This window comes from Pseudomonas monteilii (assembly GCA_001534745.1).
In the GTDB taxonomy this organism is placed as follows: Bacteria; Pseudomonadota; Gammaproteobacteria; order Pseudomonadales; family Pseudomonadaceae; genus Aquipseudomonas; species Aquipseudomonas alabamensis.
Map to the genome: position 1 here is coordinate 3,915,800 of CP013997.1, position 115,343 is coordinate 4,031,142.

Genomic DNA, 115,343 nt, shown 5'->3' on the forward strand with positions numbered 1-115,343 from the left:
GGCGCGCGCTCCAGAAAGGCAGCGCGCAGGGCGCGGACCTGCCCTTGCAGGCCGTCCTTGTAGGCCGCCAGCTCCAGGGTCAGGCGCACGGCATCGGCGTCGGTCAAGGCACGTCCGGCATAGGGCGCGAGCAGCTCGCGCAGGGTGTCCAGGCCGGGGGCAAGCGCATCGACGATCTGCGACGGCCCGCGCAGGCGCAGGCGTTCGAGCAGCTGGTGCAGGGCGTTGAAGCGCGTGCCGATGGCCATGAACTCGCTGTTCATGCGCATCAGGCGACCGCTGCGTCGGCGCATGTGCGGGTCTTCGAAGGCGGTGACGTTGCGCAGGCTCTCCAGCCCCACGGCCTCGGCGATGAAACGCACGCTGTCCTGCTCGAAGCGCTCACGCGAACCCGCCCCGCGCAGGGCCTCGACGACGAAGCCGGCGAACGCGCCGAAACGCTGGTACAGGGCGTTGCGCATGGCCGCGCTGGCCGACTGCGGCAGGATCGCGGCGCTGACCAGGGTCGAGACCAGAATCCCCAGGCAGATCTCCAGCACCCGCCAGACGGCGGCCATGAAGGCGGCCTGCGGGTGTTCCAGCACCGGCAGGCCGATCATCGCCGCGGTATACCCGGCCAGCACGAAGCCGTAGGCGCGGAAGGTGCGGTAGCGCATCGCCCCGGCCGAGCACAGGCCGACCCACAGCGCCAGGCTGGGCAGGAACAGTTCGGTGTTCTGCGGAAACCAGGCGATCAGCGTGACCATCATCGCCGAGCCGGCCAGGGTACCGAGGATGCGGTAGAAACTCTTGGCCAGGACATGGCCGCTCTGGGGCTGCATGACGATGAACACGGTGATCATCGCCGTGCGCGGCTGCGGCAGTTCCAGGCGCATGGCCAGCCACAGCGTCAGGAAGGCGGCGACCAGCACCTTGACGATGTAGACCCAGGTCACCCCATCGGTGCGCGCCCAGGCAAAGAACCCGCGACGCCACTCCAGGTTGCCCAGCCAGCGGATCGGCGACTGGACCAGGCTCATCGACTGGCCGCCTGGCGCGCGAAGACAGCCAGCGCGGCAGGCGCAGCCGGTGCAGCTTCCTGGCGAACTTCAGGCACGTCGCGCCCAGCCTGCACGCCACCGCCCAAGGCCGTCACCAATTCGGCCTGCGCCACCAGGCGCGCCGCCTGCACCTGGCGTTCGATCTGCTGCTGGCGGAACAGCAGCGTCTGGGCATTGAGCACTTCCAGGTAGCCGGTCAGGCCGCGCTCGAAGGCCAGCGTGGCGATGTCGAAGGTCTTGCGGGCGGTGGCGACCGATTCGGCGGCCAGGCGCGCCTGCACGTCCAGCGAGTCACGGCGGATCAACTGGTCCGACACCTGGCGGAGCGCGTTCACCAGGGTCTGGTCGTACTGGGCGACGGCCTCGTCGTACCCCGCTGCGGCCACGCCCAGGCGCGCACGCAGACGTCCGCCGTCGAACACCGGCAGGCTGAGGGCGGGGCCGGCGCTGTAGTTGAACTTGCGGCCCTGGAGGAAGGACAGCGCGCCGCCGCCCGTGGCGACGAAGCCCAGACCCGCGACCAGGTCGACGTTGGGCAGGAAATCGGCGTGGGCGATGTCCAGGCCCCGTGCCTGGGCGGCCACCTGCCAACGACGGGCGACCACGTCCGGGCGCTGGCCCAGCAGCTGCGCGGGCAGCGCCGACGGCAAGCCGATCGGAGCGCCCAGGTTCAGCTGCGGTCGGTCCAGGCTGGCGCCGGCGCCTGGCCCCTGGCCTGCCAGCGCGGCCAGCTGGTTGCGCGCCAGGGCGATGGCTTCGTCCAGGGCGTCGAGCTGGCGGTGGGTTTCCGGCAGCGGTGCCTGTGCCTGGCTCAGTTCGAATTCGGTGCCGATGCCAGCCGCCAGGCGGCGCTCGGCCAGGGCGACGATCTGCTCCTGCTGGCGCAGCTCATCGCTGACGATGTCGCGGCGGGCGAACTGCAGCGACAGGCCGATGTAGGTCTTGACCACGGTGTTCTGCAACTCGAGTTCGGCCTGGCGAGCCTCGGCCACGCGCATGTGGGCCTGATCCAGGGCCTGCTCGCTGGCATTGCGCTCACGGCCCCATAGGTCCAGGGCATAGCTCAAGCCGAGGTTGGCCTGGTTGTCCCAGGTCTCGGCCCCTGACAGCGCGCCCGGGCCATAGAACTGATCCTGCGGCCAGGCATGGCGCTTGAGCGTCGCCTGGGCGATGCCTTGCAGGTGCTCGTCGGCCTCGACCACGCCGGCCAGCGCCTTGGCCTGGCGCACGCGCGCGGCCGCCAGGGCCAGGCTTGGGCTGCCGGCCAGCGCCAGGTCGACCCAGTGATCGAGCTGCGCGTCCCCGAAGGCGTGCCACCACTGCTGGGCGGGCCAGTCCGCCTCGCGCACGGCGTCGCGAATGGCGTGGTCGATGGCCAGACCATCGGCCGAAGGGGCATTGCTCTGGGGCGCGATGCCCGCGGTGGAAAGACAGCCAGTCAAGGTCAAAGCGAGAACACAGACGCTGAGCGCAGGGAGCGCTCCGATGAGGCGACGCGGCACGACGGCGGTTTCCAGGCAGGAAGAGAGGGCGGCGCCATTCTAGGAGGCGGGCGCGCTGGCGATAAGCAGACATTCCTGCGAATCTTTGTTACCGAAAACGCGATAATCAGGCTTTCGTCTGACGGTCGCTGCTGGCGTCTTCGTGTCACAATCGGTCGTCTACTTCGAGAGCGACCCATGGACACCCTGCAAAACATGCGTGCCTTCAGCTGTGTGGCCCAAGTGGGCAGCTTCACCGCCGCTGCCGCGCAACTGGACACCACCACCGCCAATGTCTCCCGTGCGGTTTCCAACCTGGAAGCGCACCTGCAGACGCGTCTGCTCAACCGCACCACCCGGCGCATCGCCTTGACCGAGGCGGGCAAGCGCTACCTGATGCGCTGCGAACAGATCCTCACCTATGTCGAGGAAGCCGAGGCCGAGGCCAGCGACGCCCATGCCCGCCCGGCGGGCGTGCTCAAGGTGCACTCGATGACCGGCGTCGGCCAGCACTTCGTGGTCGACGCCATCGCGCGCTACCGCGAAACGCACCCGGACGTCACCTTCGACCTGACCATGGCCAACCGCGTCCCGGACCTGCTCGACGAGGGCTACGACGTGTCCATCGTGCTGGCCAGCGAACTGCCCGATTCGGGTTTCGTGTCGCAGCGCCTGGGCATCACCTACAGCATCGTCTGCGCCTCGCCGGACTACGTGGCGCGTCATGGCGTGGCGCAACGCCCCGCGGACCTGACCCAGCATGCCTGCCTGCGCATGGTCAGCCCGGTGATCCCGCTGGAGAAATGGAGCTTCGACGGGCCCCAGGGGCAAGAGGTGGTGACCATTGCCCAGTCCCCGTTCCAGGTCAATTCCGCCGACGCCATGAAGGTGGCGATCCGCAGCGGCATGGGCGTGGGCGTGCTGCCGATCTATTCGGCCATCGACGGTCTGCGCGATGGCAGCCTGGTGCGGGTGATGCCGGACTACCGTTTGCAGGAACTGAACCTGTACGCGATCTACCCGTCGCGGCAGTACCTGGATGCCAAGATCAAGACCTGGGTGGAGTACCTGCGCAACTCCCTGCCGGAGATCCTCGCGGCACACGAGGCGGACCTCAAGACTCACGAGCTGCTGATCGCCAATTGAAAACAGGGGTGTCTGCTCGGGGGTGGGAATGGTAGGTTGCTACGAACCGTACCCTTCCCCGCCACCCCTCTTGCAGAAAGGTTGTCCGATGAAAAAAACCGTCCTCGCCTTCAGCCGCATCACGCCCGCCATGGCCGAGCGCCTGCGGCACGATTTCGACGTGATCCTGCCCGACCCCAAGCAAGGCGACCTCAACGCCCAGTTCAACGAAGCGCTGCCCCAGGCCCATGGCCTGATCGGCGTGGGCCGCAAGCTCGGTCGGACGCAGCTCGAAGGCGCGGGCAAGCTGGAAGTGGTGTCGAGCGTCTCGGTCGGCTACGACAACTATGACCTGGACTACTTCAACGAACGCGGTATCGCGCTCACCAACACCCCCGACGTGCTGACCGAAAGCACCGCCGACCTGGGCTTTGCGCTGATCATCGGCAGCGCCCGGCGCGTCGCCGAGCTGGATGCGTGGACCAAGGCCGGCCACTGGCAGGCCAGCGTCACCCCGAACCTGTTCGGCAGCGACGTGCATGGCAAGACCCTGGGCATCGTCGGATTGGGCAACATCGGCGCGGCCATCGCGCGGCGTGGGCGCCTGGGCTTCGGCATGCGTGTGCTGTACACCGGCAACAGCCGCAAGACCGCGCTGGAGCAGGAGCTGGGCGCCGAGTACCGCAGCCTCGAGCAATTGCTGGGCGAGTCCGACTTCGTCTGCCTGGTGGTACCGCTGAGCGAGGCCACGCGTCACCTGATCGGTGCGCGCGAACTGAAGCTCATGAAACCCAGCGCCTTCCTGATCAACATCGCCCGTGGCCCGGTGGTGGACGAAGCGGCGCTGATCGAAGCCTTGCAATCGGGCACCATCCGCGGCGCCGGCCTGGACGTCTACGAGAAGGAGCCCTTGGCCGACTCGCCGCTGTTCAGGCTGCCCAATGCGCTGACCCTGCCCCATGTCGGCTCGGCCACCGCCGAGACCCGCGAGGCCATGGCCAACCGCGCCCTGGACAACCTGCGCGCGGCACTGCTGGGCGAGCGACCGCGGGATCTGGTCAATCCGCAGGTCTGGAAGGGCTGACGCCCGCTCGAAGGCCGTTTTCCAGGCCCGGTATCGCCGTGGCTCCCTTACGGGCGCGGCATGGCCAGTGGCTCGGGTAGCCGCGCCCTGGGCTTGCGAAACACCCAGACATTGCCCGCCATCACCAGGACCAGGCCTGCAAGCGCAGGCGCGGTCCACTGATAGCCCTCCACCGCCGCCGACACGTTGAGCGCCACCAGCGGGAACAGCACCGTGCAGTAGGCGGCGCGCTCCGGTCCCAGGCGTCCGACCAACGTCAGGTAGGCGGTGAAGCCGATCACGGAGCCTGGGATGGCGAGGTACAACAAGGCGCCCACGTAGCGACCGTTCCACTCGACGGTGAAGGGGATGCCGTCGATCAGGCAGTAAAGCCCCAGCGCCAACGCGCCATACAGCATGCCCCAGGCATTGGTCGTCATCGGCTTGAGCCCGGCGCGCTGCTGCACGCTCGACAGCAGGTTGCCGGCCGAGAAACACAGCGTGCCGGCCAGTGCCAGGCCGACGCCGATCAACGTGCGCTCGCTGACGCTGTGGTGACTCAACTCCGGCCAGAACAGCAACCCCAGCCCCAGCAGGCCGAGGGCGGCACCGCCGAGCACGTTGCTGGCGATCTTCTGCTTGAAGAACACGCGTGCGTTCAGGGCATTCCACACGGTTGCGGTAGAGAACACCACCGCGATCAGCCCACTGGCAATCCACTGGCTGGCCGTGAGAAAACACAGGAAGTTGACGCAGAACAGGCACAACCCTTGTGCCAGACAGATCAGGTGCGCGCGCCGGTCCATGCGCTGGAGACGGCCACTGAGCACCAGCAAGGCGAACAGGATCAGCGCGGCCAGGGCGAAGCGATAGACGATCGAGACCGGAATGGGCACCACGCCGAGCTGCCATTTCAGGGCGATCCAGGTAGTACCCCAGATCAGGACGGTCAGCAGGTACAGCGACAGGTTCATAGGGACGCTCCTCGGGTCAGGCGGTCAGTGTCGATCGGTGATCGGCCGGGCGCTTGCACAAACTTGCGGTTTTGCGCAGCGCCCCGCTGCCCTGGCAGGCATCTCGCAGTACGATGGGCTCGGAGGAAGCACCCATGACCGCCTTGAACCAGCTAGACGTCTTCAACAGCATGCAGGCTTCGCCCAACGCGCGCCTGGAACTGAGCGCGACCTTGGACACCGGCATGGCGGCCGCGGTGTGGCGCAACCGTGACGACGCCCGCGACTACTTGGCGCCGACCCATCACACCTTGTCGTGCTACATCGCCGATGGTACCGGCACCTTCCGGCGCCAACGGCCCGGTGCAAAGGGCGCGCCGAACAAGCTGTGCGTGATGCCGGCGGGCCACGAGTCCAACTGGGTGGTCAACGGGGCGATCCGCCTGGCGCACCTGTACGTCAGCGAAGAACAGTTCGCCCTGGGCTGCGTGCGCCTGCTCGACCGTGAACCGCGGGAGCTGCAACTGCACGAGGCGACGTTCCTCGACGATCCCCTCCAGGCAGCGCGTTTTCATGGGTTGATCGCACTGGATTGGCAGGAGCCTGGGGAACGACTGCTGGCCAGCAGCCTGGGACAGGCGATCATCGACCATGCGCTGCTGGGGCAAGTGGGGCTGCGCCAGGGCGTACGTTTGACGGGAGGGCTGGCACCGCATCAGCGTCGGCACCTGGTGGACTACATCGAGGCGCACCTGGATCAACCGCTGACACTGGACGAACTGGCGCTGCGCTGCCACCTGTCCAGCTACCACTTCGCCCGCATGTTCCGCACCAGCTTCGCCCTGCCGCCCCATCGCTACGTGCTGGCCCGTCGCCTGGCCCGGGGCTGCCAATGGTTGCGCGACAGTGACCTGCCCTTGGGCCAGGTGGCGCTGCTGTGCGGGTTCGCCAGCGCCAGCCATTTCAGCAATCGGTTCCGCGCCGCGCTGGGCGCGACCCCAAGCGATTACCGCGCGACCTTTCGAGGCTCACGCCGGCCATAGCGCCAGGACCGGCCCCAGCACCACACTGAGCAGCGCCAGCCCCAGCAACAGCCGTGGCTGGTACGGCAGGCCGAAGACCCAGACGAGCAGCCCGGCCATCGACACGGCCATCCACTGCACCAGGCCATAGGCCCAGCCCTGCTCTTGTATGGCCAGCAGGAGCGAAACGAACAGCAACGCCCACCCCACGCCCCGTCTCAGGCGCGACTGCGCAAGGGTGGGCTTGCGCTTGAGCACGTCATGGGCGTGCTTGTCCATCGCCAGGCACAAGGCGGCAAACCCGGCAAACGCCAGCATGGCCACGCTGAGCATCAGCGGGCCTCCACGTCGGTCATGGCCTCACGGGCAGCCTGGACGGTCCGGGGCGCGCGCTTGACCACGTGGGGTGCGACGAGCATGCGCCGCGCGGTCCAGGCCAATAGCAGACCGGTGACCAGCGCCGTCAGGTCGAAGCCGGCCATGGCCCAGTCGCCGACGGCCAGGGAATGGTTCAAGCCTTGGCCGGTGGTCAGGCCATTGAGCAGCGGCAGGCCGGCGAACGCCAGCGCGCCCAGCGTCAGTTGCTCGCCCCAGGCGCGACGCCCGGGGCGCAGCGCGGCATGCACCAGCGCCAGGGCCCAGACGATGAAGAAGGCGTTCACCTCCCCGTCGGCGCGCCCTTCGAGGGTCATCGGCAGCAACCGGTTGGCCCAGAAGAATGCGGCCACCCCGAGCAGCAGGCCGCTCATGCTGGCGATGTTGAGCACCTCCACCAGGCGCAGCTCACCGGGCAGGCTCGGCTGCTTGGCGTGCTTGAGCTGCCGCTTGCCCAGCCACATCACCAGCCCCGTGCCGATCACTGCGGTGCCGGCCACGCCGAAGACGGCGTACAGCCAGCGCAGCCAAGGGCCGGCATAGTTGCCCATGTGCAGGCCGACGAAGGTGAAGGAGGTCATCATGGCGACGCTTTCCGGCGCGCCCTGCGACAGCGTGGCGCCACTGACGCCATCGAACGTCCATGTCTCGCTGCGCTTGTAGGCCACATGGTCGGCCGCCGAACGGGTAAAGCTCACGCGGGCATTCTGGTCATTGGGGTTCTGCACCTGGATGAAGCCCATGCGCGCCCCCGGCACCTGTGTCTGTACCTTGGCGTACAGGGCTGGCAACGAGGTCAGGGGGGACGCGGCACCGGCAGCGGGCACGGTCTGGTCACGCCCGAACAGGTCGGCGAAGTAGCCGTCGGCGCTGCCGTAGCTGGCGAGGATGCCGGCCGGCATGACCATGTACATGAAGATCACCAGACTGCTGTAGCTGATCATCAGGTGGAACGGCAGCACCAGTACGCCGATGGCGTTGTGGCCGTCCAGCCAGGAGCGCTGCCCCTTGCCTGGGCGGAAGGTGAAGAATTCCTTGAAGAACTTCTTGTGGGTGATGATCCCGGTCACCAGCCCCAGCAGCATGATGAAGGCACAGAAGGTCGACAGCCAGCGGCCCCAGGGGTGCGGCATCTCCAGCTGGAAGTGGAAGCGGTAGAAGAACTCCCCGCCTCGGCTCTCGCGGGCCTCGACGACCTCCCCGCTGCGCGCGTCGAGTTCCTTGCCCGTGAAGCCTCGGCGGCCGACCGCGTTCTTGTCGCGCCAGTTGACGCTGATGGCCGGCTCGCGCTCGCTGGGCAGGCGGATGAACCAGCTGCTGGCGTCGCCCGCGTTGGCCTGCAGGTAGCGCTGGGCCACGGCCAGGCTGGCAGCCGGATCGAGCGCATGCCGCTGGATTTCCGGCTTGCTCCAGTGGCTGATCTCTTCCTTGAAGTACGAGAGCGTCCCGGTCAGGAAGATCGCGAACAGCAACCAGCCGAAGATCAGGCCGAGCCAGGTGTGCAACCAGGCCATCGCCTGGCGGAAGCCCTCTTTCATGGGTGCGCCATCCCGTAGAGCAGGCCATTGATCGCGCCCAGCACCAGACTCGGCGTCAGCACACCGACCCAGGCGCGCCAGGCGCTGCGGCAGGCGAAGCACCAGAGAAAGGCCAGCACGTAGAAGACGAACGACAGCATCGAGCCGATCAGCACGGCATCGACCTGCGGCCCCGGGATCAGCAACGCCAGGCACACACTGACCATCGATGCCAGCAGGTAGCCCCCCAGCAAGGCGGCCAGGCAGCGCGAGGCGACGGCCAGTCGATAACCGAGCGTGAGCCCGGCGGCGTTGCTTTTCATCGAACGTATCCAGAGGGAGGGCAAGGGTTGCGATAATAATGAGTTGGATTCTCATATGCAAAGCAGCACCGTACGTTTTCCTTGCCGCTCCTCTTCACGCACTCTAAAATGCGAACAATTCTCGATCCCACTCGCGCCTGCCTGGTGCTGGAGTCAGCATGGCGGTTCCCCACCCTACCCCTTTGGTCGAAGGCCTCTACCGAGACCACCATCGCTGGCTGACCGGTTGGCTGCGGCAGCGCCTGGGCTGCCCGCACAATGCCGCAGACCTGGCGCAGGACACCTTCGTCAAGCTGCTGCATGCGCGGGAAACGCCCCAGTTGATCGAGCCCCGCGCCTTTCTGGTGACCATCGCCAAACGGGTCATGTGCAACCACTTCCGGCGTCAGGAACTCGAGCGGGCCTACCTGCAGGCCTTGGCGCAGGTCCCTGAGGCCTGTGTGCCCAGTGAGGAACACAAAGCGATCATCTTCGAAACGCTGCTCGAGCTCGACCGGTTGCTCGATGGCTTGCCGGGCCTGGTCAAGCGCGCGTTCCTGCTGTCGCAGGTCGATGGGTTGGGTCAGTCCGAGATCGCCGTGCAGCTGGGGATCTCGCTGGCCACGGTCAAGCGGTATCTGCACAAGGCAGCCTTGCGCTGTTATTTCGCCCTGTGAGCCGTTCCTTCGCCCCTTCCGTGGCCGAGCAGGCCGTGCACTGGCTGCTCGCCTCGCAGGATGACGACTTCGGCCCGCGCCAGCAGGCGGCCTTTGCTGACTGGCTCGAAGCCGACCCGGAGCATCGCCGCGCCTGGGAACACATCCAGCAGGTCAACCGACGCTTTCGCACGGTCGCCTCACCGGTCCTTCATGCCACCTTGCAAGCGCCGCCCTCGCCCGCGCGACGACACGCGCTCAAGGCCCTGCTGCTGGCAGGTGTGGTGACCGGGTGCGGGTTGGGTCTGCAAACGCACCCGTCGATGCCGCACCTGCTGGCCGACTACCGCAGCCCGCTCGGTCAGCGTCGGCGCCTGACCCTGGACGATGGCAGCCTGTTGCAACTGAACACCGCCAGCGCCGCCGATGTGCAGGTCACCGCACAGGCGCGTCACGTCAGGTTGCTGGAGGGCGAAGCGCAGCTCGACGTGCGCGCCGCGTCGCGACCTTTGTCGCTGGAAACGGCCGGTGGGCGGCTGCAGCTCGAACACGGGCGGTTCAACGTGCGCCGGTTCATGGGCTACAGCCATGTGTCAGTGCTCGACGGTGTGGCGGTCCTGCACGGCCAGGGTTTGCAGGCAGGGCAGCAGGCCCGGCTGCTGGAGGACCGGTGGCAGGCGGTGGCGCCCCTGGACCCCAACGTCGGCGCCTGGGTCGATGGCATGCTCGTCGCCTCGCACATGCGCCTGGCGGACTTTCTCGACGAGCTGTCGCGCTATCGCCCCGGTCGGCTAGGGTGCAGCGAGCGCATCGCGGGGCTGCGCGTATCCGGCTCGTACCCCCTAGACGACAGCGAGCGCATCCTGCGCATGCTCAGCGTGGCCCTGCCCGTACGGGTTCGGCGCTTCACGCGCTACTGGGTTCAGGTAGAGCCGGCCTGACCTGGACCACACGGCTGCCGATTTTTTTCATCGCGTGTGAGCCATTTCGTCGACCTCGCGTGACAGACAAGGCAAAGACCCACTTTCGAAGGATGTCCGCTTCATGCCTCTGCCACGCACGCCCTGCCTCCCAGCGTTGCTGTTCGCCACCAGTCTAGTGCTCACCGTACCCGCCGTGCAGGCGGCCGAGACGCGCACGTATCACATCGCTGCCGGTGGGCTCGAGGATGCCCTGAACCAGTTCGGCCGGCAGAGCGGCGTGTTGATCGCCTATGGCTCAGCCTTGACCCAGGGCCTGCTCAGCCCTGGCCTGGAGGGCACCTATGAGGTCGCCGCCGGTCTGGAGGCGCTGTTGCGCGGCAGCGGCCTGCAGGCACAGCCAAATGCCGGCGGCTATACCTTGGAGCCTGCAAGGGCACCCGTGGCAGGCGCGCCGCTCGAGCTGGGCACCTCGACCGTGGTCGGTGACTGGCTGGGCGACGCCCGCCAGGATCGGGTGTTCGAGCACGCCGGTGCCCGTGACGTAATCCGTCGCGAGGAATTCCAGCGCAGTGGCGCCGCGACCGCCCGGGACGTACTCGACCGCATGCCGGGGGTCAACGCGCCCGAGAACAACGGCACCGGTGGCCATGACCTGGCGCTGAACTTCGGCATCCGCGGTCTCAACCCACGACTGGCCTCACGCTCCACGGTGCTGATGGACGGCATTCCAGTGCCCTTCGCGCCGTACGGGCAGCCTCAGTTGTCACTGGCCCCGATCAGCCTGGGCAACATGGACGCGGTGGACGTGGTGCGCGGCGGCGGCGCGGTGCGCTATGGCCCGCAGAACGTCGGAGGCATCGTCAACTTCGTCACCCGTGCGATCCCCGAGGCGCCCACGCTCAAGGCCTCCATGACCAACCGCATCAGCCCTTCGTCGAGCCATGATGGCTTCAAGAACACCGCCAACCTGCTGGCCGGTGGCACCAACGACAACGGGCTGGGCGGTGCGCTGCTGTACTCCGGCACCCGTGGCGGTGACTGGCGCGAACACAGCGACACCCAGATCGACGACCTCATCCTCAAGAGCGCGCTGCAGCTGGACGAGGCCAACAGCCTGCATGCCATGGCGCAGTACTACGAAGGCGAGGCAGACATGGCAGGAGGCCTGAGCAAAGCCGATTTCGACGCCGATCCCTATCAGTCGACTCGCCCCAAGGACAAGTTCTGGGGCCGCCGGACGTTGTTCAACGTGGGCTACGATTACCGTCAGGACGACCGTCAGTTCAGCGTCAACAGCTTCTTCACCAAGACCTTGCGCAGTGGCTACCTGGACCAGGGCAACTTCGTGTCCCTGTCGCCGCGCGAGTACTGGGTACGCGGCCTGGAGACGCGGTTCTCGCAAGGCATCGCCCTCGGCGACAGCTGGCACGAGCTGGGCGTCGGTTATCGCTACGTCAACGAATCCGGCCATGAGCTGCGCTTTCGCGAGGCCCCGGGCGCCGACCTGCCGACCACGGCCAGCCGTAACGATCGCGACACCCGTGGGCACACCGAAGCCCACGCCGTGTACCTGGACGATCGCATCGACATCGGTCGCTGGACGCTGACCCCAGGCATCCGCTACGAAATGATCGATTCCGAGCAGAACAATGCCCTCAGTGGCAGGCGCTACCAGGGCGACTACACGACCGCGCTGCCTGCGTTGAACGTGCTCTATCACCTGAGCGAGCGCTGGAACCTGTACGCCAACACCGAAGGCTCCTTCGGCAGCGTGCAGTACAGCCAGATGCCCAACCGCGTCAGCAGTGGCGAAGTGAAGCCGGAAAAGGCCCGCACCTGGGAAATCGGCACGCGCTACGACAGCGGCGACCTGCAAGCCGAACTGGGGCTGTTCCTGATCAACTTCGACAACCAGTACGAAAGCAACCAGACCAACGACTCGGTGATCGCCCGTGGCGAGACGCGCCACCAAGGCCTTGAAACCCGTGTGCGCTATGCGCTGGATGGCCTCGACCCGCGCCTGGCCGGCTTCGACGTGCACGCCAGCTACGCCTTCGTCGATGCGCGCATTCGCGAGGACGGGCCCAACAAGGGCAACCGCGTGCCCTTCTCTTCACGTCACAAGGGCGACCTGGGCGTGGGCTACAGCGAAGGGCCCTGGCAGGCCAACCTCGATGTCAGCTTCCAGGACGGCCAGTTCGCCGACAATGCCAACACCCGTGCCGAAAGCGCCGACGGCAGCACGGGAAGAATCCCGGGGTACATGTTGGCCAGTACCCGCGTGGCCTATGACTTCGGCCCCGAGTTGTCGAACCTGAACGTCGCCCTGGGGGTGAAGAACCTGTTCAACCGCGAGTATTACACCCGCTCGTTCGATGACAACAACAAGGGCAAGTACGTCGGGGAGCCGCGCACACTGTACCTGCAGACGTCCGTCGAGTTCTGACCGCATCACGCAACCCTCGACGGCCGGTAAATACCTTTTGCAACAGGACATTTATCTGGCGAAGGGGGTTGAATTCTATGCACTTTCCCCCGACCTTGGAGTCAAGAGGCAATAGATCCCTTGGCTTTTTCGGCCAGGGCAAGGGCCTCTTGCGAGCCAGCTGAATAAGGATTGAACCATGCAGATCCAGGTCAACAGCAGCAATCAAATCGAAGGCGGCATCCGTCTCAACGACTGGGTGACCAGCACCCTGCAAAGCGCGCTCGAACGCTACGAGGAAGACCTGACCCGCATCGAGGTGCACCTGAGCGACGAAAACGGTGGCAAGTCCGGGGCCGACGACAAGCGTTGCCAGCTCGAAGCACGACCCAAGGGACACCAGCCGATCTCCGTGACCCACAACGCCCCCTCGCTCGAGCTGGCCATCGATGGCGCCGCCGAGAAGCTCGACCATGCGCTGGAGCACCTGTACGGCAAGCTGCGTGACAAGCGCGCGGTGCCGGAACTGATCGAAGACCCGGACCTGAAAGACCCGGAAGACGCCGAAGAACTGGAAGGCCTGCAGGACCTGCAAGACCAAGAAGAGGCCAAGGCCTCGAAAGCCTGACCGATGCACCGGACGCCGGGCTTCGCGCCCTGCGTCCAGTCTGGCGTGAACCAACGCCCGTTGTCGCCGGTCTATCCTTACACGTCCCTCGCCACAGAACCGGCACCATGCACAACCCGTTCAACCTCATCAGCGATGCCTTCGCCCCGCGCTATCGGGTCAACCTGAGCATCGAACGACTCGACGGCAGCATCATGCTGACCTTGTCCACCGAGCATGGCGTGGCCGCCAAGCGCCTGATCACCCCTGAGCAACGCAACGACCCTCAGCGCCTTCAGCGCATGATCGACCGCATTCGCCTGGACCTCGCCTCCGAGCAGGCGGGAGGTACCCTGCCTCTGCTGACAGGCCTGCCCCGCTCGCCCGCCTCGTCCACACCCGTGACCGGCGTCGCCCTCTGAGCACCACGCCTGTCATCGGCAGTTGATCATTTGCCGTCGTCCAGGTCCTTGCCGTGTGCATCGAGCACGCGCGCCGAGGGGTAGCGATACGAGGCATAGCGCACCACCAGGATGGAAAACGCCAGCAGCAGGATGCCGCCGCACAGGTACAGCAGCCCGACATCCGGTGCCTTGTGGTGCGACACGTCACCGATCAGCAGGCGCGTCAGCGCGGTGATCGCGACGTAGAGCAGGAAGCGGATCGGCATGTGGTTGGTCTTGAAGTAGATCCCCACCATGGCGCCCAGCTCCAGGTAGATGAACAGCAGCAGGATGTCATCGACACTGGCACTGCCCTGACCCACCATTTCCAGAAAGGTCATCAGCGCGGCCCAGGCAGTCACGCCGCCGATGCCGAACAAGGCCAGGTAGTGGAACGACTCGACGCACAGATTGCCCAGCGAGTCGGCGGAGCCATGCAGGCCCTTGCGTAGCTTTTCAGCCCATTTGATGTTCACGATGTCCGGCTCCCGAGGTGACGGATGGAAAGGTACGTCCTGTCCATGACAGATGTAGCCATGCAGGCATGAGGCCAAGGCACTAGCCTGAGAAGACGACCGAGCGTCGCAGGGCACGTCGAGGCGCGGACGAAAGACACCTTCCGGCTTGCGCTGGAGGGATGAATGCGGAATACTGTATATAGATACAGCAATCTACAGACAGCGATAAAGGCATAGAGGTGATGAATGGCCGTCGAAGTGGTGTACCGCAGCAGTCGCGACCCGGAGCGTTTGTTCATGGATAAAGCCGAAGCAGATCGTCATGACAAGATGCTCGAACTGGCCGAGCGCCTGGCCGACGTGCTGCAAAAAGCCGTACCGTCGTTGAACGAGAAGCAGGTCGAAGAGGCCGGCATCTACATGGCCAAGCACCGGGACGTGTTCGCCCGGGCATTCAAGAGCCAGCCGGATGCACTCGGCGAGTTGCTCGACAGCCCGGCCGACTGATCGAGTCGGGGCGCACGCGTGAGATCAGAAGCGCCCGTGCCCGTTTACTAGACGAACCGGGTCGAGACTGCGCTGCGGGGTCGCTGTCGAGCATGACCGAAGATCACTCGGTCGAAGTCCTGACCAAAGGCACGTCAATGGGCTAGTTCGGTCACTCGGGGCCGAATTGTTGACGGTACTGGTTGGGACTCACGCCAATACGCTCACAGAACACCTTGCGCATGTACTTGGCAGTGCAAAAGCCACATCGCGTCGCGATGGTCTTGAGGGGAAGATGTGTGCCCTCCAGCAGCCTTCGTGCATGATCGATTCGAGCGTTCTGTACAAACTGCATCGGCGTCAGGCCAGTCTCCCGCTGAAACGCCCTGGCGAAGTTTCTCGAGCTCATCGCGACCCTGTCAGCCATCGATTGCACCGAATACTGTTGTTCGATGTGATCGACCACGTAGGCCTGAACCTTGGCTATGGGTGAACCATCTCTGGTCACGGACGCCAACAGGGGACCAAACTGGGTCTGCCCTCCCTGCCGCTTCATCACGACGAGCAAGACCTTGGCCACTTCCAGGGCCAGTTCTTTCCCATGGTCTTCAGCGATGATCGCCAGGGCCATGTCGATGCCCGCCGTGATGCCCCCTGAGGTGATCAGATTGCGGTCAACAACATAGATCTGCTCACTTTCGACTTTCGCGTCGGGATGTCGCTGGGCCAGTCTGCCGATGTAGTTCCAGTGAGTGGTACAGCGATAACCATCCAGAAGACCTGCCCTGCCCAGCAGGAACGCCCCGGTGCAGATGGCTCCGAAACGCTTGGCATTTCGCGCCGCGTCGGGAAGCCACGCTTGAATGGCAGGATGAGGGTCGTCGTAAGCACCTGGCCCGCCAGGAACCAGCAAGAGATCCAGATCACTCGGCGCTTGGGTCAACACACAATCGGCCTTGACCTGAAGCCCACAGGAGCTTCGAATCAATCCGTCCTCAACCCCGAGTGTCAGAATGCGATACCGTCTTCCCTCAGGAAGGAAACGGTTCGCCACTGCAAAGGCATCCACTGGCCCCGTGATATCCAGCATCAAAACGCCATCAAACAATACCATTGCAATCGTTTTGGCTGTCTTGCCTACTTGCATGTTACGCCGCCTGCACAGGAGCCGTTGAAATACAGCTTCAAACTTTGAATGAGGTCATGAAGTCGCTGCGGCGATAGACACTCGCAGCGCCCCGCATTGGCGCTAAAATAACACTCCTTCCTGCAGAAATGACCTGATTGTCTCTGGGGAAATACCAGATGGCATGCAGTACTTGTCGTTGCCTGGTGCGTTCACCTTTCCTTCAGCGTAGGCCTGCCCGTTGGTAACGGCACCTGTCCTGGCCACACCCTTGGAAGTAGGTTTAATAAGTCTTAAGCAGGCGCTCAGGACTTTGCACATGGACAGTCGCCACACTCTCCCGTACTGAAATGGGGGAGTCGTCATGCGCTATCAAGAAGCCGTTCGGTCTGAATCGATCACTCATCGACCTATTCCATCATGTGCTGGACTCGATGAAGCGCCTCTTCGAATCACGCCAACCGATTTTGCGTGGCAGCGTCCAACTTCAGCACCGGCAAGCCCGTGGCGCAATGTACGAAAAGCGCCCCCGGGTTCGCTCGCACCTCATCAGCTGCAGCAGGCGACCGACCTATTGCTGGCCAACCTGAATGGGCCCATGGGGATCATCGAAATTGCCCGTGCCTGTCACCTCACCCGCAGCCATTTTTCGCGTGCCTTCAAGCTCAGCACGGGGATATCGCCGGTCGAGTGGCGCTTGAACGCTCGTCTGGAGAAGGCCAAGGCATTGCTCAGCTCGTCGCTAACCCTCACCGAAGTGGGGCTGGAAGCTGGCTTCTGTGATCAAGCGCACTTCACCAAGGCATTCACGCGCCTGGCGGGAACTACGCCGAAAAGATGGCGTGCCGCACGGGCAGTTGCATCAGCGGGAACAACGCTTAAGCGTTGATTACACCTGGGTCCATATCCCTCGGGACAATAGCGGGCCGAACCGTTTATTGAAATCATAACGATCCTCGTGAATGCACGAGGGTTCAATCTTTTCAGCCTTGGCGACATCACATGGGGGTGAACATGGGTGCCCACGAAGACATCATGACGCTTGTCATCAAACATCGAGTCAAGCCGGGTCATGAGGCCGCCTATGAAGCGTGGTTAAAGCAAACAGTGGACATTGCCAGCCGACGTGAAGGCCATCTGGGTGCCGACATTCATCGAGAGACTCATGGAGGTCTGCAAGTCTTCACCTGTGTGCTGCGCTTTTGCTCGACCGACGTGATGCAGGCATGGCTCGACTCGGAAGCACGCCACGAACGCGTGCAGGAAGTACTGCCCATGCTGGCAGACGGGGACCAGACAGACGTCACTCCAGGCAGCGAATTCTGGTTTGCGCCGGCCACGGAACATCAGCAGCAGCCTCCGCGCTGGAAGCAGGCCATTGTGTCCTTTCTGGTGATTCTGCCACTGAGCTTGATCGTGCCCAAGCTCTGGATACCCGTGCTCAGTCTGCACCCCTTCTGGGCCAGCTACCTGGGCAGCAACATCGTCATCACGGCAACGATCGTCACGTTGGTCGTGTACCTCTGTATGCCTGCTGCCATGCGTCTGTTTGCTCCGTGGCTCGACCCCTCCCAGCGCGCCACTGATCAACAGCCTTGAGAGTTGAAGGGCCCCGCGTCGGATCACCTCCGCCGTGGTGCGGCGTTCGACTTCCAACTGTTCATTAACGCTTCAACAAACCGTCGTTTACATCCCACCCATCAAAGGTGCATTACCATGAGCAATCCAGATTACAAGCGTTTGAATAAAGATGACGCAGTCGTACTGTTGGTTGACCACCAGACCGGCCTCATTTCGCTTGTGCAGGACTTCTCGCCCAATGAGTTCAAGAACAACGTCCTGGCTCTGGGTGACCTGGCCAAGTTCTTCGGCTTGCCCACCATCTTGACCACCAGCTTCGAACAGGGCCCTAACGGTCCGCTCGTTCCTGAGCTGAAGGAAATGTTCCCGGACGCCCCGTACATCGCGCGCCCTGGTCAGATCAACGCCTGGGACAACGAAGACTTCGTCAAAGCCATCAAAGCGACCGGCCGCAAGCAGCTGATCATCGCGGGTGTCGTGACTGACGTCTGCGTGGCGTTCCCGACGCTGTCCGCGCTGGCTGAAGGCTTCGACGTCTTCGTCGTGACCGACGCGTCCGGCACTTTCAACGAGACCGTTCAACAAGCGGCGTGGGTCCGCATGACCCAAGCCGGCGCCCAGATGATGAACTGGTTCTCGGTGGCCTGTGAGTTGCACCGCGACTGGCGCAATGACATCGAGGGCTTGGGCAACCTGTTGTCCCAGCGCATTCCCAACTACCGTAACCTGATGAACAGCTATGCGGCCCTGACCGCCAAGTAATCACCCGTAGCTGCAAAAAGCCTGCGACCACGCAGGCTTTTTGCATCCTGTCCTCTAGCAGTTTGCTGGCCAGGCAATGAATCATCCCGGATTGCCACGCGGCAGCGTGAAGCGAATCCGGCATCCGCCACAGGGCGAATGCTCTGCCTGCAAGCTACCGCCATGCGCGCGTACCACCGAATTGCAGATGGCCAGTCCCATTCCAAGACCATGATCCTTGGTGGTGTAGAACGCACCAAAGATGTTCTCCCGCTCATCAGCAGGAATGCCAGGACCATTATCGTCGACGCTCACCTCGACCCCATCGTCCAGCGTGCGCGACGTGATGCGCAGCGTCCCATCGTCCGTCCTGAAGCCTGACAAGGCTTCCAGCCCGTTGTTTATGAGGTTGTAGATCAATTGCTGAACCTGGACCTGGTCGATCATGATGGGGTCAGGCGCATCGAGGTGGGTATCGAGCTTTACTCCCTGTCTGACGACCTCTGAAGTCGTCAGTCGGATCACCTCACGTATCACATCATCCAGGCATGTCATCTTCTGCTGAGCGTTCGTTTGCTTGGCGAGCGAACGGAGTGCCCGGACGATACCTGCAGCTCTTTCACTGTCGGCGCGGATGTCTTCCAGGCCTGCGATGGCCTCGTCCAGGTTGGGTGTGCCGCGTTTCAGCCACCGCAGGCTTGCGGCAGCATTCGAGGCTATGCCCAGTAGCGGCTGGCTGATCTCATGGGCAATGGAGGCCGAGAGTTCACCCATCACTTGCATGTGAGCGCTACGCGCCAGCTCTGCACGAGAGCGCCTGAGCGCCTCCTCCATCTGGGCCTTGATCTGGTTATCTTCTGCCAGCCGTGTGAAGAATTTCGCAGCCTGGAGCGACACTGCGGCTTGAGAAGCGAGAATTTCGAGCATGGCCAGGCGCTGAGACCCGAACAGACCAGGTACCCGTCGGTTTTCCAGGTAAACCAATCCAATCAACACCCCTTGCTTGATCAGCGGCAAGCAAAGAACCGAACGGGCGTTTCGCTGCTGCAGTTCACTTCTGAATGCATCGGGACACTCCAACAGCGCATCATGCAACACCAGATTGGTCTTGGTCCGCATGGTAGCGTTCAGGACGGACACCGGAGCCTGGGTCAAGAATTTCTGACAGTTCTCCATCGTGACCTTGAGACCGTCATCCTCGATGTCGGCAAGCGCAGCCATCTGAAATTCCGCGCCGCTCACAATCAGCAATGCGCCATGGTCAGCGCCGGAGTGCTGCATCAGATGGCTCATCAGCGTCTCGATGAGCCGTTCCAGGAGCACTTCTTCCGAAAGCGCTCGGGCGGCCTCAATACCGACCTTCAGATCCAAGTGGGCCTGGGAAGCACTCCTGAAGGTTTCTTGAACGGGCTGGATGCGCAGGAAAGGGTGTAGCGTCTCCAGTTGTCGAACCTTTCCATTAGCCCCCCATATGTGGAAGCAGTCCCGAGCGACGCGAAGGTGCAGGTTCGCACCGGAAATCAGACCGCTAGGAATGCACACTTCAGCGAGCTGCTCATGGGCAAGCGCCTGCTCATGGAGGAAGCCGGCGGCGGCCGCTGCAATTTGAGCCTGGTCAAAGCAGCGAATCGCCACAAGCCCATCACCGTTTAGCTTGGCGATGACACCTTCGATCAGCAAAAGCTTATTGCGGAACGTGACAGGGTTCAGGGCTGCCCAGCGGGCGAAACGTTCACGGTTCTCATGCAGCGTCTCGAGTTTCGACTCCGTGGTGCCGGGTGCTTCAGGGCTACCCAAGGCCAGACTGTAAAACAGGTAGAAGTCGGAAAGGTTGATGTGCGCCGGAGCTGACCATGTCACGGTTTGGGCGGCTCGGAACCGACGCACAGCGTAAGGAATGTGCCCAAGGTAGAAGGCCGACATCCCCGCGTAGAGCGAGCTGAAGAAAAGCGTGGTCTTGGAGCGGGCGGCTGCGTGCCCCGCCTCATAAAGCGCAGTTTCGGCGCAGTCCGACTCAACCATCGGCCTAGGCGAATAGCCTTCGGAAAGGTCCTGAACAAAACGCTCCTGTGCGACCAGAATGGTCTCGACGTCGGCGTAAGCGTACTGTCGAACCACCTTGAGGCCGCGACCGATCACCTTGGCGACCTCCTGCAGGTGCTCGCCCATGATCAATGAATCGGACACCAGGTGATTGCATGCGTAACAGGCCATTGCCAAGTCGCCGCTGAGGTGCCCCGTCTCGAAGGCCTCGGACGCTTTCTGTTTGGCGTACTCCATCGGAGCCGTCCAGGCGCTGACCTGATCCAGCGCAACCAGGGTACCCGTGAGGTCAGCTTCGAACCCATAGCGTTCGATCAGCTTGAGGGCGACCAGACAACACGAATAACCGTCGTGATACGCACCGAACCGCTCTGCGATCATGACGCCGTACCAGGACAGGCCGTACGTACTGCCAGGTGCAATGCCGTATTGCAGTGACAGCTCAACGATCTTGGCAAGGTGCAGGAATCGGATGTCGTCCTCGACGAAGAAGGACGCACCGAGCGTCGCGAGAAGCTCGATGGCCACCTCGGCTTCTGGATCTGCGATTCTCGGTAGAGACTCCAGGCCAAACAATCCACGCGTGTCGATCAGCGTCTGAAGCTTGACGTGCTCAGCGGCCACCAGGTCGGGGAGCACACCGCGGCGCATCGTGATCCCAAGGCCGGCAAGCCCCTCGAGCGCTTCGTCGATTGCAGGTTCATACTCCGAGCGCAGCGTGAGAAGCTTGGCTTTGAGTTTATGCCCCCGGGCGCGCTCGATCCTGTTGCCCGCCCGGCGCATGCATTCTGCAATCTTGTGTTCCGCCTTGATCATCTCCGACAACTGCATGTCGCATTCAGCGGCTTGATACATGATCGCGAACGAGAACTTGGCGCGAAGATCGTCGCAGTTGCTCGACTGCTGTACGTGTTCGGCCGAGACGAGATAACCCGCCGCCTGTTCGAAGGCCGCGGTATCACGCGCTCGCGCAGCGGCTTCAAGCAGCAGCGTGAGAAAGTCCTCGGCCTGTTCTGGCTGATACGCGCCTTTTTCCGACAGATGCACCTGGTTGGCGATTTCGAAGGTGGCCTGAGCAAGCGCATCCCGCCACAGTCTGTGCATGCTGAGCGCGATTTCAGCGTGCTGCTTCGGCCGCTGCGCAGGCGGCGTCAAATCGTATGCGGCTTCAAGCACGCGGTCGTGGGTAAAGAGAATTCCCCCCGGCGTCAATGAAATGAAACCGGCACTGCTCAGGCTTTGAAGTCGGGTGTTCAACAGCGCCGGATCAAGGTCGACCAATGCAGCCAGCAGTGCCTCGTCGCACTTTCCTCCCACGGCAGCGATCAGCCGAAGGATCTCATGCTGCATGGGCGGCAGTCGCCGCAATCGCTGGATCATGAGGTCGGCCACGTTGTCGGCATAGCGATGCTGCGCGACTGCTTCCAGCGACCACGTCCAGCCCATCTGATGGCTGTCGAATTCGACCAGCTTGTCTTCGATCATCACCTTCAAGATCTGGTTGATGAAGAAGGGGTTGCCGGCGGTTTTCTCGTGAACGTGCCTGGCGACTTCGACAACGCTTTCGCCTGGGGCATGGAATCGTTGAGCAATCAGCGCTTTCACCGCCTCTACCGAAAGTGGAGGCAGTGACAGGTGATAGGACAGCGCCGAGCACGTGTCCACTGGCAGGAGGCTCGAGTCCACCGCCTGCGATGCCTTCTGGTCTTCTGTGCGCAAGGCCAGTACCAGAAGCGTATTACGCAGAGGCCGGGCAAGATACTCTCTCAGCAAGCAATGGGTCGCGTCATCGGCCCACTGCATGTCATCGAGGAAGATCACCAAGGGTTTGCCGGGCGTGCCAAAGAACGCCAGAAAATCGAGGATCGCTCTGTTTTCTCTTTCAAGAGCAAGGCGCGTAGGCTTTTCAGGGAATTCGGCCATCGGGCCAATGATGAGTTTCAAGTAAGGCGCCAGCTTCGCAAGCAACTTGCCACGGCCTTTGAGGCGCCCCGCGAGGTCAGCGCTGATCGAATCCAGGTCACTGCTGTTTTTGACCAGCAGTTGGGTGGCCAGGGATTCCAGGATTTCTCTCCATGGACCATACGGAATCGCCTGGTCAGAGGTATTGCACTTTCCCGCGGCCCAGTAGCTTTCCGTGTGCGCGCGTAGCGACGAGGTCACCAACGAAGACTTCCCGCTACCGGCAGGGCCGGAAACGGTGAGAACGCGTGGAGCACTGTCGCGTCGCAGGACCCTCAGGATGCTTTCGACCTTCGCCTGCTCCTCACCACGACCAAACAGGACCTCGCCGCCCATCGAGGTGACATCCGCAGTTCCCAGGACGAACGGGGCAGTAGGCAAGTCTCCCGACCATTGACGCAGGCAGTGCTCGAAGTCCACGGCCAAGGCCTTGGCCGACTGATACCGTGCGTTAGGTTCCTTGGCCAACGCCTTGAGCAGGATGTCGCTGACCATGGAAGGAACGCCAGCCTTGAGCTCGACAGGTGGCCTGGCCTGCACGCCTGCATGCAGTTGTCGCCAATGCGATTTGTCCCGTCCCTCCAGAGGTAACTCACCCACCAGCAAGTGGTACAGCGCTGCACCCAGCGCATAGATGTCGCTCCTGTGATCCGTCAAGGACCCATGGGGACACACTTGCTCTGGAGCCAGGTAGTTCCAGTGGTCCGAGGTGGCGCTTTCCAGGTTGATCAGCTCCAGCGTGTCGGCCCTGAAACAGCTGAGCCTGACCGAGTCGTGATCCCCTACGACAATATGCTGAGCTTGCAGAGCACCGTGCGTGACCCCCTTGTCGTGAGCAAGCGCCAGTGATTTCGAAGCATTGGAGGCCAAGCGGAGAAAACGCTCGTGGGGTACGCCACCGGCGCTGATCAGGTCCATGAAGCTCAGGCCGCTGGAGGGCGGATAGATCATCAAGGGTCCCTCTGCAGAACGGACGAACCCCACCGGCAGGATGGCCCACTCGGGCTCGAGCCGGATACGGTAATCTCGCTCGAGCCGCTGGCAAGCGGCAGGCGATTCAATCGGGGCACGTGCGGCTATCCAGGTCTTTGACGTGTCTGGATCAAACAGGCCGCAATACGTAAGTTCTCCCTCATGTCGTCGAAGCGAAACACGGCATCGATTCAGCCAGGCTTCACCCAACAGTGTTTCTTTGCGCGAAAGCATAGGAGGAAGACGGTTTTCTAGCATCGTGCCACCCTTCATGAACCCTTCATTTCGTTCCGCGATCGAGTATACGCAAGGCGTGGAAGTTGCAGGATGACCCCGGCGGGTTTGGCTGAATGAGGTCCCCTGATGACCGTCATGTGCCCCAGAGGATGTTTACACTAAGGCGGAAGTTATAAGGGCAGAGGGCACTTCATAAACTCGCCCTATCCCACGGCATACTTGTCTTAAGACACGAGAGCGATTACGGTCGCGTGGCCTTGCTCCGGCCGACGTCGGTCAATCAAACCGGTTGAGAACATCATGATCCGATTAGGCAACGCGACAATTTCCCTGGAACGCCGAGAGGTTTTCCTAGACGATCGTCCGGTCCGTATCGGCGGCCGTGCATTTGACATCCTGGCCGTGCTGATTCGTGCGCAAGGCCGGATCGTTGCGAAGGATGAGCTGATCAATCAGGTGTGGCCTGACACTGTCGTTGAAGAAAACAATCTCCAGGTGCAGATCTCCTCGCTGCGTAAGGCCTTCTTTCCACAGGCGTTGATACACACCGTGCCGCGACGCGGGTATCGCCTGTCTGCTGACATTGAGCTCGACCAGACGCCACCGCCTCGAAACCAAATCATGCTGCGCCAAGATACGGTGTCCTCCGTGGACGCCTCTGCCGTCCGGGTGTTCGTGATCGATGACGATGCCTCGATCAGAAATGCCTTGTCGCGCTTGCTGCGTGCCGAAGGTATCCCCCATGCACTGTTCGAATCTGCTGAAGCGTTTCTGAACACCCAATGGGAAACTCCGTACGCCTGCCTCTTGCTCGACATCAACTTGCCGACGAAGAGTGGCCTGGATCTGCAAGAGGCCTTGAGGAACATGGAGGCGCCCTGGCCCATCATCTTCATGACCGGCAACGGTACGATTCAGATGACCGTCCAGGCCATGAAGGCAGGCGCCGAGGAATTCCTGACCAAGCCATTTCAGGATGAACAACTCCTCGACGTATTGGCCAGTGTACGCGAGAAGGCCATAGAGAGCGGTGATGCCTGGCTGGACATGAAACGGGTGAGCGAGAAGTACGCCCGGCTGACAAGCCGTGAAAGAGAGGTGTATTCACTCGTGGTGAACGGCCTGACGCATAAAGAAATCTCCAACGCACTGGGCACCCGCGAAGTCACCGCGAAGGCCCATAAAAAGAACATCATGTTAAAGATGCAATCGAGGTCACTCATCGAGTTGGCGTCGATGTACAACACGATCACCGTGAGCCGCCCTCCTGAGCATCAGGAACCTGCATGAATAGAGACTCTGAGTGCAAAGCATTCAGTCCGACCGCGTCAGCGTTGATTGTCGTCTGCATTGTCGATGATGACGCTTCTGTACGAAGAAGCCTGTCGAACTTATTGCGCTCTGCAGGCTTTGACACTTTGTCGTTCGCCTCAGGAGAAGACTTCCTTGCCTCGCCCCACGCGCGCGTAGCAGGGTGCGCCTTGCTGGATTTGAAAATGCAGGGCCTGTCTGGCTCGGACGTGCAAAAGGCGCTCATTCGCCTGGATAACCCATTGCCGGTGATCTGCATGTCCGCACACTGGGACAATGGCGCCCTGTCGGAATCGATGCGTCAGGGGGCCGTTGCTTGTTTGTCCAAGCCCTTCACCGAAGAAACGCTGCTCGACGCAGTCGGTGAAGCCATGAAGGTTACCCGGCACTGAGCCGTCCTCTGCAGATGGCTTCCATCATCAAAGCCCGGTGCTGCAATGCACATGAACGATGGTCACGCGGGCACTCGAACGGCACGTGCTGCCAGGTCACCGGCTTCCCTGGTCTGGGGCGTCGGAAAAGCCAGGCATGTGTGGCGGGAGGTCGATCAAGAACGGAGTCGTACGGGATGGGTGCAGAGTAAAAACAAGAATCAGTGATTCAAATAAAGGGACAATTTTGTGGATCGAATCGAATGCATGCGTACGTTCATCGCTACCGTCGACGCAAGCGGATTTGCTGCGGCGGCCAGGACTCTGCACGTGCCACGCTCGAAAGTGAGCAAGCAGGTCCAAGCGCTGGAGGAGGCGCTTGGCGTTCAGCTGCTGCACCGTACAACGCGAAGCCTGCACCTTACGGAGGCCGGTTGTGAGTACTACGAAGCGTGCCGAGAAGTCGTGGCGTCGCTTGAAGAAGCAGAGCAGCGGGCACGCAGTGGCTTGGCTGAAGTTCAGGGCGTACTGCGTGTAAACGCACCCATGTCCTTTGGGCAATGCCGCCTGGGCCCGTTGCTGCCTCGGTTTCATGCGCTCTATCCCAAGGTGGAGCTGCAGCTTGTCTTGAGCGATCAGCAGGTCGACCCCATCAAGGGAGGATTCGATGTCACGATCCGCATTGCGAGTCTTGCCGATTCGTCGCTCGTCGCCCGCCATCTTTCCCCGGCGCCCAGGGTATTGGTCGCGTCACCGGGCTACCTGGCGCAGCACGGGGTACCGGAAACGCCCAAGGATCTTGCGTCTCACCACTGTCTGAACTACGGCTACCTCCAGAGCGGGGCCAGCTTGCAATTGAGCAACGGCAAAGACACACAGCGGGTGCATGTGACGGGGCCTCTGCATGCGAATAACGGCGACCTGCTTGCACAGGCAGCCGAGGCCGACATGGGCATTGCCTTGCTGCCTCTTTTCATCGTCGAACAGGCCTTGGCTGAGGGACGGTTGATTCAAGTCTTGAACGAATGGGAGGCGCCACCGATCTCGATCAATGCCGTTTATCCGACGGCGCGTCGAGTGCCCTTGAAGACGCGAGCGTTTCTGGACTTCCTCGCTGCAGAACTGCGGATTTCCGAGACCGCAACCGCTTGATGGCAGTCGGATACGGAGGCATTGCCGAGATTGCCTGACGGACCACTGAAGACCCTGCCTCGTGGTAGAGATCAAGGGCGAAAACCCTCGATCCAGACAAGGCAGAACCCTCAGCGCTCTGCCACAAGGTGGCCTCATGTCATTGCAGGTTTGCCTTCAGCTCGGCCGCCGCCTGGCGCAGGGCGACCTTGACCGCCGGCACCTGGCTCAGCGGATTGAGCAGGCCGTAGTCGTGGATCATCCCGTTGTACCGCACCGACGTCACGGTCACGCCAGCCGCGTTCAACTTGCGGGCATACGCCTCACCTTCATCACGCAACACATCGAACTCGGCCGTCTGCACCAGCGCCGGCGGCAGCCCCTTGAGCTGTTCGGTGCTGGCCCGCAGCGGCGAGGCGTAGATCTGTTGCCGTGCCATGGCATCGGTGGTGTAGTTGTCCCAGAACCACTTCATCATGCCGGTGGTGAGGAAGTGCCCCTCGGCGAACTGCGTGTACGAACCGGTCTCGAAGCTGGCATCGGTCACCGGCCACAACAGCAGCTGGAAGCGCAACGTGGGCGTACCGGCTTCCTTGGCCTTGAGCGCCACCACGGCGGCCATGTTGCCGCCGACGCTGTTGCCGGCTACAGCCAGGCGCTTGCCGTCGACATCGATCTCGCTGCCGTGCTCGGCGACCCACTGAGTGGCGGCATAGGCCTGGTCGATCGCCGTCGGGTACTGGGCTTCTGGCGACGGGGTATAGTCGACATAGACAGCCACCGCGCCGGAGCCGACCACCAGATCGCGAATCAGCCGCTGATGGGTCGGGAAGTCGCCGAGTACCCAGCCGCCGCCGTGGAAGAACATGAACACGGGCAGCTTGCCTTTGACGTTGGCCGGGCGCACCACCTGCAGCTTGATCGACTGGCCGTTGGCCTGGATGGTGCGTTCCTTGACCTCGATACCGGAAAGGTCGACCTTCACCGAAGCCTGGGCCCCGGTCAACACGGCGCGGGCGTCTTTCGGGCTGAGCTGTTCGAGCGGCTTGCCACCCCCTTTTTCCAGCGCCTCGAGGAAGGCCTGCGTGTGCTGCTCGACGCCTGGGCTGCCGGCGGCGAAGGCGCTGGACACGGACAGCGCGAGCAGCGAGGCGGTGAGGGTCTTGTGGACAATGTTCATGAGCGAATCCTTTTCCTTGCACGTAAGAGTAGTGGGCGTCTTGCCTGGCCTTCAGGGCCATCGCTGCGACTTGTTCGTAGATTAAAGAGATGGGCAGATGGGAAAAAGCCGCCCAACAGGGTTTCACTGTCGCTTCAAAAGGGACAATTCAACGAGGCCTGGAGTCGTTCGCTGTCACGATCGAGCTCGCCACCCAGGCGAATGTCGGAGGCAGGAGTGTTCATGGTCCGTTCGAGACATTCGATCCGCCAGCCGCTGTCATGGAGCGAGGTGATGTTTACTGGAAAGGCACCGGTCGAGACGGCGCATTGCAAAGCGCGCAGGCATCCTGATCACCCAGGCGCCGGGGCCGGTAATGGCCAGGCCTGCATACAGCACGATGAGCAGCCAAGCGAACTGGGCCTCCTCCAACGTCCATTCCGGATGCACCACCACCAGCGCAACCCCGAGCACGGCGAGCACAGGCAGGCAGGCCAGTCGTGCGAACACGCCAAAGACCAGCAACAGGGGACAGACCACTTCAGCGAACACCGCCATGGCCAGCGTCAGCGTCGGCCCCAAGCCAAATGGATCTTCGATCCGCTGCAGTTCGGTGCTCCAGTTGAGCAGTTTGGGGAGGCCGTGAATCTGGAGCAGCAGCGCCGCGGCAGACACGCGCAAGAACAACAGGCCGAGTGGGACCGAGCGTTCAGCCAAGGTACTTGGTCTGTGTGGGTTGTCTGAAATGACCATGTCGCGAATCCTTGTACCTGAAGGTTGAAAGTTCTTGGATGCCTCATCGCCCTGCAGCGATGGGCCGCCATGTTCATGTCGAGCGTGAGGCCCTCGACAGCTATTTGATGATCGGGCGCCGTATCGCCTGCTTCAGCGCAGTGCGCGCGACTTTGAATGCCAGCAACCCTAGGGCGCCGACACCGACACTCGCCAATCCGAGCACCAGGTAGTCCTTCATGCTGTCGAAGACATACACGATCGGCCCACCGAAGCCGGCACCGAGCGCGAGAGCACTGTTGCACCAGAGCAGTGAACTCAACAGGCTGTAGGCCACAAAATGCGATTTGGGCATGCCCAGTTGTCCAGCCAGCAGCGTGGAAACCGCGCCTGCGCCAGGGACGAACTTGGCGAAGATCAGCACCATGGGCCCATGGCGCAGGTAGGCCTTGCGTCCTTGAGCAAAGGCAGCACTCATTTTCGGAAAGCTTCTGCAAATCCTGCGCGTCAGGGCATCGCCAAATCGGGCACCCATGAAGTACCAGATGCAATCAGCAAGCAGACAAACGACCAAAGCCATCAGAACGACGAGCACGGGATCAGGTGCTCCATGCTGACTGGCAAACGCTCCGGCAAGGACCAGCGAGGGGTAGGACGGAATGGGCAAGCCCATCTGATCGCCGAAAACGTTCAGTGCGAGTAGCAGCAACGGGTGATCCACTGCAAAGCTTTCAACTGGACTCATGGCGGCACCTCTTCTGGGCTCGGCTGTCGTCGGATCGCTGAAGGCAGGGTGCGGCGAGTCAGCGCGAAGCCGTCAACCTGAGCCGCGATCGCACTCAGGCCGACGGTTCACGCCTGGCAGTCAGGACACCTGACGTGGAGGGGCCTTGTGCACCATGGTGTAGGCGTAATCGACCCCCATGCCATAGGCACCACTGTGCTCCCGGACCAGGTCCATGACCGGTTGGTAGGTGTCCTTGTGCGCCCAGTCACGCTGGTATTCGAGCAGCACTTGCTGCCAGGTCACCGGAATGGCGCCGGCCTGAATCATGCGCTGCACCGACATGTCATGGGCTTCCTGGGTGGTACCGCCCGAGGCATCGGTGACGATGTACACCTCGTAACCGGCTTCCATGGCTTGCAGCGCCGGGAAGGTCAGACAGACTTCGGTCCACAGTGCCGCCATGATCAGTTTCTTGCGGCCAGTGGCGTTCACCGCCTCGACCAGCTTGGCGTCTTCCCAGCTGTTCATGGAGGTGCGCTCGATGGGCTGCGCACCTGGGTTCACCGCCAACAGTTCTGGCCAAATATAACCGCTGAAACTTTCGGTTTCGACCGAGGTGTAAAGGGTCGGAACGTTGAAGATCTTGGCGGCCTTGGCCAGGCCGACCGTATTGTTTTTCAATGTCTGACGGTCGATGGACTGAACACCAAACGCCATTTGGGGTTGATGATCGATCAAAATCAGCGCGGAGTTGGTCGGGTTCAGCAGTTCGTATTTGGACATGGTTGCAGTCTCTTCAGAATGATTGAAAACATGACGTATCAAACAGACTCCGCACGGTGCGAATGGCGTTGTCTGCGGCATGGGGATCATTCTGATTGGTACAACTTGACCGCACAATTACCCTAAGTTTGACTTGTCTGTTTCAATAAAAGAGACAATCGCTCATCCCTCCCGAAGTGTTACGCATGACGCTCTACAACTTCCAGCAACGCTTTCATGAATGTCGTAAAGGCCTTGCGCCGTGTGGACTCACGGTTGATGGGCAAATAGATGATATTGATCGACGTGTTCACCGACCCCGGATTCACCTCATGGTCGGGTAGCACACGGGTGAGTCGTCCCTGTTGAACATCCTCCGCCACCAGCCAGTCCGCCAGCAGCGCTATGCCCTGCCCTGCGACTGCCGCTTGCCTGAGAACGTCTGCGTTGTTGCTCTGCACACGCCCCTGGACCGAAACCGATACGGTCTGGCCATCGACGTCGAAGTGCCAGTCCGACCGTGATTCCCCGTAGTCGAAACGCATGCACGCATGGTCTGCGAGCTCGCCTGGCCGTGTCGGGGTTCCACACTGCTTCAGGTAGGCCGGGCTGGCCACCAGCCAGCGTTGGAAATGGCCGATGGTGTTGCAGATGACTTCTTCGCTGGAGACCGTCGACCCCAGGCGTACGCTCAGGTCGATCCGGTCTTTGTACAGGTCGACTCTCTCATCACTGAGACTCAGGCTCACCTCCAGCGCCGGATGGGCTGCAAGCAATCGCCCAAGGTGGGGCGCGATCAAGCGCCGTCCGAACTCCACCGGGACGCTGACGCGGAGCTTGCCTTTCGCTTCACTTCCCCTATCGGACACCATGCTGTCAGCCGCGGCCAGGGCATCCAGCAGGGCCACGGCCTTATCGAAATAGGCTTGGCCCAGGTCGGTGGGGCTGTTTCGCCGTGTGCTGCGAGTGATCAGCGTTGTGCCTAGCTCCGACTCCAAAGCTGCCACCTGGCGCGCCACGGACGAGGTCGCCACGCCGAGCTTTCGTGCCGCGGCGGAGTAGCCGCCGCAACGCACGGTCTCCACGAACATGTTCAGGGCAAGCAATTTATCCATAGGTCCGACTCTGTTGAAGGTCCATGAGGCGAGCGGATGTGTTCACCACTCGGGGTTTCAGACAGTGTGGATCATAGCCAGGTGGACTGGCCTTGAGCATGGACGGGTGTGTGGTTCAGCGCTTGCCCATGTGCTTTGCCAGATACACCATAAGTGCCAAGGCAGGGATCACTGCAGCCGAGCACAGGGTCGTGGTCCAGCCCAGTCGCTCGTAGAGCGGACTGGCGACCATAGAACCCACTGCTCCACCGACGAAGATACTGGTCATGAACACTGCGTTCAGGCGTGCCCGACTGTTGGGGTCCAGGGCATAGACCTCGCGCTGGCCGAGGACCATGTTCAGTTGCACGGCGAAGTCCAGGGCTATCGCAGCTGCAACCAGTCCCAGGTAACCCAGGCCGGGCACTGCGCCGACCAGCATGGCTGCCGGTGCCAATGCCAAGGCGACCAGCGTGCTCACGTTGCCATGACCGGCATCGGCCAGGCGGCCAGCGATCGGCGCCGCAATGGCACCCACGGCACCGACCAGGGCGAACAGCGCCACCCCGTTCTGACTGAAACCATGATGACGAATCAACTCGATCGGAACGACAGTCCAGAAGAAACTGAAGCTTGCGAACAGCAACCCCTGGTACAACGAGCGCTCCCGCAGAACGGCATACTGCCTGGCCAGTCCGAAGACAGAGCCAATCAGGCGACCATAGGTGGTGTGATGGTTCGGCATGCGCGCAGGCAGCAGTACCGTCACCAGCGCAGCAATCACGACCATCAACACGGCGGCACTAAAGAACACCCCTCTCCAGCCCATGTACGCCGACATCAGGCTGGACACGGGGCGAGCCAGCAGGATTCCGATCAGCAAGCCACTCATGATGTTGCCCACCACCCGGCCACGGCTGTTTTCAGGCGCCATGTGCGCGGCCAGTGGCACCAGGATCTGCACGGCGACGGAGGTCAGCCCTATCATCAGCGACGCGATCAAAAATAGCGAAGGCGACTCGGCCAGGCCTGCTGCTGTCAGAAACACAGCGACGACCAAGGTGAAGCCGATCACCAGGCGTTTGTTTTCCATCAGATCGGCCAAAGGCACCAGGAACAGCAGGCCGGCGGCATACCCGAACTGGGTCAACGCAACGACCAGGCTGGCGTGTTCAGGAGACAGGCCAATGCGTGGGGCGATGAGTTCGACGATTGGCTGCGCATAGTAGAGGTTGGCGACTATGGCCCCACAACAAAAGGCAAGAAAGGTCACCAAGGCCTTGGATAGCGTTGGTGTTGCGTCGGCATGCGCCGACGTTGAAGTCACTGCTTCTGGACTGCTCGCTGACATGGGGACATCTCCGCACAGGATGAGAACGCTCAGGAGCAAGCCTAGGTAGGACGTGGCGTTATCGGAATACGTGTGTCACGCAATGGACTTGTGCAGATGACGCAAGACTGCCAGCCCGCGCACCGCGACCGGTCCCGTTCTTCACACGCGTCCCGCAGCCACGCGGCGGAGCAACAGCCCACCGCACATCCGTCCAATCCTCGGCCTGTTTCAGCTGGCATGCTCTGCAGTGACACCTGTCGCCGCCGCCCTCACACGGAATTGAACATGCCTCAGGATCACAACGACAAGACCCGTCGCCAGTTCCTCGCCGCCAGCACTGTGCTGGGTGCCGCTGGCGCGCTTTGGTCTGCATTGCCTTTCACCGGCCAGGCCGGTTCCGCTCACGCATCCATCCAAGGAGGTTACATGACCGCCGACCTGATTCTGTTCAACGGCAAACTGCACACCGTTGACCGCGAAAAGCCCACCGCCACCGCCGTCGCCATCAAGGACGGCCGCTTCGTGGCCGTGGGCAGCGACGCCGAGGCCATGGCCCACAAGGGCAGCGCCACGCAGATCATCGACCTCAAGCAGCGCACGGTGATCCCGGGCCTGAACGACTCGCACCTGCACCTGATCCGCGGCGGCCTGAACTACAACCTTGAACTGCGTTGGGAAGGCGTACCGTCGGTGGCCGATGCCCTGCGCATGCTCAAGGACCAGGCCGCCCGCACCCCGACCCCGCAGTGGGTACGCGTGGTCGGTGGCTGGAATGAATTCCAGTTCGCCGAAAAACGCATGCCGACCCTGGAAGAAATCAACCAGGCCGCCCCTGATACCCCGGTGTTCCTGCTGCACCTGTACGACCGCGCGCTGCTCAACCGCGCTGCGCTCAAGGCCGTCGGCTACGACAAGACCACACCGAACCCGCCCGGTGGAGAGATCCAGCGTGACAAGTTCGGCAACCCGACCGGCATGCTGATCGCTCGCCCGAACGCGATGATTCTCTACGCTACCCTGGCCAAGGGGCCGAAGCTGCCGCTGGAATACCAGGTCAACTCCACCCGCCAGTTCATGCGCGAGCTGAACCGCCTGGGCCTGACCAGTGCCATCGACGCCGGCGGCGGTTACCAGAACTTCCCCGATGACTACTCGGTGATCCAGGAGCTGGCCGACAACGATCAACTGACCGTCCGCATCGCTTACAACCTGTTCACCCAGAAGCCCAAGGAAGAACTGGACGACTTCCGCACGTGGACCTCCAGCGTCAAGCTGCACAGCGGCACCGACTTCCTGCGCCATAACGGCGCTGGCGAGATGCTGGTGTTCTCGGCCGCCGACTTCGAGGACTTCCTCGAGCCGCGCCCGGACCTGCCGCAGACCATGGAAGAAGAGCTGGAACCCGTAGTGCGCCACCTGGTGGAGCAGCGCTGGCCGTTCCGCCTGCACGCCACCTACAACGAATCGATCACGCGCATGCTCGACGTGTTCGAGAAGGTCAACCGCGACATCCCGTTCAACGGCCTGCCGTGGTTCTTCGACCATGCCGAAACCATCACCCCGCAGAACATCGAGCGTGTCCGTGCGCTGGGCGGCGGTATCGCCATCCAGGACCGCATGGCCTTCCAGGGTGAGTACTTCGTCGACCGCTACGGCGCCAAGGCCGCCGAACAGACGCCGCCGATCAAGCGCATGCTCGACATGGGCGTGCCGGTAGGTGCGGGCACCGATGCCACCCGCGTCTCCAGCTACAACCCGTGGACTTCGCTGTACTGGCTGGTCAGCGGCAGGACCGTGGGGGGCATGGCGCTGTATCCGGAAGGCCTGGACCGCGATACCGCACTGCAGCTGTTCACCCAGGGCAGCGCCTGGTTCTCCAGCGAGCAAGGCAAGAAAGGCCAGATCAAGGTGGGCCAACTGGCCGATCTGGCAGCGTTGTCGCTGGACTTCTTCAGTGTCGAAGAAGAAGCGATCAAGGGCATCGAATCCGTGCTGACCGTCGTCGACGGCAAGGTGGTGTATGCGGCGGGCGAATTCGATCGCCTCGGCCCACCCCAGGTGCCTGTACTGCCGGAGTGGTCCCCGGTGGCCAAGGTGCCGGGGCACTGGCGCGTGGGCACGCCGTCGCTGGCAGCCACCGTGCACCAGTGTTCGGGACCGTGCGGCGTGCATGCGCATAGCCATGACAAGGCGCGCAAGTCGAGTGTGCCGGTGAATGACTACCAAGGATTCTGGGGAGCGCTGGGCTGTTCGTGCTTTGCTTTCTAAGCTGATGTGACGGTCGAAAGAAAGGGGCCGCGATGGCCCCTTTTCTTGGTTCTGCCTCGACTGCAGCACGCAGGACCGTACGCCGAGACCATGACGTCAGAATCTACCTGCAAGGGGGTACTCGATGATCAGGTAGATACGGTCGATGTCGCCACCCGCCTGGGCTTGATTGGCTCGGTGACTGACATGGGAGAACGCCAGGCTGAGATCCTTTGCCGCGCCTGACTGGATGACATACTTCAGGTCGATATCGCGCTCCCAGTGCTTGCCACCCTGACCTTGCTGGCCGACATAGGCCCCGCCAGCTGGCGCACGTGTCCCGTCGATACCGCGACCGCTGACGTATCGCCCCATCAGGCTCAAGCCGGGCACACCGAGCGTCGTGAAGTTGAGGTCATAGCGTAGCTGCCATGAACGCTCCCCTGGACCATTGAAGTCAGCATACTTGATCGAATTGGCCAGGTAGATGGCATCGCCTCCGACAAAGTCGAAGGGCGTCTTGCCCTCGACCTTCTGGTAGGCCACGCTCAGCGCCTGGGCACCGAAGCTGAAGCTGGACAGCACGCTGTACGCCAGGGTATCGATTGCGCCTGCACTGGCCTTGCCGGTATCACGGGTCTGGTAGAGGTTGCCATCCAAGCGCCAATGGCCCTCAGCCCTGTTCAGGTTGAGGTAGACCTGACGCCATGTATCGTCCAGCACCCCGGCGTACAGCGCCCCCGCGAATGACCCCTTCGACGCGAATGTAGCGCCGGCCAGGCTGATCGCCCGATCATGCGTCGTCGCGCCATAGCCGCTGAAGTCATCGTGGGTCGAACTGTTGTCCTGGTTGTTGAAGGCGGTGAAACGGCCTGCCTGAAAACGCCAGTCGGGCAGGTCTGCATTCTCCAGAAGCCAGCCCGTGGCATATTCAGGGTGCAGACGTTTGTCACCTGTATCGAACACCGGGGTTTCCACCATCATCTCGCCGTAGCGCAGTCGCGTGTTGCCCAGGCGTAGCTTGAGTGCGGCGCCTGCGCTGGAATACTCGGACGCTGCACGGTTATCGCTGTCGCGCGGCAGCAGCCCGGCACCGGCATGGCCACGCCCCCCGTCCAGCTTGAAACCGATGAACCCGTGGGCATCGATACCGACGCCAATGGGGCCTTTGGTAAACCCTGAGTGGATATCGCCGATGAAGCCCTGCGCCCATTCTTGGCGATAATTCTGGCCGCTCCCGGACGGTGAGCGGAAGTCGCTGTGCAAGAAGTAGTGACGCGTGAGCAGCGACCAGCCCGCTTCGTCGGCTTGGCTGAAAAGCGGGCAACAGGTCAGCGTTGCGAGCAGGATGCGGCCTGGTCCGTGAGGTACGCGGATCATGGTGGCTCCGGGTGGAATGAGCCTGAACTCTGCGCGATTGCCAGGGCTGGGGTCTTGTAACGGTGTGCTAGATGCCGATCACCCTCCCCGGCAGTGAGCCCTTGAAGGCTCGGTGCCGAGGAGCAATGCCAATGGTGTCAGGTACGTTGCCCAGGGCCGCACGATTCGTGTGGATTGCCCACACCGTGGCGGTTCAATGCTCGCCAGACCGATGATGGATGTGTGTTCCAGCCAACAGATGACGAATTTTCACAGGTACGCCTTCGCTCTGGAATGTGCGCACCCGCGCTTCGATGCTCAACTCACCGTGGGTCACCCGATGGTGATGACGCAGGTGCTCGAGCCAGGACTCTTCGAAGAAAAATTCCTGCCACACACTGGGCTCCGCGCTGTCCTGCATCAATCCCCAGGACAAGGCACCGTTTCGCTTGCGCATGGCTTCCAGCTCTCGAGCCGCCTGTGTGAACGCCTCTGCCTGAGCCGGATCGATATGGTACTCGACCGTCACCATGACAGGGCCACGTTCCTGATCCAGGTCATCGCTGAGCACGGGCGCGGGCCAGTGCAGCGAGGGCACGAGTTCTTCAGCTTCCGTTTCAGGGAGCGCCACCCTGCAGGTGGCGAGGGTCGCCAGGGCAAGGCCGCCAGCAGCCAACAGCAGGCTCAGCGTGATCGAGGCATGGCTCGCCACAGTCCCCCACAGAAGGCCGCCGCCCGCCATGGAACCGAAGAAGACCAGAATGTACACCGACAGTGCTCGGGCTCGTACCCACGCCGGCACCGACGTCTGAGCGGCAACCTGCATGTTGGACAGCACCGCGATCCAAGCGGCCCCACCCATCAGCATCGCCGGCAGCAGCACATAGAAACTGCGGACCGATGCGAGCACAAGCAGGAACATGGCATACAACAGGCTGGCGATCATGACCAAACGGTCTCGACTGATCCGTTCACGCAAGGCAGGCAGAAGCGTTGCGCCCCCTACAGCGCCAATGCCTATTGCGGCGAGCAACAACCCGAAATCGGCTGCGGTCCCCTGCATCTCGCTTCGCACGATCAAGGGCAGCAATGAAGTACCCGCGCTGGCAAACAGGAAGAAGGCCAGTGCACGAATCAGTACGGCTTGAAGTGGCTTGGAGCTTCTCGCAAATCGCATCCCCGTACGTATTGCGCCGATGAAGCGCTCGGCAGGCAAGAGCGGTTCCTTCACCTCGCGCTTCCACATGAACAGCACTAGGATGACACCCGCAAACGAAACGGCGTTGAGTGCGAATGTCAGCCACGGGCCTACCAGGCTGACCACCACACCTGCCAAGGCAGGGCCGATCGCTCGCGAGACGTTTATGCCGACACTCGAGATGGCCACCGCATTCGACAGATCCTCCTTCCCGACCAGCTCAGGTGTCAGGGCGCTCCACGCCGGCATCATCAACGCCGTCCCCATGCCCAACGCCAACGTAAGCACCAGAAGCAAGGGCACGTTCATCAGCCCTAGCAGCGTGAGGCTTGCCAGGGTCACGGCGACTGCCGACATCCAGAGCTGCACGAGCAGCAGGTAACGTCGTTTATCGACAATGTCAGCAGCGGCTCCGGCTGGAAGGGCCAGGAAGAACATGGGTAGCGAGCCTGCCACTTGAATCAATGCAACATGCAGCGGGCTGGCTGAAAGGGTGGTCATCAACCATCCAGCGCCGACTTCGTGCATCCAGGTACCGATGTTGGAGGCAATCGTTGCGATCCATAACATGCGGAAGGTGGTATTGCGCAAGGGGCTCCAAGCGCCAGAGGTGGATGTGCTCATTCCATTGCTGCCTTTGACAAAGTGGGGTGGATACAGGTCGGTATTCCGGGTCGTCATGGCTGGGTCATGCCCGCCTGGAGCGCGCGCACGAGCCTCCAGCCAGCATCGGCCGGCCCGAATCGGTTCTTGGGTAGACGTCTCGACGGGACGAGTGCCAGGTCGGCAGTCCCTGATTCAGCCAGGCGGCCTGCTCTGCGCCCGCTTTGCGAGGAGAGGCAGGACCGTCATCCGGCTGCATGGGTCAAGGCATGCGGGGCAACTCATGGGGTCGCAGGTCGAACACGAGCACTTCTGCATCACGCCCGTTGGAAAGCTCGATGACCTGCTCTTTTCTCATGCGAACACCGTCGCCTTCACGAAGCGGCTGGCCGTTCACCTCGATGCCCCCACGTGCCACGTGCACATAGGCATGACGGTTGTCAGCCAGCGTCAGGGTCGCCTGCTCGTCACCGTCGAAGAGGCCCGCATAGACACGCGCATCCTGGCGAACCTGGAGCGAACCCTGCTGGCCATCGGGCGAAATGATCAGCCGGAGTTTGCCGCGCTTTTCATCATCGCTGAAGTGCTGCTGCTGATAACGAGGCGCCGCGCCACGTACATTGGGCACGATCCAGATTTGCAGAAAATGAACCGGTTGTGACGTGCTGTGGTTGAACTCACTGTGAGCGACTCCACTGCCTGCACTCATCAATTGCACATCACCGGGTGTGATGACCGATCCAGTACCCAGCGTGTCTTCATGCGCCAGAGCGCCCTCGAGTACATAAGAAAAGATCTCCATGTCACGGTGAGGGTGCTGGCCGAAACCTTTGCCTGCGATCACCCGGTCGTCGTTGATGACCAGAAGATCAGAAAAGCCACGCTCCTCAGGGTCGTGGTAGTCCGCGAATGAAAAGGTATGAGACGACTTCAACCAGCCATGGTTGGCGTGGCCACGTTCTTCAGCGTTACGGACAGTGATCATGCTATGTCTCCTTGGGGCTCAAGTGCCTCTTTGCGATGAATCAACTTTACTGTCAGGCCTTAAGAACCAGAAGACGCAGTCCAGGGAATGACTGTCTCTTGAATAGGGACAATTCGAACATCTTTTGAAGTGTTGAACGAATCTGGTAGCACGCGTCATTCACGATGAGTGTTTCTTTCGACGTGTAGCGCTTCACTGCCGTGGAGGAGCTGTGACGAATACGGCAGATGCCCTCTGCCCTGAGCGAATCGAGTCGAGGCGCACGCGTGAGATCAGGAGCACCCGCGCCTGTTCACTGGACGAACCGGGGCCCGACAGCTAATAGTTAAGACGTCGGGAGATGCCTCATGAATCCACGTCACGCTTGCCTGGACTGTCTGCAACACGATCCGCCGAACCTGGTCGAGGCCGCCCTGTGGGTTGCTGCCGAACATGACCGAGAGGTCGTCCCCGAGGCCTGGCTGCGGCACGTTCAACACGTTCAGCACGAGGTGCAGGTTCACCTGCCTGCGTTGCCGGCGGCCGAACTCGCCCAACTGCTGCTGCGCCAGCTCAATGCGCTTGGTTTTCAACAGGACGAGCAGTTCCCCCTACGGCCCCATGCTGCCCTGCTGGACCAGGTGCTGCTCAGGCGCCGAGGCCAACCACTGCCGTTGGCGATCCTTGCCCTGGAACTGGCGCGGCGTCTGGATATCGCGCTCGAGGGTGTGAATTTTCCGGGGCATTTCCTGCTGCGGGTGCCCGGTGCCGACTACCTGCTCGACCCCTGCGGCGGCCGGCGCCTGTACCCGGTCGACTGCCGCGACCTGCTGGCCCGCCAGTACGGCGCGCAGGTGACCCTCAGCGCCGACCACCTGCAGGCCGCCACGCCTCGGCAGATGCTGCAGCGCCTGTCGCGCAACCTGCGCCAGTTGCATGCCGACAACGATCAGCCCTTGGCCGCGCTGGTGGATGCCGAGCGGGTCATGCAGCTGGGAGCGCCGACGGCGGCGGACTATGTGGCGCGGGCCATCCTCTACCAGCGGCTGGAGTGCCCCGAGGCAGAGCGGTTCGACCTGGAGCGCGCCTTGTTGCTGAGCGATGACCCGGTGCAGCGGTTGCGGTTGAGCGAACGGCTGGGACGCCTGCCGGTGACGGGGCATTCGCTTCATTGAGGCTGGGTCGTGATGGGGGGCTGAGCGGTGCCACTGATGGGTATGCTTGCAGGCGGGCTTCGTGGGTCTTCTGCGCCCAATCGTGGCCGGTCTGGCGCCTCGGCAGGGACCGCCCCCACACCCGTAGCCGTATTACGACGTTGCAGGCTATCGCAGGATCTTGTGTGGGCTTGCCCACGATGCAAGCGGCGCCTGACAGGGCCCAATCGCGGCACAGGGGCCCACAGGTGGCCGCGATAGCCTGCAACCCCGCGATGGGGCTACGGGTGTAGGAGCGGCCCCTGCCGGGGCGCCGGACCGGCCGCGATGGGCCGCAAAGCGGCCCTAAATCGATTAGCAATAAAGCTCCGGATCCTGCCAGCTATCGCCCTGTTCTCTGCGCGACAGTGCGGCGCCAAGGCGGCGGGCGGACTCCCACCCAGATCTCTGCCGCCATCGGTGTAGGCATGGCTGCGCAAGCAGCTTGTGGGAGCGGGCTTGCCCGCGATGCAGGCGGCGCCTGACAGGGCCCTATCGCTGGCAAGCCAGCTCCCACCCAGATCTCAGCAGCCATCGGTGTAGGCATGGCTGCGCAAGCAGCTTGTGGGAGCGGGCTTGCCCGCGATGCAGACGGCGCCTGACAGGGCCCTATCGCTGGCAAGCCAGCTCCCACCCAGATCTCTGCAACCGTCGGTGTAGGCGTGGCTGCGCAAGCAGCTTGTGGGAGCGAGCTTGCCCGCGATGCAGGCGGCGCCTGACAGGGCCCTATCGCTGGCAAGCCAGCTCCCACCCAGATCTCAGCAGCCGTCGGTGTAGGCGTGGCTGCGCAAGCAGCTTGTGGGAGCGGGCTTGCCCGCGATAGCGTCCAGACCGTCGCCGCCTGCATCGCGGGCAAGCCCGCTCCCACAGAGGGCTGGGCTGGTCCGTCAGATCCCACAAAGGGTGACATGGGTCTATCAGGTCAGCTCGGTGTGTCCGCTTGTGCCTGCGGATGGGCGGCGATGAAGGCCGGATGCCGTTCCGCCAGCGCGACTACCCGCTGGATACGCGGACAGGCCTCCAGCCCCACGCCGAAGCGCTGGGCCGCATATACCTGCGGCACCACGAACACATCCGCCCACCCGGGTGTGGGGCCAAGACAGTACCCCTCCTCGCCCAGCATCTGCTCCACGGCCACCAGTCCACGACCAATCCAGTGCGTGATCCAGGCCTGCACGTCGGTCTCCTCCACCCCATGCCCTCGCAACCATCGCAGGACAGCCACATTGTGCAAGGGGTGGACGTCACACCCGATCGCCCCGGCGATGCTGCGCGCCTGGGCGCGCGCCAGCAGGTCGGCGGGCAGAAGCGGCGGCGTGGGCCAGCGTTCTTCCAGATAGTCGAGGATGGCCATGGATTGCGTCAGGACCTGGCCTGTCTCCAGACGCAGGGCCGGCACGCGGCCTTGCGGGTTGATCCCCAGATAACCAGCGTCCTGCTGCTCGCCCATCAGCAGGTTCACCGGCAACACCTGGGCTTGCAGCCCCTTGAGCGCCAGGGCGATGCGCACTCGGTACGACGCGGTCGAGCGGTAGTAGGTGAACAGCTCCATACCCAAGCCCTCAACGTGCTGGCATGACCCTGCCACGGCACTCGCCGAAGCCGATGCTGACCTGTCCCTCACGCACGCAGCGTGCACGCAGGATGACCTCGTCGCCGTCCTCGAGAAACTGTCGCCGTTCGCCGTTCGCCAATTCGACCGCCTGCTTGCCGCCCTCGGTCGTTTCCAGCAGGCTGCCGAACGCGTCAGCCTCCGTGCCGGACAACGTGCCAGTGCCGAACAGGTCCCCAGGCTGCAACTGGCACCCGTTGACGCTGTGGTGGGCGATCATCTGCGCCACGGTCCAGTACATGCTCGACGCCTGGCTGCGCGCCAGGCGGTGGGCCGGCAGCCCCGAGGCGCGCATGCGCTCGGTCAGCAACAGCACCTCCAGCTCGATGTCGAACGCGCCCTGGGCCTGGTCCTGGGTATCGAACAGGTACGGCAGCGGTTGCGGATCGTCGGCAGAGCGCACGGGCTGCGCGCGCCGGAACGGTGCCAGTGCTTCGGCGGTGACGACCCAGGGCGACACGCTGGTCATGAAGCTCTTGGACAGGAACGGCCCCAGCGGCTGGTATTCCCAGGCCTGGATGTCCCGCGCCGACCAGTCGTTGAGCAGACACAGGCCGGCCAGGTGCTGCCCTGCCTCGGCGATCGGGATCGCCTCACCCAGGGCATTGCCTGGCCCGATCCAGATACCCAGTTCGAGTTCGTAGTCCAGCTTGGCGCTCGGGCCGAACACCGGCGTGGCCTGCCCGGCCGGCAGTGTCTGCCCGCAGGGACGCTGCACCGCCGTCCCCGAGGGCCGCAGGGTCGAGGCGCGTCCGTGGTAGGCGATGGGCACATGCTTGTAGTTGGGCAGCAAGGGGTTGTCCGGGCGGAACAGTTTGCCGACGTTGGTGGCATGCTGCAGACCCACATAGAAATCGGTGTAGTCGCCGACGCGTGCCGGCAGGTGCAGCTGGCAATCGCCCATGGGATACAGGGCACCCTCCAGCTCGCGGCGGTGCTCGCTGTGCTCGCCCAATAGCACCTGCAAGCGCTCGCGCAGCGCCACCCGTGGTGCGGCACCCAGGGCGAACAGCCCATTCAGGGTACCGTCCCGCGTTGCCGCTACGGCCGTCCGGGCCGCGCCCTCGAGCAGGCCTGCTGCCGAGACGGCCTCCAGGTCGAGAATCGCGTCACCGATGGCCACGCCGCAGCGCGGCGCCTCGCCCGGTCGGCTGAAGATGCCCAGCGGCAGGTTCTGCAAAGGAAAGTCGGCATGGCCGTTGGCATGTTCGACCCAGCTGCGGGCAACGGCGGTCTGGCTCATCGATCATCTCCGGTCCGGGGTGAAGGTGCGGGGCAGGGTCGCCCAGCACTGGTCGTAGTCGGGTTGCAACTGTGGGCTGTCCAGGGCCTGGCGGCTGGGGCGCAAGACCTGGGAGGTCTCGAACATGAAGGCCATGGTGTGCTCCAGGTACTGCGGCTGCAGCTCGGCGGCGATCGCCCGGGCGCAGGTCTCGGCATCCGGCCCGTGAGCGCTCATGCAAGGGTGCAATGAGGCGCCGCCGGGCAGGAAGCCCTCGGCCTTGGCGTCGTAGGCGCCCTGGATCAGGCCCATGAATTCGTTCATCAGGTTGCGGTGGAACCAGGGCGGCCGGAAGGTGTTCTGCGCCACCATCCAGCGGGGTGGGAAGATCACGAAATCCAGGTTGGCCATGCCAGGCACGCTGCTCGGCGAGGTCAGCACGGTGAAGATCGACGGATCGGGATGGTCGAAGCTGACCGTGCCCAGGGTATTGAAGCGGCGCAGGTCATAGGTGTACGGCACGTTGTTGCCATGCCAGGCCACCACATCCAGGGGCGAGTGCCCGAGCTCGCAGGCCCAGAACGTGCCCAGGTATTTCTGCACCAATTGCGTGGGCCGCTCGAGGTCTTCGTAGGCGGCCACGGGCGCCAGGAAGTCGCGCGGATTGGCCAGACCATTGCTGCCGATCGGCCCGAGGTCCGGCAGCCGCAAGGGCACCCCGTGGTTCTCGGCGATGTAGCCGCGCGCCTGGGCGTCGAGCAGCTCGACCCGAAACTTCAGCCCCCTGGGCAGGACCAGGATCTGCAAGGGCTCGACCTGCAGCACGCCCAGTTCGGTCACCACCCGCAGGCGCCCCAGCTCCGGCACCAGCAGCAACTCGCCGTCGGCGTTGTAGCACACCCGCTCCATGGAGCGGTTGGCACAGTACAGCGACACGCTGACGCCCGCAGCCTGGTCGGCCGCCGCCGTGGCCGCCATCGGCAGCCATCCGTCGAGGAAGTCGGTCGGCGCGTCGGGTACTGGATGGGGCCCCCAGCGCAAGCGATTCGGCGTGCCCTGCCCCGCAGCATCGGCCAGGGGCTGGTGGGCCAGGCGCTCGAAACGCGGGTGCAAGGCGGAGGGGCGGATGCGGTACAGCCAGCTGCGCCGCTGTTCGGTGCGCGGCAGGGTGAAGGCGGTACCCGAAAGTTGCTCGGCGTAGAGCCCATAGGGCGCTCGCTGGGGCGAGTTCTGCCCGACGGGCAAGGCACCGGGAAGCGCCTCGCTGGCGAACTCGTTGCCCCAGCCGCTCTGGTAGCGAATGTCCGAAGACGCGCTGGCTGTCATCTGTACCTCCGTGCGCCGGAAAGCCCAGCTGCGGGTGGGTGCTCGCACTGACACGTCGAAGCGTCGTACGCGCGCGTTGTTTTTATCGTAAACAGATTACGATAAACGTAATTTGCTCGGCGCTGGTCGTCAAGCTATAAAGGCGGCCCCTGACTCACTGGACGCCCTGCCCATGGCCAACGTCAATTCCGTTCCCGACACGGGCAAGCAAAAGGTACGTTCTGCCGAAACCGGCACCGACATCCTCAAGGCCCTGGCCCAGCTGGCGCCTTCGACCTCGCTGTCGCGCCTGGCCGAACACGTCGGCATGCCCGCAAGCAAGGTCCATCGGTACCTTCAGGCGCTCATCGCCAGCGGTTTCGCCGAGCAGGAGGTCGCCACCAACCACTACGCGCTCGGCCGTGAAGCCTTGCGTGTCGGCCTGGCAGCCTTGGGCAGTATCAATGTGCTGAAAGTGGCGGCGCTGCCGCTGGCGCAGTTGCGCGATGACCTCAACGAGACCTGCTTTCTCGCCGTCTGGGGCAATCAGGGCGCAACGGTGGTCAGCATCGAGCCGGCCGCGCGTGCGGTGACGCTGGTGACCCAGATCGGCTCGGTGCTGCCGCTGCTGTCGTCTTCGACCGGCCTGGTATTCGCGGCCTACCTGCCCGAGCACCAGACCGCCAGCCTGCTCAAGGAGGCCTTGAAGGCGTTCGAGGACGACACGCAACCCTTGCGCACATTGCAGACGATTCGTGAGCGCGGCCTGCACCATGTGCATGGCTCGTTGCTGCCAGGGGTCGATGCGCTGTCGGCGCCCATTCTCGATGCGCGGGGGCAGATCGCTGCGGTCATGACCGTGGTCGGCCCGGCCTCGACTTTCGATGCCGACGAGCGCGGCCCGGCCGCCCGGCGCTTGCTGGCAGCCGCCCAGGCGACCAGTTGGCGGATGGGCTACCAGGCCGAGGACGGTGTGGAGGCGTGAGCGAGAACGCGCCTGCTGCGAAGCGGACTGTTGCCTGCCGTGCAACAGTGAATGTCAAAAGCAGCGGTATTTCCTTTGCGCTCAAGCGCTTATGCTGGCCCGACTGATCGGCAGGGGTGACTATTCCCCCTCTTTACCCCCGCCGATGGGTACCTCGACGCGGATTTTGAAGCTCCTTGATCTGTCGTCTCGATTGGCCGCTGCCTTGGACAGCGGCTTTTTTTATGGCAGATCGAAATCCCGGTCAGCCTTTCAGCGCCTGGACGAAGTCATCCAGCCAAGGCTCGGCGTCGGTCTCCTGGTCGACCGTCTCGCTGGCATCCAGACGCAGCATGGGCACGACCTCCTGCACGCCAAGCTCGGCATACAGCTCGCGCAGCTGCTCGCCGCCGCCACAATAGGTATCGCCATAGCTCGAATCGCCCAGCGCGATGACGCCGCCCGGCAGGCCTCGCCATTGGCTTGGCAAGGTGTCGCGCAGGCTGTCGTACAGGGGCATCAGGTCGTCGGGTAACTCGCCCATGCCGGTGGTCGAGGTGACCGCCAGCAACGCATCGGGGGCGAATGCCTGGATGTCGGCGAGCGTGCCGCGCGGCGAATGCCAGGTCTCGAAGCCTGCCGTGTTCAGCCGTGTGGCGGCATGACGAGCGACGTCCTCGGCGGTGCCGTAGACCGTTCCTGAAATGATGGCGACTTTCATCAGGTGAAGATTCCGAACAGAGTGAAACCGTAGGATACGCGTATTCGTCGATAGCAAAAGGCCAATGCATGAACACGGTCTTCACATGTCATGGGCTATGATGTCCGCCATGCTGCCCCAGGATACGCCGAGCGATCGTTCGCGTGGCGGCAGCCGGCGCCCGGCCGACGAGGACTGGGCAGTGTTTCAACGCTACCGCGATTGCACGACTCGTCCGTGCGATCGCCGCACTTGATGAGTGTCTTCGGGTTCGACCATGTCAGACAACCTTCTCACTCAGGATGAGCTGGACTTCATCCTGGACATGCAGCGCCTTCCCCAGCCCGGTTCGACCGATGCGGGGCCTGGCTTGCGCGTGGATGGCGATCGTCGGGTCCAGGACCTGCTCACGCGCCTGGTCGGCCATGAACAGGTCACCTTGCAGGCGCACATCAACAATCAGCAGATCAGCTTCCCCCTGCACCTGGTGGAAGATGAATTCCACACGCTGCACCTGCAACTGGGCATGCCCGACATCTACGAAGACGGGCCCATGTTGCGGCCGTGGCGCCTGACGCTGGAGACACCTGTCGCCCTGCTCGACGACCGTGACCGTGCCAGCCGACTGTGGGTGCGCGACATCTCGTTCAAAGGGGTGCTGCTGGAAGCCCAGGGCACCGCCAGGACGCCCACGCGCTTCAACATGCGCTTCGCACCGCCGGGCGAGCTACCGATTCGTCTGCGCGGCCTCAAGCGTCGGCAGATCGACAGCCGCCTGGCGGCCTACGACCTGAGCGAAAGCGCCGAAGACGAGATCGAGCGCCTGCGTGACTACATCCTCCAGGCGCACCGACGCGTGCACCCGGACGTGCATGACCCGTTGCTGGAGTGAGGCCGGCACGCCTGCGCGAGGCCCTGCACTTCGGTTATGCTCGACGACCTTCCCACTGAGCAGACAGCGTTGACCACCCAGCACATGAACAGCCCCATTCTCGTCACCGGCGCCAGTCAGCGGGTCGGGCTGGCCCTGGCACTCGCGCTGGCCAAGGCCGGCCATACCGTGGTCAGCACCAGCCGCAGCATCGGCACCGACGCCGCACACCCGAACATCATCCCGTTCCAGGCCGACCTGTGCGTGGCGGCCGAGCGCCAGGCGCTGATCGACCATCTGCGCAACGACTACCCCGGCCTGCGCGCGATCGTGCACAACGCGTCGCTCTGGCTGGACGACGGTCTGGACAACCTGCAGACCATGTTCCAGCTGCACGTCGAGGCGCCCTATCACCTCAACCTGGCGCTGGGCGACCAGCTGGCGAAGGTCGAGAAGGCCGACATCATCCATGTCTGCGACGAGACCTCGTCACGGGGCAGCAAGAGCCACATCGGCTATGCCGCGACCAAGGCCGCCCTGCAGAACATGGTGCTGTCGTTCGCCGAGAAGTACGCGCCCGGCGTGCGGGTCAACGGTATCCTGCCGGGGTTGCTGATCTTCAAGGAAGACGGCGACCAGGCGTACCGAGAACAGGCCCTGAAGAAAGCCCTGCTGGAATTCGAGCCGGGCGCGGGCCCCTTGGTCGACGCCGTGATGTTTTTGCTCGAAAGTCGCTACAGCACCGGAAGCCAGGTGGTCATCAACGGTGGCCGCCATCTGAAGAATCGAATCGCCTAGGAGGTCGCCCATGACACCCCAACAACAGCTCGAACTCGAGGCCGCCGCGTTTCGTCGCCTGGTCGAACACCTGCGTCATCGCACCGATGTGCAGAACATCGACCTGATGAACCTGTCGGGCTTCTGCCGCAATTGCCTGTCGAAGTGGTACAAGGCCGCCGCCGACGAGCAGCAGCTCGACCTGAGCCTGGACGATGCCCGCGAAGCGGTGTACGGCATGCCCTATGCCGAGTGGAAAGACCGTTATCAGACCGACGCCAGCCCTGCCCAACAGGCGGCCTTCGAAAAAGGAAAACCCCGTGACTGACCTGGCTACCCTGCGCGCCCGCCTGACCACCGGCGAGCATGCCTTCGCCGACACGCTGGCGTTCATCGCCGAGCACTACCGCTACACGCCGCAAGCCTTCGACAACGGGGGCGTGCACAACGCTGCCGGGCAGAACGAAGGCTCCTGCAAGACCCTGGGCCTGGCCGTGCTCGAGGGCCTGAGCGACCAGGAAGCCTTGCTGGCGTTCGGCGAACACTATCGCAGCGTGCAGGCCACGCCGGACGGTAGCGACCATGCCAACATCCGGGCGCTGATCGCCCATGGCCTGGCCGGTGTCACCTTCGTCACGCCGCCTCTGGAACGTCTGGCCTGACAGCGGTTGCGTGAGCCTTGGCCTGGGGCACACCCAGGCCCATCGGCTTTCACGCCGCCGCCACGCCGCGCAGCAAGGGCCGGCACAGCTGCTCCAGACGCGAACCCTCGTAGGTCGTTTCGCGGAACAGGCGCCAGCGCCCGAACAGCCCGTACACGTGGGTGATCCGCCCCATTTCGACATAGCCCATGCGCATGTGCAGACGCATGGCCGGCACGTTGTGGCTTTCGACCACGTCGATCGTCGTCGTGCAGCCCTTCTCGCGCATGCATTCCCACATGGTCAGCTGCGCGGTCTGCGACAGACGCGTGCCGTAGTAACGGCGGATCAGTTCCCCGCTGTGCGCGAAGTACTGGCCTGGCGCGACCTTGAACGTACAGCCGTAGTAGTGCTTGTCGTAGTAATCCTGAGTGGTCGACCACATTACGCCAACGACGTCACCGGCTTCGTCTATCCACATGTGCCCGACATGGCCTTGTTCGGCGAACTCGCGCATGACGCCCACGCGATCACCGAAATGCTTCTGAAAGCGGTGCACGTTGTCGGGGGTGATGTCGAGGCGGGTGAGCGGTGGGTGCTCACGCAGTTTGAACCGCTCGATCGGCATGCTCAGGTCACGCTCGGTCCAGATCAGTTCCCAGTGAAAGAACACGTACCGTTCGAAGGCCGTCTTCAGTGAACGCTTCAGGCCTTTCTGCCTGAGCTTTTGCAGTAGCGCACTCGCTCCCATGTGTATTCCCCTAGCTGATTGAATCGACTTCCCCAGGAAGCGGTATAGGCCAGAAGTGGGAGGATTGCTCGCGCGCGGCGTGAAATAATTTGTATCAACTAGTTTCAGACCGAAAGAAAACCCGCACGCTTCGAAAGCCGTGCGGGTTCGGAGTGAAGCTTACAGCTGAACGCAGTCGAACTGCACGTCGGTCGCCACGTCCTGGTCGTAGTCGACATCGGTGCGCTCGAAGCCGAACAGGTTCAGGAATTCACGCTTGTAGCCGGCGTAGTCGGTCAGCTCGAACAGGTTCTCGGTGGTCACCTGCGGCCACAGGGCCTTGCAGGCGTTCTGCACGTCGTCGCGCAGCTCCCAGTCGTCCAGGCGCAGGCGGCCTTTCTCGTCGACTTCCCCTGGCTGGCCATCGGTGCGGTACAGCCGGTCGCGGAACATGCGGTTGAGCTGGTCGCCGGTACCTTCGTGGATGCCCTGCTCTTTCATCACCTTGAAGACCATGGACAGGTACAGCGGCATGACCGGGATGGCCGAGCTGGCCTGGGTCACCACCGACTTGAGCACGGCCACGTTGGCGCCGCCGCCGATGGCCTCGGACAGCTTGGCATCCAGGCGCAGCGCGGTGTCGTCCAGGTCCTGCTTGGCCTTGCCCAGGGCGCCGTCCCAGTAGATCGGCCAGGTGATCTCGGTACCGATGTAGCTGAACGCCACGGTGCGGGCCTGTTCGGCCAGGACACCGGCGTCGGCCAGGGCCTCGATCCACAGCTGCCAGTCCTGGCCACCCATGACGGTGACGGTGTCCTGGATTTCCTGTTCGGAGGCCGGCTCGATCGCGGCCTCGATGATGGTGTCCTTGTTGGTGTCGATGGCGGTCGACGTGTACGGCTCGCCGATCGGCTTGAGGGCCGAGCGCACCAGCTCACCGGTCTTCGGCAGCTTGCGCACGGGCGAGGCCAGGGAGTAGACCACCAGGTCGACCTTGCCGCCCATGTCGTTCTTGATCAGCTCGATGACCTTGGCCCGCGCTTCATCGGAGAAGGCATCGCCATTGATCGACTTGCTGTACAGGCCTTCTTCCTTGGCGAACTTGTCGAAGGCTGCGGCGTTGTACCAACCGGCGGTGCCGGGCTTGGTCTCGGTGCCTGGCTTTTCGAAGAACACGCCCAGGGTGTCGGCCTTGAAGCCGAATGCCGCGGTGATGCGGGCGGCCAGGCCGTAGCCGCTGGAGGCGCCGATCACCAGGACCTTCTTCGGCCCGTCTTCACGAACGCCCAGTGCGCGGGTCGCCTCGATCTGGTCACGAACGTTGAGTTCGCAGCCTTTCGGGTGGGTCGTGGTGCAGATGAAACCGCGGACTTTGGGGTGGATGATGGCCAACGTCTGTACCTCTTCGGGGTTTAGTCTGTGAACGGCCCTTCGATGGGCGCGTTCGCGTGATCAGAGGGTGAGACTACCCCTGCTCCGTAGCCGACACATATTAAGGGGAGATCGACGGGTTTCAAGGCCGGCGTGGGTCCAGTGCCTGAACGGTACCTGGAAGGCAGCACGCGTGCTGCATTAGAAATGCTCAGGATCAAAGCGAATTTAATTAGATTTTCTCAGGCACGAAGGCTCGGCAGACTGTGCACATCTGACTGGAGATTCGACACATGGCCGTTGCACACACCCTGGGATCCCCGCGCATCGGGCGCGACCGTGAACTGAAACGCGCCCAGGAGGCCTTTCGCCAGGGCAATCTCGACGAAGCCGGCCTGCGGGCCATGGGCCAGGCAGTGCGCGCCGCACACTGGCAGGCGCAGAGCGAGGCCGGTATCGACCTGCTGCCCGTGGGCGACTTCGCCTGGCATGATCAGGTCCTGACCCATTCGCTGACCTTCGGCGTGATCCCTGAGTACGTTCGCCCCCAGGGTGATGGCGCAGCGACGCTGCACACGCTGTTCGCCATGGCACACGGCGGGTCGGTCGATCCAGTGGATGGCAAAGGGGCTCCGATTGAGGAAACGGCCTCGTGGTTCGACACCGACCATGTCTACCAAGTCCCGGTCTTCAGTGCCGACCAGGCCTTCCAGCTGAGCTGGACGCAACTGTTCGAGGAGGTGGATGAAGCCCAGGCCTTGGGCTACAGCGTCAAGCCAGTGATCCTGGGTCCGCTGACCTACCTCTGGCTGGGCAAAGCCCAGGACGAGGCCTTCGACAGGCTGGACCTGGTCGAGCGCCTGCTGCCGCTGTACGACCAGATCTTCCATCGCCTGGCCGATCAGGGCGTGGAGTGGGTGCAGATCGACGAACCGATCCTGGCCCTGGACCTGCCCCAGGCTTGGAAGAATGCTTACGAACGCGTCTACAACCTGCTTCAGCGCGCGCCGTTGAAGAAGCTGATCACCACCTATTTCGGTGGCCTGCAGGACAACCTGGGGCTGGCCGCCAACCTGCCAGTCGATGGCCTGCACATCGACCTGGTGTGCGCACCGGAGCAGTACCCTACCCTCCTGGACCGCCTGCCCACCTACAAGACGCTGTCGCTGGGTCTGGTCGATGGCCGTAACCTCGAGGGGTGCGACGTGGACAAGGCGATGGGTGTCCTGCGTCATGCCGCTGAACGGCTGGGCGATCGTCTGTGGGTGGCACCGTCGTGCTCGCTGCTGCAAGGTTCGAACGACGAGCCCAAGCGCTGGCTGGCGTTCGCGGTGCAGAAATGCCAGGAGGTGGCGTTGCTGGCCAAGGCCGTCAATGACCCTGAATCGGCGGCAACGGCCGAGGGCGTCGCGTACGGTCTTGCCAAGGCAAGCTGAGAGGTGCGAAGAAGGCGTAGATCTGTTGAGACCCGGCGCCCGCGCGCTTCATACACCAGAGCCAATGCGCACGACGCCCAGGGGCTGTCGTGCGCATCGACCGGTCATGCGGCGTGCTGGGTGCCTTTGAAGTCTTTCTTGTACTGCTCCATCTGCTGGCCCAGCGTCTCCAGCTCGGCGTCGGAGAACAGCTCCCGCGCCTTGGGGAACATCTCGCTTTCCTCTTCTTCGATGTGGTGCTCGAGCAGCTCCTTCATCACCTTGGCGCGCCCGGAAAACTCCACGGTGCCGGTGTCGGTCTTCATCAGGTCCGGCAGCACCAGCGCGTCGACGGTACGGTGCTCTTCCTTGGCCTCGTAGTACATCGTCGCTTCTTCTTTCTTGCCCGCCTTCTTGAATGCGGGGTAGAGGATTTCTTCTTCCAGTTGCGTGTGCAGCCGCAGTTCGTAGTCCAGCTTGCCCAACAACTCGGCGCGTTTCTTCACGGCGCGCTCGGTGGTCGAGGTCAGGTCCTCCAGCAGCTTCTTCACGGTCTTGTGATCGTTGACCAGCAGTTCGATAGCGTTCATGGAAACCTCATCAGGGCCAGGGTTCGGTTCACGGTGTCGCCAAAGGTTGAGTGGCGCAATAGGCGTCAGGTTCAAATCGGACGATTACCGGGAGGTGGATCGCTTCGCCCAGGCTCCAGCCGTAAAAAAGCCCGCATCAGCGGGCCAAAGAGCACACGCAATACGCAGGTCAGCGCGGATCGGGCTGACCATCGAACTCGGCGTTGTCGGTTTCTTCATTCGTCGGCTGCGGGTCGAGCGGTGTGTCGCCACCGTCGATGGGCCGGTGATCGTGATCGTCGGGCAACTGCTCCACGCCAGCATCGCGTGAGGGATGAACGTCGACACGGCCTGGGCTCAGCGGGTTGTTCGAATGGGGCAACGGGTCTACCGGGGGCAAACCCTGGTCGTCTGGAGAGGGCATGACAGTTCTCCTCTTGAGTGGTAACGCCTATGCTGATTCGAGACACCGCCGGCCCAGCGAGTTCGATCCACGCACGACCGCCCGTCAGTGCGCCCTTCATATCGGCCCTGGCGCGCCGATACCCGTAGCGAAGAAGCATTGCCATCTGGATGAACCATGGAAGTGACGTATTGCCCGATGCCGGAGCATGAAGACGCACGGCTGAACATGCTCAGGGACCTGGAGGCCGAAGCGCGCAGCAAGGAAGACCCGGTCCTGGCCAAGCTCGTGGCGATGACCGCTTCCGTGCTCGAGGTGCCGATCGCCTTCATTTCCATCGTCGAGAGCGAGCGCCAGATCTTTCGCGCCCAGATCGGCCTGGCGGTCGAATCGGCGCCCCGTGACGAAGCGATCTGTGCCTACACCATTCTCGAACCGCGCCTGCTCGAAGTGCTCGACACCTGGCAGGACGTGCGCTTCGCCACCAATCCCTTGATGGTCGACGACCCAGGGCTGCGCTACTACGCCGGCTTCCCGATCCTGTCGAGCGAAGGGCTGGGGCTGGGCAGCCTGTGCGTGGCCGACACGCAGCCACGCGGGGCCATGAACGAAAAGCAGGCGGCCTTTCTACAGCACATGGCCGAGCTGGTGATGATCCGCTTGAGCAACCTGCGCGCGGCCTCGTACATCGACCCGCCTACCGGGTTGTACAACCGCTCCAAGCTCGAACAGGACATTTTGCTGTCGATGCGTGCGCAGCGGGCCACGCAACTGGTGGCCATTGATGTGATTTCGCCCAGGGCCCTGAACGACGTGGTCAAGGCGTTCGGCTACACCTTCGCCAGCAACATGATGCTGGCCATCCGCGACCGCTTCCTGACCTTGCTGCCCCTGCGGCACGCGTTGTACAAGGTTAGCCCTACCCGCTTCGGCCTGTTGCTGGAAGAACCCTGCGACGGACCGGCGCTCTACCAGCTGATCCTCGACCACTTTAGCCAGCCGCTGGTGAACGACGGCATTCCCTTGCACATGAACATCGGCATCGGCGTCCTGCCCATCGGTCGAGACACACCCTTCGACCAGGACCACGTGCGCCTGGTGGTCGGCGCCTCCGACAACGCACGCGCCAAGCGTCTGGGCTGGACGCTCTACCAGTCCGAGATCGACGCTGCGCAACAGCGCGCCCTGAACCTGGTGAGCGCCTTGTCGGTGGCCGTCCATTCGGGTGATCAGTTCCGCCTCGACTACCAGCCCAAGGTGTCGCTGCGCGACGGCCACTGCACCGGCGTCGAAGCCTTGCTGCGCTGGACGCACCCGGTGCTGGGTGTGATTTCTCCCGCCGAGTTCATTCCCCTGGCGGAAAAGACCGCGCTCATCGAAAACCTCAGTTGCCTCGTGGCCCGGGCCGCCATCGAACAGGCCGGCGCCTGGCACCGGCAAGGCCTGCGCATGCCGATCGCCATCAACCTGGCGGCGCCGGACCTGGAGAACACCCGCCTGGCCGACCTGATCATCGGCCTGCTGGACGAGCAGGCTCTGCCCCGCGGCTCGTTCTCGATCGAACTCACCGAAAGCTCGCTGATGCGTTCGCCCGAGGTGGTGTGCTCGCAGCTGCAACGGCTGCGCCAGGCCGGCGTGCGCATCGCCATCGACGACTTCGGTTCGGGTTACAGCAACTGGATCTACCTGCGCGACCTGCCTGCCGAAGTCATCAAGGTCGACCGCACGCTGGTGCACAACCTCGCCACCGAGGAAAAGGACCAGCGCCTGGTCAAGACGATCATCAACCTGGCACGCAAGACCGGATACAAGGTAGTGGCCGAAGGCATCGAGACCGATATCGAACGCGTGCTGCTGGCCGAATGGGGGTGCGACGAAGGGCAAGGCTTCCTGTTCGCGCGCCCCATGAACGCGGATCGGGTGGTGCAGTGGCTCGAGACGCACGAGCGTGACGTTCGGGCGAAGGCGCAGGTGTAAAGAGGCGCCGCTGCGGGTGCGCGCTTCGTGTGGAGACAGGAAGCGCTGACGTCCCCGAACAACAACGCGTTTAACTTATGGAATTTTGTTGTAGGAATTCTTCTACTTTTCCTACGACCTTGTAGTCCCTTTCCCAAATATCGGACTTTTACATTTAAACGATTGCCACGCGTATAGAGCCTTCTTTACGCTTTGACTGTCGCCGCCTTTATGTGACCGCTACTTAAGTCTTTCGGCTGAATGCGGCGTCCTCGTTTAACTGCCGTGCAGGCGATTACTTTTCCGTTAACAAAAACTTTATTCCGAGTTCGGAACGTGTGCGCCTGCACGCGAATAAACCTGACATCGACTTATCGAGTATCGATCGCTCTCGAGAGAGAGCGGCTTGGTTGCTTATTACCTGAACGACTGACATTGCGCAGGAGCGACGCATGATCCCAGGGATATGGATTCTCGACTGGCTGGCGCTGGAGGCCAAGATCGAACACCTGTTCGACGTTCATGCCCCGGCCAATCCCGATCCGTACTCACCCACGTTCAGCGCGCACGGCTCACCCCACCGTGCGAGTCTTCATCTGCTCCGGCGCAGAATCAGGAGCGTCCGTCATGCCTGCGACCTGGCCGAACGTGAAGCGGCCCACCAGTTGCTCAAGCGCTTCGCCGATCTCGATATCCACGACATCCTCGACGACCTGATCGAGGTCGTGGCCGAGATGGCCATGATCGTCGTCGGCAGCACCGTGACCGGCGCCGTGATCGGTGGGGGCATAGGGTTTTTCGCGGCGGGCATCGGCGCCGTGCCAGGCGCGGCGAGCGGCGCGCTGATCGGCGCCCAAGCCGGTGGCTGGCTGCTCAGCATCCTTGGCCTGGCATCGGTCGCCGAGTTTTTCATGGACGGGCTCCCGGCCATCATCGAAGGGTATGTGCGCGGCATCGCCACGGCGTGGCGCGGCCCTCGAGAACTGCCCAACGACCCACTGAACACCTTTTACGACGACCCCACGGCGGCCCAGCAAGGCGCATGGGACATTGCGCGGTCCCACGAAGCCGTGGTGGTTCTGCTGCTCGGCGCGATCGTCGCCTACCTGACACGAGGTGGCGGTTCGGCAATGGTGCTTGCCCAGGACATGCAGCGCAGCGCACGGGGCAGCAGGATCGCGCAGTGGATGCTCAAGCATGAAGACAAGCTCAAACGCCACCCTGACCTGAAGGCCACCGAGCCGCGGCGGGTCGAAGCCGGCCAGGGAAACGCGTCGCCCTCGTCCCCCAAACCGGGTGATCGCCACGAAGGGCCAGGCAAGGGCAAATCGACTACCATGCCTGTGCATGAGGTGGAGTGTTTCAGGGCGGATCGATTGCCGGCGTCGAAGGGTGATGAGTTTGTGCGGCAGTTGAAGGGGCAGGAAGGAGGGTTGAACCGGCTGACGGTTGAGGAATATTTGGAGAATGTTGCTGATCCTAAAAAACGGGATCCACATGTTGCGAAACGAGCACGTTCATTACTGAGAAGACAACTCCATTCTAGGCTAGTAAAGGAATACTCGGCCACAATGAGCATTGACGAAGCCAAAGCGCTTGCTAGACAACATACGCAGGAAACCATGTCATCATTGGCAGCGCTTCACAATCCCGATTTGATTGCAGGAGGGAAAGATATCATCGCAGACTTCGGTGACCGACAAGTCAACTCGAGCATTGGCGCCCAATGGAAACGAAAAATTGATCCAATCAAAACCGCTGCCGAGAAAATTCCTCAGCATGCACGAAAAACGACATTCTTAAATGTCAAGCTCTACAAGTGCTAGCCAAAAGGAGAAAAAGAGTGGATGAAGTCATCAAGCTTTTCTTTGACGAGATGGGCACGCCGATTGCTCAAAAAGCTGTGCCCACATCAAGCATCGTACGTTACAGCAAAATACTGCCGGAGCGCTTGCTCAATTATTGGCATGATTATGGATGGAGCGGACATGCAGACGGAATTTTTTGGATCGTAGATCCTCAGGAGTACGAAGGCGTCGTCAGCCTATGGCTCAAAGACACGGTATTTGAGACGCTAGACACTTACCATGTCATCGCACGTACTGCATTTGGAACACTCTATCTGTGGGGCGAAAAGACGGGACAGTCCCTGACCATCGATAGTTGCTATTCGCGTTATGGCTATCAAGAGCAAGGGACGACTGCAGAAGATCTGGACAGGCAATGTATGAGCTTTTTCATTTCTACCACCTTCGAATTCAGCGACTTCCTGGATCTCTTTGCCCCTGCCAAAAGAAAACTCGGCATCCTGCAGAGTGACGAAATGTATGGTTTCGTACCAGCGCTGATGATTGGTGGAAGCGAAGATTTGAAAAACCTAGAAAAGCTCAAGATCATAGAACACTTGATGTTTCTGGCTCAGCTCGCTCCACTTGAGCCCTTTACACTTGCAGACCTTTATCCATAAGTACTCAGCTTTAGTAACAAAATAAAACGCCGCCGAGCACGTTCTCATTGTGGAGAGGTTATTTGACTCAGGTTAGAAGAAATGTTCAGCCACGATAAGCCCTACAAAAGCTAGAGCGCTGGCAAAGAAACACGTTCAAGAAACCCTTTCACCGCTGGCAGCACTGCATAAGCCCGACCTAAGCGCTGGAAGCAGGGATATCATGGCAGACTTTAGCGATAGGCAAGTAGATTCGAGCATTACCGAAAGGATGTTTGACTAGCGAGCCGGAAGACCACTCATAAAAACTGGCCCGCGCTGCGAAAAGCTAGCCAAACGCTTTACGGCCAGAGATATCCTGACCTACAGACTCCGTCGTGCAGGGTGAAACTTTTCGTACAAAAACTGAGCAAGAGCAGAATATAATGGATGACGTCATTAGACTTTTCTTTGAAGAAATGGGCACCCCGATCGCTCAAGAAGCTGTACCCACATCAAGCATCGTACGTTACAGCAAAATATTGCCAGAGCGCCTGCTCAATTATTGGCAGGATTATGGCTGGAGCGGCCATGCAGACGGAATTTTTTGGATCGTAGATCCTCAGGAGTATGAAGGCGTCGTTAGCGCATGGCTCAAAGACACAGTGTTCGAGACGCGAGACACTTACCATGTCATCGCACGCACTGCATTTGGAAAACTCTATTTGTGGGGCGAAAAGACGGGGCAGTCCCTGACCATTGAGAGTTGTTATTCGCTTTATGCTTATAAAAAACCAGGGACGACTGCAGAAGACCTGGACAGGCAATGCTTGAGTTTCTTCCTTTCTGCCAGCTTCGAATTCAGCGATTTCCTAGACCTCTTCGACCCTGCTAAAAGAAAACTCGGCATCCTGCAAAGTGACGAAATATATGGTTTCGTTCCAGCGCTGATGATTGGTGGAAGCGAAGATTTGAAAAATTTAGAAAAGCTCAAGATCATAGAACACCTGACGTTTCTGGCTCAGCTCGCTCCCTTAGAGCCCTACACACTAGCAAACCTTTACCCATGAATGCTCAGTTGCAACCAAAATACACGCACCGCCAAGCACGTTTTCGTTGCAAACGTTTATCTGACTCAGCTCATAAGAAACCTGTTCGGTCACAATGAGGCCTCCCCGCCGGCACGAAAGCATACATCCTCACGTGTAAAATTTAAAATAAGGAATTCTGATGGATGAGGCAATCAGCCTTTTTATAGAAGAAATGGGCAACCCAACTTCACACACACCAGTGCCATCAACGGCCATTGAACATTACAGGAATAAATTACCTGGACGCCTGTTAAACTACTGGGAGGACTATGGCTGGAGCGCTCATGCAGGCGGCATTTTCTGGATAGTCAACCCAGCTGAATACGAAAGCGTTGTACGCTCGTGGCTTGGGGGAACAGCCTTCGAAGCAAGGGATACCTATCATGTAATCGCACGCACTGCATTCGGATGCTTGTACCTATGGGGCGAAAAAACAGGTTATTCCCTTAAAATTGAAAGCGTCTTATCTCGCTACTGCGCCTATGAACTGGGTACCACTGAAGACTCGCTGAACAGACAAAGCCAGATTTTTTTCATGAACCCCAGTATCGAAAGTAGCGACTTTCTAGGCTTTTTCAGCCGCGCGCGGAAAAAACTCGGACCTCTGAAGAGCGGCGAAATGTATGGCTTCGTTCCTGCGCTCATGCTGGGCGGCAGTGAAAAATTGGAGAACCTGGAAAAAGTGAACACCATTGAGCACCTCACCTTCTTGTCGCAACTGTCCCCTTTGGAGCCCTATACGCTTTCCGATCTGTATTGATGTACTCGTTCGACGGCTGCCTACCCTCGTCGCTAGACGCACCAGACACATCAGGGCGCAATGCAGCAGCCACCGGCGCGTTACCTCGTAGACCACTTGACCCAGACTTACCTTTTCCACACCCCCCTAAACCCTCAAGGACTGACCTTATGACCACCACACTCAACCACTGCCTCGCCCACTTCGGTGAGCCCTTCGACCGGCAAGCCGTTCCCGCCTCGCGGTTAGAAGACTACAAGGACAAGCTGCCTGACCTGTTGTTGGACCATTGGCGTGATTACGGCTGGTGCGGCTATGGCGACGGCCTGTTCTGGCTGGTTGATCCGCAGGCGTACGCAGGCGTCGTGGAGTCTTGGTTAGAGGGCCACCCCCTGTCCCACCTCGATACGTACCACACGTTTGCACGCAGCGCGTTCGGGGACCTTTACCTCTGGGGCGAAGAGAGCGGACTGCATCTGACCATCGACAGCTGTTCGTCGACGTTCATGGTTCACAACATGGACATTCCCCGAGACGAATGGAGCCGCGAACTGCAACGCTTCCTGCACTCCGTGACGCCCGAGGAGAACGATTTCAACGGCCTGTTCGACAGCGCGAAGGCGCAATTCGGCACGCTGCGCAGCGATGAGATGTACGGCTTCTGCCCGGCCATCCTCCTCGGCGGGGCGGCCAAGCTCAAGTACCTGGAGAAAACCCAGGCCATCGAACACCTGACCCTGCTGTCGCAGTTGGCCGCGCTGACGCTCGACGACTGTTCCGAAGAATGACGCGGCTTCCGCAGGCATGCGCGTGATGATGCGAAATGGAACGCTTCATCACCCAGCGTCCTGCCTCCATGACCGGCGCCCAACTTGGCCGCATGCAGCCCTTATGGAATCGATCAAAGTGATAACCATGTCACAGATCAATACCTGCGATCTTCTGCACCGTACCCTGGCCGAGCATGATGCGTAACTGAAACCGCACAGTACGGAAACACATGAACATCAGGAAGATTCAAGCCAGCGACCTTGCAGGCTTCCATGCGCTGTTCGCCGAGGTGAGCGGCGAAGGACTGTTTTCGGTCTCGACCCAGGCGCCGCCGATCCAGGCCATCGAGCGCGCTCTGGCCGCCGTCGAGCAGCACGACTGGCCCGTCTACGTGGCCGTTCAGAACGGGCAGATCGTCGGTTCGGCCGAGGCGTTCCCGGACAGCTTCTGTCGGCCCCAGGGCGATCCGCAGGTGGGTCTGCTGGGCATGCAGGTCAAGCGCGAGTTTCGCCGACACGGCCATGGGGCCGCGCTGCTCGAAGCCGTCATGCGCCATGCACGGCGCATCGGCTTCACCGGTATCGAACTGACGGTGCTCAAGTCCAACCAAGCGGCCTTGGCGCTGTACGACAAGGTTGGATTCACCTGGCTGCAGGACTTGGACACCTGCGTGCTGCCAGGCGGCGTACAGGACCAATTGCAACGCATGCGCCTGGCCTTCTAGGCGGTCATCACACCTCGAGCCCTTTCAGCCAGAAGTTCGTGTCGCGTTGTGAAAAGTCCTGTGGGTCGAACCCGTACGGGAAGAACTCCCTGAACAGGCCATGCTCTGGATGCTGAGGGTCACCAAGCGCTTCGAGCATCATCTCGTACCCACCCAGGCCACCGATGTCCTCTGGCGGGCAGGCGTTTTCCCCCGCGATGCAGGTAGGCAGGTTGCGGTACTTGCTGCGCGGGACCACCTGTTCCACCGTCACCACATGGTCCCAGCTGTCACCGAGGTCGTAGACATAGCGGAAGGTGGTTTCCGTGCCCAGTGTCTTGACCAACGAGCGCCGCGCCTGGGACTTGATCGTGCTCTCGCCGTCCGGGTCAGGAACGCCGTACCAGACGCCATTGATCAGGTATTGGTGCAGGTGAGCGTTTTCCCAACCCATGGCGACCTGGATGACCAGATGCAGGCGAGCCAACGTGATGGTCTGCGGCACGATCACGCGGCGCCAGATCAGCGGATCGCTGTCCGCCAGGGCGATGTGGAGTTGATAGAGGCCTGGTTTTGCAGGGGTGCGGGACGAAGTGGTCATGGTGAGGCTCGTGAGTGGAGGCTTCCTGGGATACGACGCAAGAACGCATACGCATGAGCAATGCAGCCGCCCTGTACGATCTGCTGGTCACGGATGTGCGCTCTAGGGCGCTAGGTGCGGTTGGGCAGCCACGCACGTCGGCGATCCGTGCACCAACTCTACCGCTTGTCTCGCTCTGGTCATAGCCATAGACAAGAGGCACGTTGCCAGCGCGCCGAGCCCACATACATCGTTGGCAAGGACAGGTCATGATTCGGCTCTTGGCTTGGCTAGCCCCTTTCCACATGCTGACAAGCCAAGCCCCTCGAGACGGATGCCCTCCTCGGCTGACGAAGTCCCACTTCGACCTTCCGTCGCGACTATGTCCACCCTCCCCTAGCGTTTCGTCACCCGCTGTTCATCACCGGGCGCTCGCCCCATCTCCCGCAAGAAGCGCCATTGTTGCCTCAGCAATTCGCGGTGGTCGATGCCGCGGTAATGCAGACCCTCTTACCGGGCTAGCTCAGCGATGATCGAGGCCAGCGCCGGATAGCGCCTATGGCTCCAGCCGGGGAGCAGGCGGGTCAGTTGAGCCCCGGTGTACTGGACCGCAGGGAAGTGGCCTTGAGGATCAGATCAACGATTCGTAACTGGAAAGATGCTTGACGATTTCTGGAAGTCTTTGCTTGAGCAAGGTATCCAGCAGTTCGCGGGGCGTGTGTACAGGATTCTTCAGAAAAGCACGCTGTTTCTGGACGGCTTCAAGTACGGCGGCTTGATCCAAGTCCCATATGTCGGAAAGAAAGACATCGGGATGCAGGGCCCCGATATCGAAGCGCCTCAGGATCTGTGCAGGAAAATCCTTGAGGTTGTAAGTGACGATAACCGACGCGCCGCATTTGATGGCAGCCGCCAAGACGTGTCGGTCATCTCGATCGGGGAGATCGAGCCCTTGAATCAAGGGCTCATGATCGACTACCAGGCAATCAGGAATTGCCTGATTCATGAGCTCAACGGTTCGATTCAGGTGCGCCTCTGTCAAGTCGGGACGGTTTTTCAGCACATTTCGTGTCCACTCGTTGTGGATCTGTTCAGACCAGCGCGCGCGATAGATGCCCGTCAGAGCGAGGTGCATCAGCAGATCACGTAAGGGGCCGGATACAGTACACAGGCATCGTAGACGACGGTGAAGGGTGAGCGCCTCATTGATACCCCATGTCGAGTGCTTGGGCTTGCGCAGCCAATTCTTCCATGGCGGTCTGGCTCGCCTTGTGGCGATTCGTTTTGTAAGCCATGAGGTCGGTGAACTTTATGCGTCGGTGGCTACCGGTTTTTGTGTGCGGAATCTGCCCCTCGTCCAACAGTTTGACCAGATGAGGGCGAGAGACGTTGAGCATGTCGGTACCTTCCTGAGTCGTTAGCTCTGCGTGGATCGGTACCACCTCTACGGCGTTGCCCAGGGCAAGCTCGCTGAGTATGTCACCAAGCAATTTGAGCGCGGCCGTGGGAAGTTCGACGATCTGACGTTGCTGGGCTTCACCGACCAGTTCAATACGTTGGGTCTCCAACTTCGTAGAAACGAAAGCCGCAATCTGACGACTTGATTCAATCGCCACAGCGATCGCTTTTTCATCCGGGAGGATGCCTCGAGCAGGGTCTGTGTGGGTCATGGCGTATCTCCAAAAAGCAGCTTGAATGTTTGATCCTCATGAAGCGAGCAATGAATTTATAATCGAAATAAACGAAACTAGAAACAATCGAAATAAACGAAATCTGCCTAATGGACATCAGCAGGTCGATCAAGTCTGGCTCGATGCGCTGCAGGGCTAGGGCGTTATTGAGCGCGGCGTGATAGCGGTGACTCACACAGAGCGCCTTTCGACATCGACGGCGGGTCTGTTCAACACAGCGTCGAGCGCGGAAGGCCCAGTCCATCTGGGTGATAGGAAAGGAGAGGCGTGGGGTAATGATGGGCTTGCTGGTTTCCAGCTCCCATCGGCAATTGTGCTTTCCTCGACGAGAGCCGGCGCGTGCCCCGTCCTCATCGCCGGCAAGCCGGCTCCCACACCTGTCATCACACCGCAGAGAGTGCAGGCTGCCACGGTAGTGTGGGAGCGGGCTTGCCCGCGATAGCGTCCAGCCCATCACCGCCTGCATCGCCGACAAACCGGGGTGATCACGACCATTCTGACAGGCTACCGAACCGCCTCGCGCTACCTGCCGAGGCCCCGGCTTCGGTGCCCTTCACGGTCCAGTCACCGCGGCCTCGACTTCCACGTCATCCCCCCGCAGCCGCGCCGGCCAGACCCGCAGCCGCTCCGTGGGCATTTCCATGCACGCCCCGTCTTCCAGGCCGAAATGCTGTTTGTACAACGGCGCGGCGACCACCAGCTTGCCCGACACGCTGCCGATCAGGCCGCGACCGATGACATTGGCCCCCGACCGCGGGTCGCGGTTTTCCAGGGCGAACACGCGGCCCTCGCCCTGCTCGTCCGGTAGGTAGAACAAGGCGATCTGGCTGCCGTCCAGCAAGGCGACCACGCCTGAATGAGCCACCAGGTCGTGGCGCCCGCATACCCTGTTCCAGCGGCGGTCGATATCGACCCGCACTGCGTTCGCACCACTCATCACACCACCTCCGTTGCATCGATCAGGTTCATGTCTTGCGCGCGTGCCGGGCGGCGCTGGCCGCGTTCCGTGACGAACTGCACGTCCGGGTCCGCGCCACCGGCATTGACGAAGGTGCGGAAGCGCTTGAGCTTTTCCGGGTCGTTCAGGGCATTGGCCCATTCGCATTCATAACGCTCGACCACCAGTTGCATCTGCGCTTCGAGTTCGGCGGCCAGGCCCAGGCTGTCGTCGATCACCACCGCCTTGAGGTAGTCCAGGCCACCCTCCAGGCTTTCGCGCCACACCGAGGTGCGCTGCAGCTTGTCGGCCGTGCGGATGTACAGCATCAGGAAGCGGTCGATGTAGCGGATCAGGGTCTCGTCGTCCAGATCGGTGGCGAACAGCTCGGCGTGGCGCGGGCGCATGCCGCCGTTGCCGCTAACGTAGAGGTTCCAGCCCTTCTCGGTGGCGATCACGCCGACGTCCTTGCTTTGGGCCTCGGCGCATTCGCGGGTGCAGCCGGACACGGCGAACTTGAGCTTGTGCGGCGCGCGCAGCCCCTTGTAGCGCTCTTCGATGCGCAGGGCCATCCGCACGCTGTCCTGCACGCCATAGCGGCACCAGGTGCTGCCGACGCAGCTTTTCACCGTACGGGTCGACTTGCCGTAGGCATGGCCTGTCTCGAAGCCGGCCGCGATGAGTTCGGCCCAGATGTCCGGCAGCTCGTGCAACTGGGCGCCGAACAGGTCGATACGCTGGCCACCGGTGATCTTGGTGTAGAGGGCGTACTTCTTGGCGACCGCGCCGATGGCGATCAGCCCGTCGGGGGTGATTTCACCGCCAGGAATGCGCGGGACCACCGAATAGGTGCCGTTCTTCTGCATGTTGGCCATGAAGGTGTCGTTGGTGTCCTGCAGCGGCACCAGCCACGGCTCCATGATCGGTCGGTTCCAGCACGAGGCCAGGATCGAGCCGACCACGGGCTTGCAGAGGTCGCAGCCCAGGTGACCCTGGCCGTGGCGAGCCAGCAACTCGTCGAAGGTCTCGATACGTTCGACGCGCACCAGCGAATACAGCTCCTGCCGGGTGTAGGCGAAGTGTTCGCACAGGCTTTTGTCGACCGTGACGCCACGGGCCGTCAGTTCATGCTCGAACACCTGCTTGAGCAGCCCTGCGCACCCGCCGCACCCGCTGCCGGCCTTGGTCTGGCACTTGATGCCGGCCAGGTCCGTGCAGCCGCCGTCGATGGCGCTGCAGATCGCGCCCTTGCTGACGTTGTGGCACGAGCAGATGGTGGCGGTGGCGGGCAGCGCGTCCACGCCCAGCGCGGGTGCCGCTTCGCCTTGGGGCACGATCAGCGACGCCGGGTCGGCCGGCAGTGCGATGCCGTTCTGGATGTATTGCAGCAGCGTGTCGTAATAGCTGTTGTCGCCCACCAGCACGGCGCCGATGGCCTGCTTGCCGTCGGCCGACACCACCAGGCGCCGGTAACTGGCCGTGGCCTCGTCGATGAACCGGTAGCTGCGCGAGCCGGCGCTGGCGCCCTGGGCATCGCCGATGGAGCCGACATCGACGCCCAGCAGCTTGAGCTTGGTGGACAGGTCGGCACCGGCGAACGACTCATGTTCAACACCACACAGCTGCGCGGCCACGCTGCGGGCCATCCGGTAACCTGGCGCCACCAGACCGAACACGCTGCCGTTCCAGGCCGCGCACTCGCCGATGGCCGAAATGTGCGGATCGCTGCTGCGGCATTCGCCGTCGATGGCGATGCCGCCACGGGCACCCAGCTCGAGGCCGCAGGCCTTGCCGAGGGCGTCCTGCGGGCGGATGCCAGCCGAGAACACCACCAGGTCGGTTTCCAGGGATTCGTCGCCGGCAAAATTCATGCGGTAACGGTAGTGCTCGCCTGGGGTGATCGACTGGGTGCTGCACGACAGGTGCACGTGCACGCCCAGCGCTTCGATGCGCGCCTTGAGCGCCACACCGCCCGCCTCGTCCAACTGCACCGGCATCAGGCGCGGGGCGAACTCCACCACGTGGGCTTCCAGGCCCAGGCTGCGCAGTGCGTTGGCCGCCTCTAGCCCGAGCAGGCCGCCGCCGACCACCACGCCGCGCCGGGCGTTGTTGGCGGCGGCGCGAATGGTGTCGAGGTCGGCCAGGGTGCGGTAGACCAGACGCGAATCGCCGGCCGCGCCTTCGATGGGGGGTACGAACGGATAGGAGCCGGTGGCCATGACCAGGTGGGCATAAGGCACACACCCCTGGGCGGTGATGACCTCCTGGCGTGCCCGGTCGATCTCCAGTACCGGTACGCCCAGGTGCAAGATCACGCCCGCCTGTTGGTAGAACGCGGCATCGCCCAGGGCCAGGGATTCGGCATCGCGACCGCCGAAGTACTCGGACAGGTGCACACGGTCGTAGGCGCGCAGCGGCTCTTCGCTGAACACGTGGATCCGGTAGCGGCTCAAAGCCCCGGCTTGCACCAGCTGCTCGACGCAGTGATGGCCGACCATGCCGTTGCCGATTACCACGAGGTTGTGCAGATCACTCGCCAATTCGCTGTTCATGGGTCACCTCTCGAAGCCGATCCGGTTGTTTCAACGCAAAAAAAACGCCTGGAACCAGAAGGTTCCAGGCGCCATTGCCTGTTCTCGCTGCCGGCCCGTGGGCCTGACGCAGTCATTGTTCTTTGGGCCACCAGGGGCCGAACGATCGCCGTTGATCGACAAAGGGGTCCGCTGGCACTGCGCAGCGGTTGCGTAAACCCTATGCAGCGGTTGTGCCACAACGTGCAAAACGGCCTGTGAGGCTTGTGCCTGGGGCGGGCGCGGGACTCCAAAGCGCCTCGGTTCCAGCGCCCATCACGTTCCAAAACGGTGCACATCTGCCAGGGCCGCCCCAGCGCGATGCGCTGCCCCCCTCAGCACACGCCTCGCCTGTCAGTACCGTGCTGCGCGAGCACGCAGTGGCGCGGCGTCTGTCCGCGTCTCGCTCCTGTGTTGGCCCAGCCATTGCTACGCCTAGGCAAACGCCGTCAACGACGACGGCTGTCCATCCAGGCAACACCTCACGACAAAGGCGCCGTGCAGCTTCCGTTGAAAAACGCTGAAGCCGCAGGGCGCCTTTGTCGTTTGCGCACGAGAGCACCGCCATGACCGACACCCTTCCTGAATCCGGCAAGACCGTCCGCAGCGTATGCCCTTACTGTGGGGTGGGCTGCGGCATCGTCATGCAGGTGGAGCACGACCTGATCGTCAAGGTCTCGGGCGACAAGCAGCACCCGAGCAACGCCGGACGCCTGTGCACCAAAGGCAGCACCTGCGCGCTGCCGGTGGCCGACGCCGGGCGGATGAAGCATGCCTTCGTGCGCGAGGCGCGCAGCCAGGACCCGGTGCGCGTCGGCATCGATCAGGCCATCCAGGCCACGGCCAGTCGCCTGCGCGGCATCATCGACACGCATGGCGCCGATGCCGTTGCCCTGTACGTCAGCGGGCAGATGTCGCTGGAGGCGCAGTACCTGGCCAACAAGCTGACCAAGGGCTTCATCCGCAGCCAGCACATCGAGTCCAACTCCCGTCTGTGCATGGCCAGTGCCGGCAGCGGCTACAAGCTGTCCCTCGGCGCCGACGGCCCGCCCGGCGCCTACGATGACATCGAGCACAGCGATGTGTTTCTGGTGATCGGCGCGAACATGGCCGACTGTCATCCCGTGCTGTTCCTGCGCCTGCTGGATAGGCTCAAGGCCGGGGCCAGGCTGATCGTCGTCGACCCACGGCGCACCGCGACCGCGGACAAGGCCGACCTGTACCTGCCCATCGCCCCGGGCACCGACCTGGCCTTGCTCAACGGCCTGCTGCACCTGCTGGTGAAAGACGGCCTGACCGACCCTGCCTTCATTGCCGACTTCACCGAAGGCTGGGACGTGATGGACGACTTTCTGGAGGCCTACACCCCCGCCCATGTCGCACAGGTCACGGGCCTGGCCGAGGCGGACATTCGCACGACGGCGCGCTGGATCGGCAAGGCGGCGAACTGGATGAGCTGCTGGACCATGGGCCTGAACCAGAGCGTGCAAGGCACCTGGCACACCAACGCGCTGTGCAACCTGCACCTGGCGACCGGCGCCATCTGCCGCACCGGCAGCGGACCGTTCTCGCTGACGGGTCAGCCCAACGCCATGGGTGGTCGCGAAATGGGCTACATGGGGCCGGGCCTGCCGGGCCAGCGCTCGGCACTGGTCGCCGAGGACCGCGCCTTCATCGAGCAGCTGTGGGGGCTGGAGGCGGGCAGCCTGCGCGCCGACGGCGGCACGGGTACCGTCGACCTGTTCCAGGCCATGGCCGCAGGCACCATCAAGGCCTGCTGGATCATCTGCACCAACCCGGTGGCCAGCGTACCCAACCGTCAGCAGGTGATCGACGGGCTGCGCAAGGCCGAACTGGTGATCACCCAGGAAGCCTTTTTGGACACCGAAACCAACCGTTACGCCGACATCCTGCTCCCCGGTGCGCTGTGGGCCGAAGCCGAAGGGGTGATGATCAACTCCGAGCGCAACCTGACCCTGACCCAACAAGCCGTCCAGCCACCGGGCGAGGCCATGCCGGACTGGCAGATCATCGCCCGGGTCGCCTGCGCCATGGGCTATACGGAGGCGTTCAGCTACACCGACGCCGCGCAGGTCTTCGAAGAGCTCAAGGCCACGGCCAACCCCAAGACCGGCTACGACCTGCGCGGCGCCAGCCATGCACGCCTGCGCGAGCAGCCGCTGCAATGGCCCTGCGCGACGGCGGATGCGGCGGTGCGCCAGCCGATTCGCTACGTTCAGGCCGATCCCGCCCCCGGGCGCCCGGCACTCATGTTTCCCACCGCCAGCGGCAAGGCGCAGTTCTTCGCCCGGCCGCACCTGCCGCCCGCCGAGTTGCCCGACGACGAATTCCCGCTGGTGCTCAACACCGGCCGCGTGCAGCACCAATGGCACACCCTGACCAAGACCGGCAAGGTGCCGGCGCTGAACCGCCTCAACCCAGGCCCCTTCGTCGAGGTCCACCCGGTCGATGCCGAGCGTCTGGGTATTGTGCCGGGCAAGCCGGTGCAGGTGCGCTCACGCCGGGGCGTGGCGGTGCTGCCGGCGATGCTCAGCGATCGAGTGCGGCCGGGGAATTGCTTCGCGCCTTTTCACTGGAACGATGTGTTCGGCGACGGGCTGGCGATCAATGCCGTGACCTGCGATGCGGTCGATCCGCTGTCGTTGCAGCCGGCGTTCAAGTACTGCGCGGTAGCGTTGCAGGCCATGGCCGAGGCTGAAACGGGCACGGCAGCGTTCGCCGGACAGGCGATGGCAACCGCCGCCGGGCGAAAAGCGACGTCCCCTGCGGAGCAGGAAACAGCGTCTTTCGTCACACAGGACGCGGTCACCCTGGCCAATACAGCCGCGAAAGCGTTTACGCCAGCACAGATCGACGGCGTTGCACGGCTGCTGAACCTGCATGAGACCGCCCCGCTGGCGCTGAGCGCTGACGAGCAGGTGTACCTGCGTGGTTATCTGATCGGTCTGCGCAGCGTCGAAGGCCCGCAGGCGGGCGTACCGACGCTGCCCGAGCAGGCCCCCTTCGATGTGCAGCGGCGCCTGTTGCTCAATGGTGTGCTCGCCGGCGTGTTCTCCCGTACGGACGGACCCGGCCCTGGCGCCGCCGCCCAGGCGTCGAGCACTGAATGGCTGGTGCTCTGGGCCTCGCAGACGGGCAATGGCGAACACCTCGCCGCCCTGTGCGCTCAACGCCTGGGCAGCGCCGGCCAGCGCACCCGCGTGCAGGCCATGGACAGCGTCGAGCTTGGGCAACTGCGCGATGCTGCCGGGGTGCTGCTGGTCGCCAGCACCTTCGGCGATGGCGAGCCGCCGGACAACGCCGTCGACTTCTGGCAGACGCTGTCGGACGCCGCCCCCGACAGCCTGCGCAGCAGCCGTTTCGGCGTGCTGGCGCTGGGCGACTCCAGCTACCGGCAGTTCTGCGGCTTCGGGCGCAAGCTCGACGAGCGCCTGGCGGCCCTGGGCGCGGACCGTATCCAGCCGCGCCTGGAGTGCGAGCCGGACTATGAAGCCCCCGCTGAAGGCTGGCTGGCCGAGCTGTGCGGCAAGCTGGACACCGGGACGCCCGCGGTGGCTGTCGCGACCCAACCGCCCTCTCCCGTGCAGGCCGACGCCGACCGCAACCCCTACACCCGCGCCCAACCGCTGTACACCCGAGTGCTCAGCAATCGCCTGCTCAATGGCGACGGCGCCGAGAAGGAAACCCGTCATCTGTCGTTCGACCTGGCCGGCCATCACTTCCCCTACCGGGCGGGCGATGCGCTGGGGGTCTGGCCCGTCAATTCACCCGACCTGGTGGAAGACGTGCTGAGCACGCTTGGCCTGGACGGCAACACCCTGGTGCAGCTCGATCCACAGCCGCCCATGCCCTTGCGGGTCGCCTTGAGCGAGCACCTGGAGATCGCCCGCATCAGCCCGGACCTGCTGAACCGGGTGGCGGTCGAGCGCGGTAACGAGCGGCTGCGTGCCCTGCTCGAAGCAGACCAGCACGCCGCCTTGCAGGCCTGGCTGTGGGGCCGGCAGTTGCCCACCCTGCTCCGTGAATTCCCCCTGGAGTTGGACGCAGAGCACTGGGTGCGCCTGCTCAAGCCGCTGCAACCGCGGCTGTATTCGATCAGCTCAAGCCCGGTCCTCACACCAGATGAGGTACACCTGACCGTCGCCACCGTGCGCTATCAGCACGAAAGCCAGGCACGGGGCGGTGTGTGTTCGACCTTTCTGGCCGACCGCGCCAGCGAACACGGCGTGCGCCTCTACCTGCAACCCTCCGCGCACTTCCATCCACCGGCGAATCCCGACACGCCGCTGATCATGATCGGGCCTGGCACCGGTATTGCACCGTTTCGGGCGTTCTTGCAGGAACGCCAGGCACAGGGCGCACATCGCAACTGGTTGTTCTTCGGCGAGCAGCGGGCGCGCACCGACTTCTACTACCGCGAGGAACTGCGCGAGTGGCAGCGCAACGGGGTGTTGCAGCGGCTGGAGACGGCCTTTTCCCGCGACCAGGACGAGAAGGTCTACGTGCAGCACCGCATGCTCGAGTTCGGTGCCGAGCTGTGGCAATGGCTGGAGCAAGGCGCCTACGTCTGCGTGTGTGGCGATGCCGCACGCATGGCCAAGGACGTCGATGCTGCACTCAAGGCCATCGTGCAGCGCCACGGCAAGATGAGCAGCGCTGCCGCCACGCTCTACATCAGCGACATGAGCAAAACGCGCCGGTACCTGCGCGATGTGTACTGAATACCGGTGGGGCTGGCCGGGCCGACGCGTCGGCCACCCGCACGGGCAATGATCAGGCATCGGCCCGTCGGGCCTTTTTCCAGCGACACGGATCGGGAATCACGATGTGAGCGATAACAGCAACGACCTTACCCCCGGCCGCTCCACGGCCTGGGTCGCCGGCAGCGACGCCCCGGAAAAGCGCGTGCTGAACATCGGCTTCATGCCGCTCAGCGATGCCGCCTCGGTGGTGGTCGCCGCCACCCAGGGCTTTGCCCAACCTTATGGGCTCACCCTCAACCTGCACCGGCAGACCTCCTGGGCCGGGGTCGCCGACAAGCTGTCGAGCGGCGAGCTGGATGCGGCGCATGCCTTGTACGGCATGGTCTATGCCCTGGAACTCGGCATCGGCGGCGCGCCGGCCACCGACATGACCGTGCTGATGGGCCTGAACCAGAATGGCCAGAGCATCAACCTGTCCCAGGCGCTCACGGACGCCGGGATCACACACCCCGCCGCGCTCAGGCAGCACGCCGCGACGGCTGGCCAGGCGCTCACGTTCGCCCACACCTTTCCCACCGGCACCCACGCCCTGTGGCTGTACTACTGGCTCGCCAGCCAGGGCATTCACCCGCTGCACGACGTGAACAGCGTGGTCGTGCCACCGCCGCAGATGCTCGCGCACCTGCAGGCCGCCCGCATCGACGGTTTCTGCGCGGGCGAGCCGTGGAGCGCCCATGCCGTGGCGCTGGGCCAGGGCTGCACGGTTGCCACCAGCCAGTCGATCTGGCCCGACCACCCGGAAAAAGTGCTGGCCTGCACGCGGGCCTTCGTCGAACAGTACCCCAACACCGCCCGCGCCCTGCTCAAGGCGGTGCTGGAAGCCAGCCGCTTCATCGAGGCCAGCCCGGAGAACCGCCGCAGCACTGCGCACCTGATGAGCGCCCGCGCCTACCTCGACGTGCCGCTGACCAGCCTTGAGCCGCGCTTCATGGGCCTGTACGACAATGGCCTGGGCACGCTGTGGCAGGACGGCCACCCGCTGAGCTTCCACAACCATGGCGCGGCGAATTTTCCCTACCTGTCCGACGGCATGTGGTTCATGACCCAGTTCCGCCGCTGGGGCCTGTTGCGCGACGACCCGGACTACCTGGACGTGGCCCGTCGGGTGCAACAGCTTGGCCTGTACCGCGAGGCCGCAGGCGACCTGGGCATCGCCATACCCGCCAGCCCCCTGCGTCGTTCGCGGCTGCTGGACGGCAGCGTCTGGGACGGCACCAACCCCGCCGCCTACGCTCGCGGCTTCGCCCTGCACGCCCGTCATGTTCGGTCACTGGAGGCTTAGATGCTGCGCATTCTGCTGATCAACGACACCTCCAGAACGGGCGGCCGCCTGCGCAGCGCGTTGAGCGAAGCGGGCTTCGAGGTCATCGACGAGTCGGGCCTGACCATCGACCTGCCCGCGCGGGTCGAAGCCGTGCGCCCGGACGTGGTGCTGATCGACACCGACTCCCCCAGCCGCGACGTAATGGAGCAGGTGGTCATCGTGACCCGCGACCAGCCCCGGCCCATCGTCATGTTCACCGACGAGCATGACCCGGGGGTGATGCGCCAGGCGATCAAGGCGGGCGTCAGCGCCTACATCGTCGAAGGCATCCACGCCCAGCGGCTGCAACCGATCATGGACGTGGCCATGGCGCGCTTCGAGAGCGACCAGGTGCTGCGCTCGCAGCTCCACGCCCGCGACCAGCAACTGGCCGAACGCAAACGCATCGAACTGGCCAAGGGCATGCTGATGAAGATGAAAAGCTGCGGCGAGGAAGAGGCCTACACGCTGATGCGGCGCCAGGCCATGAGCCGACAGCAGAAGCTGATTCAGGTGGCCGAGCAGATCATTGCGATGAACGAGTTGCTGACCTGAAGGGGGTGGGCTTTCGGGCCATTTCTAAGCACAGCGTTGGCCAAGGTGCACCGCAATGCAGCAACGATGGCCTCATTCTGGGCACGCGCGAGGTCCGGTTCGTCTGTACAGAGGCGGTCGCTTAGGGGGATCGCAGTCGGTCCAGCGCCTTGCCAGGGACCGCTCATATTCGCTGCAGTGGTACAAGCAGTCGCGATCCCTGTGGGAAATTTTACGGTTTCTGCCAAGTGCTAATGTGGGCCCAACCGCGGTACAGGGGCCGCACAGGTGACCGCGATAGCTTGCAACCCCGCGGTGGGACTACGGGTGTAGGAGCGGCCCCTGTGCCGCGATGGGCCGCAAAGCGGCCCTAAATCGATCAGCAATAAAGCCCCGGATCCTGCCAGCTACCGTCATGCTCTCTGCGCGACAGCGCGGCGCCACGGCGGCAGGCGGACTCCCACAAGGTCCATGGCAGCCGATTTCACTCCAGCCTGGTCATGGATGAACGACCCTGAACCTTGCCGACCATCGCGCACCTCTCCACCTTTGGCACACAACCTGCTTTGACCTCTGCATAGGTAACCAACGGCGGTTGCCCACCCCGACAAAGACGTCGCATGCCCGTTCGCGAAAGCGGATCCGGCATGGCGACGTCTTTGCGTTTCTGGCCTCGCGCCACGAGGCGGTGGAGCAGCCGTGAGGGCTCGCCCACCTGCAAGCACACAACCCTTTTGCAGATGAGGTGCTGGAATGAACAACAGTTTCTGGAAAGCCGGGCACACCCCCACATTGTTTGCCGCGTTCCTGTACTTCGACCTGAGCTTCATGGTCTGGTACCTGCTCGGCCCCATGGCGGTGCAGATCGCCACCGACCTGCAACTGACCACCCAGCAACGCGGCTTCATGGTCGCCACGCCCATTCTGGCTGGGGCGATCCTGCGCTTTGTCATGGGCATGCTGGCCGATCAGCTGTCGCCCAAGACGGCCGGTCTCATCGGCCAGGTGATCGTCATCGTCTCGCTGCTGGCGGCCTGGCAGCTCGGCATCCACAGCTACGGGCACGCCTTGCTGCTCGGCGTGTGCTTGGGCATGGCCGGCGCCTCGTTCGCCGTGGCGCTACCGTTGGCCTCGCAGTGGTACCCCGCCGAGCACCAGGGCAAGGCCATGGGCATCGCTGGCGCCGGCAACTCCGGCACCGTGTTGGCCGCCCTCGCCGCGCCGGTGCTGGCCGCCGCCTTCGGCTGGACCCAGGTCTTTGGCCTGGCGCTGATCCCGCTGGTGCTGACGCTGATCGTGTTCGCCCTGCTGGCGAAAAACGCCCCCAACCGCAGCAAGGCCAAATCCATGGCCGACTACTTCAAGGCCCTGGCCGACCGCGACAGCTGGTGGTTCATGTTCTTCTACAGCGTGACCTTCGGCGGCTTCATCGGCCTGGCCAGCGCCCTGCCCGGCTACTTCCACGATCAGTACGGCCTGAGCCCGGTGACCGCCGGCTACTACACCGCCGCCTGCGTGTTCGGCGGCAGCCTGATGCGCCCGCTGGGCGGCGCCCTGGCGGACCGGTTCGGCGGCATCCGCACGTTGCTCGGCATGTACGCCGTGGCGGCCGTGTGCATCGCGGCGGTGGGCATGCACCTGTCCAGCTCCATCGCCGCCCTGGCCCTGTTCGTCAGCGCCATGCTCGGCCTGGGCGCCGGCAACGGCGCGGTGTTCCAGCTGGTGCCCCAGCGCTTCAACCGTGAAATCGGCGTGATGACCGGCCTGATCGGCATGGCCGGTGGCATCGGCGGCTTTCTCCTGGCGGCGGGCCTGGGCGCCATCAAGCAGAGCACCGGCGACTATCAGCTGGGCCTGTGGCTGTTCGCCAGCCTTGGCGTGGTGGCCTGGTTCGGGCTGTGCGCCGTCAAGCGCCGCTGGAGAACCACCTGGGGCTCGGCGGCCTTCACCGCCGCACGGGTCTGAGCCGCCGCCATGCCCTTGCGCCTGAGCTACGCGCACAGCAGCGCCAGCGGGCCACGTGCCGAGAACCAGGACGCCACGCGCCTGGTCAGCCCGGCCGCCTCGCTCGCGGCCAGCAAAGGCTACCTGTTCGCCCTGGCCGACGGCGTCAGCCAGTGCGCCGACGGGGGTCTGGCCGCGCGCGCCACGGTGCAGGCCCTGGCCCACGACTACTACGCCACCCCGCAGACCTGGGGTGTGGCCCAGGCGCTGGACCGCCTGCTGCTCGCGCAGAACCGCTGGCTGCACGCCAACGGCGGCGACCAGCCCTTGCTGACCACCCTCAGCGCGCTGGTGCTGCGTGGCCGGCGCTTCACCCTGGCGCACATCGGCGATTGCCGGGTGTACCGCTGGCACGACGGGCACCTGCAGCGCCTGAGCGAAGACCACGTCTGGCGCCAGCCGGGCATGCAGCACGTGCTCAAGCGCGCCATGGGCCTGGAGCAGCACTTGGTGGTGGATTACCGCGAAGGCGAACTGCGCACAGGCGAAGGGTTCCTGCTGGTCAGCGATGGCGTCTGGGCGACCCTGGGCGAAGCGGCGATCGCCGGCGTGCTGCGCGACGAGCCCGATCTGCAACAGGCCACCCAGGCGCTGGTCACCGCCGCCCACCTGGCCGGCAGCCAGGACAACGCCAGCGCCGTGCTGGTGCGCGTCGACGACTTGGGCGAAGCCAGCCTGGGCGATGCCCTTGACCAGGTGGAGCAGTGGCCGCTGCCACCGGCCCTGAAACCCGGCCAACGCTTCGAGGGCTGGCAGGTCGAGGCACTGCTGAGCCAGACCCGGCAGTCCCTGCTGTACCGCGTCCACGACGCCCAACGGCAACCCTGGCTGCTGAAAACCCTGCCCCTGCACTGCGACGGCGACAGCGAGGCCGGCCAGCGCCTGCTCCAGGAGGAGTGGTTCCTGCGCCGCGTGGCCGGGCGCCATTTCCCGGACGTGCACCCCGCCCGCGAGCGCCAGCACCTCTACTACCTGATGCGCGAACACCCCGGCGTCACCCTGGCCGAGCACCATCGTCGGCACGGCACGCTGAACCTGGCCCAAGGCCTGGACCTCGCCCTGCACCTGCTACGGGCGCTGGGCATGCTGCACCGGCGCAACATCCTGCACCGCGACATCACGCCCGACAACCTGCTGCTCGAGGAAGACGGCGGCCTGCGCATCCTGGATTTCGGCCTGGCCTACTGCCCGGGCCTGTCCACCCACACCGCAGGCGAACTGCCTGGCACGCCCAGCTACATCGCCCCGGAAGCCTACGCAGGCGCCGAGCCGAGCGTGGCCCAGGATCTCTACAGCGCTGGCGTGACCCTGTATTTCCTGCTGACCGGCCAATACCCCCATGGCGAGATCGAGGCCTTCCAGCGTCCACGCTTCGGTACCCCCGTGCCCGCCAGCCGCTACCGCCCCGACCTGCCCGAATGGCTGGTACACGTCCTCGACAAAGCGCTGGCCCTCGAGCCGGCCGAACGCTTCGAAACCGCCGAAGAATGGCAACTGGCGCTGCAACACGGCGAAGACCAGCCCAGCCCACGTCCACGCCCCTTGCTGGAGCGCGCGCCCTTGAAGGTGTGGCGCACCCTGGCCCTGGGGTCGCTACTGGCCAATGGGCTGCTGTTGATCTGGCTGATGCACGCATGAACACCCCTACCCCCACACCGCACCCGACGGTCCGCTTCCCTGATGAGGTACACCCCATGAACGCAAAAGTCTGGTTGGTCGGCGCCGGCCCCGGCGACCCCGAACTCCTGACCCTCAAGGCCGTGCGCGCCCTGCGCAGCGCCGAGGTGGTGATGATCGACAGCCTGGTCAACCCCGCCGTACTCGAGCACTGCCCCGGCGCCAAAGTCATCGCCGTGGGCAAACGCGGCGGCTGCCGCTCCACGCCGCAGGCGTTCATCCATCGGCTGATGCTGCGCTATGCCCGCCAGGGCAAATGCGTGGTACGCCTGAAAGGCGGCGACCCCTGCATCTTCGGGCGCGGTAGCGAAGAGGCCGAGTGGTTGAGGGATCGCGGTATCGACGTGGAACTGGTCAACGGCATCACGGCCGAGCTGGCAGGCGCCACCCAGTGCGACATCCCCCTGACCTTGCGCGGGGTCGCCCGCGGCGTGACCCTGGTGACGGCGCACACCGAAGATGACAGCACCTTGAACTGGCAGGCACTGGCGCAGAGCGGGACCACCCTGGTGGTGTACATGGGCGTGGCGAAGCTGGACGAGGTGCGGCGCGAGTTGCTGGCCGGGGGGATGGCCGGTGAGACGCCCGTGGCGATGATCGAGAACGCCTCCTTGCCGCAGCAACGGGTGTGTTTCAGCGATGTGAGCGGCATGCAGGCGGCGGCCCTGGCGTTCGACCTCAAGGCGCCAGCGGTGATGGTGATTGGCGAGGTGGTGGCGCAGGGGAGTCAGCGGCTGGGGCGTGAGGGTATCGAGGCGGTGGTGGGATTGGGGACGCAGGGGCTGTCGGCGTGAGGTGGCGGGTTACCTACGCTGGGGCCCCGGCATCTTCAATGTTGTCGAAGGACAGGTCGTAGCTTGAATCCGTCGTGGCAAGTACTCTCGCTCAATCCCAGACGCTCAACGTATGGAATAACGATGTGAGCTGGAAAAATCTGCGGTTGGGTGTTTCTCTCCAACTACAGTCTGCGCAGCTACTCAAGCTAGCTAAGCACATCGACCAGAGGCTAATCGAACAATGGGCCCGCAGCTGTAGGTCGTTATGGAAAGATTTGCTTTACCAAAATCATCTCCAGAAGGCGAAAGTGATATCTCGAAAAAGTGTCTTTTGAACCCTTAAAGCCGGGACGCTAGCCTGTCGAGGCTCGAAAATTATCTCAAAATCAATGAAATTCAAGTGGAAAAAAGCGCTTCGCTACCTCGAACAGTGTCATGCTCTATCGCCTCTCCACCGCAAAATAAAGCTTGCTATCACTAGCACCGAAGGCCTCTGCACCATAAAGGTACCTTTGCAAGGACGCGGTGCTTTACCGAGATAGCTCCGGTAAGACTACGTCGGCCAACCTGCCGTGTTGTTTGCTATACAGTGTGCTGCTTTCGGCACAATGGAATCTGAGAAACCTGAGCTCGGATTGGCTGGCGCCGAGCGACGAGCATAGTGGTTTTCATATGGTCATTGGTCGGCAGCTAGGTGAAACGGTTTTCAGCGGAACGCTGCAATTCTGTGAAGACCTCAGTGGAAAAATCCGGCCAGCACTCCTCAGCATTCCCCAACAGGCAGACCGCCCAGATTTGCGCAGAACGGTTGCGAACCTCGTGTACGAATCACTCCTGCGCCAGGATGCGATCAGTACCGCGTACTTGCCTGCTTAACACGGCAGGGTCACACAAGCGCGGCACTTCTAGGGGATCATATGCAGACCAACAGATCCGGTATGCGTGCCATTCGCATACCGGACACGCAAGGCAACTAGCGCAGAAGATTGGTCTTCGCCAAGTCCAACACCTCGTCACCCCGCCCGCTCATCACCGCCTTGAGCATGTACAGGCTGAAGCCTTTGGCCTGCTCCAGCTTGATCGCCGGTGGCATGACCAACTCCTGAGAGGCAGTGACCACGTCGACCAGCACGGGACCATCGTGCGCGAGCGCACGGCGCAGGGCGTCTTCCAGGTCTTCCGAGCGCTCTACGCGAATCCCCAGGATACCCATCGCGTTGGACATGGCGGCGAAATCGGGGTTGCGCAGCTCGGTGCCGGTGTCGAGGTAGCCAGCCGCCTTCATTTCCATGGCGACGAACCCCAGCGAGGCGTTGTTGAACACCACCACCTTCACGGGCAATTTCAGCTGCGCGAGCGAGATGAAGTCACCCATCAACATGCTGAAGCCACCGTCGCCACTCATCGAGATGACCTGACGGCCCGGGAAGGCGGCCTGCGCGCCCATGGCCTGTGGCATGGCATTGGCCATCGAGCCGTGGTTGAACGAGCCAACCAGGCGGCGCTGCCCGTTCATCTGCAGGTAACGCGCAGCCCAGACGGTGGGCGAACCGACGTCAGCGGTGAAAATCGCATCTTCGGTGGCCAGTTCGCTGAGTAGGCGTGTGACGTATTGCGGATGGATAGGACGATCGCCCTTGGACGGCACCGCCAGATCGTCCAGCCCCTCGCGGGCCTTGCCGTAGGCTTTCAGCGCGCTGTCCAGGAAGCGGCGATCGGTCTTGCGCGTCAGGCGTGGCAGCAGTGCAGTGAGGGTTTCGCCGACATCGGCCGCGATGCCCAGCGACAGGGTGGCGCGTCGCCCCAGCGCTTGCGGGTCGCGGTCAACCTGTACGATCTTGGCATCGCTCGGGAAGAACTGCCGGTATGGGAAGTCGGTACCCAGCATTACCAGCGTGTCACAGCCCAGCATCGCGTGGTAACCGGAGCTGAAGCCGATCAACCCCGTCATGCCGACGTCGAAGGGATTGTCCCACTCCACATGCTCCTTGCCACGCAGCGCATGAACCACCGGCGCGCCGAGCGCATCGGCAAGGGCCACCACCTGATCATGAGCCCCCGCGCATCCGCTGCCGCACAGCAGCGTCACCTTGTGGCTGTCTTCCAGCAAATCGGTCAGGCGCTGGAGATCGACATCCGTGGGCAGGATGCGTGGCTGCTGCAACGCAGGCCAGGCCGCCGGCTTTTCCTCGACCTCCAGCAGCGAGACGTCACCGGGAATCACCACCACCGCGACACCGCGATTGAGGATGGCCGAGCGCATGGCCCGGTGCAGCACCTGCGGCATCTGCGCCGGGTTGCTGACCAGCTCGATGAAATGGCTGCACTCCTTGAACAGCTCCTGCGGATGGGTTTCCTGGAAGTAGTTCAGGCCGATCTCCGAAGAGGGGATCTGCGCGGCGATGGCCAGCACGGGCACCCGGTTGCGGTGGCAGTCGAACAGACCATTGATCAGATGCAGGTTACCCGGCCCGCAGCTGCCTGCGCACACCGTCAACTCACCGGTCACCGCCGCCTCGGCACCGGCGGCGAAGGCCGCGACTTCCTCATGACGCACATGCATCCACTCGATGCTGTCCATGCTTCGCAGGGCGTCGGTCAGGCCGTTGAGGCTGTCGCCGGTGAGGCCCCAGATCCGTTTGATACCGGCCTGCTCGAGGGTCGAGGCCAGTTGCTGGGCCATGTTGATCTTTGCCATGAAAACTCCTGGTGCGAAGGGAAGGAAGTGATCGATGGAGTAGAGACAGGGGCGCGACGGGGGGTGTTCGTTTGAGTGTGTGAGGGAATCGTCATGTGGTGTGCTGCGGTTGTAGACGTGTTGCAAGACGCCGGTGCGTGCGGAGGTCTTTCAGGCTACCGCTCTGGGTAGGAGCGGATTCATCCGCGCGCACGGGCACAGCCGCGGCATGGGCTGTGCTGCATTCAGTGACTGACGTGCTTGAGCTCGGTGAGGGCGAGGTACACCGTAGGCGCATCACCCGACGATGCCGCCCGATAGCAGCCCAGCGCGCCCAGGTGCTGCACGGCGATGGCCGCCAGCTGCCAGGCCATGGACTCGTCCTCCAGGCTGAGTGTCCCTTCGAAGCCGAAGAAATCCATTCCCGTGCTTGCTTCCAACTCTTTCAACACCAGCGCGCGCTCACGCAGCGGCTCCGGTATCGAAGGGTTGCTCCAGGCCCACTTCCAGCTCGAATGGTTGGGCGAGAAGGAGCCGATGTTGAGGATCTGCCCTTCGACGGCCAGGCGGTCCTGCTCGTCGAAGAACTGCACGGTGGCCGTTTCTTGATCGAGCGACCAGCGTGCCATGTCGGCCAGTGCGTATTGATCGTGCAGCGCTTGTTGCTTGTCCATTAGGGCGTCCATGGACGTGTCTAGCAGGTGTTCGAAGGCTTCTTCTGACATGGGTCTTCCTTGTATGTCCGTTTAGGGTTTGGGGAGTTTGGCATAGGGTTGATGTTGCGTCAGGATGCTGTCAGAGATATGAAGCGGCCAGAGCCTTTGCTTTGAAGGCCTTCAGCACGGGAGATATCAGACAGGGGCTACTGCTATCGGCCTAGCCCGTGTACTCCGTCAAAGCGTGGTCAAACAAGCGCCCAGCACCACTTGCAATGTAAGACGCCGCCGACGACCTGTTTTACCGGCACGGCCCGGGCTATAATCTCGGGCGTGCCCGATCCATACGGCTTCTGTCTCATGTCTGTTTCCCATTCGGTAAAGGCGTGGTCGAAGTATCTGAAACTGTCATGCTGAACTTGGCTGTCGCCCAAAGTGCCATTGGATTACAGCGGACCCTGTTTTCGACCCTGGCGCTCCATTTCACGAGCCACAAAGGGGCATCGCTCTAAAAGCCTTCGCCAGGATCTAACGGATTGATCTTCCCAATGTTCTTCAGCATACTCTGCCCGAACTTCTATACACGCCGTTTCGTTAAGCCCGAGCTCATCAATAGTGAACTGAATAATGGAAGCCAGCGGGCCGTCCAGCCCTGGGCGCGGCAGGACCTGAAAACCCACAAACTCCAGTTCGAACCATTCGTCTTGCACAACGATTGGGTCCAGTAGATTTTTAACGCCTTTTCGTGAGTTCATCAAGGAACAGATCAGCCGGTAGTTGGCCCATTCGTACGCAAGCTGCCAGTTCTTGGTTTTTGCCACTGAGTGATCGACCGAACCAGAACCAGTAACCTTATGAATGTAAAAGCTTGTGTAAGAACACAATCGGCCATAGGACTTCATCAAGTCGGGAAGAGCTTCCGTCCAGTAGGCAGGAAAGTCGGATCCTTTGATGTCTTCCTTTCGGGCGGCAACGATATTGAATTTTTTACCGGCCGTGCGGACGACCTGATTTCCGACCATCTCGTCTAGAGCGCGCAATCCAGGCTTTCTCACTTTTTCATCAAAGTCCGTAGGTTCCTTAGCGAGCACGAGCCGAATCATTTATTCTCCAATACGTGATCACGAAAGCTACTCCAGCGAACCCAGAACCGGTCTACGTCGCTCAGGGTTTCACGCAGTGCTTTGTCAACCTTCCTAATTGCATCCTTATCTTTGCGCATGAGCTTTTTGTCGTGAACAGCGCTGTTGATGTCTCTTAATAATGTTTTAGCTTCTGTCAGTGCTCGCTCCGCTTCAATCGAGCGAGGTTCCCGTAGATTGAAAATTTCGGATGATAGCCACCCGTTGGCGTCGCCTCTACGGGAGAAGGGTAAGTGCCTAACCTCGACATGCTGTTCAACGAGGTCAAAATCTAGGATGCAGTCTTTTGTTGTATCATAAAGAGGCTCAACGGAGGCAAGTACTAACGGGGAATGTGTCGCTGCAAGTAGTTGAACGGGTATTCTATCGTTTTGACTCAACTCACTCATAACTTTCAATAACGCTGGTACTATTCTGCGTTGCCATTGCGGATGCAGATGACATTCAATTTCATCAATCAGAAATATGATTTCGCGAGCGGGTTTAACACCATACCTCTTCGACGCCTTAGCATGCTCGCGCCATGTCCAAACCAGTAAATACGCCAGCGCGCAGATCCGTCGCATGCCTGCCGATGCCAAGGGCAGTGGTACTTCCTGACCATATGGCATTTTCAGAGAGGGTACTTCTTCAACATCGTCGCCAATTTGCGTAGGCTCCCCGGGGGTGAGACGCTCTGTCTCGCACGGCGATAGCACCTCCAGCACTCGAACTAAATCATCAAAAGCTGCTTGTTGCCCTCTCTGCCAAAGCACCCAATCACGTATCAGCCCAACGCAATGCGTGACGCCATTCGCACCCACTAGGCCTTTCCAAACTTGCTCTGGCGTAAAGTCAAAACTTTTCGGGCGATCCCGCCCGACTTCATCGTCGTTTTTCCAGTAGTTCCTTGCCGGGTCCCAAACGGAAAAACTGCCATCGACGCCTGCATAGATCACGATTCCAGGGATCGTCGGACGGCCCTGCTTCAATGGCCATGTTTGCGTTCGGCGTACGAAGGTGCTGCTGTCAGTGACATCACCGGAGGTAGACTTGGTGTAGGAAAAACCGATCGACGGCTTAGCCGATGTCTCACCGGGTACCGCTTTGATTCCGCGGGCCCAGGTCCTCGTCAATACCCACCAGGCTGCATCAAGGATGAAGCTCTTGCCCAGTCCGTTGTCACCAGTCAAAAAATTAAGACGAGAGCTGAACTCCACATTCATCTCTGGGGCGGGTCCGACCCCTTTTAGATCCAATTTTTTGAGCATGCCGTCCCTCTTGCCTGTTTGGGTTCACGTAGGGACGATACTGTACCTGCAAGGCAAGAGCTTGTCGTTGCATGGAGGCCGGTTTTAGTCACCGAACCGGCTCAGCAGTAATGATTTCTGCAAGGGTTTGGGCCGTTGCCCCGCAGCTCCCCAAGATCACCGGTGACTCAACGAGTGTTGACTGCTCGCAAGTAGTGGTGATCAGAAGAGGGAAATCATAACGCCTCTATACCTAAACGCTCTTAAGCGTAGACGTCTCGCCCGCCGACGGAGGTGGTGACAGCCTTTATCGATCGGTTGCAGCCTTTCCCACGACCAGCTATGGCTGGATAGCTGCCGCTCCACGGATATCTGCTTTGCTTCACATGCGATGTTCGTCGACATCGATGACGGGGCGGTTTAACGTCAGAGACATGAAGCCGGCATGGAGAGCTGCCCGCTTTGATTGACATGGCGGCTTCAGGGACTGAGCGCAACACCCTCTTATTGAGTGAAGGATGGACTCTCATGATGTTTTGCCATCCTCTCAATCGGACATTGGTAATCAAAGCGTTGACGTGGACGAATGTTTAGCCCGGACGCAATGGCGTCCAGCTGCTCCTGGTTATACCCCGACAAATCAGTGCCTTTGGGTAGGTACTGACAAATCAGGCCATTGATGTTCTCGTTGCTGCCGCGCTGTCAAGGGCTGTGAGGGTCATAGAAATAGATCGACGCGCTGGTTCATTGTGTGATCTCGGCATGGCGAGCCCCTGATCGTAGGTCATCGCCTTGCGAGCGGCGACTGGCATGCGTTTCAAAGCGGCGCTGAAACCCTCCATGGCTGAGGTGGCAGTGGCGTCGTTTATCTTCACCAGCATCACGTAGCCAGTGCCGCGTTCGACCAGAGCTCCTACGGCAGAAGCATTGGCCTTGCCATTGATCAGGTCGCCTTCCCAATGGCCGGTCATCTAGCGATCCTCGATCTTTGACGGGCGCACGTGGATGCTGAACAGATCGGGAATTTGGCCTCGCCGATCGACGCCGCCGGAGCGTGGGCCCCGGCTGGTTTTGCCTTGGCGCAGGCAGATAATCGGCTCCTTGCTTGGCCTGCTGCTTGGACGCAATCGGACCAATGCCCCCAGCCAGCATCTGCTTAGTCCCCATACGCTTCTGCCGAGCATCTGCGAGACCGATGACAGGATAGTGCCAAATAAGGTCAGCCCCTCTCGCCCATCCGGTTTCACATACCGAAAGCGCCAGTCTTTGCGGCCATTAAGATAAACGAGGAGGTAAAGACCGTCGCCGTCGACAAGCTTGTAGAAGCGGTCAGTGGCTTGGCCGAGCGGCAGGCGATGTCAGTCAGGGGAGCAGTAGTGTGAGCCATAAGGGTAAACCCCTTTATCGAATCGACTTTACCCCAAACGTCCCCCCTAAATCGGCTGGAAGCTGTCGGATTTCGGCAGAACGCCATAACGAAAAAACCCGCCAGAAGGCGGGTTTTACGGGGTTCCAGAGATGTTAGTAGCCTTCACTGGAACCTGATGTGGTGCCGGAGACAGGAATCGAACCTGCGACCTTCGCGTTACGAGTGCGCTGCTCTACCGACTGAGCTACACCGGCGTGGAGGCAAACCTACCACTCCCGGCTCCTTTACGCAAATCCTTGTTCCCCCTCGATTATTTCCCCTCCCCTACCCCCTTCACGTCCCGGCACACCCCTTCGGCGCATAGTCCGCCTCCAGCGTGGTCGTGCAGCGCCATCCCGTCGCACTGCGGCTCAAGGTCAACGCCTTCCCGGTAACGCTGCCAGGACCATCGACCAGCGTGCAACTGAGCGTCGCAGTCCCATCGGCGGCATTGCCCGTGGCAGCAAGGGTGCAGTGTGCAGTGGTGCCCTGCCCGCCCAGGCTGGCGACGTCGGTCACGTCCTGCCCCTGGGCCAGGCGCAGCTCCATCGGGGTCTTGAGGGCGGAGACTTCCATCAGGCCAGCAGTGGCCTTGGCGCGGGACTGGTGGTCGGTGTACATGGGCACGGCGAGGGTGGCGAGGATGCCGATGATCGCCACGACGATCATCAGTTCGATGAGGGTGATGCCGCGTTGTCCTTGCATGCGGGGTGCTCCTTGCTGGGTAGTGAGACAGGTGACGCGGATCGGCCGGGCGGTGGAGGTATGGCGGGGCCGATACCTTTTGTCACGCCTGGGCGAGGGGTCGCCTGGGTTGCTGGACTACTCTAGTGGGCGCTGAGCGACTGGGGCATTTGAAGCTGTTACGTGTGTTGTCGCAAGGGGTTCGAGGGGCTGGCCAGGATGAGGGTCAGGTGTACGCCGGATGACAGGAAAGGAGGCCGTTCATGGATGAACGCAATCGTGTGTTCGTGTGGCAAGGGGTGGATGCGGCCGGGGCCGTGGTGAAGGGGCGACGGTCGGGGCGCAGCGCGGCGATCGTGCGGGCCTTGCTGATCCGCGAGGGGATCCGGGTGACGCGCCTGGGCGCGGCGGCGCCTTCGTGGCTGCGGTGGCCGGTGCGGCAGGCGCCGGTGAACCCGGCGGGGTTCAGTCGGCAGTTGGCGACGCTGCTCAAGGCGGGGATCCCGTTGCTGCAGGGATTCGACGTGATGAGCCGTGGGGGCATCGACGGCGCCAGTGAGGCGTTGCTGGCGAGCCTCAAGCGTGAGGTGGCCGGTGGCCTGGGGCTGGCGGATGCGATGCAACGTCACCCGGCCTGGTTCGATGCGCTGTATTGCAACCTGGTGCGGGTGGGCGAGCAGTCGGGGACGTTGGATCGGCAGCTGGAGCAGTTGGCCGACATGCTCGAGCAGCGCCAGGCGATGATCAAGCGGCTGCGCAAGGCGATGCTGTATCCGGCGTTGCTGCTGGTGGTGGGGCTGGGGGTCTCGGCGCTGTTGTTGCTGGAGGTGGTGCCGCGGTTCCAGGGGCTGTTCGCCGGCCTGGGCGGCGAGTTGCCGGTGTTCACGCAATGGGTGATCGCGCTGTCCGAGGGGCTTGCGGGTGCGCTGGGCTGGATCCTGGCGGTGGGCCTGGTGGGTGTGCTGGGGGCGAGGACGGCCTGGCGGCGACACCTGCCGCTGCGGCTGTGGACGATCCACGCGGTGCTGCGCCTGCCGGTCTTCGGCGCCTTGCTCAGTCAGGCCGCCCTGGCACGCTTCGCACGCGGTCTGGCGACCACTTATGCCGCTGGGGTGCCGCTTCTGGATGCGCTCGGCACGGTGGCCAGGGCCTGTGGCGACCCGTTGCACGAGCAGGCGATCCTGGCGCTGCGCCAGGGCATGGGCGGCGGGCAGAGCCTGAATGGGGCGATGGCAGGCGATCGGTTGTTTCCGCCGTTGCTGATGCAGATGGTCGCGATCGGCGAGAGCAGCGGGCGGCTCGACGACATGCTCGAGCGCGCCGCGCAGCATTACGAGGGGCAGACGCGGCAAACAATGGAACAGTTGACCGGCTTGCTCGAGCCGATGATTGTCCTGATCCTCGGGGTCGTGGTTGGCGGTCTGGTGGTCGCCATGTACTTGCCCCTTTTCCAGCTGAGCGCGCTGCTGTGATGAACACTGCATGGATCTTTCTTACCGAGCGGCCGGCGGTGTTTCTCACGCTGGCGGGGGTGCTCGGGCTGTTGGCGGGCGCGGTCGTGCGCTTGCTGGCCGCGCGCCTGCCTGGGGTGCTCGAACGTTACTGGCAGCGCGAGGCGTACGCGCTGCTGGGCTTGCCTTGCACGCCACCTGTGCGTTTCGAGAAAGGGCTGCTGGCGTCGCGATGCACGGTTTGTCACCACCGATTGCACGGCTGGCTCGATGCGGTGCTGCCCTGTGCACGCTGCGATGGCTGCCAAGCGCTGGGCGGCAGGTGTTATCCCTGGGTGGAGCTGACCTGCGCGGCCTTGACGCTGGTGGTGGCCTGGCACTGGGGCCCGAGCGAACAGGCCCTGGCCATGATGCTGCTGACCTGGTGCCTGCTGGCGCTGAGCTTGATCGATGCGCGTCACCAGATCCTGCCGGACGTGCTGGTGCTGCCGATGCTGTGGCTGGGCCTGATCGGCAACGCGCTGGGGCTGTTCGTGCCGCTACGCGAGGCGGTCTGGGGGGCGGCGGCAGGGTACGGCGTGCTGTGGACGGTGTTCTGGCTGTTCAAGTTGGTCACGGGCAAGGACGGCATAGGTTATGGAGACTTCAAGCTGCTGGCGCTGATTGGCGCCTGGGGCGGGTGGCAGGTCTTGCCGTTGACGCTGGTGCTGTCATCGATACTGGGCGCTCTGGCTGGGCTGTTGCTGCTGGGTCGGCATGGGGTGGCGTGGGGCACGGCGATCCCCTTTGGTCCTTATCTGGCCTCTGCGGGGTGGATTGCATTGCTCTGGGGTGATGAAATAGGCACCTGTTACCTGCAACTGATTGGATTTCGATGACGACCCTAGGCACAACCCCGTGGATCCTTGGCCTGACGGGCGGCATCGGCAGCGGCAAGAGCGCTGCCGCGCAACGGCTGGTCGAGCTGGGCGTGCATCTGGTGGACGCCGACCAGGCGGCGCGTTGGGTGGTCGAGCCGGGGCGTCCGGCCTTGGCGAGTATCGTCGAGCGGTTTGGCGTGGGCGTTCTGCAAGCGGACGGCCACCTGGACCGGGCCGCCTTGCGGCAGCTGATCTTCGCCGATCCGGTGCAGCGGCAATGGCTCGAGGCGCTGCTGCACCCGCTGATCGGGCAGGAGATCTTCACTTACCTGGCCAAGGCGCAATCGCCTTACGCGGTGTATGTGTCACCGCTGCTGATCGAATCCGGCCAGTACCGCAAGACCCAGCGTGTGCTGGTGATCGATACGCCGCGTGAGCTGCAGGTGCAGCGCACCTTGCAGCGCGATGGCACCAGCCCGGAGCAGGTGCAGGCGATCCTGGCGGCGCAGCTGTCGCGTGAGGCGCGTCTGCAGCATGCCGACGACGTGGTGGTCAACGACCGCGACCTGGCATGGCTGCACGCGCAGATCGATCGCCTGCATCACTTTTACCTGACTTTACGAGGAGGCCAGCCATGAGCCAGCCAATCACCGTTGAATGCCCCACGTGCGGCGCGCCCGTGGAATGGAAGGAGGCCAATGCGTTTCGGCCGTTCTGCTCGGATCGCTGCAAGCTGATCGACCTGGGGGCGTGGGCGGCCGAGGATCATAAGATTGCCGGGGCGGCTGAGTCTGAGGATGAGCTGTATTCGGGGGATCTGGAGCCTCGGCACTGAGGGGGGAGCGGTTGTTGCTGGGGGTTTGGGGCTTTGGTCAGGTAGCGAGTTGGCTGATGTTGTGGGCCCTGCGGGCCCAATCGCGGCACAGGGGCCGCTCCTACAGGGACCGCGATAGCCTGCAACGCTGGCGGTGGGGCTACGGATGTAGGAGCGGCGGGCTAGCCTCTGAGTGGTCGCAACTGACTGTACGGCCATGCCCCTCTTTCGCATCCGCGTCTCTCCTACCTTCCCTCCTCATACCGTCACAGTTTGCGACTAAGCTGTGTGCATGGATGACTCAGACTACCTGCGCCTGCTCACCATCCAGGCCGAGCAGGCCAATGCCTTTCTGTCCAATGCCCGCAAATGGGAGCGTGAGCGTTGGGTCTGCCAGCGCCTGCTGCAAGGCCTGAACATCGCCTACCGCAGCGAAGACTTCACCCCGGCTGAGCAGGAGCCTCCTGACGTGCTGTTCCGTGACGCGGCGTTCGAGGTGTTCTTCGTGCTGGACGAGGGGCGGCGCCTGAACGATGAGTGGCGCGAAGAGCTGCAACGGCGGCGCAGTGCGTTTTCGCTCAGCCAGTTGGTACGGCGCGAGGCACGTCCTCGGCGGATCAGCGCGTCGGAGCTGCTGCAACGGCTGGCGCCGACCCTGCGCAAGAAGGCGCACAACTACCGCGAGCGCGGGCTGGACCTGGGCACCTTGGACATCATCGCCTTCACGACTCTCAAGCGCGAAGTGCTCGACCTCAACAGCCATTTCCCGCCGCCGACCGAATACCTGCGCCAGGGCTGGCGCTCGCTGTCGGTGGTCGGCCCGACCTTCGCCCGTGTGCTGTTCGCGCACCCCGGCGCGCCGGACTTTCTGCGCGCCAACCTGGGCCGCAGCATCGTCTTCGACGTGGGCATCAGCCTGTGAGCCTCTGCCGCCGCGCCGCGCGATAGCGTACACTCTGCGTCATTGAAAGGACGTTCATGCTTCCCGGTCAGGACCCGCGCCCACGCGCGTGGCCTTGCCCGCACGTCCCAGTGCCCATTCGACGAGGCCCCGCATGACCAGTCGCCTGTCTCCCCGAGACCCGCGTCCTGTCGTTGACCATCGCCCCTCCCCTCGGCGCCCTGTCGGGTGTGAGCCTGCACGGCCTCTGCCGTGCCCTGCGCCGACCCTGTGCGTCGTCGGGCGGGACCTCGTTTTGCCGTCATCCCTGTGGACAGGTGCTCTGAGCTGCCTTGCGCTCGCCCTCCGCTGTCGGACGTCACGGCCGGCCTTCCAGGCCACGCATTCCTTTAACCTTACGAGACTCTCCCATGACACATCGCATCGTGATCGTTGGCGGCGGCGCCGGCGGCCTGGAACTGGCGACCCACCTGGGCAAGCGCCTGGGCAAGCGCAAGCAGGCCGACATCACCCTGGTCGACGCCAACCTGACGCACATCTGGAAACCGCTGCTGCATGAAGTGGCCGCCGGCTCGCTGAACTCCTCGGAAGACGAGCTGAACTACGTGGCGCAGGCCAAGTGGAACCACTTCAACTTCCAGTTGGGACGCATGAGCGGGCTGGACCGCCAGGCCAAGCAGATCCAGCTGGCTGCCACCCTGGACGAGGACGGGCGCGAGCTGCTGCCGGCCCGTGTGCTGAGCTACGACACTCTGGTCATCGCCGTGGGCAGCAACACCAACGACTTCGGCACCTTGGGCGCGGCGCAGCACTGCCTGTTCCTGGATACCCGCAAGCAGGCCGAGCGCTTCCATCAGCAACTGCTCAACCACTACCTGCGCGCCCATGCCGGCGACGTCGCCAGCGAGAAGATCAGCGTGGCCATCGTCGGGGCGGGGGCCACGGGCGTGGAGCTGGCCGCCGAGCTGCACCATGCGGCCCACGAGCTGGCCGCCTATGGCCTGGACAGCATCCAGCCCCAGGACATGCACATCACCGTGATCGAAGCCGGCCCGCGCGTGCTGCCGGCCTTGCCCGAGCGCATCAGCAAGCCGGTGCACAAGACCCTGGAAAAGCTGGGCATCACCGTGATGACCAATGCCTCGGTCAGCGAAGTCACCGAAGACGGCCTCAAGACCGCCAGCGGCGAGGTGATCCAGGCGCGCTTCAAGGTCTGGGCGGCGGGCATCCGTGCGCCGGCCTTCCTCAAGGACATCGATGGCCTGGAAACCAACCGCATCAACCAGCTGGTGGTGCGCCCGACCCTGCAGACCACCCTGGACGACGACATCTTCGCCTTCGGCGACTGCGCGGCCTGCCCGCAGCCGGACAGCGACCGCAACGTGCCGCCGCGCGCCCAGGCTGCGCACCAGCAGGCCTCGTTGCTGGTCAAGAGCCTGAAGGCGCGCCTGGAGGGCAAGCCGCTGCCGACCTACGCCTACCGTGACTACGGCTCGCTCGTGTCGCTGTCGCGCTTCTCGGCGGTCGGCAACCTGATGGGCAACCTGACCGGCAGCGTGATGCTCGAAGGCTGGCTGGCGCGGATGTTCTACGTCTCGCTGTACCGCATGCACCAGATGGCGCTGTACGGCACCTTCCGCACCCTCATGCTGATGCTGGGCAGCCGCATCGGCCGTGGCACCGAGCCGCGCCTGAAACTGCACTGACCTGCGCGGCGGGCGGCGTCGAAGCCGCCCGCCCGACCTGGCCAGGGTTCACGAGGTCGCCGGTCGTGGCTGACGACCCTTGTCGAGCCCCACCCCCATGGCGATCCACACCGCAACGCACAGCACCAGGCACACCACGTTGGTGCCGCCCCAGCCCACGCTGCTGAACAACAACGACGGCGCAAAGGCGCCCACGGTCGCGCTCAGGGCGATCACCAGGTCGTTCTTGCCCTGCACCTGGAACGCCACCGGGCTACCGTGCAAGGCCTGGGTCAGCAATGCCCCACCGCCCACGTAGGTCAGGTTCCAGCCCAGCCCGAGCACCACCAGCGACAGGGTCATCAGCCCATGGCCACCTCCGGCCAGGTTGAGCGCCATGCAGCCCAGCAGCAAGGCGAACCCCGTGTGCAAGGTGGTCTTGATCCCCAGTCGCCGGATGATCTGCCCGGTGAAGAAGGACGGCGCGAACATGGCGATCACGTGCCACTGGATCGCCAGGCGAATGTCGGCGAAGTCCGCGTGCAGGTGCCGCATGTGCATCGAGGCCTGGATCATCAGCAGGTTCATGACGCCATACCCGATACCCGCCACGGCCATGGCCACGGCGATGTCCGGCGTCACCCGGCGATCAGAGGCCGCGTCGGCGGTGTGCTGCCGCTGGACGGGCTGTGGAGCGTCCGTGGGCAGACAGACCGCCAGCAGTGCAGACACCATCGCCAGCCCGATGAAGGCGGCGTAGCACAACGAAAACACGGGGAAGCCCACCACGCCCCTCAAGGCCTCGGTCAGCAACGGCCCGAACACGGCCGCCAGCACGCCACCGGCCACGACCAGCGACAAGGCCCTGGGCTTGAGCGACGGGGGCAGATGGTCGGTCGCGGCGAACCGGTTGAAGTTGGCGAAGGCGATGTACACGCCCAAGGCCGCATGGCTGAGCACCAGGAGCCCGAACTGCTGCTGCGCGAGCGCCAGGTAACCTGTCACGCCCGCGACCAACAAGGGAATGGCGCCCAGCAGGAAGGCCTTCTTGCGGCCGATCGAGGCCATCAGGCGGGCCGCCGGGTAAGTCGCCAGCAGCACGAACAGGAACTGACAGCCATAGGGCACGGTGGCCCAGGCGGCGCTGGGCGCAAGGGCCGAGCCGACGATGGCCGCCATGGTGACCGACATGACCGCAGCCGTCAGGTTGATCGACTGCGCGGCGAAGTACAGGTAGGTGCGGCGGGGCAACGCATCGGTCATGGCAGGGGCTCGTTCGGGACGGGCGACGGGGTGTCGCTGTACGGTCCCCATGATCCCACCGCGCGCGTCGTGATCGGCGCACAGTCGACAAGCGTTCCGGCGAACTGTTAGCGTGTTTTTTCTAACAGCTGCCGGACTGCGTGATGCCCATGAGCGCCGACGCCTTCTACCCGTCCTTGAAACAACGCCTGCAGGCGGGCGAATGGGTGGCCGGTCAACGGCTGCCCTCGATCCGCACGCTCGTCGCCCGACACGGCGCCAGCTACCACACCGTGGTCCGCGCCTGCGCGCGCCTGGTCAGCGAAGGGCTGCTGGCTGCCCAGCCGGGGCGCGGTTACTTCGTGGCTGGCCAGACGGCGGTCGCAGCACCGCTGGCGCCTGAATTCACCGTGAACGACCCGCTGTTCAAGCTGCTGCAAGGGGGGCCGCAGTACACCAAGCTGGGCTGCGGATGGCTACCGGCGGCCTGGCGCGACACCGACCTGCTGACCAAGGCGATCCGTCGGACGGCGCGCCTGGAACAGCACTCGCTGGTGGAATACGGCGACATCTCCGGCCACCTGCCCTTGCGCAAGCAGCTCAGCGTGCACCTCAAGCGCATGACCCGCGTCGAGGCCTGCCCGAGCCAGATCCTCACCACCCTGGGCGCCACCCAGGCGCTGGACCTGGTGGCCCGCCTGCTGATCACGCCGGGCGACCGGGTGTTCGTCGACGAGCCGTGCAACGGCAACCTGATCAGGCTTCTGCAACTGGCTGGCGCCCAGGTGATCGGCATTCCGCGCCTGCAGGACGGCCCCGACGTCGCGGTCATGGCGCAGCACCTGGCCCGGCACCCCGTGAAGGCATTCTTCTGCAACAGCACCTTCCACAACCCCACCGGCGGCAACATCGCGCCGCACAACGCGTTCAAGGTACTGGGCCTGGCCGTGGCCCATGACATGGTGGTGGTGGAAGACGACGTCTACGGCGACTTCAGCACCACCCCGCGCCAGACCCTGGCCGAACTCGACGCCCTGAACCGGGTGATCTACATCGGCAGTTTCTCCAAGTGCCTGTCGGCGTCCCTGCGCGTGGGCTACATCGCCTGCGCCCGCGACTTCATCGAGCCCTTGACCCAGCTGAAGCTGCTGACCTGCGTGGCCGTCCCGGCGTTCTGCGAACGCTTCGTCAACACCATCCTCGCCGACGGCACCTACGCCGGCCACATGAAGGACCTGCAGCAGAAACTGATCGCCCGGCAGGCCCTGACCCAGCGCGCCCTGCGCACGCACGGCTGGACCTTCGACATCGTACCGACCGGTGGCATGTTCCTGTGGGCCTCGCACCCCGAACTGTCCGATCTGCACCCGTTCATGCAGGCCCTGGAGCGCCAGCGCGTGCTGCTGATGCCCGGCTCGTCGTTCTCGGTGACCCGCGACTACCGCCACCTGGCCCGCATCAACTGCACCCACTTCACGCCTGCCCTGGAGGGGCTCTTTTCGGTGGAGTCGATGCGGGAGTAATGAGCTGCTAGTTATGAGCTGCAAGCTATGAGCTTCAAGCTGCAAGTAAAAGCGGACCGCGCTGGATGAGCAGGCATGCTCAGCTTGTAGCTTGTAGCTTGCAGCTTGCAGCTCGTGACTTGCCGCTCAAAACCTCCCCAACCGGTAAGCCGCCATGCCCTCCCCGCCCGCCTGGTCAGCCAGGCGGCCGATCCATTCGGCGGTCACGGCGGCCTGGGTCAGCCCCAGGTGCTGGTGACCGAAGGCCAGCAGCACGCGGCCGTCGCAGACCCGGTCGATCACCGGCAGCGAATCCGGCAGCGACGGGCGAAACCCCATCCAGGGCGTGGCGTCCCGTGCATCGAGGGGCTGTCTGAACAGGCCCTGGCTCAGGCGGTGCAACTGCCAGGCACGCTGCATGTTCGGCGGTGCCTGCAACCCTGCGAATTCCACCGTGCCGGCCAGGCGCAGCCCGTCGGCCATGGGGGTCATGATGAACTTGCGCTCCAGCGACGTGACCGCGAACGGCAGCCGCTGGTGTTCGTGAGGCAGCATCAGGTGATAGCCGCGCTCGGTGTCCAAGGGCACACGTGTGCCGGTAAGCGCCTGGGTCAGCCGTGCAGAGTGCGCGCCGCAGCTGATCAGGGCTTGGCGGGCGGTCAGCACCCCTTGGTCGCTGCGCAGGCTGACCCCGTCGCCGTGCAGCCAGCCGCTGTCGACCTGCGCCTGGAGAAAGCGCACGCCGCTGGCCTGGGCGGCGGCGAACAGCTCGCGTACCACGCGGTAGGGGTCGAGGAAATGCCCGGTGCGCGGGAAGTACAGCCCGCCACGCAGGGTCTCGCTGAGCTGGGGGGCCGCCGCCTGCACCGCGTCGGCCGACCAGGCCTCCACCGGCACGTCGTGTTGCTGCAAGCGTGCGCGCAGCGCCTCGAGCACGGCCAGGGATTCGGCCCGCTCGAATACCAGCAGCGAGCCGTCCTCGCGAAACAGATCGCTCCGCTCGATGGACGCCAGCAACCGTTGCCAGGCCCCCAGGCTGGCTGCGTTCAGCGTGCGCAATCCTGTCACGCTGCGCTGGAACGGCGCCGGGCGCAGGTTGAGCAGCAGCCGGGCGAACCAGGGCGTGGCCTTGGGCAGGTATTTCCAGTCCAGGCGCAGTGGGCCCATGGGGTCGCGCAGCATGCCCGGCAGGCGCCTGAGGATCGACAGGTCGGCGATCGGGAATACCTGTTCGGTGGCCAGGTGCCCCGCGTTACCGAAGGACGCACCCTGGCCGGGCGCCTGCCGGTCGATCAGGGTGACCCGACGGCCCTGACGGGCCAGCTGCAGGGCACAGGCGACGCCGACGATGCCGGCGCCGACCACGAGCAGGTCATGGGCAGGATGAGGATCATGCATGGGTCAGCCTTCCCGTTCGCCATCGAGCAGACGCCGTAGGTGCAGCGGGTTGGCAGGCTTGAGCGCCTCGGGCAGCAAGGCCTCGGGGAAGCCCTGGTAGCACACCGGACGCAGGAAGCGCTGGATGGCCGCCGTGCCCACCGAGGTGCTGCGTGCATCGGAGGTGGCCGGGAACGGCCCACCGTGCACCATGGCATCGCACACCTCGACGCCAGTGGGCCAGGCGTTGACCAGGATGCGCCCGGCCTTGCGCTCCAGCGTCGGCAGCAGGGCCTGGGCGCAAGCCAGGTCGCCGTCGTCCAGGTGCAAGGTGGCCGTCAGCTGCCCTTCCAGGTGCTCGGCGACCTGGCGCATCTGCTCATCGCTGTCGCAGGTCACCAGCAGGGCCGTGGCGCCGAAGATCTCGGCCTGGAGCGCAGGTTCCTCGAGAAACGCCTGGGCCTGGGTCACGAACAGGTGTGCCTGGCCCTGATTGGGCCCGGTACCCGGCTGCCCCTGGGCTATGCGTTCGGCCTGGGCCTGGGCGCCCAAGGCCGTCACCCCGGCCTGGTACGCGTCGAAGATCCCGGGCGTGAGCATGGTCTGCGCAGCGCTCTGGTGCAGCGGCTCGCTCGCACAGGCGATGAACCGTTGCAAGGCCGGGCCCTGCCGGGCGATCAGCAAGCCCGGGTTGGTGCAGAACTGCCCGGCGCCCTGGATCAGCGAGGCGACGAACCCTTGGGCCAGGGCATCAGCCCGCGCGCTCAAGGCGGCTTCGAACAGGAACACCGGATTGATCGAGCTCATTTCCGCGTAGACGGGAATGGGCTCGGGACGCGCCTGCGCCGCCTGGCACAAGGCAAGCCCGCCGCTGCGCGAGCCGGTGAAGCCGACGGCCTTGATACGCGGGTCGCGGACCAGGGCGATGCCGACCTCGCGTCCGGATCCGTGCAGCAGGGAAAACACCCCTTCCGGCAGGCCACAGGCTTGCACGGCACGGGCCACGGCCTGGCCGACCAGCTCGCTGGTGCCGGGATGGGCGCCATGGGCCTTGACCACCACCGGGCAGCCGGCCGCCAGGGCCGAGGCGGTGTCGCCGCCGGCCACGGAAAAGGCCAGGGGGAAATTGCTGGCACCGAACACGGCGACCGGCCCTAGCGCGATGTGCCGCTGGCGCAGATCGGGCCTGGCCAATGGCTGGCGCTCGGGCTGCGCGGTATCGACGCGGACGTCGAGCCATTCACCGGCTCGCACGACACGGGCGAAGGTGCGCAGCTGGCCGCAGGTCCGCGCACGCTCGCCCTGGAGACGTGCGGTCGGCAAGCCGGTCTCGGCCACGGCGCGTTCGATCAGGGCACTGCCCAAGGCTTCGATTTCGTCGGCAAGGGTGTCGAGAAACCGCGCACGGTCTGCCAGCGACGTCTCGCGGTAGGGGTCGAACGCCGCGTCGGCCAGTGCGCAGGCCTGGTCCACATGGCTTGCGTCGCCACCGGGGTAGACGGGCGCCAGTGCCTGGCCGGTGCTTGGGTCGATGGCCTGGATGGCCTCACGGGTGCCGGCCACGGGGGTCTGGCCGATCAGCATCTTGCCTGTCAGGGTCATGGAGCCTCCAGTCGAATTCAAGAATGGGGAGCCGCCTGGCGGCCCCCGGATCGTCAGGCGACGTTCTGCTGCGCCGACCAGTCGGCGTACCAGGTGCGGAACAACGCGTACTGCTGCTCGGCGTAGCAACGCTGGGCCTCGCTGAGCACATCACTGGCGTTGAAGTGCAGGCCGTATTCGGTGTCGCCGTTGAGCACCATCAGGTGCTTGTAATACAGCACCAGGTCGCAGCCTTCATCGAACGACGAGAGCACTGCCAGGGCGGCTTCCAGCTCCCGCGCCAGGCGCCGTGCGCGGGCATCGCCTTTGGCCGCCTGCTTGCTCAGGCTCACCAGGTGCAGTACTTCGCGTGGCAGGGCGTTGCCGATGCCGGTGATGGCGCCGGTGGCGTTGCAATTGACGAAGCCATGCACGACCTGGGTGTCGACCCCGACCATCAGGGTCACGTCGTCGTCCTGGGAGGTGATGTGCTCGGCGGCATAGCGCAGGTCGGCAGCGCCGCCGAACTCCTTGAAGCCGATCAGGTTGGGGAACTCACGGCGCAGCGCGAAGAACAGGTCGGCGCGGGTGGCGAAGCCGTAGTAGGGGCTGTTGTAGATCACCGCCGGCAGCGTCGGCGCGGCGGCCAGGATGGCGGAAAAGTGATGCTGCTGGGCGATGGGCGAGGCGCCGCGGCTGAGCACGCGCGGAATGACCATCAGGCCGGCGGCGCCGACCTGGGCCGCATGGGCCGCGTGGGCCACCGCTTCACGGGTATTGACCGCTCCGGTGCCGACGATGGTCGGCACACCGGCCGCCACCAGGCGCGCCACGCCTTCCTGGCGCTCGGCCTCGGTCAGCAGGGGCCAGTCGCCCATCGAACCGCAGTACACCACCGCGCTCATGCCGGCCTCGATCAGCTCACGGCCCTTGCGCACCAGGGCGTCGAAGTCCGGTGTGCGGTCCGGGGTGCAAGGGGTCATCAGGGCGGGCATGGTGCCGGTGAAGATGCTGGTGTTCATGGTTGTCGCTCCTCGTGGTCGTGTGGGAAGGCCGGGGTCAGATGCCCCAGGCGAAAGGGTCTTGCTCGTCGATCAGCAGCGTGCTGTCGGCGGTCAGGTGCGCCCGCCCGGTGATGAAGGGGCGAATGCGTTCACCGTCGCGCTCGTAGCGGCCCTGGAACCGGCTGCCGGTGATGCTGGCCTGGACCCAGGTCTGACCGGGGGCGAGCTTGCCGTCGGCGGCCAGGCAGGCCAGCTTGGCGCTGGTACCGGTGCCGCAAGGCGAGCGGTCATAGGCCTTGCCTGGGCACATCACGAAATTGCGGCTGTCGGCCTCGGCGTCGTCGGCGAACAGCTCGACATGGTCGATGGGCGCACCGTGTTCGCCGGTGATGCCCTGGGCGGCGAGTGCTTCGAGCAAGGCCCAGGTGTACGCGGTGAGGGCCTCGCGGTTGTCCAGCGTGAGCGACTGGCCGTGCTCGGCGACCAGGAAGAACCAGTTGCCGCCCCAGGCGATGTCGCCATGCACCACGCCATGGCCCGGCAGCTCGACGGCCACCTGCTGGCGGTAGCGGTAGGACGGCACGTTGCCGACGGTGACGGCGCCGTCCTCGTGCAGGGTGGCGCTCACCTGGCCGACCGGGGTGTCGATCAGGTGCACGCCGGGGACGATCAGCCCCAGGTGCTGCAGCGAGGCGATCAGCCCGATGGTGCCGTGACCGCACATGTTCAGGTAACCGGCGTTGTTGAAGAAGATCACCCCGCACGTGGCGTCGGACGATACCGGCGGGCTGTACAGCGCGCCCACCAGCACGTCGTTGCCCCGTGGCTCCAGCAGACAGGCCCGCCGCCAGTGGTCGTGCTGCTCGCTCAACTCATCGCGCTGCTGGGCCATGTCGCGCCCGTACAGGGTGGGAAAGCCGTTCATGACCAGCCGCGTGGGCTCGCCGCCGGTGTGGGAATCGATGACGTGGATGCGTTTCATGGGCGTGTCCTGTGCAAGAAGCTCGAGCGTTTCAAGAGGCCGTGGCCGCAGCGCGTGGCGTGGCTACCCGTTCGGCGTCGGTTTCGCTTTCATCGTCGCTGTCCAGCCGCACCAGGTGCGCCGGTACGCCGGTGGCCGCGCCCCAGTAGTAGATGCCCAGGGCGCAGACGGCCACGATCAGGGTGTCCGCCGGATGGCCGATGACGCCCAGGCCGCCGAAGCTGCCCAGCCAGGACAGCAGGATGGTCACGGCGTAGAAGCCGATCAGCCATGCCGAGCTGCGCACCTGCTGGGCTAGCGACAGGTGCTCGGTGGGCACGAAGCGGGCGCACAGCAGGTACAGCCCGAACATCACGATCTGCAGGGCCAGCAGCCAGGACACGGTCTTCCAGCCGGACCAGTACACGATCAGCGCGGCGATGATGAACGACAGGGGGCCGAGCACGCCCATGCCCATGACCCGGAACGGGCGCGGCAGGTCGGGGGCGTTGCGGCGCAGCGCGGCGACGGTGACCGGGGCCACGGCGTAGCTCAGCACCAGTGCGGCCGAAACCACGTTGATCAGCGCTTCCCAGGACGGGAACGGCAGCGTCCAGAACACCGACAGCGCAAACGTCAGCCACAGGGCCGGCCGCGGGATGCCGGACTCGGCGTCGATGCGGGTGAAGTAGCGGAAGAAGGTGCCGGTCTGGGCCCAGCCGTAGATCACGCGCGGGGTGGCGTTCATGTAGATGTTGCCGCAGCCGCTCGGCGAGATCACCGCATCGGCCACCACCAGGTAGGCCAGCCAGCCGACGCCCAGGGCCAGGGCGATGTCGCGGTATGGCAGCGCCAGCGCCTGGGTCACGCCGGCCCAGCCGTCGACCAGCATCTCGGTCGGTACGCTGCCGAGGAAGGCCAGTTGCAGCAGGGCATAGATCGCCGTGGACAGCAGCACCGAGAGGATCAGCGCGATGGGGATGGTGCGCTGCGGGTTCTTCACCTCGCTGGCGACCGAAATGATCGGTGTCAGCCCGAGGTAGGCGAAGATGATGCCGCCGGCCGACACGGCCATTTCCACCCCGGACAGGCCGAACGGCGCGAAGCCTTGGACCTCGAAGTTTTCCGGTTTGAAGAAGGTGAACAGCACGCCGATCACCAGCAGCGGCACGATGAACTTGAACACGCTGATCAGGTTGTTGGCCTTGGCGAAGGTCTTCACGCTGCGGTAGTTGAGGAAGAAGAACAGCCCCAGCAAGGCGAACTGCACCAGCCATCCCAGGACGGTCGGGTCACTGGAGCCGGTCTTGGTCAGCGCGGGGAACCAGGCGGCGGCGTATTGCCGCGAGGCCACCACTTCGATGGCGATCAGGCTGGAGAACGCGATCAGGGTGATGAAGCCCATCAGGTAGCCGAGCAACGGACCGTGGGAGTACACCGGGTAGCGCACCACGCCGCCGGCGCGTGGCAAGGCGGCGCCCAGCTCGCAATAGACGATGCCCAGCAAGAGCACGGCAAAGCCACCGAGGAACCAGGAGAGGATGCCGGCCGGCCCGGCGATGGCCGAGACGTGGCTGGCCGCGAACAGCCAGCCGGAGCCGAAGATGGCGCCCAGGCCGATGAAGGTGAGGTCCAGCAGGGACAGCTGTTTCTTGAATTTGCCTGACATGAGTTCGCCTTTTTGTTGGTTATTGGATAGGCAGGTCTGTCACGAAAAACGGTGTGGCGTGCCGCGTTGTCATGGGAGGGGCGGCTTGCGTGGGACATAGCGTGAACCGAAGCGGGATTGGGTTCTTGATGGTTTTCCACGGCGGGGAAGACGAAATCGGCACAGTGTCAGAAAAGACTGGCGATCGTCTGGGGAGGATGGCTAGGCTGTAGGCCTTGTCGCACGAGGGCTGTAGCGCCACGAAGCTTGCCCGTCAGAGGGCGGGCGCCCGAGCGTCCTTGTGCAGAGGCTTTCGAACAGGCTGGACCGCACCGAGACGAACCGCATGCCTGCCAGCACCCTGGAACACCTGTACCGCGGCCTGGACCAGCACCGCCCTGCCTCGCTCGAGGCCTTGCTGGGCGGTGTCGTGCTGCTGTTGCCCATCCTCGACGCCCTTCCGAGTGCCGCGATCTTCATCAAGGACCTCGACGCCCGCTACGTGCTGGCCAACCACACCCTGGTGCGGCGCTGCGGCCTCAAGGACCTGGCGCCGCTGCTGGGCAAGACCAGTGCCGAGGTATTCCCGGCGCAACTGGGGCCGGGCTATACCGAGCAGGATCGACGCGTGCTCGAGCAAGGGCTGGTGCTGGAAGACCAACTGGAGCTGCACCTGTACGGCAGCCGCGAGGCCGGCTGGTGCCTGACCCACAAGCGTGCGTTGCACGACGCGAGCGGCGCCATCATCGGCCTGGTCGGCACCTCGGTCGATCTCGAGTCGGCGGCCGATACGCACCCGGCGTACCAACGCCTGGCGGCGGTGGACGAGCACATCCGCCAGCATTTTCACCGGCCGATCAGCCTGCGCGAACTGACGCGGATCGCGGGCTTGTCGGTGGCGCAGCTGGAACGCTACTGCAAACGGATCTTCCACCTCACGCCACGGCAGATGATCCACAAGGCGCGCCTGGAGCAGGCCCATCGGTTGCTGCACACCGACGTGCCGATCACCGAGGTGGCGATGCAGTGCGGGTATACGGACCACAGTGCGTTCAGCCGTCAGTTCAAGCAGCTGACGGGGTTTACGCCGCGGCAGTATCGGCAGGCGACGGGGGGTGGGGGCGGGACGTGAGGTACACGCTGCAAGGCAGAGCCGCTTTGCGACCCATGGCAGCGGGCTCGGCGCGCCAGCAGAGGCCGCTCAGACGCTCGGCTACTTTTCTGGAGGCAAAGAAAAAGGGCATCTCAGTCGAGATGCCCTTTTTACATGGTGGGTCGTGTAGGATTCGAACCTACGACCAATTGGTTAAAAGCCAACTGCTCTACCAACTGAGCTAACGACCCGGAAAATGGTCGGGGTGAGGGGATTCGAACTCCTGACATCCTGCTCCCAAAGCAGGCGCGCTACCGGACTGCGCTACACCCCGAAATTGGCTCCGCGACCTGGACTCGAACCAGGGACCCAATGATTAACAGTCATTTGCTCTACCGACTGAGCTATCGCGGAACTGCACTTCGTATTTCCGATTTCGAAGTCTGTATCACTTCGTGCTCTTCGACTGCCGCATCGCTGCGTTCATGTCTCCGAGGCGACGTATTCTACATCCTTCAAACCGCTTGTCAACACTTAATTTGCTTTCAACTGATTGATTTGCAAATCGTTTTCAGATCCCGTTACCGCTGGTGATCTGCTTAGTGCCTGACAGCGGGGCGCATGTTAAGACCACTCGAAGGCAAATGCAAACTTTTTTTTCATTACGAACAACACGTTATCCCCGTCCTGGCCGCAACCCCCGTAAATACGCGGTGTGCGGCCAGGGGGAGCGGTCAGACGAAGGCGATTTCGTCGTTCTCGACCCGGGCGGTGATCTCGGCGCCTGGCAGGAACTGCCCGGACAGGATCAGCTGCGCCAGCGGGTTTTCGATCCAGCGCTGGATGGCACGCTTGAGCGGACGTGCGCCGTACACCGGGTCGTAGCCCACGGCAATCAGCTTGTCCAAGGCCTCGGGGCTGAGCGTCAGGCGCAGGTCGCGTTCGGCCAGTCGGCTGCGCAGGCGGCCAAGCTGGATCTGGGTGATACCAGCAATCTGCTCGCGGCCCAGCGGCTCGAACACCACCACTTCGTCGATCCGGTTGATGAACTCCGGACGGAAATGCGCACCCACCGCGTCCATCACCGCCGCACGCTGGGCTTCACGGTCGCCCACCAGCTCCTGGATCTGCGCCGAGCCCAGGTTCGAGGTCATGACGATGACCGTGTTGCGCAGATCGACCGTACGCCCGTGGCTGTCGGTCAGGCGCCCATCTTCCAACACTTGCAGCAGTACGTTGAACACGTCGGGGTGCGCCTTCTCCACCTCGTCGAGCAGCACCACCGAATACGGCTTGCGGCGCACGGCCTCGGTCAGGTAACCGCCCTCCTCGTAGCCCACGTAGCCGGGCGGTGCGCCGATCAAGCGGGCCACGGAATGCTTCTCCATGAACTCGGACATGTCGATTCGGATCATCGCCTCTTCGGTGTCGAACAGGAACTCCGCCAGGGCCTTGCACAGCTCGGTCTTGCCGACCCCGGTCGGGCCGAGGAACAGGAAGGAGCCACTCGGGCGGTTCGGGTCTGACAACCCCGCACGTGAGCGACGCACGGCATTGGCCACGGCGGTGACGGCCTCGTTCTGGCCGATCACCCGCTCGTGCAGCAGGTCTTCCATGTGCAGCAGCTTTTCACGCTCGCCTTCGAGCATCTTCGACACCGGAATCCCGGTCCACTTGGAGACCACCTCGGCGATCTCTTCCTCGGTCACCTTGTTGCGCAGCAGCTGGTTGTCGGTCTTGCCGTGCTGGTCGACCATCTGCAGGCTGCGTTCCAGATCAGGGATGACGCCATACTGCAGCTCGGCCATGCGGTTGAGGTCACCCCGACGGCGCGCGGTTTCCAGCTCCTGGCGAGACTGCTCGATCTTCTGCTGGATCTGCGCCGACCCCTGCACCTCGGCCTTTTCCGACGCCCAGATTTCTTCCAGGTCGGAATACTCGCGCTCCAGACGGGCGATTTCCTCGGTCAGCTTCTCCAGGCGCTTCTTGGCGGCCTCGTCGTCTTCCTTCTTCAGGGCCTGGGATTCGACCTTCAGCTGGATCAGACGACGTTCCAGGCGATCGAGCACCTCGGGCTTGGAGTCGATTTCCATGCGGATGCGGCTGGCCGCTTCGTCGATCAGGTCGATGGCCTTGTCGGGCAACTGCCGGTCGGTGATGTAGCGGTGGCTCAGCTTGGCCGCCGCGATGATTGCACCATCGGTGATCGCCACCTTGTGGTGGACCTCATAGCGCTCCTTGAGGCCACGCAGGATGGCGATGGTGTCTTCTTCGCTCGGCTCCTCGACCAGCACCTTCTGGAAGCGACGCTCGAGGGCGGCGTCCTTCTCGATGTACTGACGGTACTCGTTGAGCGTGGTGGCGCCGACGCAGTGCAGCTCGCCACGGGCCAGGGCCGGCTTGAGCATGTTGCCCGCGTCCATGGCGCCCTCGCCCTTGCCGGCGCCGACCATGGTGTGCAGCTCGTCGATGAACAGGATGATCTGCCCTTCCTGCTTGGACAGCTCGTTGAGCAGCGACTTGAGGCGTTCTTCGAACTCGCCGCGGTACTTGGCGCCGGCGATCAGGGCACCCATGTCCAGCGCCAGCAGACGCTTGCCCTTGAGCCCATCGGGTACCTCGCCATTGATGATGCGCTGGGCCAGGCCTTCGGCGATGGCGGTCTTGCCCACGCCAGGTTCGCCGATCAGTACCGGGTTGTTCTTGGTCCGGCGCTGCAGCACCTGCACGGTACGGCGGATCTCGTCGTCACGGCCGATCACCGGGTCGAGCTTGCCTTCTTCGGCGCGCTTGGTCAGGTCGACGGTGTACTTGTCCAGGGCCTGGCGTGACTCTTCGGCGTTCGGGTCGTTGACGGCGGCGCCACCGCGCAGGTTGCTGATGGCGTTTTCCAGGGCCTTCTTGCTCACGCCCTGGGCCAGCAGCAGCTTGCCGAGCTTGCTGTTCTCGTCCATGGCGGCGAGCAGCACCAGCTCGCTGGAGATGAACTGGTCGCCCTTCTGCTGGGCCAGACGATCGGCCTGGTTCAGCAGGCGCGCCAGGTCCTGGGACATGTTCACGTCGCCCGTAGGGTTCTGGATCTTCGGCAGTTGGTCGAGTTCTTTGGTCAGCGCCTGGCGCAAGGCGGCGATGTCGAAGCCGACTTGCATGAGCAGCGGCTTGATCGAGCCGCCTTGCTGTTCGATCAGGGCCTGCATCAGGTGCACGGGCTCGATGGCCGGATGGTCCAGGCCGACGGCGACGGATTGGGCGTCGGACAACGCCAACTGCAACTTGCTGGTCAAACGGTCTATACGCATGGTTGTACCTTCCTGTGACGGCAGGTCGAAGCGACGAATACACCTGTTGGACGAACCTGCCAGAGATAACCTGTAGATAAGGCTGATTGTGGAAGATTCAAGCGCGCTGGCATTGATCTGGCGCAGCCCGGGACCGTTTGAAGGCGGCCCAGCCAGGCAGGATCAGCGGGGATCGAGCCAGATCAGCGAGGCGAAGCGGCCGCCGTGGGGGTCGCGGCGGTAGGAGAAGAAACGCGGGTCGGTGACGGTGCAGAAACCGCCGCCGTAGACGGCAGTGATGCCCAAGGCGGCCAATCGGATGCGCGCCAGGCGATAGAGGTCGGCCATCAGCTTGCCGGGTCGCTCACCGGGCACGAAGGCGTCGGCGGCCTCGGGATGCGTCGCCACGAAGGCATCACGCACCTCCGGGCCGACCTCGAACGCACCCGGGCCGATGGCCGGGCCCAGCCAGACCAGCAGGTCGTCGGCCGGCACGCCCAGGCGGTTCACGGTCGCCTCCAGCACACCGCCCGCCAACCCACGCCAACCGGCATGAGCGGCGGCCACTCGGGTACCGGCGCGATCACAGAACAGCACGGGCAGGCAGTCGGCGGTCATCACGGCGCAGGCGATGCCGGGGCGCTCGGTCCAGCTGGCGTCGGCTTCGTCCACCCTGCCCGGATCGGCGTCGGCCACCACCATGCCGTGGACCTGCTTGAGCCAGGCGGGCCGGATGGCGAATGCGTCGCTCAGGCGGCGACGGTTCTCGGCGACCGCGACGGGGTCATCCCCGACATGGTCACCCAGATTGAAGGTGTCGTAGGGCGGCCGACTGACGCCGCCCTCACGTGTCGTGACACAGGCGCGCACCGAGGCCGGAGCCGGCCAGTCGGGCAACAGCAGCGCCTGCGCCAGGCCGTTCATCCGATGAAGCTCTCGCGGTCCTGGTTGAGCAGCGACAGCAACCAGACGAAGTCATCGGGCAAAGGCGACTCCCACTTCATGACTTCACCGGTGATCGGGTGGGCCAGGGCGAGGAAGCGGGCGTGCAGGGCCTGGCGCGGGAAGGTTTTCACCGCCTCGACCATGGTGGGGCTGGCTGCGGGCGGAATGCGGAAGCGCCCGCCGTACGTCTGATCACCGACCAGCGGGAAACCGACGTGGGCCATGTGCACGCGAATCTGGTGGGTACGGCCGGTTTCCAGCTTGACCCGCACGTGGGTGTGGGTACGGAAACGCTTGAGCACGCGGTAGTGGCTGACCGCGGGCTTGCCGCCGTCGGTGACCGCCATGCGCTGGCGCATGCCGCCGTGGCGACCGATGGGCGCGTCGATCTTGCCCCCGGAGGTGACCACGCCGACCACGATGCACTCGTAGATGCGGCTGACCTTGCGCGCCTGCATCTGCTCGACCAGTCGGGTCTGCGCCTGCAGGGTCTTGGCCACCACCATCAGGCCGGTGGTGTCCTTGTCCAGGCGGTGGACGATCCCGGCACGCGGCACGTTGACGATGTCCGGCACGTGGTGCAGCAAGGCATTGAGCAGCGTGCCATCGGCATGCCCGGCAGCCGGGTGCACGACCAGGCCGGCGGGCTTGTTGATGACCAGGATGTGCTCGTCCTCGTAGACGATGTCCAGCTCGATGTCCTGGGCCTGCCACTCGCCCTGGGCTTCATGCTCGGCCTCCAGGGCCAGCATGGCGCCGCCATGGACGGTGTCACGCGGCCGCAGCACCGCGCCGTCGACCGTCAGGCGACCCTCCTTGATCCACCCGGACAGGCGCGAACGCGAGTACTCGGCGAACAATTGGGCGGCGACCTGGTCGAGCCGTTGACCGCCCAGTTCGGACGGTACTTCTGCGCTTAGTTGAATGATCTCGGACATGCTCGAATCGACGGGCGCACAGCCTTTGGTTTCGCCTGCGCGCTTGTGGTTAAATACGGCTTCTTTTGTGCCCCGGGTCTGCCGGGGGCGCTCATCATAACAGGACGGCACCGCCCAAGACAGCGGCCGTCAAAGGGACGCAAGCCGCCATGCAAGTGAAACACCTGCTGCTGATCGCCATCCTCGGACTCACTGCTGCCTGTTCCTCGAACAAGGAAGTCATCGACGAAAACCTCAGCGAAACCGAGCTGTACCAGCAGGCGCAGGCTGACCTGGACAACCACAGCTACAACAGCGCCGTGGGCAAGCTCAAGGCGCTGGAGTCGCGCTACCCGTTCGGTCGCTACGCCGACCAGGCGCAGCTCGAGCTGATCTACGCCAACTACAAGAACGCCGAGCCCGAGGCTGCCAAGTCGGCTGCCGAGCGCTTCATCCGCCTGCACCCGCAGCACCCGAACGTCGACTACGCCTACTACCTCAAGGGCCTGACCTCGTTCGACCAGGACCGTGGCCTGCTGGCGCGCTTCCTGCCGCTGGACATGACCCGACGCGACCCGGGCGCCGCGCGTGACTCGTACAACGAGTTTGCCCAGCTGACCAGCCGCTACCCCAACAGCCGCTACGCGCCGGATGCCAAGCAGCGCATGATCTACCTGCGCAACCTGCTGGCCGCCTACGAAATCCACGTGGCCGACTACTACCTGACCCGCGAAGCCTACGTCGCTGCCGCCAACCGTGGCCGCTACGTGGTGGAAAACTTCCAGGAAACGCCGTCGGTCGGCGATGGCCTGGCCGTGATGGTCGAAGCCTACCAGCGCCTGCACCTGGACGACCTGGCGGCGACCAGCCTCGAGACCCTGAAGCTCAACTACCCTGACCACCCGAGCCTGGTGGATGGCGAGTTCGAGCCCAAGACCGGCGTAAACGACCACCGCTCGTGGCTGTCGAAAGCCACCCTGGGCCTGATCGAATCCGACACGCCGCTGCCACCGGGCGAGACGCGCGCCAACCAGGACGTGGTTCGTCAGTTCGAAGATGCCCGTTCGGAGATGCCTGCCGAGCTGCTGCCGAAGGACGAAGACGGCAATCCGGTGTACCCGGAAGGCCCGAAAGAAGCCAGCAAGGGCCGCTCCTGGTTCAGCTACGCCACCTTCGGTCTGTTCGACTGATCCCCTGTCGGCCTGCCCGCGCCTTGACGTGCGGGCAGGCCGCACCGACCTGCGACGTTCTGCGCGGGTCCGGGCCTTGCCAGCGCCGTCGACGCGCACGCCTGACGACTGCCCTCCTCTCCCCTTTTGCCCCGCCTCGCTCTAGACTGTCGACTTCATCGACTCGACAAAGCTGAACGCCATGCTCCGCCTACTTTTCTGGATCGCCCTGATCGCCGCCGTCATCTGGCTGTGGCGCAGGTTCAAGCTCAGCCAGGACGCCCGCCCGGCGCAGCGACTGGACGACCCGTTGACCATGGTTCGTTGCGCGCACTGCGGTGTGCATCTGCCCAATGACCGGGCCCTGCGCCGTGGCGAGCACTGGTATTGCAGCCCGACGCACCTGGAGCAGGGGCCCAAGGGCTGACGGGACCTGGGGCAGGGTTGAATTTGGTTTTGTGGGCCCTGCAAGCCCAATCGCGGCCAGTCCGGCGCTGCGGCAGGGTTGCACATAAGGATCGCAATGCTCTGCCTCATCGCGGTGTGGCTACGGGTGGTAGCCCCTATACCGCGATTGCGTCAGATCAGAGAACACTGTCGCCTGCACTGGCGCAATCGCGGCACAGGGGCCGCTCCTACACCCGTAGCTACACCGCGGCGGTGCAGACTGTCGCGGTCACCTGTGGGAGCGGCCCCTGTGCCGCGATTGGGCCCGCCAGGGCCCACATCAACACTTGGCAGTGTGCACGCTCTCAACGCGCCGACAAGCGGTGCTCCGGGGCATAAGGTGCCGGATCGATGATCGGAGCCTGTTCGAGCAGCAGATCACCGAGCAACTGGCAGGACGCCGGTGCCAACACCAGGCCGTTGCGGAAATGCCCGCAGTTCAACCACAGCCCTTCATGCCCAGGCACACGGCCAATGTACGGAATGCCCTCCGGCGAGCCTGGCCGCAGGCCTGCCCAGTGGGCGACAGGCCTGGCATCCGCCAAGGCCGGCAACAGGTCGATCGCAGACGCCTGCAGGCTGGCCAGCGCCGAGTCCGTGGGCGTCTTGTCGAACCCTTGGTACTCCAGCGTGCTGCCGACCAGGACATGCCCGTCGCGTCGTGGAATGGCGTAGCGCCCCTTGGCCAGGACCATGGTAGGCAGGAAATCCTCGGCGCACTGGAACAGGATCATCTGCCCTTTCACCGGCTCGACCGGCAAGCCCAGACCCAACGACGCCAATAGCTCGCCGCTCCAGGCCCCGGCGCTGAGCACCACGTCATCACCCTCGATCACGCCATCAGGCGTTCTCACCCCCGTGACACGCCCGGCCTGTTGTTCAAAGCCGCTGACCTTGCAGTGCTCGCGCACGATCACGTTCGGCAACCCGTGCAGTGCAGCCTTGAGCGACTTCACCAGACGCGGGTTGCGCACATTGGCCACACCCGCCATGTAGATCGCGCGCTCGAAGCCAGGCCCGAGCACGGGCACGGCGTCGTAGACGTCGCGGATGTCCACGGCCGCCAGGGGTCGCTGGTGACGGACCGCCCAGTCCAGGGCCTGCGACTCGTCTTCCAGGTCGAGCCAGTACAGCCCGGTGGTGTACACCTGCGGGTCCACGCCGGTCCGGGCGTACAGCGTCTCGCCCAGGTGGGGATAGAAGTCCTGCGACCAGTGCGCCAGTGCCGTGACTGCCGCGTTGTAGCGCCACGGGTAGAGCGGCGAGACGATACCGCCACCGGCCCATGACGACTCGCGCCCCGCCTCGCCTTGGTCGCAGAGGATGACCTGATCGACCTGGGCGGCCAGGTTGAACGCCGTCAACAGACCGATGACACCCCCGCCGACCACCACTACACGCTTGCTCATCTCACGTTCCAACCGTCCAAGTAAGCCATGACGCCCATCGACGCCCTCGTCTTCAATTGCCCCAGCAGACCTCGACCGGCAACTGCCCGCCCCGATTCTCGCGACGCCCCGCCTGATCGAGCTGAAAATCGCCGCACGGGTCGTGCGCGAACCGACCGCCCGGGGCACGTTCGGCGGTCAGCCGATAGGTGGTCGCATCGAGACCTACCGTCAGGCGGTAATGGCGGGTGCCGGTCGGCCATGGCCTCTCAGGCGGCGGCTCGTCGTACCGGCCATGCCGGACGCGGTGCTGTTCGAGGCGCAAGGCCACGTCGTGCAACAGACCCACCGCCTCCGTACGCGCCGCCTGCTTGAGCGGCTCATCGTAGGCAGGCAAGGCAACGGCCGCCAGCATGCCGATCACCGCCAGCACAATCAACAGCTCGATCAGGCTGTTTCCTTGCTGCATGTCATCACTCCTTGAATCGTTGTCGCCACAGCACGCGCACGGCTGTCTGCGGCGCCTGCACCGGCACGGCGTAGAGGGCCTCGATGACCTGCTGGACCGCGGCATGCCGGTTCAGGGCAGTGATCCGGAACAGCGTCGCGGGCGTTCCCTCTGGCAACTGCGCGGCGAGCGTGGTGAGGCCGAGGTTCTGCACCTGGTAAAAGCCTTCGGCCGTACGGGCCCAGCCCTCCAGGTCGTCGCCCGAGCGCTCGGGCCATGCCGGCGGCAGGCAGTCCAGACACAGCGCGGGTGGCACCAGGCGTAGCGCCTCGGCACCGGCCAACAGGGCAGCCTCGGCCTGTTCGAAGGCACGCACCTGCGCCAGCAGATCACCGGCCTGGTGCGTCTCCAACAGCGCTTCGCGCAGGGCCGCGGCGGACACCATGCCCAGCAGCAGGGTCAGCGCCAGCCCGGCGAGCAGGACGACACCCCGTTGCCGGCTCATGGCCTGGGCACCGCATTGCGCAACGTGACGCTCAAGGCGTGCTGCTGCCTGACCTGCATGGTGGGCTCGAACAACGTCAGGCGCAGGTCGAGCCGGATCTGGTTGCCGTGGTGCACGGCGTCGAGGTGCAACGCCTGGACGTGATCGAGCAGCGGCTGCGTACTCCCCCCGCTGCTCAGGCGCAGCGTGGTGCCGTGGACCTGATAGACCTGCCGACGGACACCGAAGGCCATGCTCTTGGGCGGACCCGGCGGAGTACCTGCGACCACCCTCGCCCACTGCCGGCAATCCGTGAGCACGGTCCAGTCGGCGCTGCCGGGCGACCCCGCCCGGTCGCCCGTGAGCAGGCTCAGGCTGGCCAAGGTGCCATCCGGTGCACGGGTGATCTGCACAGGTCTGGCGAATGCCTGGGCACTCCCAGGCGACTCGAAGGCCATGGCTTCCTGCCGCAGACATCCATAGGCGCCTACCATGCGAATGTCCCGCGCCATGTGTTGCAGCACCACACGCGCATCATCCGACAGACGCACGCTGGCCTCCTGCAGTTGCCAGGCTCGGTAGGCCGAGACGAACACCTGGCTGGCCGCCGTCAGCAACAATGCACCCAGGGCCAGGGCCAGTATGCTCTCCAGCAGGCCGAAACCGCTCTGTGCCCGGTTCACCGCGCCAACCGTCCGCGCAGCTCGATGACCTGTGGTGTCAGACCGGCAGGGTCGGGCCGACGGATCTGCACGGTCAGCACCCCACCGACCGCACGGGCCTCCCCGGTCGTATCCGGCCCCAGTAGGTCCTCGAGCTGGGTCAGCCAGGCGGCGCGCTCATGGGGTTCGAGCGCGCCGGTCAGGCGACTGCGCTCCAGCAGCCCGTGCGCCAGCTGCACGGCCTGACTGTCGCGACGGGCCAGATCGGCCGCCTGCAACGCCCGCCACTGGAAGCCTGCCGCCGCGAACACGCCCACGCTGATGACGCCACCGGCCACCAGCACTTCCCAGAATGTCATCCCCCGCTGTGTCGATCGCATCCCTGCGCGCTCCCGTGTCCTTTTCCCTCGCCCGCCGATGCCCTGACCGACTGGCCGTGAAACGTATCCCGCTGGAAGCTATAGCCAAGCACGTCCAGGGAGGAATGCACGGTGATGCAACGTGGAGCAACACTGATACAAATCATGTTGGCCCTGGCCTTGGCCGGCGTGCTGACACAGGTGAGCCTGAATGCCTACCGCACCATGGGCGATGAGCTGCATCGGGCGAGGCTGGCCCGGGAGCTGGCTCAGGCGTTGCGACTGGCACGGGGGCAGGCGTTGTTGCAAGGCGAGGTGATGGCGCTAAGGCCATGGGGGACGGCGTGGAACGCCGGCTGGCAGGTCATCCGCGTGCAGGACGGGCAGGTCCTGCGCGAACAACGCTTCGGCTCGCGGGCGCAGGTGGCCATCGTCGGTACGACACGGCGTGAGGTTCGCTTCAGTGCCCAGGGCATGCCCCTGGCGGGCCATGGAACGCTGCGCAACGGCACCTTCCATGTGTGCGATGCCCAGACCGGTCGAAGCCGGCACCAGGTGGTCTGGGCCAGCAGCGGCCGTATCAGCCTGCGCACCGAGGACCTGGCGGAACCCCGCTGCGCAGGCGGCTGATCAGATCAGCGAACGGACGCGCAACTCCTTGGGCATGGAGAAGGTGACGTTCTCCGGACGCCCGTCGAGTTCGTCAGCACCGGTCGCGCCCCAGGCGCGCAGCTGCTCGATCACCCCGCGCACCAGCACCTCGGGCGCCGAGGCACCGGCGGTGATACCGACACGGGTGATGCCGTCGAACCAGCTGCGCTGGAGGTCTTCGGCACCGTCGATCAGGTAGGCAGGCGTGCCCATCCGCTCGGCCAGCTCGCGCAGGCGATTGGAGTTGGAACTGTTCGGGCTGCCCACCACCAGCACCACGTCCGACTCGTCGGCCAGCTGCTTGACCGCGTCCTGGCGGTTCTGGGTGGCGTAGCAGATATCGTCCTTGCGCGGGCCACCGATGTTCGGGAAGCGCGCACGCAGCGCATCGATCACCCGGCTGGTGTCGTCCATCGACAGCGTGGTCTGGGTGACGAACGCCAGGTTGTCGGGATCGCGCACCTGCATGCGCGCGACGTCGTCTTCGTCCTCGACCAGGTAGATCGAGCCGCCGTTACTGTCGTCGTACTGGCCCATGGTGCCTTCGACTTCCGGGTGCCCGGCATGGCCGATGAGGATGCATTCGCGACCGTCACGGCTGTACTTGGCGACCTCGATGTGCACCTTGGTGACCAGCGGGCAGGTGGCGTCGAAGACTTTGAGCCCACGCCCGGCGGCCTCCTGGCGCACGGCCTGGGAGACGCCGTGGGCGCTGAAGATGACGATGACGTCGTCCGGCACCTGGTCGAGTTCCTCGACGAAGATGGCACCGCGCGCGCGCAGGTCTTCGACCACGAACTTGTTGTGCACCACTTCGTGGCGCACGTAGATCGGTGGCCCGAAGACTTCCAGGGCACGGTTGACGATTTCGATCGCCCGGTCCACCCCGGCACAGAAGCCGCGCGGGTTGGCGAGTTTGATTTGCATGGTCGGCTCCGTGCTTACAGGGCCTTCACCTCGAGGATTTCCACCTCGAAGTTGAGGGTCTTGCCAGCCAGTGGATGGTTGAAGTCGATGGTGACCTGATCGTCGTCGAACTGCTTGACCACGCCCGGCAGCTCCGTGTTGGCCGCGTCGTTGAAGATCACCAGCAGCCCTTCCGACAGTTCCATGTCGGTGAACTGCGAGCGTGGCATGACCTGCACGTTCTGTGGGTTGGGCTGACCGAAGGCACTCTCCGGCGCGATGCTCAGGCTGCGACGGTCGCCGGCCTTGAAGCCGAACAGGGCCGCTTCGAAGCCTGGCAGCAGGTTGCCGTCACCGACCGTGAACGTGGCCGGGGCCTTGTCGAAGGTGCTGTCGACGGTGTCGCCGTTTTCCAGGTGCAGCGCGAAGTGAAGCGTCACTTCGGTGTTCTGACCGATGCGTGTTTCAGTCATGGGCAGGCTCCTCCGCCTTGCGGCTCTTGAACATGTCGAGCGCCAGCATGATCGCACCGACGGTGATGGCACAGTCCGCGATGTTGAAGACCGGGAAGCGCCAGATGTCTTTCCAGTGCACGAAGATGAAGTCGATGACGTGGCCGTGGGCCATGCGGTCGTACAGGTTGCCCAGCGCACCGCCGAGCACCAGCGCCAGGGCGATGGCCAGCCAGGTCTCGCCGCGCCCCAGCCGCTTGAGCCAGACCACCAGCACCGCGCTCACCACCACGGCGATCAGGGCGAACAGCCAGCGCTGCCACCCCGCACCATCGGCCAGGAAGCTGAACGCCGCACCGTAGTTGTAGGCCAGCAGCCAGCTCAACAGGTTGGGGATGACCGTGATCTCACGGCCATCGGCCAAGGCGCTGTTGAAGTAGAGCTTGGTGACCTGGTCGAGGACCACGACCACCACGCTCAGCCAGAGCCAGCCAAGGCGCCCGAAGCGCCCCGCACCTGGGTTAGGCATAGTGACGTACCTCGCCAGCGCCGCTGATGTTGTCGGCGCAACGGGCGCAGATTTCCGGGTGTTCCGGATGGCTGCCGACGTCGGCACGGAAGTGCCAGCAACGCGCGCACTTGGTATGGCCGGACTTGACCACCTTGAGCTTGAGCCCTTCGACCTCGGTCACCACGGCCTCGGCCGGCGCCTGGACGAACGGCACCACGCTGGCGGCCGAGGTGATCAACACGAAGCGCAATTCGTTGCCCAGCTTGTCGAGGTCGCCGCTCAAACGCTCGTCGGCGAACAGGGTGACTTCGGCCTGCAGGTTGCCACCGATGGCCTTGGCCGCACGCTGGTTCTCCAGCTCCTTGTTGACCGCAGCCTTCACCGCCATGATGCGGTCCCAGTAGGCGCGATCGAACTCGCTGTCCTGGGGCAGCTCGCTCAGGCCTTCGTACCAGGTGTTGAGCATCACCGATTCGTTGCGCTCGCCCGGCAGGTACTGCCAGATCTCGTCGGCGGTGAACGCCAGGATCGGGGCGATCCAGCGCACCAGGGCCTCGCTGATGTGGTACAGCGCGGTCTGGCACGAACGGCGCGCGACACTGTTGGTGCCGGTGGTGTACTGGCGGTCCTTGATGATGTCCAGGTAGAAGCCGCCCAGCTCCTGCACGCAGAAGTTGTGGATCTTGGAGTAGACGTTCCAGAACCGGTACTCGCCGTAGTGCTCTTCCAGCTCGCGCTGCAGCAGCAAGGTGCGGTCGACCGCCCAGCGGTCCAGCGCCAGCATGTCTTCAGGCGCCAGCAGGTCCTTGGCCGGGTCGAAGCCGGTCAGGTTGGAAAGCAGGAAGCGCGCGGTGTTGCGGATCCGCCGGTAGGCGTCGGCGCTGCGCTGCAGGATCTGCTCGGAAACCGCCATTTCGCCGGAATAGTCGGTGGCCGAGACCCACAGGCGCAGGATGTCGGCCCCCAGGGTGTCGTTGACCTTCTGCGGCTCGATGGTGTTGCCCAGCGACTTGGACATCTTGCGGCCGTTCTCGTCCACGGTGAAGCCGTGGGTGAGCAGTTCGCGGTACGGCGCGTGGTTGTCGATCGCGCAGCCGGTCAGCAGCGAGGAATGGAACCAGCCACGGTGCTGGTCGGACCCTTCCAGGTACAGGTCGGCACGCGGGCCAGTGGAGTGACCGATGTCGTGGGAGCCACGCAGCACGTGCCAGTGGGTGGTGCCGGAGTCGAACCAGACGTCGAGGGTGTCGGTGATCTTGTCGTACTGCGCGGCCTCGTCGCCCAGCAGCTCGGCGGCGTCCAGCTTGAACCAGGCCTCGATGCCCTGCTGTTCGACGCGCTTGGCCACTTCTTCCATCAGCTCGACGGTGCGCGGGTGCAGCTCACCGGTCTGCTTGTCGAGGAAGAACGGAATCGGCACACCCCAGTTGCGCTGACGCGAGATGCACCAGTCCGGACGGTTGGCGATCATCGCGTGCAGCCGCGCCTGGCCCCAGGCCGGTACGAACTTGGTCTGTTCGATGGCCGCCAGGGCGCGCTCGCGCAGCGGTGCGCCATTGTCCGGCTGCTTGTCCATGCCGACGAACCACTGCGCGGTGGCGCGGTAGATCAGCGGGGTCTTGTGGCGCCAGCAGTGCATGTAGCTGTGGGTGATGGTTTCGGTGTGCAGCAGTGCGCCCACTTCGGCCAGCTTCTCGACGATCGCCGGGTTGGCCTTCCAGATGAACTGGCCGCCGAAGAATTCCAGCGACGGCGCGTAGACGCCATTGCTCTGCACCGGTGTGAGAATGTCGTCGTTGACCATGCCATACCGCTTGCAGGTCACGAAGTCGTCTTCACCGTAGGCCGGTGCGGAGTGGACCACGCCGGTACCAGCGCCCAGCTCGACGTAGTCGGCCAGGTACACCGGCGACAGGCGCTCGTAGAACGGATGACGGAAGTTGACCAGCTCCAGCGCCGAACCAGGCG

Annotated in this window: 97 protein-coding genes, 4 tRNA genes and 3 pseudogenes (2 of these 104 running past the window's edge); 47 read left to right on the forward strand and 57 right to left on the reverse strand. The window is 63.6% G+C overall.

The annotated features are described in order from the left end of the window. Positions 1 to 1,019, reverse strand: the 5' portion of a protein-coding gene (locus tag APT63_16740; GenBank protein ID AMA47136.1) for a fusaric acid resistance protein. The gene continues 1,159 nt to the left of window position 1, outside the view; 1,019 of the gene's 2,178 nt are visible here — the first part of the coding sequence; the start codon lies at positions 1,017 to 1,019; the stop codon falls past the left edge of the window. Next, positions 1,016 to 2,542 (reverse strand): RND transporter, encoded by a 1,527-nt coding sequence (locus APT63_16745; protein AMA47137.1) that lies wholly within the window; start codon positions 2,540 to 2,542, stop codon positions 1,016 to 1,018. Before APT63_16745 ends, APT63_16740 begins: the two co-directional genes overlap by 4 nt. 177 nt (positions 2,543 to 2,719) lie before the next feature. Between APT63_16745 and APT63_16750 the strand changes: the two genes are divergently transcribed. Together APT63_16750 and APT63_16755 are read left to right on the forward strand one after the other, a co-directional pair. Next, positions 2,720 to 3,667: a LysR family transcriptional regulator gene (locus tag APT63_16750; protein AMA47138.1), complete on the forward strand. Its 948-nt coding sequence runs from the start codon at positions 2,720 to 2,722 to the stop codon at positions 3,665 to 3,667. Between the two features lie 88 nt (positions 3,668 to 3,755). Beyond that, positions 3,756 to 4,730: a D-glycerate dehydrogenase gene (locus APT63_16755; GenBank protein AMA47139.1), complete on the forward strand. Its 975-nt coding sequence runs from the start codon at positions 3,756 to 3,758 to the stop codon at positions 4,728 to 4,730. A 47-nt stretch (positions 4,731 to 4,777) separates the two neighbouring features. Here APT63_16755 and APT63_16760 read toward each other — a convergent pair whose 3' ends face one another. Beyond that, positions 4,778 to 5,683, reverse strand: a complete 906-nt coding sequence (locus APT63_16760) for a hypothetical protein (GenBank protein ID AMA47140.1) — start codon at positions 5,681 to 5,683, stop codon at positions 4,778 to 4,780. A 134-nt stretch (positions 5,684 to 5,817) separates the two neighbouring features. Here APT63_16760 and APT63_16765 point away from each other — a divergent pair, with 134 nt between their 5' ends. Then, on the forward strand, positions 5,818 to 6,705 hold the full coding sequence (locus tag APT63_16765) for an AraC family transcriptional regulator (GenBank protein AMA47141.1): 888 nt from the start codon (positions 5,818 to 5,820) through the stop codon (positions 6,703 to 6,705). Here the strand turns inward: APT63_16765 and APT63_16770 are convergent. From APT63_16770 to APT63_16780, 3 genes are read right to left on the reverse strand one after another with little or no spacing between them, the layout of a single operon-like run. Next, positions 6,691 to 7,017 (reverse strand): hypothetical protein, encoded by a 327-nt coding sequence (locus tag APT63_16770; GenBank protein ID AMA47142.1) that lies wholly within the window; start codon positions 7,015 to 7,017, stop codon positions 6,691 to 6,693. The genes APT63_16765 and APT63_16770 overlap by 15 nt on opposite strands. After that, positions 7,017 to 8,597: a peptidase gene (locus tag APT63_16775; protein ID AMA47143.1), complete on the reverse strand. Its 1,581-nt coding sequence runs from the start codon at positions 8,595 to 8,597 to the stop codon at positions 7,017 to 7,019. The genes APT63_16770 and APT63_16775 overlap by 1 nt, the downstream gene beginning before the upstream one ends. After that, the gene (locus tag APT63_16780) at positions 8,594 to 8,899 is read right to left on the reverse strand and encodes a hypothetical protein (protein AMA47144.1); all 306 of its coding nucleotides are present in this window, start codon (positions 8,897 to 8,899) and stop codon (positions 8,594 to 8,596) included. Before APT63_16780 ends, APT63_16775 begins: the two co-directional genes overlap by 4 nt. Before the next feature lie 158 nt (positions 8,900 to 9,057). Here APT63_16780 and APT63_16785 point away from each other — a divergent pair, with 158 nt between their 5' ends. The 5 genes from APT63_16785 to APT63_16805 all read left to right on the forward strand — a co-directional run bounded on the left by APT63_16785 (position 9,058) and on the right by APT63_16805 (position 13,911). Then, a complete protein-coding gene (locus APT63_16785; GenBank protein ID AMA47145.1) occupies positions 9,058 to 9,555 on the forward strand; it encodes an RNA polymerase subunit sigma in 498 nt (165 codons plus the stop codon). Continuing rightward, positions 9,552 to 10,475: a hypothetical protein gene (locus APT63_16790; protein ID AMA47146.1), complete on the forward strand. Its 924-nt coding sequence runs from the start codon at positions 9,552 to 9,554 to the stop codon at positions 10,473 to 10,475. Before APT63_16785 ends, APT63_16790 begins: the two co-directional genes overlap by 4 nt. A gap of 103 nt (positions 10,476 to 10,578) precedes the next feature. Then, positions 10,579 to 12,903, forward strand: coding sequence for a transporter (locus tag APT63_16795; protein ID AMA47147.1), 2,325 nt, complete (start codon positions 10,579 to 10,581; stop codon positions 12,901 to 12,903). A gap of 178 nt (positions 12,904 to 13,081) precedes the next feature. Then, complete coding sequence (locus tag APT63_16800) at positions 13,082 to 13,510, forward strand: ribosomal subunit interface protein (GenBank protein AMA47148.1); 429 nt, start codon at positions 13,082 to 13,084, stop codon at positions 13,508 to 13,510. 107 nt (positions 13,511 to 13,617) lie between these two features. Continuing rightward, positions 13,618 to 13,911 (forward strand): hypothetical protein, encoded by a 294-nt coding sequence (locus tag APT63_16805; GenBank protein AMA47149.1) that lies wholly within the window; start codon positions 13,618 to 13,620, stop codon positions 13,909 to 13,911. A gap of 26 nt (positions 13,912 to 13,937) precedes the next feature. Here the strand turns inward: APT63_16805 and APT63_16810 are convergent, their stop codons facing one another. Continuing rightward, positions 13,938 to 14,408 (reverse strand): phosphate-starvation-inducible protein PsiE, encoded by a 471-nt coding sequence (locus tag APT63_16810; protein ID AMA47150.1) that lies wholly within the window; start codon positions 14,406 to 14,408, stop codon positions 13,938 to 13,940. A 228-nt stretch (positions 14,409 to 14,636) separates the two neighbouring features. On the opposite strand from APT63_16810, the gene APT63_16815 reads away from it, so the two are divergent. Further along, positions 14,637 to 14,897, forward strand: coding sequence for a hypothetical protein (locus APT63_16815; protein AMA47151.1), 261 nt, complete (start codon positions 14,637 to 14,639; stop codon positions 14,895 to 14,897). Between the two features lie 151 nt (positions 14,898 to 15,048). On the opposite strand, the gene APT63_16820 is transcribed toward APT63_16815, so the two are convergent. Then, positions 15,049 to 16,023 (reverse strand): AraC family transcriptional regulator, encoded by a 975-nt coding sequence (locus APT63_16820; protein AMA47152.1) that lies wholly within the window; start codon positions 16,021 to 16,023, stop codon positions 15,049 to 15,051. 981 nt (positions 16,024 to 17,004) lie between these two features. Between APT63_16820 and APT63_16825 the strand changes: the two genes are divergently transcribed. After that, positions 17,005 to 17,601, forward strand: coding sequence for an antibiotic biosynthesis monooxygenase (locus tag APT63_16825; protein ID AMA47153.1), 597 nt, complete (start codon positions 17,005 to 17,007; stop codon positions 17,599 to 17,601). A 117-nt stretch (positions 17,602 to 17,718) separates the two neighbouring features. Next, positions 17,719 to 18,345 (forward strand): hydrolase, encoded by a 627-nt coding sequence (locus APT63_16830; GenBank protein AMA47154.1) that lies wholly within the window; start codon positions 17,719 to 17,721, stop codon positions 18,343 to 18,345. An 81-nt stretch (positions 18,346 to 18,426) separates the two neighbouring features. Here APT63_16830 and APT63_16835 read toward each other — a convergent pair whose 3' ends face one another. Next, positions 18,427 to 23,559, reverse strand: coding sequence for a histidine kinase (locus APT63_16835; GenBank protein ID AMA47930.1), 5,133 nt, complete (start codon positions 23,557 to 23,559; stop codon positions 18,427 to 18,429). Positions 23,560 to 23,838: 279 nt separating this feature from the next. On the opposite strand from APT63_16835, the gene APT63_16840 reads away from it, so the two are divergent. The 3 genes from APT63_16840 to APT63_16850 all read left to right on the forward strand — a co-directional run bounded on the left by APT63_16840 (position 23,839) and on the right by APT63_16850 (position 26,372). Beyond that, the gene (locus APT63_16840) at positions 23,839 to 24,828 is read left to right on the forward strand and encodes a LuxR family transcriptional regulator (protein AMA47155.1); all 990 of its coding nucleotides are present in this window, start codon (positions 23,839 to 23,841) and stop codon (positions 24,826 to 24,828) included. Next, positions 24,825 to 25,241 (forward strand): two-component system response regulator, encoded by a 417-nt coding sequence (locus APT63_16845; protein ID AMA47156.1) that lies wholly within the window; start codon positions 24,825 to 24,827, stop codon positions 25,239 to 25,241. Before APT63_16840 ends, APT63_16845 begins: the two co-directional genes overlap by 4 nt. 228 nt (positions 25,242 to 25,469) lie before the next feature. Further along, the gene (locus APT63_16850; protein AMA47157.1) at positions 25,470 to 26,372 is read left to right on the forward strand and encodes a LysR family transcriptional regulator; all 903 of its coding nucleotides are present in this window, start codon (positions 25,470 to 25,472) and stop codon (positions 26,370 to 26,372) included. Between the two features lie 139 nt (positions 26,373 to 26,511). On the opposite strand, the gene APT63_16855 is transcribed toward APT63_16850, so the two are convergent. From APT63_16855 to APT63_16880, 6 genes are all read right to left on the reverse strand, one after another. Then, positions 26,512 to 27,531 (reverse strand): alpha/beta hydrolase, encoded by a 1,020-nt coding sequence (locus APT63_16855; GenBank protein ID AMA47158.1) that lies wholly within the window; start codon positions 27,529 to 27,531, stop codon positions 26,512 to 26,514. Between the two features lie 258 nt (positions 27,532 to 27,789). After that, positions 27,790 to 28,263, reverse strand: coding sequence for a LysR family transcriptional regulator (locus APT63_16860; GenBank protein ID AMA47159.1), 474 nt, complete (start codon positions 28,261 to 28,263; stop codon positions 27,790 to 27,792). Positions 28,264 to 28,363: 100 nt separating this feature from the next. Beyond that, positions 28,364 to 28,987, reverse strand: a complete 624-nt coding sequence (locus APT63_16865; protein ID AMA47160.1) for a hypothetical protein — start codon at positions 28,985 to 28,987, stop codon at positions 28,364 to 28,366. 120 nt (positions 28,988 to 29,107) lie between these two features. Next, the gene (locus APT63_16870) at positions 29,108 to 29,752 is read right to left on the reverse strand and encodes a hydrolase (protein ID AMA47161.1); all 645 of its coding nucleotides are present in this window, start codon (positions 29,750 to 29,752) and stop codon (positions 29,108 to 29,110) included. Between the two features lie 179 nt (positions 29,753 to 29,931). Further along, positions 29,932 to 30,846, reverse strand: a complete 915-nt coding sequence (locus APT63_16875) for a LysR family transcriptional regulator (GenBank protein AMA47162.1) — start codon at positions 30,844 to 30,846, stop codon at positions 29,932 to 29,934. Positions 30,847 to 30,961: 115 nt separating this feature from the next. Next, complete coding sequence (locus APT63_16880; GenBank protein ID AMA47163.1) at positions 30,962 to 32,176, reverse strand: MFS transporter; 1,215 nt, start codon at positions 32,174 to 32,176, stop codon at positions 30,962 to 30,964. A 408-nt stretch (positions 32,177 to 32,584) separates the two neighbouring features. Between APT63_16880 and APT63_16885 the strand changes: the two genes are divergently transcribed. Beyond that, positions 32,585 to 34,426 carry an amidohydrolase gene (locus tag APT63_16885; protein ID AMA47164.1) on the forward strand — a complete coding sequence of 614 codons (1,842 nt, stop codon included), beginning with the start codon at positions 32,585 to 32,587 and terminating at the stop codon, positions 34,424 to 34,426. Between the two features lie 96 nt (positions 34,427 to 34,522). On the opposite strand, the gene APT63_16890 is transcribed toward APT63_16885, so the two are convergent. From APT63_16890 to APT63_16900, 3 genes are all read right to left on the reverse strand, one after another. Next, on the reverse strand, positions 34,523 to 35,785 hold the full coding sequence (locus APT63_16890) for a hypothetical protein (protein ID AMA47165.1): 1,263 nt from the start codon (positions 35,783 to 35,785) through the stop codon (positions 34,523 to 34,525). 193 nt (positions 35,786 to 35,978) lie between these two features. Continuing rightward, positions 35,979 to 37,586, reverse strand: a complete 1,608-nt coding sequence (locus tag APT63_16895) for an MFS transporter (protein AMA47931.1) — start codon at positions 37,584 to 37,586, stop codon at positions 35,979 to 35,981. 241 nt (positions 37,587 to 37,827) lie between these two features. Next, positions 37,828 to 38,550, reverse strand: a complete 723-nt coding sequence (locus tag APT63_16900) for a quercetin 2,3-dioxygenase (protein ID AMA47166.1) — start codon at positions 38,548 to 38,550, stop codon at positions 37,828 to 37,830. Between the two features lie 347 nt (positions 38,551 to 38,897). Here APT63_16900 and APT63_16905 point away from each other — a divergent pair, with 347 nt between their 5' ends. Continuing rightward, positions 38,898 to 39,704: a hypothetical protein gene (locus tag APT63_16905; protein ID AMA47167.1), complete on the forward strand. Its 807-nt coding sequence runs from the start codon at positions 38,898 to 38,900 to the stop codon at positions 39,702 to 39,704. A gap of 940 nt (positions 39,705 to 40,644) precedes the next feature. On the opposite strand, the gene APT63_16910 is transcribed toward APT63_16905, so the two are convergent. The 3 genes from APT63_16910 to APT63_16920 are packed head-to-tail and all read right to left on the reverse strand — an operon-like array spanning position 40,645 to position 43,882. Further along, on the reverse strand, positions 40,645 to 41,274 hold the full coding sequence (locus APT63_16910) for a maleylacetoacetate isomerase (protein ID AMA47168.1): 630 nt from the start codon (positions 41,272 to 41,274) through the stop codon (positions 40,645 to 40,647). A gap of 10 nt (positions 41,275 to 41,284) precedes the next feature. Next, positions 41,285 to 42,577 carry a fumarylacetoacetase gene (locus APT63_16915; GenBank protein AMA47169.1) on the reverse strand — a complete coding sequence of 431 codons (1,293 nt, stop codon included), beginning with the start codon at positions 42,575 to 42,577 and terminating at the stop codon, positions 41,285 to 41,287. Positions 42,578 to 42,580: 3 nt separating this feature from the next. Then, a complete protein-coding gene (locus tag APT63_16920) occupies positions 42,581 to 43,882 on the reverse strand; it encodes a homogentisate 1,2-dioxygenase (protein ID AMA47170.1) in 1,302 nt (433 codons plus the stop codon). A 172-nt stretch (positions 43,883 to 44,054) separates the two neighbouring features. Between APT63_16920 and APT63_16925 the strand changes: the two genes are divergently transcribed. After that, complete coding sequence (locus APT63_16925; GenBank protein AMA47171.1) at positions 44,055 to 44,846, forward strand: IclR family transcriptional regulator; 792 nt, start codon at positions 44,055 to 44,057, stop codon at positions 44,844 to 44,846. Positions 44,847 to 45,090: 244 nt separating this feature from the next. On the opposite strand, the gene APT63_16930 is transcribed toward APT63_16925, so the two are convergent. Continuing rightward, positions 45,091 to 45,546 (reverse strand): flavodoxin, encoded by a 456-nt coding sequence (locus tag APT63_16930; GenBank protein ID AMA47172.1) that lies wholly within the window; start codon positions 45,544 to 45,546, stop codon positions 45,091 to 45,093. A gap of 256 nt (positions 45,547 to 45,802) precedes the next feature. Here APT63_16930 and APT63_16935 point away from each other — a divergent pair, with 256 nt between their 5' ends. From APT63_16935 to APT63_16950, 4 genes are read left to right on the forward strand one after another with little or no spacing between them, the layout of a single operon-like run. Continuing rightward, positions 45,803 to 46,417: a hypothetical protein gene (locus tag APT63_16935; protein ID AMA47173.1), complete on the forward strand. Its 615-nt coding sequence runs from the start codon at positions 45,803 to 45,805 to the stop codon at positions 46,415 to 46,417. Between the two features lie 36 nt (positions 46,418 to 46,453). Then, entirely contained in the window at positions 46,454 to 47,194 is a 741-nt protein-coding gene (locus APT63_16940; protein ID AMA47174.1) for a dienelactone hydrolase, read from the forward strand. A 10-nt stretch (positions 47,195 to 47,204) separates the two neighbouring features. Continuing rightward, positions 47,205 to 47,501 (forward strand): cell division protein DedD, encoded by a 297-nt coding sequence (locus tag APT63_16945; GenBank protein AMA47175.1) that lies wholly within the window; start codon positions 47,205 to 47,207, stop codon positions 47,499 to 47,501. After that, entirely contained in the window at positions 47,494 to 47,835 is a 342-nt protein-coding gene (locus tag APT63_16950; protein AMA47176.1) for a HopJ type III effector protein, read from the forward strand. The genes APT63_16945 and APT63_16950 overlap by 8 nt, the downstream gene beginning before the upstream one ends. Positions 47,836 to 47,884: 49 nt before the next feature. Here the strand turns inward: APT63_16950 and APT63_16955 are convergent, their stop codons facing one another. Then, positions 47,885 to 48,565 carry a hypothetical protein gene (locus tag APT63_16955; protein ID AMA47177.1) on the reverse strand — a complete coding sequence of 227 codons (681 nt, stop codon included), beginning with the start codon at positions 48,563 to 48,565 and terminating at the stop codon, positions 47,885 to 47,887. A gap of 159 nt (positions 48,566 to 48,724) precedes the next feature. Further along, the gene (locus tag APT63_16960) at positions 48,725 to 49,936 is read right to left on the reverse strand and encodes a trans-2-enoyl-CoA reductase (protein AMA47178.1); all 1,212 of its coding nucleotides are present in this window, start codon (positions 49,934 to 49,936) and stop codon (positions 48,725 to 48,727) included. 272 nt (positions 49,937 to 50,208) lie between these two features. On the opposite strand from APT63_16960, the pseudogene APT63_16965 reads away from it, so the two are divergent. Beyond that, positions 50,209 to 51,345: pseudogene (locus APT63_16965) on the forward strand (5-methyltetrahydropteroyltriglutamate--homocysteine methyltransferase). A gap of 110 nt (positions 51,346 to 51,455) precedes the next feature. Here APT63_16965 and APT63_16970 read toward each other — a convergent pair. Together APT63_16970 and APT63_16975 are read right to left on the reverse strand one after the other, a co-directional pair. After that, positions 51,456 to 51,920: a hemerythrin gene (locus tag APT63_16970; GenBank protein ID AMA47179.1), complete on the reverse strand. Its 465-nt coding sequence runs from the start codon at positions 51,918 to 51,920 to the stop codon at positions 51,456 to 51,458. 169 nt (positions 51,921 to 52,089) lie between these two features. Further along, on the reverse strand, positions 52,090 to 52,323 hold the full coding sequence (locus APT63_16975; GenBank protein AMA47180.1) for a hypothetical protein: 234 nt from the start codon (positions 52,321 to 52,323) through the stop codon (positions 52,090 to 52,092). A gap of 207 nt (positions 52,324 to 52,530) precedes the next feature. Between APT63_16975 and APT63_16980 the strand changes: the two genes are divergently transcribed. From APT63_16980 to APT63_17010, 7 genes are all read left to right on the forward strand, one after another. Further along, on the forward strand, positions 52,531 to 54,279 hold the full coding sequence (locus APT63_16980; GenBank protein AMA47932.1) for a hypothetical protein: 1,749 nt from the start codon (positions 52,531 to 52,533) through the stop codon (positions 54,277 to 54,279). A 434-nt stretch (positions 54,280 to 54,713) separates the two neighbouring features. Beyond that, the gene (locus tag APT63_16985) at positions 54,714 to 56,084 is read left to right on the forward strand and encodes a hypothetical protein (GenBank protein ID AMA47933.1); all 1,371 of its coding nucleotides are present in this window, start codon (positions 54,714 to 54,716) and stop codon (positions 56,082 to 56,084) included. Between the two features lie 17 nt (positions 56,085 to 56,101). Then, positions 56,102 to 56,725 (forward strand): glutamyl-tRNA amidotransferase, encoded by a 624-nt coding sequence (locus APT63_16990; GenBank protein ID AMA47181.1) that lies wholly within the window; start codon positions 56,102 to 56,104, stop codon positions 56,723 to 56,725. A 404-nt stretch (positions 56,726 to 57,129) separates the two neighbouring features. Further along, positions 57,130 to 57,753, forward strand: a complete 624-nt coding sequence (locus APT63_16995; GenBank protein ID AMA47182.1) for a glutamyl-tRNA amidotransferase — start codon at positions 57,130 to 57,132, stop codon at positions 57,751 to 57,753. Between the two features lie 160 nt (positions 57,754 to 57,913). Beyond that, on the forward strand, positions 57,914 to 58,534 hold the full coding sequence (locus APT63_17000; GenBank protein ID AMA47183.1) for a glutamyl-tRNA amidotransferase: 621 nt from the start codon (positions 57,914 to 57,916) through the stop codon (positions 58,532 to 58,534). A 149-nt stretch (positions 58,535 to 58,683) separates the two neighbouring features. Continuing rightward, a complete protein-coding gene (locus tag APT63_17005; protein ID AMA47184.1) occupies positions 58,684 to 59,301 on the forward strand; it encodes a glutamyl-tRNA amidotransferase in 618 nt (205 codons plus the stop codon). Positions 59,302 to 59,513: 212 nt separating this feature from the next. Next, positions 59,514 to 60,008: a hypothetical protein gene (locus tag APT63_17010; GenBank protein AMA47185.1), complete on the forward strand. Its 495-nt coding sequence runs from the start codon at positions 59,514 to 59,516 to the stop codon at positions 60,006 to 60,008. Positions 60,009 to 60,015: 7 nt separating this feature from the next. Here the strand turns inward: APT63_17010 and APT63_17015 are convergent, their stop codons facing one another. Continuing rightward, a complete protein-coding gene (locus APT63_17015) occupies positions 60,016 to 60,588 on the reverse strand; it encodes a hypothetical protein (protein ID AMA47186.1) in 573 nt (190 codons plus the stop codon). Positions 60,589 to 61,225: 637 nt separating this feature from the next. Here APT63_17015 and APT63_17020 point away from each other — a divergent pair. Next, complete coding sequence (locus APT63_17020; GenBank protein ID AMA47187.1) at positions 61,226 to 61,717, forward strand: hypothetical protein; 492 nt, start codon at positions 61,226 to 61,228, stop codon at positions 61,715 to 61,717. A 52-nt stretch (positions 61,718 to 61,769) separates the two neighbouring features. Here the strand turns inward: APT63_17020 and APT63_17025 are convergent, their stop codons facing one another. The 3 genes from APT63_17025 to APT63_17035 form a co-directional block, all read right to left on the reverse strand. After that, positions 61,770 to 62,237, reverse strand: a complete 468-nt coding sequence (locus APT63_17025; protein ID AMA47188.1) for a DNA-binding protein — start codon at positions 62,235 to 62,237, stop codon at positions 61,770 to 61,772. Between the two features lie 574 nt (positions 62,238 to 62,811). Then, entirely contained in the window at positions 62,812 to 63,195 is a 384-nt protein-coding gene (locus APT63_17030; GenBank protein AMA47189.1) for a nitrite reductase small subunit, read from the reverse strand. Then, on the reverse strand, positions 63,195 to 65,747 hold the full coding sequence (locus APT63_17035; GenBank protein ID AMA47190.1) for a nitrite reductase: 2,553 nt from the start codon (positions 65,745 to 65,747) through the stop codon (positions 63,195 to 63,197). Before APT63_17035 ends, APT63_17030 begins: the two co-directional genes overlap by 1 nt. Before the next feature lie 584 nt (positions 65,748 to 66,331). Between APT63_17035 and APT63_17040 the strand changes: the two genes are divergently transcribed. From APT63_17040 to APT63_17065, 6 genes are all read left to right on the forward strand, one after another. Further along, positions 66,332 to 70,507, forward strand: coding sequence for a reductase (locus tag APT63_17040; protein ID AMA47191.1), 4,176 nt, complete (start codon positions 66,332 to 66,334; stop codon positions 70,505 to 70,507). A 106-nt stretch (positions 70,508 to 70,613) separates the two neighbouring features. Beyond that, positions 70,614 to 71,831 carry a nitrate transporter gene (locus APT63_17045; protein AMA47192.1) on the forward strand — a complete coding sequence of 406 codons (1,218 nt, stop codon included), beginning with the start codon at positions 70,614 to 70,616 and terminating at the stop codon, positions 71,829 to 71,831. Then, positions 71,832 to 72,407 (forward strand): histidine kinase, encoded by a 576-nt coding sequence (locus APT63_17050; GenBank protein AMA47193.1) that lies wholly within the window; start codon positions 71,832 to 71,834, stop codon positions 72,405 to 72,407. It begins immediately after the preceding gene. A gap of 732 nt (positions 72,408 to 73,139) precedes the next feature. Further along, positions 73,140 to 74,351: an MFS transporter gene (locus APT63_17055; protein ID AMA47194.1), complete on the forward strand. Its 1,212-nt coding sequence runs from the start codon at positions 73,140 to 73,142 to the stop codon at positions 74,349 to 74,351. A gap of 9 nt (positions 74,352 to 74,360) precedes the next feature. After that, positions 74,361 to 76,028 (forward strand): protein kinase, encoded by a 1,668-nt coding sequence (locus tag APT63_17060; GenBank protein AMA47195.1) that lies wholly within the window; start codon positions 74,361 to 74,363, stop codon positions 76,026 to 76,028. A gap of 56 nt (positions 76,029 to 76,084) precedes the next feature. Beyond that, entirely contained in the window at positions 76,085 to 76,861 is a 777-nt protein-coding gene (locus APT63_17065) for a uroporphyrin-III methyltransferase (GenBank protein ID AMA47196.1), read from the forward strand. Between the two features lie 955 nt (positions 76,862 to 77,816). Here the strand turns inward: APT63_17065 and APT63_17070 are convergent. The 6 genes and pseudogenes from APT63_17070 to APT63_17095 form a co-directional block, all read right to left on the reverse strand. Continuing rightward, on the reverse strand, positions 77,817 to 79,541 hold the full coding sequence (locus APT63_17070; GenBank protein ID AMA47197.1) for a pyruvate dehydrogenase: 1,725 nt from the start codon (positions 79,539 to 79,541) through the stop codon (positions 77,817 to 77,819). 224 nt (positions 79,542 to 79,765) lie between these two features. After that, entirely contained in the window at positions 79,766 to 80,245 is a 480-nt protein-coding gene (locus APT63_17075; protein ID AMA47198.1) for a hypothetical protein, read from the reverse strand. A gap of 377 nt (positions 80,246 to 80,622) precedes the next feature. Next, positions 80,623 to 81,279, reverse strand: a complete 657-nt coding sequence (locus tag APT63_17080; protein ID AMA47199.1) for a hypothetical protein — start codon at positions 81,277 to 81,279, stop codon at positions 80,623 to 80,625. A gap of 1,970 nt (positions 81,280 to 83,249) precedes the next feature. Continuing rightward, positions 83,250 to 83,650 (reverse strand): annotated as a pseudogene (locus APT63_17085) (transcriptional regulator). Between the two features lie 444 nt (positions 83,651 to 84,094). Further along, positions 84,095 to 84,170 (reverse strand) — tRNA-Thr (locus APT63_17090). A 79-nt stretch (positions 84,171 to 84,249) separates the two neighbouring features. Next, positions 84,250 to 84,660 (reverse strand): fimbrial protein, encoded by a 411-nt coding sequence (locus APT63_17095; GenBank protein AMA47200.1) that lies wholly within the window; start codon positions 84,658 to 84,660, stop codon positions 84,250 to 84,252. A 242-nt stretch (positions 84,661 to 84,902) separates the two neighbouring features. On the opposite strand from APT63_17095, the gene APT63_17100 reads away from it, so the two are divergent. The 6 genes from APT63_17100 (at position 84,903) to APT63_17125 (ending at position 90,371) form a co-directional block, all read left to right on the forward strand. Then, positions 84,903 to 86,111, forward strand: coding sequence for a type II secretion system protein F (locus APT63_17100; protein ID AMA47201.1), 1,209 nt, complete (start codon positions 84,903 to 84,905; stop codon positions 86,109 to 86,111). Then, on the forward strand, positions 86,111 to 86,968 hold the full coding sequence (locus APT63_17105) for a methyltransferase (GenBank protein ID AMA47202.1): 858 nt from the start codon (positions 86,111 to 86,113) through the stop codon (positions 86,966 to 86,968). Before APT63_17100 ends, APT63_17105 begins: the two co-directional genes overlap by 1 nt. Further along, positions 86,965 to 87,588 (forward strand): dephospho-CoA kinase, encoded by a 624-nt coding sequence (locus APT63_17110; protein AMA47203.1) that lies wholly within the window; start codon positions 86,965 to 86,967, stop codon positions 87,586 to 87,588. Before APT63_17105 ends, APT63_17110 begins: the two co-directional genes overlap by 4 nt. Next, on the forward strand, positions 87,585 to 87,785 hold the full coding sequence (locus tag APT63_17115) for a DNA gyrase inhibitor (GenBank protein AMA47204.1): 201 nt from the start codon (positions 87,585 to 87,587) through the stop codon (positions 87,783 to 87,785). Before APT63_17110 ends, APT63_17115 begins: the two co-directional genes overlap by 4 nt. A 271-nt stretch (positions 87,786 to 88,056) precedes the next feature. Further along, positions 88,057 to 88,686, forward strand: a complete 630-nt coding sequence (locus APT63_17120; GenBank protein AMA47205.1) for a hypothetical protein — start codon at positions 88,057 to 88,059, stop codon at positions 88,684 to 88,686. Positions 88,687 to 89,075: 389 nt separating this feature from the next. After that, positions 89,076 to 90,371, forward strand: a complete 1,296-nt coding sequence (locus tag APT63_17125; protein ID AMA47206.1) for an NADH dehydrogenase — start codon at positions 89,076 to 89,078, stop codon at positions 90,369 to 90,371. A gap of 48 nt (positions 90,372 to 90,419) precedes the next feature. On the opposite strand, the gene APT63_17130 is transcribed toward APT63_17125, so the two are convergent. Next, positions 90,420 to 91,613, reverse strand: coding sequence for an MFS transporter (locus APT63_17130; GenBank protein ID AMA47207.1), 1,194 nt, complete (start codon positions 91,611 to 91,613; stop codon positions 90,420 to 90,422). A gap of 149 nt (positions 91,614 to 91,762) precedes the next feature. On the opposite strand from APT63_17130, the gene APT63_17135 reads away from it, so the two are divergent. Next, on the forward strand, positions 91,763 to 93,115 hold the full coding sequence (locus APT63_17135; protein ID AMA47934.1) for a GntR family transcriptional regulator: 1,353 nt from the start codon (positions 91,763 to 91,765) through the stop codon (positions 93,113 to 93,115). Between the two features lie 126 nt (positions 93,116 to 93,241). Here the strand turns inward: APT63_17135 and APT63_17140 are convergent, their stop codons facing one another. From APT63_17140 to APT63_17160, 5 genes are read right to left on the reverse strand one after another with little or no spacing between them, the layout of a single operon-like run. Further along, complete coding sequence (locus tag APT63_17140) at positions 93,242 to 94,492, reverse strand: FAD-dependent oxidoreductase (GenBank protein ID AMA47208.1); 1,251 nt, start codon at positions 94,490 to 94,492, stop codon at positions 93,242 to 93,244. Between the two features lie 3 nt (positions 94,493 to 94,495). Continuing rightward, complete coding sequence (locus tag APT63_17145; protein ID AMA47209.1) at positions 94,496 to 96,073, reverse strand: 2,5-dioxovalerate dehydrogenase; 1,578 nt, start codon at positions 96,071 to 96,073, stop codon at positions 94,496 to 94,498. Positions 96,074 to 96,126: 53 nt separating this feature from the next. Continuing rightward, positions 96,127 to 97,074, reverse strand: coding sequence for a dihydrodipicolinate synthase family protein (locus tag APT63_17150; protein ID AMA47210.1), 948 nt, complete (start codon positions 97,072 to 97,074; stop codon positions 96,127 to 96,129). A gap of 37 nt (positions 97,075 to 97,111) precedes the next feature. Beyond that, positions 97,112 to 98,038 (reverse strand): hydroxyproline-2-epimerase, encoded by a 927-nt coding sequence (locus APT63_17155; GenBank protein AMA47211.1) that lies wholly within the window; start codon positions 98,036 to 98,038, stop codon positions 97,112 to 97,114. Between the two features lie 31 nt (positions 98,039 to 98,069). Then, positions 98,070 to 99,686: an aspartate:proton symporter gene (locus tag APT63_17160; GenBank protein ID AMA47212.1), complete on the reverse strand. Its 1,617-nt coding sequence runs from the start codon at positions 99,684 to 99,686 to the stop codon at positions 98,070 to 98,072. Between the two features lie 325 nt (positions 99,687 to 100,011). On the opposite strand from APT63_17160, the gene APT63_17165 reads away from it, so the two are divergent. Further along, the gene (locus APT63_17165) at positions 100,012 to 100,797 is read left to right on the forward strand and encodes an AraC family transcriptional regulator (GenBank protein ID AMA47213.1); all 786 of its coding nucleotides are present in this window, start codon (positions 100,012 to 100,014) and stop codon (positions 100,795 to 100,797) included. Between the two features lie 136 nt (positions 100,798 to 100,933). Here the strand turns inward: APT63_17165 and APT63_17170 are convergent. From APT63_17170 to APT63_17195, 6 genes are all read right to left on the reverse strand, one after another. After that, a tRNA-Lys gene (locus APT63_17170) sits at positions 100,934 to 101,009 on the reverse strand. Between the two features lie 6 nt (positions 101,010 to 101,015). Further along, positions 101,016 to 101,092: transfer RNA gene (locus APT63_17175), tRNA-Pro, on the reverse strand. Between the two features lie 4 nt (positions 101,093 to 101,096). After that, a tRNA-Asn gene (locus APT63_17180) sits at positions 101,097 to 101,172 on the reverse strand. A 320-nt stretch (positions 101,173 to 101,492) separates the two neighbouring features. Further along, positions 101,493 to 104,057 (reverse strand): ATP-dependent chaperone ClpB, encoded by a 2,565-nt coding sequence (locus APT63_17185; GenBank protein AMA47214.1) that lies wholly within the window; start codon positions 104,055 to 104,057, stop codon positions 101,493 to 101,495. Between the two features lie 162 nt (positions 104,058 to 104,219). Continuing rightward, a complete protein-coding gene (locus APT63_17190; GenBank protein AMA47215.1) occupies positions 104,220 to 104,960 on the reverse strand; it encodes a laccase in 741 nt (246 codons plus the stop codon). Beyond that, the gene (locus APT63_17195) at positions 104,957 to 105,919 is read right to left on the reverse strand and encodes an RNA pseudouridine synthase (GenBank protein AMA47216.1); all 963 of its coding nucleotides are present in this window, start codon (positions 105,917 to 105,919) and stop codon (positions 104,957 to 104,959) included. Before APT63_17195 ends, APT63_17190 begins: the two co-directional genes overlap by 4 nt. Before the next feature lie 149 nt (positions 105,920 to 106,068). Between APT63_17195 and APT63_17200 the strand changes: the two genes are divergently transcribed. Together APT63_17200 and APT63_17205 are read left to right on the forward strand one after the other, a co-directional pair. Further along, a complete protein-coding gene (locus tag APT63_17200) occupies positions 106,069 to 107,088 on the forward strand; it encodes a DNA transporter (GenBank protein ID AMA47217.1) in 1,020 nt (339 codons plus the stop codon). Positions 107,089 to 107,269: 181 nt separating this feature from the next. Then, positions 107,270 to 107,494, forward strand: a complete 225-nt coding sequence (locus APT63_17205; GenBank protein ID AMA47218.1) for a hypothetical protein — start codon at positions 107,270 to 107,272, stop codon at positions 107,492 to 107,494. Between the two features lie 325 nt (positions 107,495 to 107,819). On the opposite strand, the gene APT63_17210 is transcribed toward APT63_17205, so the two are convergent. The 5 genes and pseudogenes from APT63_17210 to APT63_17230 all read right to left on the reverse strand — a co-directional run bounded on the left by APT63_17210 (position 107,820) and on the right by APT63_17230 (position 110,876). After that, a complete protein-coding gene (locus APT63_17210; GenBank protein AMA47219.1) occupies positions 107,820 to 108,923 on the reverse strand; it encodes a D-amino-acid oxidase in 1,104 nt (367 codons plus the stop codon). Positions 108,924 to 108,975: 52 nt separating this feature from the next. Then, positions 108,976 to 109,371, reverse strand: a complete 396-nt coding sequence (locus APT63_17215) for a pilus assembly protein PilE (protein ID AMA47220.1) — start codon at positions 109,369 to 109,371, stop codon at positions 108,976 to 108,978. Positions 109,372 to 109,375: 4 nt separating this feature from the next. Continuing rightward, positions 109,376 to 109,855: a hypothetical protein gene (locus tag APT63_17220; GenBank protein ID AMA47221.1), complete on the reverse strand. Its 480-nt coding sequence runs from the start codon at positions 109,853 to 109,855 to the stop codon at positions 109,376 to 109,378. Continuing rightward, positions 109,852 to 110,517: a hypothetical protein gene (locus tag APT63_17225; GenBank protein ID AMA47222.1), complete on the reverse strand. Its 666-nt coding sequence runs from the start codon at positions 110,515 to 110,517 to the stop codon at positions 109,852 to 109,854. Before APT63_17225 ends, APT63_17220 begins: the two co-directional genes overlap by 4 nt. Before the next feature lie 188 nt (positions 110,518 to 110,705). Then, positions 110,706 to 110,876: pseudogene (locus tag APT63_17230) on the reverse strand (pilus assembly protein PilV). A gap of 141 nt (positions 110,877 to 111,017) precedes the next feature. Here APT63_17230 and APT63_17235 point away from each other — a divergent pair. Further along, positions 111,018 to 111,485: a hypothetical protein gene (locus APT63_17235; protein AMA47935.1), complete on the forward strand. Its 468-nt coding sequence runs from the start codon at positions 111,018 to 111,020 to the stop codon at positions 111,483 to 111,485. Here the strand turns inward: APT63_17235 and ispH are convergent, their stop codons facing one another. The 4 genes in view from ispH to APT63_17255 are tightly spaced (at most 14 nt apart) and all read right to left on the reverse strand, a layout consistent with a single transcriptional unit that may run on beyond the window. Then, positions 111,486 to 112,433, reverse strand: a complete 948-nt coding sequence (gene ispH / locus APT63_17240) for a 4-hydroxy-3-methylbut-2-enyl diphosphate reductase (GenBank protein AMA47223.1) — start codon at positions 112,431 to 112,433, stop codon at positions 111,486 to 111,488. Positions 112,434 to 112,447: 14 nt separating this feature from the next. After that, on the reverse strand, positions 112,448 to 112,885 hold the full coding sequence (locus APT63_17245; protein AMA47224.1) for a peptidylprolyl isomerase: 438 nt from the start codon (positions 112,883 to 112,885) through the stop codon (positions 112,448 to 112,450). Further along, entirely contained in the window at positions 112,878 to 113,393 is a 516-nt protein-coding gene (locus tag APT63_17250; protein AMA47225.1) for a signal peptidase II, read from the reverse strand. The genes APT63_17245 and APT63_17250 overlap by 8 nt, the downstream gene beginning before the upstream one ends. Then, positions 113,386 to 115,343 carry the 3' portion of an isoleucine--tRNA ligase gene (locus APT63_17255; protein AMA47226.1) on the reverse strand. It continues 874 nt past the right edge of the window, so only the last 1,958 of its 2,832 coding nucleotides appear in the window; its start codon lies beyond the right edge, outside the window; the stop codon is at positions 113,386 to 113,388. Before APT63_17255 ends, APT63_17250 begins: the two co-directional genes overlap by 8 nt.

Bases quoted from the DNA above. Each gene is read 5' to 3' on its own strand.
- APT63_17065 (AMA47196.1), top strand. From the start codon at position 76,085: ATGAACGCAAAAGTCTGGTTGGTCGGCGCCGGCCCCGGCGACCCCGAA.
- APT63_16830 (AMA47154.1), top strand. From the start codon at position 17,719: ATGAGCAATCCAGATTACAAGCGTTTGAATAAAGATGACGCAGTCGTA.
- APT63_16815 (AMA47151.1), top strand. From the start codon at position 14,637: ATGGCCGTCGAAGTGGTGTACCGCAGCAGTCGCGACCCGGAGCGTTTG.
- APT63_17020 (AMA47187.1), top strand. From the start codon at position 61,226: ATGCTTGACGATTTCTGGAAGTCTTTGCTTGAGCAAGGTATCCAGCAG.
- APT63_17030 (AMA47189.1), bottom strand. From the start codon at position 63,195: ATGAGTGGTGCGAACGCAGTGCGGGTCGATATCGACCGCCGCTGGAAC.
- APT63_16955 (AMA47177.1), bottom strand. From the start codon at position 48,565: ATGGGAGCGAGTGCGCTACTGCAAAAGCTCAGGCAGAAAGGCCTGAAG.
- APT63_16820 (AMA47152.1), bottom strand. From the start codon at position 16,023: ATGCAAGTAGGCAAGACAGCCAAAACGATTGCAATGGTATTGTTTGAT.
- APT63_16755 (AMA47139.1), top strand. From the start codon at position 3,756: ATGAAAAAAACCGTCCTCGCCTTCAGCCGCATCACGCCCGCCATGGCC.
- APT63_16860 (AMA47159.1), bottom strand. From the start codon at position 28,263: ATGGTCATTTCAGACAACCCACACAGACCAAGTACCTTGGCTGAACGC.
- APT63_17040 (AMA47191.1), top strand. From the start codon at position 66,332: ATGACCGACACCCTTCCTGAATCCGGCAAGACCGTCCGCAGCGTATGC.
- APT63_16800 (AMA47148.1), top strand. From the start codon at position 13,082: ATGCAGATCCAGGTCAACAGCAGCAATCAAATCGAAGGCGGCATCCGT.
- APT63_16770 (AMA47142.1), bottom strand. From the start codon at position 7,017: ATGCTCAGCGTGGCCATGCTGGCGTTTGCCGGGTTTGCCGCCTTGTGC.
- APT63_17205 (AMA47218.1), top strand. From the start codon at position 107,270: ATGCTCCGCCTACTTTTCTGGATCGCCCTGATCGCCGCCGTCATCTGG.
- APT63_16835 (AMA47930.1), bottom strand. From the start codon at position 23,559: ATGCTAGAAAACCGTCTTCCTCCTATGCTTTCGCGCAAAGAAACACTG.
- APT63_16845 (AMA47156.1), top strand. From the start codon at position 24,825: ATGAATAGAGACTCTGAGTGCAAAGCATTCAGTCCGACCGCGTCAGCG.
- APT63_16970 (AMA47179.1), bottom strand. From the start codon at position 51,920: ATGAACGCTATCGAACTGCTGGTCAACGATCACAAGACCGTGAAGAAG.
- APT63_17160 (AMA47212.1), bottom strand. From the start codon at position 99,686: ATGTCAGGCAAATTCAAGAAACAGCTGTCCCTGCTGGACCTCACCTTC.
- APT63_16805 (AMA47149.1), top strand. From the start codon at position 13,618: ATGCACAACCCGTTCAACCTCATCAGCGATGCCTTCGCCCCGCGCTAT.
- APT63_17000 (AMA47183.1), top strand. From the start codon at position 57,914: ATGGATGAGGCAATCAGCCTTTTTATAGAAGAAATGGGCAACCCAACT.
- APT63_17060 (AMA47195.1), top strand. From the start codon at position 74,361: ATGCCCTTGCGCCTGAGCTACGCGCACAGCAGCGCCAGCGGGCCACGT.
- APT63_17165 (AMA47213.1), top strand. From the start codon at position 100,012: ATGCCTGCCAGCACCCTGGAACACCTGTACCGCGGCCTGGACCAGCAC.
- APT63_16795 (AMA47147.1), top strand. From the start codon at position 10,579: ATGCCTCTGCCACGCACGCCCTGCCTCCCAGCGTTGCTGTTCGCCACC.
- APT63_16870 (AMA47161.1), bottom strand. From the start codon at position 29,752: ATGTCCAAATACGAACTGCTGAACCCGACCAACTCCGCGCTGATTTTG.
- ispH (AMA47223.1), bottom strand. From the start codon at position 112,433: ATGCAAATCAAACTCGCCAACCCGCGCGGCTTCTGTGCCGGGGTGGAC.
- APT63_16840 (AMA47155.1), top strand. From the start codon at position 23,839: ATGATCCGATTAGGCAACGCGACAATTTCCCTGGAACGCCGAGAGGTT.
- APT63_16765 (AMA47141.1), top strand. From the start codon at position 5,818: ATGACCGCCTTGAACCAGCTAGACGTCTTCAACAGCATGCAGGCTTCG.
- APT63_17185 (AMA47214.1), bottom strand. From the start codon at position 104,057: ATGCGTATAGACCGTTTGACCAGCAAGTTGCAGTTGGCGTTGTCCGAC.
- APT63_17080 (AMA47199.1), bottom strand. From the start codon at position 81,279: ATGATTCGGCTCGTGCTCGCTAAGGAACCTACGGACTTTGATGAAAAA.
- APT63_17215 (AMA47220.1), bottom strand. From the start codon at position 109,371: ATGCAGCAAGGAAACAGCCTGATCGAGCTGTTGATTGTGCTGGCGGTG.
- APT63_17115 (AMA47204.1), top strand. From the start codon at position 87,585: ATGAGCCAGCCAATCACCGTTGAATGCCCCACGTGCGGCGCGCCCGTG.
- APT63_17245 (AMA47224.1), bottom strand. From the start codon at position 112,885: ATGACTGAAACACGCATCGGTCAGAACACCGAAGTGACGCTTCACTTC.
- APT63_17125 (AMA47206.1), top strand. From the start codon at position 89,076: ATGACACATCGCATCGTGATCGTTGGCGGCGGCGCCGGCGGCCTGGAA.
- APT63_17070 (AMA47197.1), bottom strand. From the start codon at position 79,541: ATGGCAAAGATCAACATGGCCCAGCAACTGGCCTCGACCCTCGAGCAG.
- APT63_17200 (AMA47217.1), top strand. From the start codon at position 106,069: ATGCAAGTGAAACACCTGCTGCTGATCGCCATCCTCGGACTCACTGCT.
- APT63_16905 (AMA47167.1), top strand. From the start codon at position 38,898: ATGAATCCACGTCACGCTTGCCTGGACTGTCTGCAACACGATCCGCCG.
- APT63_16865 (AMA47160.1), bottom strand. From the start codon at position 28,987: ATGAGTCCAGTTGAAAGCTTTGCAGTGGATCACCCGTTGCTGCTACTC.
- APT63_17005 (AMA47184.1), top strand. From the start codon at position 58,684: ATGACCACCACACTCAACCACTGCCTCGCCCACTTCGGTGAGCCCTTC.
- APT63_17145 (AMA47209.1), bottom strand. From the start codon at position 96,073: ATGACCCTGACAGGCAAGATGCTGATCGGCCAGACCCCCGTGGCCGGC.
- APT63_16895 (AMA47931.1), bottom strand. From the start codon at position 37,586: ATGAGCACATCCACCTCTGGCGCTTGGAGCCCCTTGCGCAATACCACC.
- APT63_17210 (AMA47219.1), bottom strand. From the start codon at position 108,923: ATGAGCAAGCGTGTAGTGGTGGTCGGCGGGGGTGTCATCGGTCTGTTG.
- APT63_16900 (AMA47166.1), bottom strand. From the start codon at position 38,550: ATGATCACTGTCCGTAACGCTGAAGAACGTGGCCACGCCAACCATGGC.
- APT63_17010 (AMA47185.1), top strand. From the start codon at position 59,514: ATGAACATCAGGAAGATTCAAGCCAGCGACCTTGCAGGCTTCCATGCG.
- APT63_16945 (AMA47175.1), top strand. From the start codon at position 47,205: ATGACACCCCAACAACAGCTCGAACTCGAGGCCGCCGCGTTTCGTCGC.
- APT63_16885 (AMA47164.1), top strand. From the start codon at position 32,585: ATGACCGCCGACCTGATTCTGTTCAACGGCAAACTGCACACCGTTGAC.
- APT63_17195 (AMA47216.1), bottom strand. From the start codon at position 105,919: ATGTCCGAGATCATTCAACTAAGCGCAGAAGTACCGTCCGAACTGGGC.
- APT63_17055 (AMA47194.1), top strand. From the start codon at position 73,140: ATGAACAACAGTTTCTGGAAAGCCGGGCACACCCCCACATTGTTTGCC.
- APT63_16995 (AMA47182.1), top strand. From the start codon at position 57,130: ATGGATGACGTCATTAGACTTTTCTTTGAAGAAATGGGCACCCCGATC.
- APT63_17220 (AMA47221.1), bottom strand. From the start codon at position 109,855: ATGAGCCGGCAACGGGGTGTCGTCCTGCTCGCCGGGCTGGCGCTGACC.
- APT63_16750 (AMA47138.1), top strand. From the start codon at position 2,720: ATGGACACCCTGCAAAACATGCGTGCCTTCAGCTGTGTGGCCCAAGTG.
- APT63_17110 (AMA47203.1), top strand. From the start codon at position 86,965: ATGACGACCCTAGGCACAACCCCGTGGATCCTTGGCCTGACGGGCGGC.
- APT63_16980 (AMA47932.1), top strand. From the start codon at position 52,531: ATGCTCAGGGACCTGGAGGCCGAAGCGCGCAGCAAGGAAGACCCGGTC.
- APT63_17075 (AMA47198.1), bottom strand. From the start codon at position 80,245: ATGTCAGAAGAAGCCTTCGAACACCTGCTAGACACGTCCATGGACGCC.
- APT63_16780 (AMA47144.1), bottom strand. From the start codon at position 8,899: ATGAAAAGCAACGCCGCCGGGCTCACGCTCGGTTATCGACTGGCCGTC.
- APT63_17105 (AMA47202.1), top strand. From the start codon at position 86,111: ATGAACACTGCATGGATCTTTCTTACCGAGCGGCCGGCGGTGTTTCTC.
- APT63_16915 (AMA47169.1), bottom strand. From the start codon at position 42,577: ATGAGCCAGACCGCCGTTGCCCGCAGCTGGGTCGAACATGCCAACGGC.
- APT63_16935 (AMA47173.1), top strand. From the start codon at position 45,803: ATGTCAGACAACCTTCTCACTCAGGATGAGCTGGACTTCATCCTGGAC.
- APT63_17100 (AMA47201.1), top strand. From the start codon at position 84,903: ATGGATGAACGCAATCGTGTGTTCGTGTGGCAAGGGGTGGATGCGGCC.
- APT63_17035 (AMA47190.1), bottom strand. From the start codon at position 65,747: ATGAACAGCGAATTGGCGAGTGATCTGCACAACCTCGTGGTAATCGGC.
- APT63_16825 (AMA47153.1), top strand. From the start codon at position 17,005: ATGGGGGTGAACATGGGTGCCCACGAAGACATCATGACGCTTGTCATC.
- APT63_17140 (AMA47208.1), bottom strand. From the start codon at position 94,492: ATGCATGATCCTCATCCTGCCCATGACCTGCTCGTGGTCGGCGCCGGC.
- APT63_17015 (AMA47186.1), bottom strand. From the start codon at position 60,588: ATGACCACTTCGTCCCGCACCCCTGCAAAACCAGGCCTCTATCAACTC.
- APT63_16785 (AMA47145.1), top strand. From the start codon at position 9,058: ATGGCGGTTCCCCACCCTACCCCTTTGGTCGAAGGCCTCTACCGAGAC.
- APT63_17250 (AMA47225.1), bottom strand. From the start codon at position 113,393: ATGCCTAACCCAGGTGCGGGGCGCTTCGGGCGCCTTGGCTGGCTCTGG.
- APT63_17025 (AMA47188.1), bottom strand. From the start codon at position 62,237: ATGACCCACACAGACCCTGCTCGAGGCATCCTCCCGGATGAAAAAGCG.
- APT63_17095 (AMA47200.1), bottom strand. From the start codon at position 84,660: ATGCAAGGACAACGCGGCATCACCCTCATCGAACTGATGATCGTCGTG.
- APT63_17120 (AMA47205.1), top strand. From the start codon at position 88,057: ATGGATGACTCAGACTACCTGCGCCTGCTCACCATCCAGGCCGAGCAG.
- APT63_16890 (AMA47165.1), bottom strand. From the start codon at position 35,785: ATGATCCGCGTACCTCACGGACCAGGCCGCATCCTGCTCGCAACGCTG.
- APT63_16775 (AMA47143.1), bottom strand. From the start codon at position 8,597: ATGAAAGAGGGCTTCCGCCAGGCGATGGCCTGGTTGCACACCTGGCTC.
- APT63_16875 (AMA47162.1), bottom strand. From the start codon at position 30,846: ATGGATAAATTGCTTGCCCTGAACATGTTCGTGGAGACCGTGCGTTGC.
- APT63_16855 (AMA47158.1), bottom strand. From the start codon at position 27,531: ATGAACATTGTCCACAAGACCCTCACCGCCTCGCTGCTCGCGCTGTCC.
- APT63_16760 (AMA47140.1), bottom strand. From the start codon at position 5,683: ATGAACCTGTCGCTGTACCTGCTGACCGTCCTGATCTGGGGTACTACC.
- APT63_17190 (AMA47215.1), bottom strand. From the start codon at position 104,960: ATGAACGGCCTGGCGCAGGCGCTGCTGTTGCCCGACTGGCCGGCTCCG.
- APT63_16920 (AMA47170.1), bottom strand. From the start codon at position 43,882: ATGACAGCCAGCGCGTCTTCGGACATTCGCTACCAGAGCGGCTGGGGC.
- APT63_16880 (AMA47163.1), bottom strand. From the start codon at position 32,176: ATGTCAGCGAGCAGTCCAGAAGCAGTGACTTCAACGTCGGCGCATGCC.
- APT63_16930 (AMA47172.1), bottom strand. From the start codon at position 45,546: ATGAAAGTCGCCATCATTTCAGGAACGGTCTACGGCACCGCCGAGGAC.
- APT63_17050 (AMA47193.1), top strand. From the start codon at position 71,832: ATGCTGCGCATTCTGCTGATCAACGACACCTCCAGAACGGGCGGCCGC.
- APT63_17155 (AMA47211.1), bottom strand. From the start codon at position 98,038: ATGAAACGCATCCACGTCATCGATTCCCACACCGGCGGCGAGCCCACG.
- APT63_16940 (AMA47174.1), top strand. From the start codon at position 46,454: ATGCTCGACGACCTTCCCACTGAGCAGACAGCGTTGACCACCCAGCAC.
- APT63_16910 (AMA47168.1), bottom strand. From the start codon at position 41,274: ATGGAGCTGTTCACCTACTACCGCTCGACCGCGTCGTACCGAGTGCGC.
- APT63_17135 (AMA47934.1), top strand. From the start codon at position 91,763: ATGAGCGCCGACGCCTTCTACCCGTCCTTGAAACAACGCCTGCAGGCG.
- APT63_16975 (AMA47180.1), bottom strand. From the start codon at position 52,323: ATGCCCTCTCCAGACGACCAGGGTTTGCCCCCGGTAGACCCGTTGCCC.
- APT63_17130 (AMA47207.1), bottom strand. From the start codon at position 91,613: ATGACCGATGCGTTGCCCCGCCGCACCTACCTGTACTTCGCCGCGCAG.
- APT63_16925 (AMA47171.1), top strand. From the start codon at position 44,055: ATGGCCAACGTCAATTCCGTTCCCGACACGGGCAAGCAAAAGGTACGT.
- APT63_17150 (AMA47210.1), bottom strand. From the start codon at position 97,074: ATGAACACCAGCATCTTCACCGGCACCATGCCCGCCCTGATGACCCCT.